The sequence below is a fragment of the Natrinema salinisoli genome (assembly GCF_020405205.1).
Lineage (GTDB): Archaea > Halobacteriota > Halobacteria > Halobacteriales > Natrialbaceae > Natrinema > Natrinema salinisoli.
This window is the reverse complement of the sequence record NZ_CP084469.1, coordinates 2989545-3102297: the sequence shown is the minus strand read 5'-3', so window position 1 is coordinate 3102297 and position 112753 is coordinate 2989545. Positions and strand designations below refer to the sequence as shown.

Here is a 112753-nt window from a genome sequence, read left to right as displayed (position 1 = left end):
GCCAGCCGTCGGTGCCGAACCTGATCGTCTCCATGCTCGTATGGTCGGCAGCCGGCGCGAAAAAAGCGACGGCACGCTTCGCGAGGCCGAATCAGGCCTCGACGTCGGAGAGGCGCTGTTCGAAGAGCCGTTCGCCCGTCTCCTCGCAGGTCACCGCGACGACCTGATGGGACGTACAGCAGGATTCGACGACCTCCTCGCCCATCTCCACGTCGCCGCCGGAGGGACACGTCTCGAGGAACATCCGGAGGCTGTTGAGCACCTCGCCTTTCGTCTCGGGATCGTACGCGTCCCAGTCGTCGATCCACGTCTCGAGCGCCCGACTCGCGGCGACGTCCGCGATCAGCCCGGCCCGAGAGGGCCAGCGGCCGGCTCCGCGGCCCCCCGCCATCAAGATCTGAGTCTCGTCGCGGGTCTCGAATTCGAACTCGTCGGGATCGGCCTCGAATCCGAACGCGTCGACGGCCGCCGCGGCGTCGACCCCCGACTCGTCGAGCGGCTCGATCTCGTCGAACCAGGCGGTCTCGAACGCGTCGGTGAGACAGAGGTCGTCCCTGTCCGAGCACGGCTCGAGGACGTCGTGGTCGAGGAAGAACGTCTCGAGGTCGACGATCGCCTGTTCGTCCTCGCCGTCGGTCGCGGCGACGTCGTCGGTTTCGTCGAACGTGGCGACGTCACCGGACGGCGACGAGGTGTCGGTCGAATCGGTGCCGGAGCGGGATGCATCGGCAGAGGTCGTCCCGGTCGAGCCGGCGGCACCGAGGCCGCTCGCGACCCCCGGATCGGGCTCTTTCCCGAACCAGCGCAGCACTTCGGGCGGAAGGTACCGTTTCGTCAACGTCGGCGTTCCGGGAACGAGATAGCCTCTGAGATAGATTAGCGCGACGGAGACCGTAATCGCGAGGAGGCCGCCGAGGCGGGACTTGCGCGCGATCAGCGAGCCGACTACCGCTGCGATGACGAGGTTCAACACGGTACACGGTTCACACCGGTTCTCGCCGGTGTATTCGGGTTGTTTGAGATCGTCGACGACGTCGATTTGCATCGTATGGTAACTACCAGCCTCGGACAGTATCTATTTTTCGGACGTTAGATGTGATATAATGTGGTGGCGGACTGGCGTACGCCGAGTCGGGACGGCTCACTCGAGCCCGATGAGTCGCTCTTTCGCGGCCCTGCTCAGTTGCTTGATCTCGTACTCGCGAGACATGGCTGCCGACCTCGAGTCGAACTCCTCGTGGTATCGGAGTTCGACCGGCGTCCGTCCGCGCGTGTACTTCGCGCCCTCGCCCGCATCGTGTTCGGCGACGCGTCGCTCGAGGTCGGTCGTGTAGCCGGTGTAGAGGGAGCCGTCGGCGCACTCGAGGACGTAGACGACGTGGTCGGCCATCGCTCGTGGACAGGCGGGGGTGCGTAAAAAGCGTCTCGTCCGTGGGGGCGCGTGGTTGTTGATCGCGTGGTAGCGATGTGGTCAGGTACCGCGAGCGCGCTCTTTCGCGGCCTCTGCGATTCCGGCGTTGGCCGAACAGCTGACACACGCGTGGATTTCGCCGTCTTCGTCGGCGAAGACACGTGCGAACCGTTCGGAGACGTGCGCGCCGCAGTGGTCACACTTGGGCATTGGTCACACCGGCCGGAGCCGGTACCGTAGTATACTGGTCGAACGAATAAATAGCCTTCACCATACACTGTTTGGCTTTTCGGTTTCGGGAAATATTTTTCGAGAATAAGGACGTCGTCAGGACCGTGGAGTATCGATCGCGCGTGCGAAGAGCGTCGCCTGCGCACCGGCGACGAACCCCGCGTCGATGTTGACGACCGAGAGCACGGTACAGGACTGAAGCATGCCGGCGAGTGCCGCCTCGCCGTCGCCGCCGTGGCCGTAGCCGCTGGCGACCGGGACGCCGATGACGGGCGTATCGACGAGACCGGCGACGACGGTCGGCAGAGCGCCCTCTCGACCGGCGGCGACGATCAGCACGTCCGCCTCGCGGAGTCGATCGAGCTGATCGAGGGTCCGATCCAGCGACGCGACGCCGATATCGTCGACCCGATCGACCGTCACGCCCGCGTCTCGAAGAACCATCCCTGCTTCGTCCGCGACCGGCCCGTCGACCGTTCCACCGGTCGCGATTCCCACCGTCGCATCGAGCGACGGCTGTTCGTACTCGGGGCTCGTCACACGGACCGTCGTGGTCCGGCGATCGATCGTGGCGTCGGGAATCGCCTCCCCGAGATGGGTCTCGAGCGCCTCGAACAGGGACTCGGACACTCGAGTGAGCAACGCCCGACCCGTCGTCTCGAGGGCGGTTTCCGCGAGTGCGACGATCTGTTCGGCCGACTTTCCCTCCGCGAATATCGCTTCCGGAATCCCGCGTCGCTGCTCGCGAGCCGCATCGAATCGGCCGGCGTCGCCGACGACGTAGCCCCTGAGCTCGGCTTCGGCCTGTGCCGGCGACAGCGAGCCGTCGGCGACGGCCTCGAGGAGTTCGCGCATACCTTTCCTCGAGGGCCGACGTACTCGAATCCGTCGACCGGGGTTCGAGTCGCGAGCTAACGATTCTCAGCAGATAGTATCGCTGAACACGCGCGGGAGCCCCGGAGGACCGCGCGCGAGCCGAATACGGTGTCTCGATCGCCCCGAAATCCCCGCCGGCTGTTCATCAACTATATACTTTCCGGTGGTTCTGCGCACCGAAACGGACGAATCAACCGCTGGAACCCCCGTATTTCCACGACTAACCAAAACATATATATGAGGTAACCGGAAACGAGTATATCGTATGGCAGATCTTATCGTCAAAGCCGCCGTCAAGGAAGCGCTCGATGACAAAAACGTCGCCTCGGATTTCTACGACGCACTCGACGAGGAAGTCGACGAACTCCTCGCGGACGCAGCGCGACGTGCAGAGGCTAACGACCGGAAGACGGTCCAGCCCCGCGACCTGTAAGGTTCGATACTAACGCGATTTTTTCGGACGCTACGCCGAATAGCGGCGAGTATCGGCACCAGCGCCGATCGGACCGCGACGACCGATGGGTGGTCATACCCAGGTCGAGTTTTTTGCTGCTCCCCGTCGTAGACGTGGCCATGCTGCGCACGCTCCTGATCGGCTTCGGACTGCTCGAGATTATCAAACCGAAGCCGGTCATCGAGGCCTGTGAGCGGATCGGTCTGCGAAACCCCGACGCGGCCCGGCGACGGCCGCTCGCGCTGACGGGCGCTCGGCTCGAGGGGCTCGTCTTCGTCTGGCTGCTCGTCCGCCGCCGACAGGGATCAACGCTCGTCTCCGCCCTGCTCGGGCTCGCCGGGCTGACGCTCGTCCTCGTCCCACGGCCGATCATCGGACTCAGCCAGCATCTGGTCTACGCCGACACCGACGACCTCGAGGTACAGCCGTGGGTCGTGCCCGCAGCGCGGCTGCTCGGCGTCCTCTACCTGACCGTCACGCTGCTCTCGCGGAGCACGGGCACGGAGACGGCGTCCGACGAGGGTCGCGACGACGGAGACCAGTCCTCGCGCCGGCTGCGGATCCGCTCGAGGTGACCGAAGTGGGACCCGTCCGTCGAGCACTGGCAATCGGCGTCGGACTGTTCGAGGTGATCGCACCGGGGAGACTCATCGGCTACGGCGAACGGCTGGCGTTCGAAACCCCTGACGCCGGACGGTTCCGGCCCTGGACGATTCCGATCGCTCGGCTCGAGGGGATGGCGTTCGTCTGGCTCCTCGGTCGCGACGAGGAGGTCCCGACGAGCGTCCGGAACGCACTCGCCGCCGTCGGGTTCGTCCTCGCATTGGTCCCCCGAACGACCGTCGAACTCGCTCTGGCGGTCGCCTACGAGAACGCCGACGAGCTCGAGGTGAAACGGTGGGTGGTGCCGGTAACCCGTCTGTTCGGGGCATGTTACGTGGCCGCCGGCCTGTTTCCGAAACCGGTCGGCGGGCCGACGGACACTGTGGTCGAGTACCGAAGCGAAAGGGGATAATTTCGAACTCGAGTCAGTAGCGACGGACCTCGACCCCGTCGTCGGTACCGACGTACGTCGCGTCGGCCACCCCGACGAACAGGCCGTGTTCGACGACACCGGGGAGCCTCGAGAGTCGCGTCGCCAGTTCGTCGGGATCGTCGATGGGACCGAACGCACAGTCCAGCACAAGATTGCCGTTGTCGGTCACGACGGGGCCGTCCTTTCGCTCGGCGTCGCGGAGCGTCGGGTCGCCGCCCAGCTCCTCGATCCGGTCCGCCGTAACGGTGTGGGCGTCGGGGAGCACTTCGACCGGAACCGGGCGCTCGAGTCGGTCGGTCAGCTTCGAGGGATCGGCGACGACGACGAACCGGTCTGCCGCCGTATCGACGAGCTTCTCGCGCGCGTGAGCCGCACCGCCGCCCTTGATGAGGGCGCCGTGAGCGCCGGTTTCGCCGTCGACGACCTGATCGGCACCGTCGATCGCGAGGTCGACGCCGTCGACCGCGTCGAGATCGGTCAGGGGGATCCCGACCTCGAGCGCGAGCTGGCGGGACTGGAACGAGGTCGGAATCCCGCGGACCGCGAGGCCGTCGTCGACGGCGCGACCGATCGCCCGGATCGCGTGGGCCGTCGTCGAGCCGGTACCGAGTCCGACGACGAATCCGTCTTCGACCGCCTCGGCCGCCCGTTCGCCGGCGCGGCGTTTCGCCGCGGTGGAGCCGCCTTCCGTCTTCATGGTTCCTCAAGCGAGCGGCGGCGAGAAAAACGTTACATCTCGCGACGACACTCGGAGATCGACGGGTCGGCGTTCGATCGATCGTCTCGAGTCCCCGACCGGCGTCGAACCCGTTTTCGCACGTCCCCTCGTTGCGCCGAACTTTTTTTGAACCGTCCGTGGACGACCCTCCATGGTACGGGAGACGGCGGTAGCCCTCTCGAACGTCCACAAGACCTACCGGATCGGCGAGCCGGTGCACGCGCTCGACGGCGTCACGCTCGAGGTGCCACAGGGGTCCTATACTGCCATCATGGGACCGAGCGGGTCCGGCAAATCGACGCTGATGAACCTCGTCGGCTGTCTCGACACGCCGACGGAGGGGTCGGTCGCCGTCGGCGGTCGAACGGTCGGGGCGCTCGGTGACCGCGAACGAACCCGGCTCCGGGGGACTGAGGTCGGGTTCGTCTTCCAGACGTTCAACCTCATGCCGCGGCTGAACGCCCTCGAGAACGTCGCGCTACCGCAGTTGTTCCAGGGTATCGATCGCGCGGAGCGCCGGGAACGGGCGCGGGACCTGCTCGAGCGGGTCGGCCTCGGAGACCGGGCGGATCACCTCCCGAACGAACTGTCGGGCGGCCAGCGCCAGCGGGTCGCGCTCGCGCGGGCGCTCGTCAACGATCCGGCGATCGTTCTGGCCGACGAGCCGTCGGGGAACCTCGATACGGACACCGAGGCGGACATCCTGGACCTCTTCGACGAGTTTCACGCGGCCGGAACGACGATGCTGGTCGTCACCCACGAGCGACACGTCGCCGAGCGGGCCGACCGGATCGTCCACCTGCTCGACGGGAAAATCGAGCGGATCGAGGAACTCGACGGACCCGGCAACGACGGCGTGACGACGGATTCGATCGCGGGCCGAGAGTCGGATCCGGGGGCCGATTCCGAATGAACCCGCTCGAGAGCCTGCGACTCTCCTGGCGGTCCATTCGCGGTCACAAGCTCCGATCGGCGCTGACGACGCTGGGGATCGTGATCGGCATCGCGGCGGTGATCGCGTTCGTCACGCTGGGCGCCAGTTTGCAGGCGGGGATCATCGGCGACATCAGCCCGGACGACCAGCGCAACGTCTACGGCTGGGCCGCCGAGCCCGACACCGAGGGCGGCCCGCTCGCGGGCGCCCAGCCCGTCTTCACGCAGGACGATCTCGAGGCGGTCGAGGAACTCGAAGACGTCGACGCAGCGTACGGCTACGCGAACATTCAGATGCAGACGGTTTCGAACGGCAACGAGACGGTCGCACAGGGGAACGGGTTGATCGCCTCGGGGCCGTCGTACATCCGTGAGGAACGGCTGGCGGAAGGGAGACAGTTCCGGATGGGCGAACGCGAGGCCGTGCTGAATCCGGCGGCGGCGAACCAGTTCGAGGAGAACGTCACCGTCGGCGACGAACTCACGGTAACGATCTTCGGCGGCCAGCAGACGACGCTCGAGGTGGTCGGCATCACCGACACGAGCGAGGGGCAAAGTCCCTTCGAGGGGTTCGAGTCCTCGCCTCGGATCTACGTGCCGACGGACCCCTACTACACGGAGCAGGCGTCGGCGCTGGGCGGTGGTGGGGGCGATACCGAAACCGAAACGGGTAGCGACGTTCGCTTCCTCGCGATCGTCGTCGAGGCCCCGTCGGCCGCCGACGCCGACATCGACGCCGCCCGGGAGAGCGCGACCGCCTACCTCGAGAGCGACCGCTCCGACGCGAGTGAGCTGATGGGCGACGACCTCGCCGTCCGGTTTCAGACGAGTACGGAACTCCTCCAGCAGCTGCAGGACGTCCTGGACCTCCTGCGGAACTTCATCGTGGGCATCGCGGCCATCTCCCTGCTGGTCGGCTCGATCGGCATCGCGAACATCATGCTCGTGAGCGTCACCGAACGGACCCGCGAGATCGGCATCATGAAAGCGGTCGGCGCGCAAAACCGCGACGTTCTCGGCCTCTTTCTCACCGAATCCATCGTCCTCGGCGTCATCGGGTCCATCCTCGGGACCGGGCTCGGACTCCTCGGGGGCTATCTCGGCGCGCAGTACATCGATCTCCCGCTCGTTTACCCCCTCGAGTACGTCGCGCTCGCGGTCGTCGTCGGAATGCTCGTGGGGATCGTCGCCGGACTGTATCCCGCCTGGCGGGCGGCGCGGACGGATCCGATCGACGCGCTCAGATACGAGTGACTCGCGGCGCGGATAGGGCGGTTTCGTGGGAAACGGGGTTACTCGAGGTCCGATTCACGATCTCGGTCCCGCCCCGAATACCGATCTCCTTCGAATCCGCTCGACGTGGATCGATCCGACTCGGCGTCGGGGTCCCGTGCCGATGTCGCATCGGCATCGCGATCCCGGGTCGACGCCGTGTCGACGTCGCCGTCACGGGTGGAAACGGTGTCAGCGGTACGAGGCGGTCGGTCGCCGTCCGTCTCGAACCCGATCGTGTCCCGAGTCCGGCGCTGTCGGTCGGGATACTCCCGCGCGAGGTACGCCCCCAGATAGCCGCCGAGTGCCGAGAAGCCGACGGTGTAGACGAGCACGAAGAAGAGGAACCCGAAGATGAAAATCGAGGCGAAGGCGATCCCGCTACCCGGAGCGCCGCCCAGGAGTCCGAGCCCGAGGAAGCCGAAAAGCAGGAAGCTACCGGCGACGATCGGAAGGAACGTGATCACGCCGGCCAGTGCTCCCGCAATCGTGCCCGCACGCTCGTTCGGCCCCTCGAGAAATCCCGCGACGGCCCCGCCGAGAGCCGGAGAGAGGGGGATGAACGAGAGGACGACGCCGATAACGGCTCCGATGACCGCGTTGACGATGGTGCTACTCCGGACCATACTGAACGGACGGGGAGCGAAGTGAAAAGTGTCGGTGGTCCGTGGTGTCGCCGCGATCCGCCTCCGATCTCGAGCGAGCGGTCAGTCGTCTGCGAACTCCGAACTCGACTCCGCGAACGTGGTTTCTTCGCTGGTCGGCTCCTCGGGCGGTTCCTCGAGGTCGTGTTCGATGATCTCCGCGAACGTGGCGTCGGTGTTGACCTCGTCGGCGAGCAGATCGACGGCTTCGACGAAGACCGCGACGAGTAACGGACCGACGACGACGCCGATCGGGCCGAGCGTGAAGAGGCCGCCGGTGAAGCCGACGAAGTAGAGGCTGCCGGGCAGCCCGGCGGAGCGGCGGGCTAACCGCGGTCGAACGGCGATATCGGGAAGCCAGGCCACGAGCAACAGGCCGAAAACGCCCATCAGGACAGCGGCGACGAGATCGCCGGCGGCGACGTGATAGAGCGCGATCGGGGCGATGAGCAGACTCGGACCGATGATCGGGACGAACTGCAAAACCGCGGCGACGATAGCGAGCGTCAACGCCGCCTCGTAGCCGAGAACCCAGAACAGCGGATAGGCAATGACCAGCGTCGCGATCGAGGTCGCGACCTGCAGGACGTAGATCGCGTACAGCGTCTCGCGAGCGCGCGTCGCGAGCGCGTAGACGACGTCTCGATACTCATGGGGAATCGGTGCGACGGCGGCCCGTCCCGCCTCATCGCCTTTGAGCAAGATACCAAAGAGGAGGACGACGAACAGCGCGAACTTGATCGCGAGCACCGGGAGCGCGAGCGCGAACAAGGTCGCAGCGTCGCTGAGATAGTCGGCCGCCATCGTCTGGACCTCGCCCGCTTTGATCGGGTACGCCACCTCGAGCACCGTGATCGTCAACTCCCGTGGGAGTCCCTCGACAGCGTCGACCACCTGCTCGATGCGGAAGTACATCGCCACGACGATCGGTGCGAAGACCGCGATCGCACTCACGAACCCGATTAGAGTCGCAGCGAGCGCGCCGGTCCACTCGGAGAGGCCGCGCCTGACGAGCCATCCCTGGACCGGCAACAACACGTAGGCGACGGTAAGCGCGAAAAGGATCGTTCCGAGGACCTCGAGCAGGATGCCGCCGGTCACGATCCCCAGTGCGACGACGATTCCCGCGAGAACGTACCGACGGCGCCTGTTTCCGCCGGCACTCTCGGTCGAGGTCCCTGTCACATTCGTGGGTCGCATTCGGGGAACAAAGTCTTTCGGCTCGAGCGGCGGGTTCGAAACGGCACGACGCCGATCAAGGGTCTTAAGACTACCCAGTGCAACCACCGGGTAATGAAACGACGAACGTTCGTGGGGGCGGTCGGTGGGAGTGCAGTCGCCGGATTCGCCGGCTGTCTGACGCGCGACGGGGAGAACGACCAGGGGAACGGGAACGGAACCGGAACCGGAGATCCGGAGCCGGAGGACCCGGATCTCGAGGGGGAGCTTCGGGTCGCGACCTACGAATCGATGGTCGACGGCGAGGACCCGGCCGGGCCGTGGCTCAAGGAGGCGTTCGAGGAAGCGTACTCCGACGCGGAACTGACGTGGACGGTTCCGAACAACGGGATCAACGACTACATCGATCGCGAACAACAAGGCGCCGATATCGACGCCGACGTCTATCTCGGGGCCAACGTCGACGACCTCGTCAGAGTCGACGACAATCTCGACGACGGCGGTCTCCTTCGGGACCTCAACGTCGATCGGATCGATCGGGCCGACCGGATCCGGGACGGACTCGACATGGGCGACCCGCATGGCCGGGTACTCGCCTACGACACGGGCTACATCTGTCTCGTCTACGACGAGAACGTCGTCGACGAGCCCGAGACGCTCGACGATCTCACCGTACCGGCCTACGAGGACGCCCTGCTCGCCCAGAACGCCCAGCAGTCCGACCCCGGCCAGGCGTTCTTGCTGTGGACGATCGACGCCTACGGCGAGGACGGATACCTCGACTACTGGCAGGGACTCATGGACAACGGGATCCGGGTTCTCAACGACTGGAGCGAGTCGTACACCGGTGCGTACATGGAGGGGGATCGGCCGATGGTCGTCTCGTACTCGACCGATCAGGTGTTCGCCAACCAGTACGACTACGATATGAGTCGCCACCAGATCGCCTTCCCGAACGATCAGGGGTACGCCAACCCCGAGGGAATGGGGATCTTCGAGGGAGCGAGCGAGGTCGATCTCGCGTACGAATTCCTCGACTTCGCTCTCTCGAGCGATGCGCAGGCCCAGATCGCCCAGCGAAACGTCCAGTTCCCGGCCGTCGCCGCGGAACACGTCGATCTCGACGAGGAGTTCGACCGGTACGCACACGTCCCGCCGGAGGCGGTGACGATCGGCTACGAGGAGCTTCGGGGCAGCCTCGACGGCTGGATCGAAAACTGGGCGCGCGAGTTCGCCAGCCAGTAGGCCCGTGTCTCGACCGGACTGGTCCGTGCGGGTGGCGGGGCTTCGACAGCGGTCCACAGCCGTTCGCCGCTGGCTCGAGCACCACGCCCTCTCCCTGACGGCGCTCGCGACGGCCGGCGTCCTCGCCGTCATGCTCTACCTGCCGGTCGGGGTCGTCTTCGTCAACGCCGCCTTCGACGACGGCGTCGCGACGTTCGCGTTCTTCCGCGAGGTACTCACCGACCCGTTCTACTTCGGTGTCCTCGCGGACGTCTTCGCGGAGCCGCTGGCAGTCCGGACGCACCTCGAGTCGCTGCTCGGCTGGCTCGCGGCCGTCTCCGTCTCGGTTTCCCTCGAGTACCCGATCCCCGGCGTTCCGTTACCGATACCGTGGCCGAGCCTCGAGACGCCGGGGATTCGGAAGGGGCTGTTCGGCTTTACGGCGTATCAGGCCGCCCTCTCGACGGTTGCGAGCGTCGCTCTGGGGCTGTCCGCCGCGTATATCCTCGCGAACTACGAATTCCGGGGTCGGCGGACGCTGCGTTCGCTGACGATCCTCCCGTTCGTCTTGCCGGGAATCATGGTCGCCGTGGGGTTCTACGCGATGTTCGGTCGGACGGGAACGCTCAACCAGTTACTCGGAATCGCCGGAGTCGGACCGTATCCGTTCATCGAGTGGAACCCGCTCGCGATCGTAATCGTCGCCCACGCGTTCTACAACGCCCCGCTGGTGGCTCGCGTCACCGTGGCCGCCTGGGAGTCCGTCGACGTTCGAACCGTCGAAACCGCTCGCAGCCTCGGCGCGAGCCCGCGTCGTGCGTTCCGGGACGTGGTCGTTCCACAGCTCCTGCCGGCCGTCCTGACGGGCGCACTGCTGACCTTCATCTTCACGTTCATGACGTTCCCGATCGTGCTCGCGCTGGGCGGCCTGCAGCTCGCGACCGTCGAGGTATGGATCTACGACCGCGTCCGTCGGCTGGCGTACTCTGAGGCCGCGACGCTCGCCGTCCTCGAGACGATCCTCTCGCTGGGGTTGACCTACGCCTACCTTCGGTACGAATCCGCGCAGTCGGGACTGGCTCGAGGGGCGACCTCACCGTCCCGGACGCCGCTCTTTCCCGACCTCCGGACGGCGTTGTCGCCCCGTCGACTGGCGATCGTCGGCTACGGGCTCGTAACCCTGATCGTCTTCGTCGGCCCGATGGCGAGCCTCGTCGTCGGCGGCGTGACGGACGGAAGCGGGTTCACGACGCGTCACTACGCCTTCCTGCTCGAGCGCCAGCTCGAGGGGGCGGATTACCAGACCCTGCCGTGGATCGCGATCCGGAACTCGCTGCTGTTCGGACTCGCGACGCTGGCCGTCGCCGTCCCGATGGGCATCGTCGTCTCGGTCGTGACGGTTCGCGCCGATCGCGGTGGAGCGATCGTCGACACGCTCGCGATGTTGCCGCTCGCGGTCAGCGGGGTCGTCTTCGGCATCGGCCTCCTGCAGGGACTCGTCTTCGGAATTCCGCTACCCGGCGGCTGGCGGATTCAGGTGACGGGCGCGGTCGCGATCGTCGCCGCCCACGCCGTCGCCGCCTACCCCTTCGTCACGCGCAACGTCTCGCCCCTGCTCGCGAACCTCGATCCGGCGATGGTCGAGTCCGCTCGAGCGCTCGGCGCATCCCGGTACCGCGCGCTTCGGGACGTGGAACTCCCGCTGGTAGCCAGCGGCGTCGTCGCCGGGACCGCCTTCGCGTTCGCCATCTCGATCGGCGAGTTCTCTTCGACGGTGATTTTGGCCAGCGGCGGCGACACCTACACCATGCCCGTCGCCGTCGAGCGCTATCTCGGCCGCCGCTCCGGCCCCGCTATCGCCATGGGTACCGTGTTGCTGGTGATCACGGCCGCGAGCTTCGTCGTCGTCGACCGCGTCGGCGGGAGGTTCGAACGGTGACCGGACTCAGTCTCGAGGGCGTGTCGAAGGTCTATGGCGGAACTGGCGTGACGGACGGTCCGGATCGCGGGACGGTCGCACTGGAGGACGTCGACATCGCGGTTCGCGACGGGGAGTTCTTCACCCTCGTCGGTCCCTCGGGCTGCGGAAAGACGACGACCCTCCGAGCGATCGCCGGCTTCGAAGAGCCGACCGAGGGGGCCGTCCGGTTCGACGGTCGAGGGATGACCGGCGTCCCGCCCGAGGAACGGGACGTCGGCGTCGTCTTCCAGAGCTACGCGCTGTTCCCCCACATGACCGTCGCCGAAAACGTCGGCTACGGCCTCCGCTTTCGGGACCCGCCCGACGGGACGACCGTGGACGAACGCGTCGCCGAGTTGCTCGAACTGGTCGATCTCGAGGGAATGGACGATCGCGACCCCGAGCAGCTCTCGGGCGGCCAGCAACAGCGGGTTGCACTGGCTCGAGCGCTCGCGCCGGCACCGGACCTCCTCTTGCTCGACGAGCCGATGAGCGCGCTGGACGCGCAGCTCCGGGAATCGCTGCGCCGACAAATAAAGCGGATTCAGTCGGAGCTCGGGATCACGACCGTCTACGTCACGCACGATCAGGCGGAGGCGCTGGCGATATCCGATCGGCTCGCAGTTATGAACGGCGGCCGCGTCGAACAGATCGGACGGCCACAGGAGATCTATCGCGAACCCGCGACGCGATTCGTCGCCGAGTTCGTCGGCGACAACAACGTCTTCGACGCCCCGGTTCGGAGTCGTGACGGCGAGTACGGACGCGTGGAAGTCGGCGGTGAGACGTTCACCGTGCCGGTGGTCGACGGAACCGATCGGCTCACCTTCTGCGTGCGGCCGGGCGGGCTCTCACGATCCGCCGACCGCAACCGGCTGACGGTCCGCGTCGAGACCAGCGAGTTCCTCGGCGAGACGGTCCGCGTCAACGGCCGCTGGAACGACAGGAAAATCGTGCTCCGGCTCGACGAGATCCCGGAGGGCGACGAACTGACGGTCGGCTTCGAACCCGACGACGCGCACGTCGTCGCCCCTCGATAGCGGCGTCCGGATCGGTTCGATCGCCCGGAACGTGCAAGTGTGCTTCTTTCAAAATGGCTGTGCTAGGTTATACCATGAAAGTTACTCGGCAGCTCCGGCTCGAGGTCGAACGCCGAGAGGTGGCCGTCCGGACCCCGATCACCGTTCGCGTTCGCGATCATCGACGGCAGCCGGTCGAGGGAGCCCTCGTCACGACCGAGACGAAATCCGTCCGAACGGACGGCCGAGGGCTGTGTCGACTACAGTTCGATTCGCCCGGGTTCTGGAAGCTCACCGCGAGGAAAGGACCGAGCGAGCGCGTCGCGTACGAGCCGGCGTCGACGCTCGTTCGCGTCGTCCCGAACGAAGCCGCACTCCGTCCGTATCGGCCCGCGAAACCGCGATAGCGACGAGTCAGCGCACGGGTTCGGCCTCGAGAACGAGCACGCGGTGTCGTGCCACAGCGTTATCCCGCCCGCCGCCCTGTCCCACAGCGTGGCAGACTCGAAAAACAGCCGAGACAAACAGGCCGACGACGAGGAGGAGCGACAGCGGGAACGAGAGGTCTCGGAGGCGCTCGAGCGGGACGACGAAGACGAACCGGAACTGGAGGACGAAGACGACCGAGATCAGGACGACGCCGAACTCGAGGACGAGGAGTAAGCCAAGGGAGACGCGGAGAGACGGAGAAGCGGCGTGGCGGTACTACGTCAGGCCCCAGAAGAACGCGATCCCGAAGACGGTGACGACGGAGAGTAACAACTGGAGCGGTGCGCCGACCCGGACGAAGTCCATGAATTTGTACCCACCGGGGCCGTAGACGAACAGGTTCGTCTGGTAGCCGACGGGCGTGAGGAACGCGGTGGAGGCCGCGAAGGTCACCGCGAGCACGAACGCGAAGGCGTTCGCGCCGATCTGCTGGGCAGTCTCGACGGCGACCGGGAGCATCAACACGACGCTCGCGTTGTTGGAGATGACGCCCGTGATGAGTCCCGTCGCGAGGTAAAACACCCACAGCACGCCGATTGCGGGAAGATAGGTGCCGGTCGAGGCGACGAGCGTGCCCAGGAGATCCGCACCGCCGGTCTGCTCGAGGGCGATTCCCAGCGGGATGATGCCGGCCAGCAGGAAGATCACGTCCCACTCGACGGCGTCGTAGATCTCGGTCGGCTTGAGGACGCCTGTCGCGACCATCGCGACGACGCCCGCGAGGGCGGTGACCATGATCGGTAGGGAAAGCGCCGTCATCGCCTCGAACGCGCCGACCCCCGTCATACCTGCGAGGGCGGAGCCGACCGTCCCCCACGGGACTGCGACGAACCCGACGACGCCGGCCATGATCGCCGCCGCGTGGGGGATCTTCTCCGTACGGTAATCGGGCTCCTCGGGCTCGTGTGCGACGATGAAATCGTCGTTCTGCGAGAGGCGGTCGATACTGTCCGGCGCCGCCTGGACTAACAGCGTGTCGCCCACGCGAATCCGGCGCTCGTCCATGTGATCCCGGACCGTCTCGCCGCGGCTCCGGAACGCCAGCACCGTCGCGTCGTAGCGCTGGCGAAACGTCGACGTCTCGAGCGATTCGCCGACGAGGAACGACCCCCGCGGGACGACGATCTCGACGAGGGTTCGCTCGGAGATGTCGTCCGGCTCGAGTTCGTCTACGGTTTCCGGATTGCCCGCGAGCGAAAGGGTACCCCGATCGACGAACTGCTGGACGGTGTCGCGATCGGCGCGAAGTCGCAGCAGGTCCCCCTCTCGGATCGTCTTCTGACTGATCGGTTCGATGAACTCGTCGCCGTCGCGGACGACCTGGAGGATGTCGGCGTCGAATTCGACGTGATCGATGGCGTCTTTGACCGTCGTCCCGACGATCGGGGAGCCCTCGTCGACCACTACTTCGGTCAGGTACTCCTCGATCGCGTACTCCTGAATGTAGTCCTCCTCGACGGGGACGCGTTCGGGCAGCAGTCGGTGGCCGATAGTCATGAGATAGAGGCTCCCGACGACGAGGACGACGATCCCGAGCTTGGTGAACTCGAACATCGAGAACGGCTGGCCGAGGAGTCGCCCGGAGACGTCGCTCGCGAGGATGTTCGTCGAGGTGCCGATGAGGGTGAGCATCCCGCCGAACATCGAGGCGTAGGAGAGCGGGATCAGGAGTTTCGACGGTGACGTCTTCCCCTTGTGGGCGATGTCCGAGATGACGGGCACGAGGATGGCGACGACCGGCGTGTTGTTGATGAAGCCGGAGATCGGGCCGCTGACGCCGATCGTCGCGAGCAGCTGTTTGTTCAGGTCGTCGCCCGCGAACGCCGACATCTTGCGACCGATGATCTGGACGACACCCGTCTGGCTGATTCCCGAGCTGAGAATGAGCATCGCCAGCACGGTGATCGTCGCCGAGTTCGAGAAGCCGGAGGTCCCCTCTTCGGTCGATATTTCTGTGAAGTTCACTACGCCGTCAACCCCGAGCACCATCAACAACACCATGATGAGGATGGCCGTCACGTCGATTGGCAGCCATTCGGTGATGAAGAGGACGAGTGCGATGACGATGATTCCGAATACGACCAGCATCTGGGGAGTCACGGCGAGACTACCGGACTCGGCGGCAAGCGGAGCGGCTCCAGCGTCCGACGGGAGAAGTCCAGACACGGTTGATAGTCCGGATATCCCGACGGTCCCGCTTGAAGGCCCCGGTTCGACGCGAGCCCGGGATCCGGCACACTATCCTTTCAGCGTCCGTTCATTCGTGGCAGCGGTCGGAACCCGTCTCGTGAACATCTTCGGAGAAGTTCCTTTGGAGCAGGAACTGGACACGGTACTCAAGTGATCTCCGTCGGGACGAACCCGTATGGAGACGTCCGATACTCGAGCCGCACAACGCGTCGCGACAGGTACTCGAGCGTCCGACACCCGAAATCCGCACACCGAACCGAGCGGTCGACGCCGGATCGGAACCGACTCATGAGGGACTACGCGCTCTTCATCGCAGCCGCGAACACGGCGACGGTACTCACAGGTGGGGCAGTCGCACTGTTGGCCTATCGAGCGTTTCGACGAACGGGCTCGGCGGCACTCCGGGCAGTCGCCGTCGGGTTCGGTACCATCGTCGGCGGCTCGGTACTCGGCGGCGGGGTTCACCTCCTCGGCGGCGCAGTCGCGCTCGGCGTCGTCCTCCAGAGCACGGTCACCGCAGTCGGGTTTGGGATCTTGCTGTACTCGCTGTACACCGAAACGGCGGCCGTGACCGAGAAAACGAAGATATCAATATGACAGATAAGTCGGAACGGGAAGGAACGCGGGTCGTCGCACAGGGAACGTTCGATCTCCTCCATCCGGGTCACGTCCACTACCTCGAGGAAGCCGCCGCGATGGGCGAGGAACTGCACGTCATCGTCGCCCGTGCGGACAGCATCTCCCACAAACAGGAGCCCGTCCTGCCGGGCGAGCAACGCCGGGAAGTCGTCGCCGCTCTCGACGCGGTCGATCACGCTCGTCTCGGCCATCCCGAGGACTTCTCGGTCCCCATCCGGGAGATCGATCCCGACGTGCTCGTCCTGGGACACGATCAACACCACGACGAAGACGAAATCGAAGGACTGCTCGCGGAGTGGGGAATCGACTGTCGCGTCGAGCGAGCGAGCGGGCTCGAGCCGTCGGGCGATCACCGGTACTCGAGTAGCGACATCGTCGAGGAGGTGCTCGCGGAACGGGGACGGGACGGGCCGCGAACGGCCGTCGAACTGGACGCCGACGATTGAGCGGTGAGCCGCCGCTACTGCGGGGTGAGACGGGAGCGGAACCGCTCGAGGCCGACGTCGAGCATGTCGGGACTCACCGTCTGGAACTCGCCGTCGTCGGGCAGGTACGGCCGGACCGAGTCCCAGCTGTCGCGGGCGTAGCGCTCGTCGAGGAGGACGCGAACGCCGACGTCCTCGGGGCTGCGGATGACGCGGCCGATCGCCTGCCGGGCCTTCCGTACTGCGGGAATCGTCAGCGCGTACGTGAAGCCGTCGCCGAACTCGTCGTCGTAGGCGCGGCGAACGGCCTTCGTCCGCGGGCTCGAGGTGTTGACGATCGGGACGCCGCAGACGACCGCGGCGGCGAGGCGGTCGCCGCTGTAGTCGACGCCCTCGGTCAGCGTCCCTCGCAGACTCGTGACGAGCACCTTCCCCTCGCCGGCGAAGAAGTCGTCCTTGAGCGACTGCGTGGTCTCGTCGTCGCTCGCGGCGTCGAGCAGGACCGGCTTGTCGACCCGATCCTCGAGGACGCCGGCGGTCCACTCGGCTTCGGCGTAACTGGGCATCCCGACGAGAACGTTGCCGGGGAGGTGCGCGACTTTCGAAATGGCGTCGGCGTAGGACCGTCGCGTCGGATTGTCTTCCCCGGGACTGCCGCGATTGTCGTAGGTGAACTTCGGCGCGGCGACCGCGAAGCTCTCGCGGTTCTCTCGGGGGAAGTGGAGTCCGTATCGCCGCTCGACGACCGGTCGGTCTTCCTCGTGCTCGAGGTACTGGAGTCCGGTCACCTCGGTGAAGGCGTCCATCGGCTCGAGCGTCGCGCTCATCAGGATGCCGCCGCCGAACGTGCCGAGCCGGTCGCCGATCGCGTCACTGGGGACGCAGTTGTGCAGGGAGAGTCGGGCGTTGTAGGCGCGGCGCCACGAGTCCGCGGGCTCGGTGTCGTCCCAGGTTCGCTCGAGTTCGATCTCGCGGAAGTAATCGGTGTGGCCGCGGCGGTACCACTCGCCAAGCACGCGGCCGACCGCGGGTGCAGCGCGGGTTCGGTCCTCGTCTTCGGCCTCGTTCAGGACGCGTTCGACGATCGCGCCGACGGCCTCGGCGCGAACCCAGTCGGCGTCGCCGTACCCCGCTTCGCTCGCCCACTCCGAGAGTTCGTCCTCGGCGGGCTGGCCCGGATCGCGGAGGGGGAGTTCCTCGTCGCGGAGGTCGTTCAGGTTCGACTGCCAGCCGCGGTAATTCCGGTCGAGGTGGGCGGTGACCCGCCGATCGAGTTCCTCCCGGAGGTCGCGAACGAACTCGAGGATCCGATTGAGCTCCTCGAAGGAGACGTCGCTGTCCGCGAGTTCCCCGCGGACGAGATCCGCGTCGGCGGTCTTGGAGCCGCCTTCGGCCTGTCGACCCTCGCGCTCGAACTTGATCGGCTGAATGACTCGCGAGAGCTCGGTTTCGGCGTCTCGGAGGGTGCTATCGGCGACGCCCTCGCTGACGAGATCGCGCACGCGCGGTTCCAACATATGAGCTTCGTCGCAGACGACGTACGTGGAGTCGTCGAGCAGCGCGCCGGTGAAGGAGCCGACCGTTCGGGGATCGAAGGCGTGGTAGTAGTTCCCCATCATGACCTCGACCTCGCCGAGGGCGGCCCCCATCACGGAGTGGGGGCAGGTGCCGTGTTTGACCGAGCGGGCGACCAGCTCCTCTGGCGTCACCATCCCGGCGTCGGTGAAGTCGTACGGAACCGCTTCCGCCGCCGAACCGTCCTCCTCGTCGTCCGGCAGGTCCTCGAGGTACTGCGCGTAGAACGGACAGTACTCGGTTTCGGCGCCGACGGGACCACCCTCGCCGTACTCGGGGAGATTCGGCGGGTAGGGCGTCGGTTCGCCGGCGGTCTCGAGGAAGGTGTTCTTCGATTGGCTCCCGCTGTCGGCCAGTCCGATCTGTTGGCTGCGAGCGCGGGCGGCCAGGTTCTGGGCGGTCGTCTCGCCGCCCTCCCCGGTGAGGTCGCGGGTTCGGTCCCGGAGCGTCTCGCAGCGGTCGTAGACGTTGCCGTCGTCGATCCCTGCCGCGCCCTCCCGGTTGTACGGACAGACGTCGGCCTTTCCGACGAGCGTGTGTCCCGAAATCGGGTCCCAGTCGGCGGGGAGGTTCTCGTTGATCGTCTCTAAATCTTCTTCGAACTGGCGCAGTTGCTGTTTGACGCTCGTGAGCACGAGCACGCGTTCGTAATCGGTGTCGGGATCGCGCACGAGTTCGATCCCCGCGGTGAGTGCGATCATCGTCTTCCCGGTGCCACAGGCCCCTTCGATGACGGTGTAGCCGCCATCCCGTCCGGTGTCGATGGCCGTCTCGATGCCGTCGACCTGGGGATCGTAGGGCTGCTCGTGACCGAACACCGTCCGCCAGTTCGTCATTCTCTCCGTACTCATCGTCGGTCGTCCATAGCGTTGACGGACTGGAATGGCCGCGCCTCGAGTTATAAATGTCGGGAACGGTCGCGGACACAGCTCGCTCGACTCGAGCCAGCCCGTATCGCTGCTCCCATCTGTGTCCTCCTCGAACCGAGTCGGCGTTTCTGCATCCACGTTCGGACCAAGTCAGCGTCTCCGCGTCCACGTTCGAATCGAGTCGGCGTGATAGTGACGGAAACATGTACGGTCGCGCCGATCGGAATCACTGGTTGCTGCCAGCGTGACCCTTTACTTACCTGAATCCCTAGGCCGCGTGTGAAGGTCCCCCAATCCCTGCGGAACGTCGACCAAGATGCAGTCGTCCGCACGTTCGATTACGACGACGGTAGCGTCATTGCGGTCGATTTCGGCACTGCCGCCGCCGATATTTCGATCGACGTCGTCGGCTCGACCGCGATCATCGTCGCGGACGGCGAACAGTTCGAGTTCGAACTCCCGCCCGAAGCGAGCGACGTCTCCGTGCACAACGGCGTACTCACGATCGACGAGTAACGCTCGACTCGAAACGGTCCCGGCCCCCTGCGGCGACGGACGAATACCCACGCGACCGCTGTTTTCCCGATTTAGGAGCGCTCGCTTCACGACGGAGACGGAACGGTGAGGAGCGGACGGAAACGCAACGCCTTCCCGGATCCGTCGACTACACCGAATATGAGCGATTCTATCGACGTCGACCGCTGGCGCGACGAACTCGAGTCGAAACGCGCCGAGAAAGACGAGTTCTTCGCCGACCATCCCCAGTCCCCGATCCCGCCGGAGGAACGGGACGAATTCGACGGACTCGACTACTTCGAGCCGGACCCGGCCTACCGCGTGAGCGCGACCGCGACGGTGCACGACGACCCCGAGGTCGTGTTGATGGACACCACCGCGGGTCGGGAGATGCGCTATCTCCGCGTCGCGACGCTGGAATTCGAACTCGACCGGGACGACGAGGAGCTCGAAGACGGCACGTTCGAACTCGCGGCCTACCAGCAGGAGAGTCCCAACGAGCAACCGCTGTTCGTGCCGTTCCGGGACAAGACGACGGGCCAGCAGAGCTATCAGGGCGGTCGGTACATGGAACTCGAGCCGGCCGAAGAACTCGAAGACGGGACCGAAATCGTCGTGGACTTCAACCTCGCGTACTCCCCGTTCTGTGCCTACAGCGACACCTTCGACTGCCCGCTCCCGCCGGAAGAGAACTGGCTCGAGGTGACGATTCCGGCCGGCGAACGGGACGAGTAGTCCACCGATTTGGGGAAGACTCCTGCGACGGTTGGCCCGCAGACGTGCCATCCGCGCGGCGATTCGGCAGTTCGAACGGCCATCACCGACGAGACAGGAAACGATCACCGAGGCGACGGGACCGTTTCGACTCGAGTCACCGGGCGTGTGACAGGTGCTCGAGGGATAATACGCGTCTCGAGTCGAAATGAGGGGGTTTTCGCTGATAGGTCGGCTATCAGTGGGTGGGGACGGAGCGGTCAGGGAGCGACGCCGACGGTGAGGAGCGTCCCGAATTCGCGGTAGCGTTCGACCATGTCGTCGCGGGTTTCCCAGTCTTCGGTCGGGAACTCGGACTCGCTCGGAATCGTGATCTCTCGATCGGGAATGGCGTCCTGTTCGGCGACGAACAGTCCCGCTTCGCGGAAGGCGTCGCGATACTGTTGGCGATCCCAACGGGTCATTTCGATGGTGATGAACTCCTGCCACTCGTGGGAGTGGACGTTTTCGTCGTAGTAGTTGACAGCGCAGTAGAAGGTACCGCTTGGTCGGAGGACTCGTGCGATCTCCTCGAGCGTGTGGTGGGGATCCGCGGCGTAGTAGAACGCTTCCATGCTCCAGACGTGATCGATCGAATCGTCGGCGAACGGCAGCTCGTCGAAGTCCCCGACGAGATAGCCGACGGCCGGGTCGTCCGTGTACTCCGCCGCGTTGCGGGCCATCTCGGGCGCGCCGTCGAGACCGTAGATTCGGCCGGCTCCCTTGGTATCCCGAAGCGCGCGACCGGCGTAGCCGCTCCCGCAGCCGAGATCGAGGACGGTGTCGCCGGGTTCGACCGGCATCCGTGCCAGCGCGTGCTTTGCGGTGTGCCAGTGGCGCTCCTCCATCCCTTTGTCTCGACCGCTGGCCGCCCACTCGTCGAACTCTTCGCGTACGCTCATGTGCGAGACGATGGACTCGTGGCCCTAAACGCGTTCCCATCGGTGTCCCGTCCACCACACCATCACCATCAGTACCATCATCACTACCACCGCTTCACTGCATCTCTTCCACCGCAACGAACCACGCATGCTCCAGCTCGAGCGAATCCCCAACCGTTCTCAGTGAGACGAGAACCACCGACAGTTTCTTTAGGCTGGCCTAAAATGTACGAGGTGAAGGGTCGTCGATAGCCGAAATCCGTGGGCATCCGGATTTCGTGTCGACGCTCGGTGAGTCGCACTGTCCCACCCCTCGCCAGTTTTTCAGACCCTTCCTCCGTTTCCGACCGAATCCCCCGACGAGAGAGACATCCGCACGCTTAAGGGAGTCCCCAGAGTTGTTCACGCCAATATGGAGTATACGCTCGAAATAGACGACACACCGGCGACGGTAGCGGGTGGGACCGGCGTGCTCCTCCTCCATCCAAGCACCGGTGAAACCGACCGCATCGACACGGATTTCCTCAAAGCCGACACCGACAATTTCCTCGTCGTCTCCACGCGAACCACCGCCCGCGAAGTCAGACAGAAACTCGAGTACTACGACGTCGACGAAGAGCGAGCCGAAATCCTGGACACGCTGAGCATCGAACGCGGCTACTCCCGACGCTCGTCCGACACCGTCCACTACGTCGCCGCCCCCGACGACGTCGACGGCATCGTCGATCACATCGACGGCTTCCTCGCCGATCACGACGGCAAACTCCGCATCAGTTTCGACTCCGTCACCGAACTCGCCTACTACGCCGGCGACGAGCAGGCCCTCGAGGCGGTCGAACGGATCCTGGAACTGCTCGAGGAACACGACGCAGTCGGTCTCTTCCACCTTTCGGAGGACCCTCACGACGAAGCGCTCGTCGACCGGTTCCGCGGCCTGTTCGACGGCGTCATCGACCTCGACGAGGACGGCAGCGTCGACGCCGAGTTCTGAGCCCCCTCAGTAGTGTGATTCTCGATTTTCTGCCTGCAGAGGAGGCCAGTAGAGCGGCGCGCGCTGTGCGGCGATGACGGAAACGAGGCGCGAGTAAACCGAGCACTCTTCCGAACGATTCGAACGGGCTAGTCCTCGAGCGAGTCGAACGTCTTCTCGGCCCACTGGATCGCGTACGCCGGGCCGTGGTCCAGATACGCGTCGGTATCGAGCGCCGCGAAGGGTGCCGGCAGTTCGATCGCATGCTTGATCGCCGCACACGCCAGCTCCGTCGCGTCCGCGAAATCGGTCTCATCGCGCGCGACCGCACGCGGGAGTTCCGACACGCGATCCTCGAGCCGTGTCCCCGCGTCCTGCCAGGCGTCGGCGAGTTCGGGATGCTCGTCGTGCCAGTCCGCGAAGACCTCGCGGGTCTGGAGCCCGACCCAGCCGTCGTACAGCGCCGCGGCGACCTGATAGGTCCCGTTCGGATCGAGCGCGACTGCCGCATCGAGGTCGGGATACGTCTCCTCGAAGAAGCCGATGAAGTGTTCGGGCACCTCGAGGTCGACCTGAACGAGCGCTTCGGCGATCAAGAAGTCGACGAACGACTCGGGCGAGCCCTCGACTCGCGGTTTGACGAGGACGATCGGCGGGTCGGTCTGGTGAGTCCAGACGACGCTGCCGTCGCCCGGCATCCCGATCGTGAGGTCCGAACTCGCGTAGTGAGTGAGTAAGGTCGGGGCGTCGTCCGGAAGCCAGGACGTCGGATAGGTCGCGGGCTCGAGCGCGTCGACGACCAGGCCGAGATCCTCGGCGAGGGCGGGAGTCAGCGTCTCGAAGTCACGTTCGCAGTCGAGAACCTGTACGTCGGGCGTCCGGGCCTCGCGGACGGCTTCGACTCGATCCGAGAGCGCACGAGCCTCGAACATCAGGCGAGTGCGTTCTGAAAGACGAGCAGGATCGACAGTAGCGCCGATACGGCGACCGTTGACAGAACGACCTTGGTTGCGGTGCTCATGTGCGATGGGTCGTATCCGCGTCGCTTAAATCCATCTGTCTCCGGCCGGTCTGCCGGCGTCACCGTCACGATTCGGGCCTCCGGTAGGTCCGTCCAGCAGGGGAGCCCGCTGCACTCGTCCGGACCGAAGACCGCGGGTCGCCAGCGACGGCGGAGGGACGAACGGACAACTGCTCGCCGGAACGTATCAGTGTTCGTCGGATACTCGCCGAGATTCTAACCTAGCGGCCGCGGTCCTACTCCGGCCGGTCCCCCCACTGGGACTGTTTCGTCTGGAACGAGAAGTGTCCGTAAAGAGACTAGAATCGAAGTTCGCGACGAGTCCGCAGTCGAAACAATACGGTGTCACGAGAGACGAAACCGAACGTCGTCGGTTCAGTCACTCGTCCTCGTCGTCGCCGGCGCGCCACGAATCCGGAACGTCGATGACGTATCGGCCGTCTTCCTGCAAGGAGATGATGTACTCGTCGCGGTTGTAGAGTTCCATCAAATTGAGTTCGTACTGTCCCGGACTGACGATCTTGATGCTCTCGAACTGCTCGTTGAGTTCCGCCCGGAGCTCCTCGAGCGACGGTCGCTGACCGCTCGGCTCGCTGACGACGCGACCGTGGTCGGGCGACTGGTCGGCGTCGAGTTCGTCACTGGAACCATCGTCGGCATCAGCCGGCGTCTCGACCGCACTGTCCACCTCGCGGCCGTGTTCCGAGCCTGCCGGGTCGCCAGGGTCCGGTCCAGCCTCGGTGCCGTGGTCCGATGTATCCCGTGTGGCCGTCCCGGAGCGGGACGGAAGGTCGTTCGTCGTAATGACCTCGCTGCGGGCGTTGGCCTGTGCCGAGTTCTCGTCGTCCGCGATCGTCGTCGTCGGACCGCTCGAGGCCGAGGACTGCGGTGGCCACTCGGAGTCGGTTCGATCGGTGGGTCCGGTTTCGGGTGCTGCGTCGGCAGCCGCTTCGTCCGAGGACTCCGATCGGTCCTCGGGCCGTCGAGCCGTTTCCGGCCATTCTTTGAATTCGCCGTCCGACGTCGTCGAATCCGTTTCGGGGGCGTCCTCGCTCGAGGGCCAGGAGGCGTCCGACTGTATGGTCTCGGCCGACTCCTCGAGCGGCGGTTCCGCCGGGGTATCGGCCGCCGACCCGTCGGACGAATCGCTGGCCACCAGATCACGAACCGTCTCCGCAGCTCGCGTCGCCACGCTGTCGGACTCGGGAGCGGTGGATTCCCCCGCGGTACCGTCGGCATCGAGCGAGCCCGAGCCCTCGGCTTCGGCGGACGAGTCAGCGACGGCGGCCGCAGTCGGTGCGAACTGGAACTTGTTCCCGCCGCAGTCGGGACAGCCGGAGAGCATCTCCTTGGAGCCGTCGGCGAACGTCCGGCCACAGTTCGTACACTGGTGAGGCATTAGTTACGGGACACGAGCGCGCTGATGAGCGTTTCGTCCTTGTGGAGCGTTTCGATCTGATTGGCCGGGCCGATCACCGTCAGCTTCGCTTCCGCCTCCTCACCTCCCATGATGCGGCCGAGCAACGACGAATCGCGGGTGTCGGATTTCGGGTAGGTTTCGATCTCGATCCCATTGAATTCGTCGGGACTGATTTCGGCCATCGTGACCTCGATGAGTCGGCTCTCCTCGTCGGGAGTGAGCCCCTCTTCCAGGATGACGATATTGCCGTCGTGGACGCCGTCCAGGATCATCCTGATCTTCTCCATGGTCGCCATGCCGTCCATGCGTTCGCCGCTGATCAGGTCGATCTGCACGCCGTCGGGTGCGTCCGGGTCGTCCGCATTGGTTGCTTTTGGCATCGTAATCACCCGAAGTACTCCGCGATGCTGTCGTAGACTTCGTCCATGTTGTCGCCTTCCTTCGCCGAGAGCGGCACGGTCTTGTGCTGCGGGAAGGCGTCCTCGATCCGCTTGACGCTCGATTCCTCGAGGTCGATCTTGTTCGCGAAGATGAGAACCGGGAGATCGCGTGATTCGATGATGCCGATCAGCATCGTGTTGACCTGCGTGATCGGATCCTCTGCGCTATCCAGGACGTAGATGACGCCATCGACGTCCTCTCGAAGCCAGTGCATGGCTTCCGCGACGCCTTCGGTCGCTTCGCGGGAGCGACGAATCGCGTCCTCTTCGTCCATTTCGTCGGTGAACTCTTCGTAGTCGACTTTCGTCGTCACACCGGGTGTGTCGACGATGTCGATGGTCACCGTCTTTCCGTCTCGTTCGATCTCGACGTTTTCTTTCCTGCGTGCGCGACGAGTCTCGTGAGGGACGTGACTCTCAGCGCCGATCGCGTCGCCAGTCCAGTCACGTGCGATACGGTTCGCGAGCGTCGTCTTGCCGGCGTTCGGCGGACCGTAGATACCGATTCGTTTGGGCTCCTGTTCCGAAAACAGGCGGTCTGTAGCCCGAGAGATACTATCTTTGAGTTCTGTGAACAGTCCCATCCTTTGGGGCCTCCAGCACCGCGGGGTGCATCTGCGCGTACTACTAACTGAACTCACTTAAGCCTACGTCAGACGTGTAGACAATTCGACGAAAGAGAAATATAATATGCGAGGATCGTCTTTGAGAACAGGAACGTTCCGTGTTGATCCGATTTGAAAATAAAACGTGATGGAGATAGCGGATCACAGAAGTGTCAGATAGGGTGTGCGGGCTGGACGCGTTCCAACTGCGATGGCGTAGCACGGTAGATCGCAAGAGACGATAAAATAACCATGAGTTATTCGAGCGATTGTGAAGAGATAACACGCGAATCGGAATGAAACGAGTTCGTAACGGAGGAGCGGAGCGATTCGAATACCCCCACCCCTTCGTTTCAACTGGAGAGTGACGGGACCGTGGGTGGTGACGAGAGCTGATCGACCGGGACTGCGACGATTTCGACCCTCTGTTTCGACTCGAAGGAGGTTGCGAGAGGATCTCGCTGGTGAATTCCCCAATAGCGATCGATCTAGTAACTCGATAACGATTCTAGTAATCGAGACGGCCGTGAGAAGTGACTCTAGCAGGAACTAGTAACTAGGAACAAGGCCCTAGTAAGACTAGTGTGTCTGCTAGTTCTACGGATACTGTTTCTCACATCACTACATAAAACTTCTCGTCATGAAATGTCGTCGAACCCCCACCCGCCCTCTCGGCAGGTTCCACTCGAAACGAAGGGGTGGGGGGGGGTCAACCATCGGATCATGATAACATCAGACATGATCTTCCACACCACACACGTTCGCTCTCAGATCCTGCTCGCTCCCAGATCTGGCACTCGAGGAAGCCGATTGTCTCACCGAAAGCAGAAAGAGCAGACGGGCTCGTCGAAAGGCCTTCGAAAGCGCTCCTCGGGGACTGTTCACGACCCGTGACTCGACCGACAACGAGTTTCGGCCCGACCGACGTGCTCATCGAATAGATCGGGGCCGTTTATTCTGGCGGCCGGTCGTTCTGGGGCCGAGCGACAGGTATCGATCACGGTCCTCAGTTCGACTCGAAATTCGTTCCCGACGTGCCACCCCGAGTATCGATTCGTGTGACCGTCTCGTTCACAGAGAGTCGGTCCCTACAGATTTCGAAATCGAACCGCAGCGTCGGGATCGATCGGACACTGACCGCTAAAACCGGGCAAGACCCAAGGGGAAAGGAAGCCTTTATTAGCATGCTTTTCCTCTGTTTCGTTTGCATCAACTGGATCCGAACCCGGTATCTGGAACGGTGAATCGCCCGATTAAGGGCATTACACCGCTATATTCCTGCTCCGGGGTTCGGCGTTCCACTCGAAATAAGGGGGTTCAGTACGACGAATGTCAGACGACAACTCAGAGATCACTGACTCAGACGACGGTGACGGAACGAGCGGGTTCTCGACGGACTTCGAGAGCGCCGATCTCGACGACGAAGAGTCGAATCAGGGGTTGTTCGACGACCTCCTCAGCGGCGAACCGATCTTCGAGAACAAGGAGGTGCTTCGTCCGTCCTACACCCCACACGAGCTCCCCCACCGGAGCGATCAGATCAACAAGATGGCGACGATCCTTGTCGCCGCACTCCGCGGTGAAACGCCATCGAATATTCTCATCTACGGGAAAACGGGGACCGGCAAGACCGCGAGCGCCAAATTCGTCAGCAAGGAACTCGAGAGTACCTCTCAAAAGTACAGCGTTCCCTGCGACGTCGAGTACATCAACTGCGAGGTCACCGATACCCAGTACCGCGTCCTCGCGCAACTCGCGAACAAGTTCATCGACAAGAACAAAGAGCGCATCGACGACCGAGTCGCGGAACTCGAGTCGCTGCTGGACGCCCTCGACGAGTACGACGCCGACGCGGAGCGTCGCAGCGCCGAGGAAACTGGAACCGACGACCTGTCAGATGACCAGACGGCGTCGGACCCCTTCGATTTCGTCTCGAGCGACGAAACCGACTCGCACGGAGACGGTTCTCCTGGACCCAATACCGACGCTACGTCGGTCGATTCTCCACTCGAAACGGAGGGGTCTTCGGAATCGGCTCCGGCCGTAGCGTCCTCGGATACCACAGATCCGACGGCCGTCGCCGGCACCGATCAGGGCGACTCATCGGCAACCGATTCGCCCGCGCACCCGCTCGAGTCGACGCCGTTCGACGCGCGCGACGAGGTCGACGACCGAATTGCGGAACTCGAAGACGACAAGGACTCTTTCGAGGAAGTCCCGATGACGGGGTGGCCGACCGACCGGGTCTACAGCGTCTTCTTCGACGCCGTCGACTACGACGAGCGGGTCGTCGTGATCATGCTCGACGAGATCGACAAGCTCGTCGAGAAAAGCGGCGACGACACCCTCTACAACCTCTCCCGGATGAACTCCGAACTCGAGAACTCGCGCGTCTCGATCATCGGCATCTCGAACGATCTGAAATTCACCGACTTCCTCGATCCGCGGGTCAAGTCGTCGCTGGGCGAGGAGGAGATCGTCTTCCCGCCCTACGACGCGAATCAGCTGCGGGATATTCTCAACCACCGGTCGGACGTCGCGTTCAAGGGCGACGCACTCTCGGACGACGTGATCCCGCTGTGTGCGGCCTTCGCCGCACAGGAACACGGGGACGCGCGACGCGCGCTCGACCTCCTTCGGACTGCGGGCGAACTGGCCGAACGGTCACAGGCCGAAACGATCGTCGAGGAACACGTCCGGCAGGCCCAGGACAAGATCGAACTCGATCGGGTCGTCGAGGTCGTCCGGACCCTCCCCACGCAGAGCAAACTCGTCCTCTTCGCGATCATTTTGCTCGAGAAAAACGGCGTCCACAGCATCAACACGGGCGAGGTGTTCAACATCTACAAGCGCCTGTGCGAGGAGATCGACGCAGATGTCCTGACCCAGCGGCGAGTGACGGATCTCATCAGCGAGCTCGACATGCTCGGGATCGTCAACGCCGTCGTCGTCTCGAAGGGCCGGTACGGTCGAACCAAAGAGATCAGTCTCTCCGTTCCACTCGAAGAGACGGAGGCCGTGTTACTGAGCGACTCCCGACTGAGCGATATCGACGACGTGCAGCCGTTCGTCCAGGCCCGATTCGAAAACTGACGAATCGGCTCCGTCCGGCGTCCACTCACTGCATCTGTCGTTCTTTTCGTCTCGATTCCCGCTCCCGTTCCGACAGCCTGCCGTAGTCGGATCGGCGTTGCGACGCGACGGATCGTCAGAGTGGACCTGACCCCTCTATTTCCACTCGAGATCGTATGAATCGATATTCACTAAGTATCGAATAATCGTTCACTGCGGTCGAACGGACGAAAGGGGAGACGAAAAAACGTCAAACGAGCCGAAATTAGTTCGGCGGGCGAATCAGGGACCGGCCCGGCCGACCGCAACTGCAGGTCCGGCCCCGGTAGTGGCGAGAGCGGCGGCCCCGGCGAAGTCACCGTGGCCTCCACCACTGGTCGTTTCGGGTCCGGCGGGCGTCGGCGTCTGCGTCACCGGAACGGGCTCGTACATCGGCGTACTCGAGGGGGCAGTCGGAACGAGCATCCCGCCGAGGAGCTCGTCGAAGGTCAGCCGGACGTGGCCGAGCCACGGAATTCGGAACATCGCCTTGCCGGTGACCCATTCGGGTTTGACGACGTCGGTTCTCGCACCGGATCTCGCCAATTGATCGTATCCGCGGTTAGCGTCGCCTTTCGTGACGAAGCCGGCGTGTTCGGCGGGACAGGTAGCGACCTCGCTGCAGGTCGCATCGCCAACGATCTCCTCGCTGGCTTTCGTCTCGACCCAGTTTTCGTCCTCTTCGACCCAGAAATGGGCGCGATGAATTACCGGGGTTTGCAGCTGGCTCCCGTCGGGTCTGTAGACGATGACGTCGCCGGGGTTGCCGAACTTCTCGTGGCCCGTTTCTTGCCCGCGCTCGAGGGTGACGACGCCGGTCCCCTCGACGGCGGCATCGCCGGCGTATCGGCCGTCATCGACGACGAAAATCAGATCGCCTTTCTGCATGTTCGGCTCCATGCTGCCGCTCTCGACGGCGACTAGCGGGGGCCAGATACCGCTGATTCCGAACAGAAGGAGGCCCACAACGGCGACGATGGCGACGCTACTCAGCACGTCTCGCGTCATCACGACGGTCTCGTTGTTGGTCTCGAGGAACCAGCGGAGGACGCCGTCGTCTTCGATCGTTACGGCCTCGTTCTCGGCGGTGCTCCGCGGACGTTCCTCAGGCGAGGGTTGGGTCTGTGACGAGCCAGCGCTTCGATCCTCGTTCTCACGAACGTCGTCGCCGGAATCACCTGGGGGATCCCCGGAGCTAGAACCGCTCATCGTCACCCCCTTTGCCCGGCCCGCCAATCAACTTTCTGTTCGCGGTGTTCGGCGACCGAGCGCTCCGCCATCGGAACCGAGACCCTCGGCGAGCCCGTTACGGATCCCGGCCGCCGGCGGCCGCCCCGAGCAGGACGAGCGTGACCACACCCGTAGCGATGACGATGGCGGCCGATCCGATTCCGGTCAGCGCCTGTATCGAACCGACGGCTAATCGAATCTCACCGAGCCACGGGGCGCGGGCCATCGCTTTTCCGGTCACCCACTCCGGACTGATGACGGTCGTTTTCGCACCCGACTGCGGCAACTGGTCGTACCCCGGATTGGCGTCGCCTTTCGTGATGAACCCGTCGTGGGGTGCCGGACACGAGAGGAGCTCGTTGCAGCTCGCGCCCTTCATGAACTCGCGATCGGCTTTCGTGGCGACCCAGTTCTCGCCCGCCTCGACCCAGAAGTGGGCGCGATGGATCGTCGGCGTCCGCTTCGGATCACCGTTCGGCATGAACACGATGACGTCGCCGGGGGCGTCGAACTTCTCGTGGCCGCTCTCCCGTCCGCTCTCGAGGGAGACGATACCGGTTCCGGCGACGGCATCGTCGCCGACGAACCGGCCATCGTCGACGATGAATACGAGATCCCCTTCCTGGATGTTGGGCTCCATGCTCCCGCTCTCGACGGCGACGAACGGCGGCCAGGTGCCGTTGATACCGAACAGGAGGAGACCGATCACGAGGACGAGAGCGACGATCGTCGCGGCGTCCCGACAGACCGTGACGGTCCGGTCGTCGGTCTCGAGGAACCAGCGGAGAACTCCGTCGTCATCGATCGTTACCCTGTCGCGATCGGGTCGTTCCTTCGCGCCGGGCCGTGGCCGACGATCCCCGGCGTCGTCCGTCGAACGCTGTGGTCCCGAGCGCGCGTCGCGAGGATCGGATCGATCGTTGTTCCGTTCGCCGCCGTCGGGACCGTCCATTGGCAACCGATTACGGCGAACTAGATATCAAACTTCCGGCGACGCTCGGCGGTCCACGCAGGTACTGTGATATTGGTGAGCGATGTGATATCGGTCGAGGTCCACGCGAGTAATGAGGACACCGTTCAGCGATGGTTCCGTACGCGTTACTTAAATAGAGTCGCCGATCCTGCCCAACTGGATCGAACTCTCGGCAGCGGGGGATCCGCTATCCTTTTGCCCGCGCTCGCGAATGCGACGTGTAGTGCCACTCGAGGCTCCCGCTCGAATCGTCAGCGAACTCACAAGCCGCGGGTACAACGCCGAGCGCGAGGCGGTGACGCGGCTCGCGGCGGCCGAGGATCCGGCCGCGGCGCTCGAGCGCGTCCTCGACGAGATTCCCGACGACGCGCTGGTCGTTCGGACCGATCACGTGGAGGCGGTCCTCTCGACGTCCGACGAGAGCGCTCCCTCGAGATCCGGTTCGGGAGCTGACGCAGCCGTCGACGACGACTCGCCGCCGACGGAGTCGCCCCCCTCCGTTTCAACTGGAACCGTGACCGGTCCGGGGGCGGAATCAGCCGGCCGATCTCCAGTCGAAACGAAGGGGTATTCGTCCGCGAACCGATCGTCCGATCCCGCCCAGCGATCGCTCGAGATCGTTGGCGACATGACCGGCCAGAGTACGGGAACGGGCGAGTACGACGATTTCGTTTCCGTCTTCCGGGACCGGCTCGATCGGCTGGGTGCGAAACTGCGGGGACGGGTCAACCACCGTCCGGCGACGGCCATTCAGGGTATGGCGGGAGGCAGCGAGGTCGCGATGGTCGGGCTGGTCAACGACATCCGGTCGACCGCCAGCGGTCACTGGCTGATCGAACTCGAGGACGCGACGGGAACGTTCCCGTGGCTCGTGATGAAAGACAGGGAGTACGCCGATCTCGTCGAGGAGCTACTCTGCGACGAGGTGCTGGCGATGGAGGGGACGCTGGCCGACGATTCGGGGATCGCCTTCGTCGATTCGATGCACTTCCCGGACATCCCTCGCACCCACGAGCCGTCGACCGCGGATCGCCACGTGCAGGCGGCGCTGATCAGCGACGTCCACGTCGGCAGTCAGGAGTTCATGGCCGACGCGTGGAACGACTTCGCCGACTGGCTCCACACTCCGGAAGCTGAACACGTCGAGTACATGCTGCTTGCGGGCGACATGGTCGAAGGCGTCGGCGTCTACCCCGACCAGGACGAGGAACTGGACATCGTCGACATCTACGAGCAGTACGAGGCGTTCAGCGAGCACCTGAAGAAAATCCCGGGCGACATCGAGATCGTCATGATTCCGGGGAACCACGACGCGGTTCGACTCGCCGAACCGCAGCCGGGATTCGACGAGGTGCTGCGGGAGATCATGTCCGCACACGATCCCCAGATCGTGAGCAACCCGTCGATGGTGACCCTCGAGGGCGTCTCCGTCCTGATGTACCACGGCGTCTCGCTGGACGAAGTCATCGCGGAGCTCCCGGAAGAAAAAGCCAGCTACGACGATCCCCACAAGGCGATGTACCACCTCCTCAAGAAGCGCCACGTCGCGCCGCAGTTCGGCGGTCACACCCGGCTGGCACCCGAAGAAAAAGACTATCTCATCATCGACGAGGTGCCCGACATCTTCCACACGGGCCACGTCCACAAGCTCGGCTTCGGCAAGTACCACGACGTGCTCGCGATCAACTCCGGCTGCTGGCAGGCCCAGACGGACTTCCAGAAGAGCGTCAACATCGATCCCGACGCCGGGTTCGCCCCGATCGTCGATCTGGATACGCTGAACGTGACGGTCCAGAAGTTCAGTTGAGGGACCGCCGACCGACGCCGACGCGATCGCCTCGAGACGCGGGACCGATCGTCACTCCGCCTTTGCTTCTCCGTCCACTTCGTCCTGGAGCTCCGTCCGACGGATCTTCCCCGTGACCGTCTTCGGCAGTTCCTCCCGGAACTCGATCTCGCGGGGGTACTCGTGAGCCGAGAGTTCCTCTCGGACGTGGGTGCTGATCTCCTCCTCGAGCGCCTCGGAGGGCGTTGCATCCTCGCTGGGGACGACGTAGGCCTTCACGATGTTCCCGCGCTCGCGGTGGGGCTTCGGGACGACGGCGGCCTCGGCGACGGCCTCGTGCTCGCCCAGCGAGCTTTCGACTTCGAACGGGCCGATCCGGTAGCCCGAGGAGAGGATGACGTCGTCGGCCCGACCCTCGAACCAGAAGTAGCCGTCTTCGTCCGTGTGCGCCAGATCGCCCGAAAGATACCATTCCCCGTCGGGGCCGTCGACGAAACACGAGTCCGTCTTCTCCGGCTTCTCCCAGTACTCCGCGAAGAAGCAGGGGTAGTCGCCGCGCTGGGCGATCTCGCCGGTTTCGCCGGGCTCGAGCACCGCACCCGTCTCCGGGTCGACGACCGCGGCTTCGATACCCGGTAGGGGCTTCCCCATCGATCCCGGCCGAACGTCCATCGTCGGGTAGTTGTCGATGATCATGTTCCCCGTCTCGGTCTGGCCGTAGGTGTCGTGGATCGTGACGCCGAGGGTCTCTTCGCCCCACTCGACGACGCCCGCCGAGAGCGGCTCGCCGATCGACAGCGCGTGCCGCAGATCGAGCGACACTCCCTCGAGGACGTCCTCGTGCTCGCGGAGCATGCGGTAGGCCGTCGGGACCGAGAACAGGACCGAGATGGGGTAGGTGTCGAGCAGGTCGGCCCACTCCTCGGGGTCGAACTCGCCTTCGTAGGTAAACAGTGCCGTTCCCCAGAACCAGGCACCGAGGGTGTTGATCGGTCCGGTCAGCCAGCCGAGGTCCGCCGTGGACCAGTACAGGTCGCCCTCCCGTAGATCGACGGAGTACTTTTGCGTGGCGGCGACGCCGGCGACCCACCGGTGTTTGTGGAGAACGCCCTTCGCGAGTCCGGTCGTTCCACTGGTGTAGTACAGCAGCGCGTCGTCCTCGCCGCCGGTGTCGGCCGGCTCGTACTCGCGATTCGCCGTCTCCATCTCACTGTGGTAGCTCGCGTCGCCCCGCCGAATTCCCGTCCCGTCGTCGCTGACGACGATGACGTGTTCGACCGAGGGGGCGTCCTCGAGCGCGGCCGCCACGGTGTCCCGGTTTGCCGCGGTGGTGACGATCGCCTTCGCGTCGCAGTCGTCCAGCCGGTAGGAGATGCCGTCGGGGCCGAACCGCTCGTTGATCCCGCCGAAGACGGCCCCGCGTTTGAGCGTCCCGACTAGCGCGACGTAGTGCTCGGGGATCCGCGGCATGTACGAGAAGACGCGGTCGCCCCGCTCGATTCCGAGCGACTCCAGGACGTTCGCGAATCGGTTCGTTCGCTCGGCCAGTTCCCAGAACGTCAGCGTGGTCAACTCGCCGTCCTCGTCGACCTGGTAGAGCGCTACCTTCTCTCTGTTCTCGGCGTGTCGATCGCAGACCTCGTGTGCGATGTTCAGTTCTGACGGGGCATCCCACGCCGCCTCGTCGTAGATCCGATCCCACGTGAACTCCGCTCGAGTCTCCTCGTACCCGGATAAGTTGTGGTTCGATGGCATACACCACCGGAGGCACCGTTGACGGCAATAATTGCTTCGGATGGTTACGGAACTGATACGTTGATACAAAGGAGAGATCGCCCGCAACTGGTACCCGACGCTGTCTCCGGGGATCGGGTTCGAAAACGCTGATCGGACCGGCCGAATTCGTTCGATGCCGATGGCCGGCGTCAGTGAGGGACGCTACGGCTCGAGCCGAAACCGGACCGTCGGGGAGCCGTCGAACCGCGGGCCGCGGCCGCGTCGATCGAAGCCGAGGTCCTCGGCAGCGGTTTCGATGGAGTCGGCGTCCTGTGCCGCCAGGACTTCGACGGCCATCGACTCGCGCTCGGCGAAGCGGACCGGTTCGGCCAGCAGCCGCTTGCAGGCTTCCCTCGTCCCGTCGAGCTGGGTGACGTGGACGGTATCCTCCCGCGCGTCGAAGCTGATGAACCCCAGCAGGTCCTCGGGATCGGAGCCGTCGTACTGCGACCCGGAGACGTCCGCGTTGGGATCGTGGCTCCCGTTCTCGGCGACGCGCACCGTCCGGTCGTGGACGAGATTCCGCATCACGTCGGTCGGGGAGTCCGCGATCGACGCGAGCGCGTCTGCGTCGGCCTCGAGTGCGTCCCGTACGTTCATCGACGGATGGTAATGCTGCCCACGATTATAAATCCCAGTCGCGGCGCACCGCCCCGAACGAGTCGATCCCGTCCGCTGGGGTCGGACTCGCCCCGTCCGACCCGGATAAAAACGCGGACGATGGGACACAGTTATCTGCGCGCTCTGGTTACGAACGCAGTATGAGCCACACCACCGTAACGCACGCAGCCCGTGAGGTGTCAGTATGCGCGTCGTAGCGAAGTTCGGCGGGACGAGCCTGGGAAGCGGTGACCGGATCAACCGCGCCGCGGATTCGATCGCCGCGGCCGTCGAGGACGGTCACGAGATCGCCGTCGTCGCCAGCGCGATGGGGTCGACCACCGACGAACTGCTCGACGAAATCAGCTTCGAGACCGACGAAGCCGACCGCGCTCAGATCGTCAGCATGGGCGAGCGGACGTCCGTCCGCATGCTCAAGGCCGCGCTGTCGGCCCGCGGAATCGATGCGATCTTCCTCGAGCCCGGCAGCGAGCGGTGGCCCGTCGTCACCGACGAGTACGGCGAGGTCAACGTCGAAGAAACGCAGAAACGCGCCCAGGAGGTCGCAGCGGATCTCGACGGCACGGTGCCCGTCATCACCGGCTTCCTCGCCGAGGGGCCGGACGGCTCGATCACGACGCTGGGTCGCGGTGGCAGCGACACGACGGCGGTCATGATGGGCAAGTACATGGACGCCGACGAGGTCGTCATCGTGACCGACGTCGAGGGCGTCATGACCGGCGATCCACACGTCGTCGAAGGCGCGCGAAACGTCGGCGAGATCTCCGTCGACGAACTCCGAAACCTCTCGTTCCGCGGGGCCGAGGTCGTCGCCCCCTCCGCGCTGTCCTACAAGGGCGGCAATCTGGACGTTCGCGTCGTCCACTACCAGCACGGGGACCTCCTGTCGGGCGGGACGAGCATCGAAGGCGAGTTCAGGAACCTCGTGGACCTTCGCGAGCGACCGCTGGCCTGCCTGACCGTCGCCGGCCGAGCGATCCGCAACGAGCCCGGCGTCTTCAACCACCTCTCGGAGGCGCTCGCCGAGAGCGACGTCAACGTCGACGCCGTCGCCAGCGGCATGGACACGATCACCTTCTACATCGACGAGGAGGAGGCCGAGCGAGCCGAGAACATCCTCCACCGGGAGGTCATCGCCCGCGACGCACTCTCGAGCGTCACCGTCGACTCGCCGATCGCGGTCATCCGGGTCACCGGCGGTGAACTCCCCAATCAGCCCGGGATCATCAGCGAGATCGTCAATCCGCTCGCCGAGGCCCGAATCCACCTGCAGGACATCATCACGAGCGCGACCAGCGTCGCGCTGTTCGTCGACTGGGACGACCGCGAGGAAACTCTCGAGCTGACGCAGGACCTGTTCTAGCCCGAGCGATCGCCGCGCTCGACCGCGTTCTACCCCGGTATCGATGCTGCGTTTCGATCGACCGATCCGACGTGAACGACGCATTAACGGCGGCGTCGAGATCCTCGTTCCGCGGTAATGACATCGTAACGAAGGCGGACCGGAGTGGCGGCGCAGTCATGAGCACCGATTCGACCGTCACGGAGGTTTTCGAGGACGTCGAGGCCGATCCGGACGCGATCCTCGAGGCGTGCGGCGCGGAGACGCCGGCCGAACTCGTCGAAAGCGGCGGGAAGCACGAGGCGGCGCCCGACGAGATCAGCGACGCGACCGCTGCAGAGTTGTTCGCCGATCTCGGAGACGAGATGGCGGACTCGAACCGTGAGACCGCTCTCGAGACCGAGTTCGTCGGGGATGCGGACGTGACCGTCCGGGACGACGGCGACGCGATCGACGCCACCGCGGCCGAACTCGATGCGCTCACCGCGACTGATCCGACCCTCGACTGGCCGACTGCTGCCGATGATCCCGTCGAAACTCCCGCGTCCACCGATTCGGTCTCGAGCGACGACGCCTCGTTCGACACGCTCGTTCTCCGCGACGGCGGGACCGACGGGCTGGAACTCGTCGGCGATCCGACGACGACGCGGGTGGCCGACGATGCCTTCGGCACTGCCGGGTCCGACGCGTACTGATTCTCGACGGACCGACCGAGTCCGATCGCACTGTCGTCGTCGATCCCGTCAGCAGTGCATCCGTCGATTTCGTAGTCGCATCCATCGACGTCCCGTCGGTTCCGTCCATCGATGCGCCGATCCGTTCGGAAGGGCATGCCTCGAGCCATCGACGATCACAAGACGCCAGCTAGACTGAACACGCGCGGCGGTGTCGAACGGCCATGGTCGCATACAAGTCGAAAGTCGTCGAGCGGATTCAGTTGCCATCGAGGGAACGGCGAACGGCGGCGCTCGAGGAGGCCGGGTACAACGTGTTCGATCTCTCCGCTGACGAGGTCTTCATTGATTTGTTGACCGACAGCGGCACGGGTGCGATGAGTGACGACCAGTGGGCCGCGCTCTTGCGAGGCGACGAAGCGTACGCCGGCTCGTCGAGCTTCGATCGCCTGGAATCCGCGGTCGCGGACGTGATGGGATTCGAGCACGTGGTGCCGACCCACCAGGGCCGCGGCGCGGAGAACGTTCTCTACGGGGCGCTGCTCTCCGAGGGCGACGTCGCGCTCAATAACACCCACTTCGATACGACGCGAGCGCACGTCTCGAATCAGGGTGCAGATCCGGTCGACTGTCCGGTTCCGTCGGCCCACGACCCGGAGGCGGACGAGCCGTTCAAGGGGAACTTCTCGCTCGAGCGGGCGCGAGCGGCCGTCGACGAGGTCGGCGCGGACCGCGTCCCGCTGGTGATCCTGACGGTCACGAACAATTCGGCGGCGGGCCAGCCGGTCAGCGTCGAAAACACCCGTCGCGTCCGCGCGTTCGCCGACGAGATCGATGCCGCGTTCGTGATCGACGCCTGCCGGTTCGCGGAGAACGCCTACTTCGTGACCCGGCGCGAGGACGAGTTCGCCGAGGCGACGGTCGCCGAGGTAGCCCGCGAGCAACTCGGCTCCGCCGACGCGCTCGTCATGAGCGGGAAGAAAGACGGGCTGGTGAACGTCGGCGGCTTCGTCGCGAGCGACGACGAGGCCCTCTTCGAGCGGTGCAAACAGCGTGCCATCCTCTACGAGGGCTTTCCCACGTACGGCGGGATGGCCGGCCGAGACGTCGCCGCGATGGCCGTCGGCCTGCGCGAGGCCGTCGAGGAAGCGTATATCGAAGACCGAGTCGAACAGGTCCGCGAACTCGGCGCGATGCTCGAGGAAGCCGGCCTTCCGGTGTACGAACCGGTCGGCGGCCACGCTGTCTACCTCGACGCCGGGGCGGCGTTCCCGGGGATTCCGGCCGACGAGTTTCCGGGGCAGGCGCTGGTCTGCGAACTGTACCGAGAGGGCGGAGTCAGGGGCGTCGAACTCGGGAGCTTCGCGTTCCCCGAGACCGACCGCCCGGAACTGGTCCGGCTCGCGGTTCCGCGCCGGACCTACCACCGGGAGCACTTCGAGCACGTCGTCGAGACGGCTAGGGCCGTCCTCGAGCGCCGCGAGGAGGTGTCCGGCCTCGAGATCGTTTCCAACCCCGCGGTTCCGGAGCTCCGTCACTTTTCCGCGGCGCTCGAACCGGTTTCTGCCGACCCGCCGATCGCCGTCGATGGGGGGTCGGAGTGAGAAGAACGCGACCGACGGCGGGTGCGGTTACCGACTCGAGACGACGCGTCGAGCCCGGTCGCGAAGCCGCGGCTCGGGTTCGGGCTCCGATCGGCGTCCGAGTTGTCGTTTCGCGAGCTGCTGGAGTCCGTTCGACGCGGCTTCGGAGGTCACCATCTCGGCCGCCCAGTCCGGGAGCTGGGACTCGAGCTCCTGCCGTTTCTGTGCCTTCATTCTGCTGAATCGGCGCAGCAACAGACCGACGCCGAGGAACAATCCGGCGTCCATCAGCTCGCGTCGGAACCGGTCCCGGTCCTTGCGGACCGCGATCGCTTTCACGAGCGAAAGCGCACCGATCGCCAGATAGACCTTCGAGCTCTTCGACGGATCGCCGCTGAGCATCCGTTGGAGTACCATGCGAGGGCACGTACCACGTTCCGTTTGATAAAACTGCGCTGGCAGGAGACGGGTTCCTGTGGGTTCCTGTCAGATTCGGTCGGCCGTTACCGCCACCCCGCGGTGGCGCTGTTCGTCGATCGGCTCGATCGAAAAGCCGAGCCGCTCGTAGAACGGTCGGACGCCGTCGTCGAACCGTGCCGTGAGCCGCCCCTCCCGCTCGAGCGCGCGTTCGATCAGCGCCGAGCCGATCCCCCGACCCCGGTGGCGTCGGCGGACGCCGATGGCCGCGACGTGGGCACCCTCCTCGCTCCCGATCGGCTCGAGAACGGTCGTCCCGAGGATCCGTTCTCGGTCCGTCGAATCGGCGGCGTCGGCGTCCGTCGATCCGCCCTGCCGATCGCCCGCAACGAAGACGTCCGTGGCGTCGATTCGCCGTTCCACGTCGCCCGGCTCGAGCATCGCCCCGTCGAGGATGCGCCGGACCTCGAGGGCGTCGTCGAGGGTGGCGGTACGGACGAACATTCGTCAGGAGCATCGGTCGCCGCGGGCTAACAACGCGTCGATTCCGGGACGATCGAGCGGGATCGGTCTCGGACCGCCGCTCGGTATGTCCGACTCGCGGACGTGGTCGGTCATATCCGGACTACCGCGTCGACCGGGAAAGCGGCTGGGCTTTCACTGACCCGATGGCCGCCGCAACACCGTTTCGGGACGGGAGGAACGCCCTCGGCGCAGATCGCTCACACATTCCGGAGATCCGAGCCGAGCTGCTATCCGTTTCGAGACGGGGACGAGACGGACGAACACTCAAGAGTCGCGTCGTTGAATCGGGCTGTAGATGAGCACGAGCGGAGATCGATACGACGTCCTCGTGATCGGCGTCGGCGGGATGGGCAGCGCGACGACCGCCCACCTCGCCGATCGCGGACTCGACGTGCTCGGACTCGAGCGCTACGACGTCCCCCACGCGAAGGGATCGTCACACGGTATCACGCGGATCATCCGGCGAGCCTACTACGAGCATCCGTCCTACATTCCGCTCCTGAAACGGGCCTACGATCTCTGGGACGACCTCGCGGCCGAGACCGACCGCGAGGTGATTCACCGGACGGGGTCGATCGACGCCGGTCCCGCGGAGAGCGCCGTCTTCGAGGGGTCGCTGCGCTCCTGCGAAGCGCACGATATTCCCCACGAGGTACTGACGAGCGAGCAGCTGTCCGAGCGGTTCCCGGGCTATCAGCTCCCGGAGGGGTACAGAGCGCTGTACCAGCCCGACGGCGGCTTCGTCGTCCCCGAACAGTCGATCGTCGGTCACGTCGAAACGGCCCAGGCGGCCGGCGCCGAAATACGCGCCCGCGAACGGGTTTTGGAGTGGGAACCGACCTCGGACGGCGGCGTTCGGGTCGAGACCGACCGCGGAACCTACGACGCCGCGAACATGATCCTCGCCGCCGGTGCCTGGAACCACACGTTCGCTGACGCGCTCGAGGGGCTCGCGGTCCCCGAACGGCAAGTACTCGGCTGGTTCCAGCCCGAACAACCGTCGACGTTCGAACCCGAGAAGTTCCCGGTCTGGAACCTGAAGGTACCCGAAGGACGGTTCTACGGGCTGCCGATTTACGACGTGCCGGGATTCAAGATCGGCAAGTACCACCACCGCGACGAGCAGGTCGATCCGGACGACTACGACACCGAACCCGGCCTCGAGGACGAGCGGCTCCTCCGCGACGCCACGGCGAACTACTTCCCCGACGCGGCGGGACCGACGATGCGCCTCGCGACCTGCATGTTCACGAACTCCCCGGACGAGCACTTCATCCTCGATACGCTCCCCGACCACCCGCAGGTGGCCGTCGGAGCCGGCTTCTCGGGCCACGGCTTCAAGTTCGCCAGCGTCATCGGCGAGATCCTCGCCGACCTCGCGGTCGACGGCGAGACGGACCATCCCATCGATATGTTTCGACTCGATCGGTTCGACGAGTAATCGTCCGTCAGCTAGTACCCAGGTGGGTCCGTTTCGGGAGCGCAGTTACCCGCCCTTGATCAGTCGTAACACCGTCACGTGGTCGCTCTCGACCGGCTGATCCTCGGGGACCGGGCGACCGTCGACGAGGACGCTCACCTCGTGGGGGCTCAAATCGACCTCGCGGAGCAGGTCCGCGTACGTCGGCGGCGCGTCGGCGGTATCGGAATTCGTTGCGGACCCGTCTCCGGCCCCCGCCACCGCCTCGAGCTCGAGTTCGTAGGTGTCCTCGCCTTTGACGTCGACGGTGACGTGCATACCTCGAGTTACGAGGCGACGGCCTTGAGCGCGTCGCTCGCGGTCAGTCGGCGGTCGGTTCGTCGGTGCCGGGCCCGACGCGGCGGTCGCGATCTCGACCGCGGGCGGTTCGCCAGTGGCCGACTAGCCCGCGAACGAGCGCGCCGAGTCCCAGCAGCAGGACGAGCAGGTTGATCGCCTCGCCGACGATCGGGATCGGAAGCCGGGAGAGGAGCGCGCCGGCGACCAGTCCGACGACGAGTGCGAGCCACCGATTGCCGAGCCCGACCAGCGAGAGGAGCCACGCGGCGACGGCGAAGCGGCCGTAGATCGTCCCGATCCACAGCAGCAGGCCGAAGACGAAGCCGCCGATCATCGACAGCGGGATGCCGACGACGGTGATCGCGAGCGCGATCAGGAGCACGGGAATCCCGACGAGGACCCCGAGTCCGACGAGTCCGGAGCGGAGCGGCCCCGATGCGACGCGGTCGGCGACTCCCGCCGAGAAGCGGGGGAACAGCGCGAGCAACAGGGCACCGACCAGTAGATTCAGCGCGAGGACGTACGCGGTGAACAGCCACGACGCGAAGGGTTGGATCGTCGGCGCGACGTCGACTCCCAGCGACGGGTCCTCCTGAATCTCGCCGGCGACCGCGTCGGTGTTCCCCTCGAGGTCGCCGTCGTACCGCAGATCGCCCGCGATACTGGCCGTCTCGCCCAGTCGAATCGTCTCCGCACCGATTTCGGCGTCGCCCTCGATCGTGCCGTCGATCGTCGCACTCCCGACGCCGGCCATGAGGGTGCCGCCGACGGTGCCGCTTTCGGCGACGGTGAGGCTTCCCGCTCCGACGTTGACGTCACCGTCGACGGTCCCCGCGATCGTCACGCTCCCGCCGGCGGCGTCGATATCTCCGCCGACCGAACCGGTCTGTTCGATCCGCACGTCGCCCCCGACGGCGCTGACGTCGCCCGTCACCGTGCCGCGGACGACGACGCTCCCGCCGAACGCCTCGAGGCTGTCGACCGTTTCGCCTTCGTCGACGACGACCGTGCCGCCGGTCTGGCCGTCAGTCTGGCCGGCGACCGTCGCGGGGACGGTCCCGCAGACGACGAGTGCGACCAGCACGACGACGACGAGCCGCGATACCGTATCGATCCCTTCCATCACGAGGCGGTCTACCTCGAGCAGGCAGTAATAATTGTTACGCAGATATCAGGATTCGTAGCGGTCGCGGATCGCGATGTCGGTGTCGCGGCTAGCGGTCGCCGCTACGGCCGTCCGACGCCGCCTCGTCGATCGCGCTCGAGAACCACCTTCGGTCGTTTTATCTTGCGGCCCCACTTTCGACCGGTATGAGCGAGGCCGACGCCGAGGCGGCGGAGCCCACACCCGGGAAGACCGAAGTCTGGATCGAGAAGTACCGCCCGGAGCGACTCGACGACATCAAGGGCCACACGGACATCGTTCCGCGGCTCAAAAACTACGTCGAGCAGGACGATCTCCCGCATCTCATGTTCGCGGGGCCGGCCGGTACTGGGAAGACCACTGCTGCACAGGCGATCGCTCGAGAAGTCTACGACGACGACTGGCGGGAGAACTTCCTCGAGCTCAACGCTTCCGACCAGCGCGGGATCGACGTCGTCCGCGATCGGATCAAGGACTTCGCGCGCTCGAGTTTCGGCGGCTACGACCACCGCATCATCTTCCTCGACGAGGCCGACGCGCTGACGTCCGACGCCCAGTCCGCGCTGCGCCGGACGATGGAGCAGTTCTCGAACAACACGCGGTTTATTCTCTCGTGTAACTACTCGAGTCAGATCATCGACCCCATCCAGTCGCGGTGTGCGGTCTTCCGCTTTACCGAACTCACCGAAGACGCCATCGAGGCCCAGGTCCGAGAGATCGCCGCCACCGAGGAGATCGAGGTGACCGACGACGGCGTCGACGCCTTAGTCTACGCGGCCGACGGCGACATGCGGAAAGCCATCAACGCCCTGCAGGCCGCCGCGGTGATGGGAGAAACCGTCGACGAGGAGACGGTGTTCGCGATCACCGCGACTGCCCGCCCCGAGGAAGTCGAGGCGATGGTCGAGCACACCATCGACGGCGACTTCACCGCTGCCCGCGCCGCCCTCGAGGACCTCCTGACCGAACGGGGCCTCGCCGGCGGCGACGTCATCGACCAATTGCACCGCTCCGCCTGGGAGTTCGATATTCCAGAACGGGCGACGGTTCGACTCCTCGAGCGACTCGGGGAGGTCGACTACCGGATCACCGAGGGCGCGAACGAGCGCCTGCAACTCGAGGCGATGTTGGCCTCGCTGGCGCTCGAGGCGGACGCCTGATCGCCGGTCGCAGCTACCCTTCGTTCCCGTTCCTATTCCCGTCGCCAGCGTCGACACCGCGGAACGCGAAGGCGACGCGGTCGTCGTCCTCGGCGACGCCGACGTTCCAGCCGTGGGCGTCGGCGATTCGTTCGACGGTGCCGTGCCCGAACCCGGTGCCGTCGGCCGAGGCCAGTTGCCCGGGGACCGGATCCGTCTCGAGTCCGGTTCTGTTCCCGGTCTCGGCCCCGGGATCCCGTCGCGCGACGTAGAAGCCGTCGTCGGTCGCCCCGACGGTCACGACGGGCGTCGCGTCGCTCTCGGTGCTCGTCTCGCCGTCGGTCCCCGCGTCGGAGCGCTCCGATACGTCGACCGTACTCTGCAACAGGTGTTCGAACAGCTCTCGCAGCTGCGTTTTGTCCGCCTCGAGGACGCGGTCGTTCGCCGCCTGCGTGACGAGCCGCGCGTCGCCGGTATCGACTGCGACCCAGGCCCGGCGCGCGACGTCGTGAATGGCGACGGGTTCGGTCTCGACGAGCGCGTCGTCCCGTCGAGCGATCGCGACCAGTTGGTCGACGACCTCCCGTAATCGTTCCTGCGCGTCGTCGACTTCTTCGAAGTGCTCCCGATCGCCGGTCTCCTCCGCGAGTTCGAGATATCCGCGCGCGACGTTCAGCGGCCCGCGGACGTCCTCGTCGACCATATCGGCGATCGTCTCGAGGCGCGCCCGAGCGGCCGCCAGCTCTCGTTCGCGACGGTTCGCCTCGGTGACGTCGCTATAGATGATCAACCCTTCGGGGTTGTGATCGGCGGTCGTCCCGGCCGCGTCTTCGTCGGGATCCGCATCGACCGGGACCAGCGTCAGCAGGAACTCGCGGATGCCGTCGACGGTTTCCCGGCGACTGACGAGCTGCCGGCGCTCGCCCGCCCGCAGCGACTCGAGCAGCGTGGCCCGTCGTTGCTCGAGTCCGGGCGGGACGGTGTCTTCGTCGACGGGGTCGCCGACGATCGTCTCGGCGTCGGTGCCGAAGACCTCGGTGAACGTGTCGTTGACGTCCCGAACGATCGGCCGTCCGTCGTCGACCTCGTATCTGACCGTCGGTTCCGGAACGTTCGCGAACAGGGCGCGAGAGCGGTCGCGTTCGTCCGCGAGCCGATCGCGTTCCTCCCGCAGTCGGTCCCGTTCCCGGCGCAGTCGCTCTCGCGCCGTATCCCGACTCGCGTCGGCGTCGATCCGCTCGAGGACTGCGGTGACGGAACGACACCACTGCGCGAGCAGGTCGCAGTCGGGCTCGTCGAACGCCGCCGGCTCCTCGGCGGCGAGGTGCAAGATACCGACGTCGCCGACGGGGAAACAATACAGCGATTCGATTCCGTCGAAAGGAGCCGCGAGCCGGTCGTCGGTCGCGACATCGTCGAGGCGGAGCGGCTCTCCCGTCCGGAGGACGTCACCGAGCGGTCCCTCGCGCGACGTCGACTCGAGGTCGTCCTCCCGAACCGCCGTCGTAGTCGCCCGCGGCTCGAACTGCCCGAAGTGAATCGTCGAGAGCCAGCAGTACTCGCACTCGAAGGCGTCGGCCGCGGCGTCGACCACGAGTTCGAAGAGGCGGTCGCGGTCGCGGCAGGCGGCCAGCTCGGGAACCGCCTCGAGGAGTCGGCCGGCACGGGTCGGAGTCGGTGCCGCTCGTTCGCCGGCCATCGCGATCGCACCGGAGTCGGATTCCGCGTTCGTCCCCGCTTCCGCTTTTGTTTCCGTTTCGGTCTCCGAATCGGCACTCTCGGCGCGGTCGACGCCACCGCAGACCCACTCGATCTCGTCTGCGAGATGTTCGACGGCGTCGTCGGTATCGCGACGAACGTAGCCGTCGATACCGTCGGTCGATCGAGCGGCCGTCGGCGCGTACGACGAGTCCGAAAAGAGCACCAGCGGCGTCTCGCCGCAGGCGTCGACCACCTCGAGCAGGTTCGAGCCCGCCGCGGTCGTCGGCGTCTCGGCGAAGACGACGCAGTCGACCCCTTTCGCCCAGTTGCGGACCCGCTCGACGGTCGTCGCCGGCCGTGCCGAGCGGTCGGGCCCCGATTCGACCGCCTCGAGCGCGGCAGCACCGTCGCTGGCCGTCGCCTCGAGATCGGCGACGTAGAGGATCGTTCGCGTCTGTGTGGTCGCTCGGGGGCGGGTCATTGCGTCGGAGTCCGCGCTAGTCTATGTACCGAGAGGTGATTCCACCGTTAAGGATTTACTGGACAGCGTAGTGAATTTTTCAATCGAAAGTAAAGAAAATCCAAGAAATCGGTCGATACCGCGGACGGTCCGAACGGATGCTCGATAGCAGTGGACCGGAGACCGACGCGATACGCCGGCCAGATCGATCGCTGACGGCGGGTCGACCGACGCGCTCGAGCCCCGCCGACCGCGCGTCCGACGGCGGTTGCGGAACTGTTTTACGCGCTGCAGGGCCAATACACGCGTAATGAGCGAACTAGAGGAGGAGTACCGCCTCGAGTACTTCGAGGAGGAAGGATTCGAGCGCAAGGAGTGTCCGGAGTGTGGCGCTCACTTCTGGACGCGCGACGAGAGCAGGGTAACCTGCGGCGAACCGCCCTGCGAGGAGTACGGCTTCATCGACAACTCGGGATTCGACGAGTCGTACGACTTAGCGGAGATGCGCGAGGCCTTTCTCTCTTATTTCGAGGCCAACGAGCACGAGCGTATCGACCCCTATCCGGTCGCGGCGAACCGCTGGCGGGACGACGTCCTGCTGACGCAGGCGTCGATCTACGACTTCCAGCCGCTGGTGACGAGCGGCGAGACGCCGCCCCCGGCGAACCCGCTCTGCGTCTCCCAGCCCTGCATCCGGATGCAGGACATCGACAACGTCGGCAAGACGGGACGGCACACGATGGCCTTCGAGATGATGGCCCACCACGCGTTCAACACGCGCGAGGACGTCGAGGAAGACGAGTACGCCTACCACGGCGAAGTCTACTGGAAGGACAAGACCGTCGAACTTTGCGACGGCTTCTTCGACTCGATGGGCGTCGATCTCGAGGAGGTCATCTACATCGAAGACCCGTGGGTCGGCGGCGGCAACGCCGGCCCCGCCATCGAGGTCATCTACCGCGGCGTCGAACTCGCCACGCTGGTCTTCATGTCCATGGAACAGGACCCGGACGGCGAGTATGAGATGAAAGACGGGAACCGCTACAGCCCGATGGACACCTACATCGTCGACACCGGCTACGGGCTCGAGCGGTGGACCTGGGTCTCCCAGGGCACGCCGACCGTCTACGAGGCGGTCTATCCCGACATGATCGCCTTCCTCAAGGACAACGCGGGTCTCGCGCACACCGACGAGGAGGAGGAGCTGATCCATCGCACCGCGAAACTCGCGGGCCACATGGACATCGACGAGGCCGAGGACATGGAGACCGCCCGCGGCGAGATCGCCGGCGAGCTCGGCGTCGACGCGACGGAACTCGAGGAACTGATGGAGCCCCTCGAGGACATCTACGCGATCGCGGACCACTGCCGCACGCTGGCGTACATGCTCGGGGACGGCATCGTCCCCTCGAACGTCGGCACGGGGTATCTCACGCGGATGGTCCTCCGGCGTACGAAGCGCCTCTGTGACACCGTCGGCGTCGACGCGCCGCTGGACGAACTCGTCGACATGCAGGCCGAGCGACTCGACTACGAGAACCGCGACACCATCCGCGACATCGTCCGCACCGAGGTCGAGAAGTACCGCGAGACGCTCGAGCGGGGCGGCCGCCGAGTCGAGACGCTGGCCGAGGAGTACGCGACGAAAGGCGAGCCGATCCCGACCGACGAACTGATCGAACTCTACGACTCCCACGGCATTCAGCCGGATATGGTCGCGGAAATCGCCGAGGAAACGGGCGCGGACGTCGACATTCCGGACGACTTCTACAGTCTCGTCGCGAAGCGCCACGACACCCCGGAGTCGGTCGCGGAGACGACCGAGGAGGAAGACGAACGGTTCGAAGATCTCCCGGAAACGGAGAAGCTCTACTACGACGACCAGCAGCGAACGCAGTTCGAGGCGGTCGTCCTGGACGTCTTCGAGCGCGAGGAGGGCTACGACGTCGTCCTCGACCAGACGATGTTCTACCCGGAGGGCGGTGGCCAGCCCGCGGACACGGGGACGCTCTCGACCGACGATACGACCGTCGAAGTCGAAGACGTCCAGATCGAGGGCGGCGTCATCTGTCACCGGACCGACGAGGACCCAGGTAAGGGCGAGTTCGTCAACGGACAGGTCGACGGCGGCCGCCGGCGACAGCTCATGCGCCATCACACGGCGACGCACATCGTCATCCACGCCGCGCGGCGGGTACTCGGCGAGCACATCCGACAGGCCGGTGCGCAGAAGGGCGTCGACTCCTCGCGGATCGACGTTCGCCACTACGACCGGATCTCCCGGGAGGACGTCAAGGAGATCGAGTCCCTGGCCAACGAGATCGTGATGGACAACACCGCAGTCAGCCAGGAGTGGCCCGACCGTCACGACGCGGAGGCCGAACACGGCTTCGACCTCTATCAGGGCGGGATCCCGCCGGGCGAACAGATCCGGCTGATCCACGTCGACGAGGACACCCAGGCCTGCGGCGGGACCCACGTCGCTCGGACCGGCGATATCGGGACGATCAAGATCCTCAATACCGAACGCGTCCAGGACGGCGTCGAACGGATCACCTTCGCGGCCGGCGAGGCCGCCATCGAGGCGACGCAAGTCAAAGAGGACGCGCTCTACGAAGCCGCCGAGATCCTCGACGTCTCGCCCGAAGACGTCCCCGAAACCGCCGAACGCTTCTTCGAGGAGTGGAAGGGGCGGGGCAAACAGATCGAGGACCTCAAAGAACAGCTCGCCGCGGCCCGCGCGAGCGGCGGTAGCGGCGGCGAAGAGGTCGACGTCGGCGACGCGACGGCCGTCGTCCAGCGCCTCGACGCCGACATGGACGAACTGCGAGCGACCGCCAACGCCCTCGCCGAGGAGGGCAAGATCGCAGTCATCGGCAGCGGCGAAAGCGGCGCGCAGTTCGTCGTGGCCGTGCCGGACGACGTCGGCGTCAACGCCGGCGAAGTCGTCGGCGAACTCGCGGCGAAGGTCGGCGGCGGCGGCGGCGGCCCGCCGGACTTCGCACAGGGCGGCGGCCCTAACGTCGAGGACCTGGACGACGCGCTCGAGGACGCGCCCGATGTGCTGCGGCAAGTGTTGAACGCCTGATCACCGGCTTGACGCTGCAGACAGCCGTCGGTCGAGTCGAAACCGTCCCCTTCTTTCGGCGTCCGTCTTCTCTGTTCACGTATGCCAACTGCTTCGAACGGATCGGTCTCGCTGTACTACGACCGCGCAGGCCAGGGCGAGCCGGTCGTCTTCGTCCCGGAGGCCGGCCTCGGCGGCTGGCTATGGGGCTGGCAACACGCCGCACTCGCCGGCCCCCACGAGGTCGTCGTCTGGGATCTCCGGGGGACGGGCCGCTCCGACCGACCCGACGGCCCCTACGGCCTCGAGACCCTCGTCGAAGACCTCGAGGCGGTCCTCGCGGACTGCGAGCTTCGTAAGGCCCACCTCGTGGGCTGTGGCCTCGGAGGTGCGCTCGCGCTCGAGGCGGCCCGGACCTCGAGTCGCGTCGAGACGCTGACGCTGTTCGGAACCGCCGCTCGAGGGTCGGCGTTCGACATCGAGCCGTTGTTCGAACCCCCGAACGACCCGGACGCGCTTCGCGACTCGCTCTCGGCGGGGCTCTCCGCGGACTTCCTCGGGGCTCAACCCGACGTTCGCGACGGAATCGTCGAGTGGCGGGCGGACGGCGATGCCGACCGCGAGGGCTGGGATGCACAGACGGCGGCGCTCGAGGGGTTCGACGCGACCGAGTGGCTAGTCGAAGTAACGCAACCGACGCAGGTGATTCACGGGGCTGCGGACGAACTGGTATCCCCTGCTGCCGGCCGGGATCTCGCACGGGGGCTTCCACGAGGGGAGTTTGTCGAACTCGAGGGCGCGGGGCACCTCGCGTTTATCGAGCGCTCGCGGACGGTCAACGATCGGTTGCTCGGGTTTCTCGAGGAGCAACGCACGGACGACGAGTAACGCTGTTCCCGCAAGGGGTGAGAGTCGTGCGATGTCCGGTCCCGAACGCTATCGACGAACCGCGGCACCGGGGAGGACCACGTCCTCCCCAACCGATTCGTTCGCTCGCTTCGCTCACTCACTCATCCCTCGCGGTTTCGAGCCGCGATTCGCCGATAGCTCACGGGTCGCTTTGCTCCCCGTTCGCTTCTCTAGGCCGTCACTTCGTTCGGCCTCGCACGGCTCATCGCGGCACAGCGCGCCAAGCCGGCAATTAATTCGTCTCAGTCCGGCGGATCGGTGAGCACGATCGTTGATTCCCTCTCGTGCTTGCGCCTGACTCCCCGCCTACTACGTGCTCGAGCGTGGGAGTCCTCGCCGTGACACTCTCGCTGGCGCGACGGGCCGAGCAGTTCCCGGATCGGACGGCGGTCATCGACATCTCCGAGCGGCGACTGTACGCGCCGGCGGAGACGATCCACGAGGACCGGGTCTCCTACGGCGAACTGTCGACCATCGCGACGCGGACGGCCGAGCGGCTTTCCACGCTGGATCTCGGCCCCGGAAACACCGTCTGTCTCGTCACGCGAAACCGAGTCGCTGCGCTCGCACTGTTCTTCGCCTGTCGGCGGCTCGGTGCGACGTTCGCCCCGATCTCGCACCTGTTGACGCCGGCGTCCGTCGAGCGCCCCTTCGAGGTCCTTGACCCCGATATCGTCGTCTCCGAGGCTGCCCAACGTGATCTGGTCCGATCGATTCCGTTCGATCGGTCGGTGACGCTCGAGGAGCTGACCGACGCGGATCGCGGTGCCGTCGAATTCGACGAGGCGGCGGCGAACGGCCGGCCACTGCTCGCCCTCCACGGAGACGCCGGTCGGCCCGTCGCCGGCTACGCTGCCGACATCGTCGAGCGAAACTGCATCGCGAGCGTGGTCGCGTGGGGGCTCGCGGCGAACGATACCGTCCCGCTGGTCACACCGCTGTCGGCCGCGGACGGTCTCGTTCGCGTCGCCCTCTCCGTGTTGTACGTCGGCGGCACGCTGCTCCTCGACCGGGCGTTCGATCCCGGAGACGCCGCGACCGCGATCGATCGGGAAGGGGCAACGCTGCTCCCGGGTCGGGAGCGGGCCCTTCGCGATATCGCGGCCGAATCCGGGTTCGGGACCGCCGCCGACTCCCTCGAGCGGGCGATCTGCCAGGTCCCGGTCGACGACGACGTAGTCGCGGCCTACCGCGATCACGGCGTCCCGGTCGCGCGGGTCTACGGCCGTCTCGAGTGTCCGACCGCGCTGAGCCAGCGGTTCGAAATTTCCGGTACGCCGCCCGAAATCGACGTCGACGGTGCGGGGGTCGGTCGGCCGGTACCGGACTGTCGCGCCCGGTTAGTCGACGACGAAGGAGCGGCTCTCGAGGGCGAGGGAGACGGTCGACTCCAGCTCTCGGGACCGGTGGTCGCCGACGGCTACCTGCACGGGACCGGGACAGGGGACGAAAGCTGGTACGAACCGGCTGAAATGGAGAGCGCCGAATACGACGGAAGTAGCGACCGCGGCCAGTTCCTCGACGGGTGGTTCGACACCGGCGAGCGATTCTACCGAGATGAGGACGGGAACTACCACCACCGGTAACGGTCAGACCGGGCGGTTCGATGCCCGTCAGCCGCTCTACTCGAGGTCGGCCCTCCGAACCTACCGTCGTCGGTTTCGGCAATGTCGGCGCGGGGCGGAAGGTCTATTCTTCTCGAGTCGCCACTATGGTGTAATGAGTGAACCCCGTATTGCCGTCCTGAACGCGGCCCATCGGGACGAGAACACGACGCGGAACTTCCGGCGCGAACTCGACGCCTCGCTGGCGGAGTTCGACGCCACCGACGGCACGGTTCCCGACGACTTCGACTACGACGGCGCCGTCGTTACCGGCTCGCGTGCGTCGGTCTACTGGAACGACGACTGGATGCAGCCGGTGGCGGAGTGGGTCGACGAGGCGATCGATCGCGGAATGCCGTTCCTCGGCGTCTGTTGGGGCCACCAGCTGCTGGCCGACGTCCTCGGCGGCACCGTGGCGGACATGGACGTCTACGAGGTCGGCTACAGCGAGATCGAGCACACCGGCGAGTCCCGGCTGTTCGACGGCATCGACGAGACCTTCACCGCCTTCACCAGCCACTCCGACGCGGTCACCGAACTCCCGCCCGAAGCCGAACCCCTCGCCGAAAACGACTACTCGAACCACGGCTTCCGCAGCGACCGCGTGTTCGGCGTCCAGTTCCATCCCGAATACGATATCGAAACCGCTCGCGACCTCGTTCATCGGAAGGAGCTCTCCGACGAGCGCCGCGAGTCCGTGCTCGACGAGATCACGGACGAGAACTACCAAGCGGCCTGCGAGGCGAAGCTGGTCTTCGAGAACTTCCTCGAGTTCGTTCGCGACGTAAAGCGGATCGATACCACTGCTGACGCGTCGGCTTCGGTTGGCCGTTCCGACTAGGGATATCCGCTCGGGCCGTTCGTCTCCCGGCGGTTTCTGACCGTTCGGCGCGAAACTCGACGAAAATAGTTTTACGAAAGAAGTTAGAAGAGTGATATATATTTCCGTCGGTCGAGATCACGGAGACAACGAACGAGCTCCTCGAGGAGCTTCAGGCGGAGATTCGTCTTGAGACCGGACGGACCGTCCCCAAATCGGTAGTACTCGAGCGAATAATTCGAGATGACTACGAGTCGAAAGACGAGATGATTGAAGTATTTCGTGACGATCTGGAATCCTAACCGCACAGTGAATACACGGCTCCGCAACCAGCGCGTCAGGCTGTCGAAGAACGCGATCGAAACGCACGCATCACCGAAATCGAGCCGACCGCGAGTCGATCAGTCCGCCGCGACTTCGACCTGCGCTTCGTCTACCTTCCCGATCGCTTCGACGATGAGTTCGGCGACGTCGACGATCTCGATCTCGTCCTCGTAGCCGCCGGTCTTGCGGCCGTCCTCGTACATCGTCATGCACATCGGACAGGCGACGACGAACTTCTCGACGCCGCTGCCGGCGTCGGTGTCCTCGAGCGCCTCCCGAATCCGTTCCTCGCTGGGTTTGGGCTCTTCCTCGAAGTCCATCCAGAGGCCGCCACCGCCGCCGCCACAGCAGAAGGAGTTGCTGCGGTTGCGGGGCATCTCGTCGAGTTCGCAGCCCGTCGCTTTGATGAGTTCGCGGGGTGCCTCGTACTCGTCGTTGTACCGGCCGAGGTGACACGGGTCGTGGTAGGTGACCGTGTAGTCGAGTTCAGTGCCGTTCAGGTCGAGGGCACCGTCGGTCACGAGTTCCTCGACGGCCTGCGTCCAGTGGAGCACGTCGATCTCGCCGTCCTCGTTCCACTGCTCCTCGTACTCGAAGGGCATCATCGGGTCGTCGGCGAACTCGTCGAAGTTGACCTCCGGATACTCGTTCTTGAAGGTGTTGTAGGAGTGGGGATCGGTACAGACGATTTTGTCGAACTCGCAGTCCTCCCACGTTTCGACGTGGTGGCCGGCCAGTTCGACGTAGAGCAGTTCCTCGCCGACGCGGCGGATGTCGTTGCCGTCGAACTTCTCGTCGTCGAAGAGGATGCCGAAGCTGACGTCGGCCTCCTTGAGGATGGTCGCCAGCGAGCGGGCGACCTGCTTGTTTCGCTCGTCGTAGCTCGGGAAGTCGCCGACGTACCAGAGGTAGTCGACTTCCTCCTCCCGGGCGTCGGTGACGTCGAACTCGAGTTCGTCGGCCCAGTCGCCGCGGTTTCGCGGCGAGTCGCCGAAGGTGTTGCCGTTCTGCATGACGTTCTGGAAGACGTCCTGCATGCTCGAGTCGACGTCTCCCTGGTCGGTCAGCTGGCGATTGAGTCGGGTGAAGCTCTTGAGGTGCTCGATCTCGACGGGGCAGGCGTCCATGCAGGCCATACAGGCCATGCAGGACTCCATCGTCTCCGAATTGATGACGCTCGTGCCGCCGTCGGCGACGATGGGCTGCTCCTCGCCGCCGGCGTCGAGGTCCTCGCGGTAGGACTTGAGGTCGAGGATGACGTCACGTGGATCGAGCGGCCGGTCGGAGGCCTTGGCGGGACAGACGGAGGAACAGCGGCCGCACTTGGTACAGGCGTCCTGGTCGAGGATCTCCTTCCAGGTGAAGTCGTCGATGGACTCGGCGTTGGTCGCGTCCAGATCGGAGGGGACGTTGGGCAGGCGCTGGCCCGCCTTTTCGTCGCGCGTGACGACGTTCGCGAAGGAGGAGATCATGTGGAACGGCTTGGCGTAGGGGATCCACGCGATGAAGAAGAACGCGATCAGCGAGTGGGACCACCACGCGAGCCAGTGGAGGTTCTCGACGTTCAGACCGGCGGTGTTGAACCCGGCCTGTTCGGGACCCAGCGTCGAGAGCCCCATCGCGTCGAAGCCCAGCGCCATGCCGTAGGCGACGAAACTGACGATTTCGTGGTCCGGAATGCCGGCGCTGTAGACGCGCAGCCCCTCGAGCAGGAAGCCGCCGACGCCGAGCGCGAACAGCGTCCAGATGAAAACGTCGTCTTCGTTGGAGGTGTGGCGGCCCCAGAGGCGGTGATTGCGGACCCAGTAGCGGCGGTACATCGCCATCCCGATGCCGACGACGAAGAGCAGGCCCATCGCGTCGACCATGAACTGGTAGGCGAGGTAGAAGTCACCCTCCCAGAAGGAGAAGCCGAGAAGTTTCTGGGCGGCGTACTCGTCGACCATCAGAATGGACGTCGCGATGAAGAGCGTCAGGAATCCCCAGAGAATAAACGAGTGCATGAGGCCGCCGTAGAGGTCCCTGTTGAACTGTTTCTCGTTCGAGAGCACGATCTTGGCGCTGCTAACGATGCGGTCCGGAAGGTCGTCGAGACGGGCGAAGGAATCGTCGTCCCCTTTGGCGTAGCGGGCGAACCGCTGGTAGACGCCGTAGACGAGGACGGCGAGGGCGATAAACGCGAGGAGGTAGAACACCGCGTACTCGACGCTGGTGATCCCCCAGTACGTCTCCCTCGCCACGTCCGACTGTGCTAAACCGTTCATGTCCAATCAGGGGGGTGGCTGTAACTTAATTCTTGCCACACTGCTCGGTAGCACACCCCTCCGCTGTCTTGCGAAAATTATCATCCCGTCCCGAGTTTATAATAGTTGTCCGTGTTCGATTCAGCTGCCCAACGTAATCTGGCAACAGGCTTAAATAGACTCCCGTCTGGAGTGTGCACCCATGAACGAGAAAACCGAAGAACTCCGGGATATCTTCACCGACGTCACCGACGGCGAGGAAACGGTCACCGAATCGCAGGAGAACACCCGCGGCTCGATCGAGCGGGACGAGCGCTCGGACGCGGACCGGCTCGAGAGCGTCGTCCAGCAGATGCGCGAGCGATACGAGTTCGAGACGCCCCTCTCGGACGAGGAGTTGCTCACGGTCGCCAGAGGCTTCTACGACGATCGGAGCGACGAGGAGATCGCCGACGAGCTGGAGGGCGATTCCGATGCGGTCTTCGAGGCCCGAATGGCGCTCCATCTCGTCGGCGAGACCGACGCCGACGAGGTCGACCTCGCAGCGATCCGTGACCGCGAGGAAGACGACGCGACGCTGGCCGCGGAGTACGACGTCAGCGAGGCCCAGATCCGCCGCTACCGCCGCGTCGCCGCGGCGGAGGACCAGTCTCGAGCGGCCAACGACCGCTACCGCGACGAGTTCGACAGCATCCTCGCGGACGCCGATCTCTCCGAGCGCATGACGTCCGATCTCCGCGAGGACGGCCTCGAGGACGCGACGGAGGGTATGGAGACCGAAGTCGACTTCTAAGGCGACGTAACCGCAGTACTCCGGTTTCGGCGGCCGATCCGGTATTGTTCGATAGATTGAAAATTCTCGACGGGAGTGTCGTATAGAGGAATGTACCGTGGATTTCGACTCCTCTCCGCGCTCTTCGAGGCGGTCCTGTTCGGTGGCGCACTGGCGGTCGGCTGTTACGTCGCGATGGGATCCGTCGTCGCAGACGGCGCGCTCGCGCTCACGATCGCCGGTGTCGTCGGCGGACTCACCCTGTGCGTCGTGGCGTCCGTCAGCTATCTCCTGACGATTCGCGACGGAAGGCCGTTCCCGGTGTCCAGGTTCGTGCTCGATGTGTCGATTTGGATCCCGTAGCGGTCCGGCGAGGGTTTATGTACCAAGCCGCGGCCAGACGGCCCGTGACCCGAACGCACGTCTCGTTCAGCGATCTCCGAACTGCCGCGTACTGCCCACGGAAGTGTTACTATCAGCGGCGGCTCCCCGACGAGGATCGCGAACCGCCGCCCGAGATCGAATCGATCCGTTCGCTTGCGACCCGCTACGACGAACTGCTCGCGGCCCCGCCGAGTGCGCTCGAATCCGAACCGATCGCTGTTCCGTCCGTCCGGTACCGCGACCAGCTGGCGGCGACTCGGGACCGACTCACGGACGCGGGCCACTGGGAGCGCCTCCGTAATCCGCGTGAACGCGACGTCCTTGCGACCGGTCGCCACTGTCGCGGGATCGTTCACAAGGTGCTTACCGACCCGCTCGAGCCGGCACTGGTTTCGACCGGCGAACCACCCGAAAACGGCGTCTGGAAGCCCCAGTCGGTTTACGCGGTCGCGGCAGCGAAGGCGCTGGCCTGGGAGCACGAGGAGTCGGTCGATCGAGTCTGGCTCGAGTACCCGGCGTGCGGTGTCATCCGGTCGGTCGACGTGACGACGCGACGGAAAGCGCAGTATCGGAGCGCGCTTCGTTCGGTTCGCGAATTAGACGGGCCGCCGGCGCGGACGACCAATCGCTCGAAGTGCGAGTCCTGCGAGTTCGCCGCGGAGTGCGGGGTCAAAACGCGAACGCTGCGGTCGTTGTTGGGGTTCGGATAGTGACTGCCCGCAGTTCGGCCCCTCTGCTCGAGTTGGGGCCTTCGATGAGGTGTGAATGGAGCAGTGGGTTCTACTGGGAATGTGAGAGATGAAGTGTCCTGCTACCGTGGCAACAGGGAATCGCCACGCCCTCCCCAACCGATTTCTACTCACGGACGCGAAACGTCCGTTCGTATGGTTCGCGGAACCTTCGGTTCCGCGCTAACGCTCGCTCTGCTCACGGTTCCCTTCGGTCACCGTTCGCTTTTCGAGCCGCTCACTACGTTCGCGCCTCGCACCGCTCGCTCATCCCTCGCACGGCTTCGTGCCGCGGTTCGTCACTGACTCACCGCAGCACAGCGCGCGCCACCGCAGATGAGGGTCGGTTCGGCGTGATTCTGTTTTACTCAGGGCTGTCGCGACGTCACGAACCTTCGAGCCAGGCCTCGATCTCGTCGGCTTGCGCCCCGCGGCGGTGGATCGTCTCGCTCGAGACGTCGACGACGGTGCTCTCGGTACCGTCTGTTTCGCCCTCGTCGGACTCCGTCTGACGGGCCGACGAGTCCTGATCGTCGACGTCCTCGAGGACGACCGCAGCTGCCTCGCGAATCTCGGGATCGAGATCCGCAAGCGTTCGCGCGCTGGCCCGGCCGCTGACGTTCGCGCTCGTCGCGGTGATCGGCGTTCCGGCCCGCTCACAGAGTGCGAGCGCGAGATCGTTGTCCGGCACACGGACGCCGACGCGGTCACGACCCGCCGTGAGCACGTCCGGGACGGCGTCCCGGCGACGACAGAGGACCGTCACGGGTCCGGGGAGAAACGTCGCCATGAACCGCCGTTCTCGGTCGGTGGCACGGACGTACTCGAGCGCCGCCGGGACCGACGGCACGGCGAACGAGACCGGCTTCGAGCGGTCGCGTCCCTTCACCTCGAAGACGCGTTCGACGGCACCGGGATCGAGCGCGGCCGCGGCGAGGCCGTAGACGGTTTCTGTGGGGTAGACGACGAGCTCCCCCGAGTCGATCGCGTCGGCTGCGCGGTCGAGATCGCTCATTCGATTCGAACTCGGCCCATATCGGCCAAAAATGTATCGTTCGGGGTTGCTCGACTCGTTACTCGAGGCCGAGTTCCGTCTCGAGTTCGTCGTAGTCGGGGAAGTGGGGCCAGTTGGTGGCGACCCACGCGCCCTCGATCGTGCCGGCGTCGTCGAGCGCGAAGAAGGCGGCGCGGGGTTCGCTGATGCCGGTCATGCCGTCGAGTTCGTGCTCGATCCCGTAGGACTCGGCGACCCGGTTGCTCGGGTCGGCGAAGAACGCGAACGGATAGTCGTTGTCGCCGAGGAAGCGCTTGATGCCGTAGGGCGTCGAGGCGGTGACGCCGACGACTCGGCCCGCGCGCTCGTCCCAGTTTCGCTCCGTCAACTCGTCCCAGATGTACTTCGCGAGGAAGGAGCCGGTCATCGGCGTGAACACGAGGACGGTCGTCCCGTCGCTCTCGCCGACGAGTTCCGACAGCGTCCGGTCCTCCCAGAACTCGTCGGTGACGAGCGGGCGGGTGAACTCGGGGGCCTCCTCGCCGGGCTCGGGATGATCCGTCGGGCCGAGTTCGACGACCTCGAAGTCCATCAGTCGTCACCCCCGGCACCCGCCGCGGCCGCGTCGGGACGGTCGCCCTCGCCGTAGGTCGACTCGAGGTAGTCGACGATGTTGGCGCTTTCCGCCATCGTGACGCCGGTGTTGTCGTCGACGACGACGGGAACCGTTCGGACGCCGGCGACGCGTTTGACGACGTTTCGTTCGGAGTGCATCGGCTCGACGAATCGCGACCGGTACTCGAGATCGTACTCCTTCAACAGTCGGGTGACCCGCTCACAGAACGGACAGCCCTGGAGCCGGTAGAACGTGATCGGTGGATCGGTGGTCTCACTCATGATCAACTGTAGGGGAAACAGTCGGGTAAACGTGTCGTCGGCGGCGGCGATGACCGTTTCCGGTCTAAAATGGGAAACTGTTAACCGATCCAGCCATAAGGCTGTATATCAATGGCGTTGTCTCCGCCCCCTGCGGTCGTGTTGGCTGTTTACGAGGTCCCAGTGGTAGGACTCGAAATCGAGAAATCGATGGTGACGATCCTCGGAGCGGTCGCCCTCGTCGCACTCGTCGGTCTCTCTGCGTTCTTTTCGTCGTCGGAGATCGCGCTGTTTTCCATTCCGAAACACCGCGTCGAGGGGATGGCGGAAGACGGGATCCCCGGCGCGGAGCGCGTGAAAGCGCTGAAGTCGGATCCACACCGGTTGCTCGTGACGATCCTCGTCGGGAACAATATCGTCAACATCGCGATGTCCTCGATCGCGACGGCCATCCTCGGGCTGTATCTCGGTGGTCTGGCGGCCGTGACGGCAGCGACGCTCGGGATCACCGCGATCGTGTTACTGTTCGGAGAGAGCGCGCCCAAGTCCTACGCCGTCGAGAACACCGAATCCTGGTCGATCCGGGTCGCCGGACCACTGAAGATCGCCGAGAAGCTGATGCTCCCGCTCGTGGTTCTCTTCGACTACCTCACTCGCCAGATCAACCGGCTGACCGGCTCGACGGGCGCGATCGAAACCCCCTACGTCACGCGCGACGAGATCCAGGAGATGATCGAGTCCGGCGAGCGCGAAGGGGTGCTCGAGGAGGAGGAACACGAGATGCTTCAGCGGATATTCCGCTTCAACAACACGATCGTCAAGGAGGTCATGACGCCACGGCTGGACATGACGGCCGTCCCGAAGGACGCCGACATCGACGAGGCCATCGAAACCTGCATCCAGAGCGGTCACGCTCGCGTTCCGGTCTACGAGGGGAGCCTCGACAACGTCCAGGGCGTCGTTCACATCCGCGATCTCGTCCGCGATCTCAACTACGGCGAGCCGGTCAACGACGAACTCGAGATCGCGGATCTCATCCAGCCGACGCTGCACGTCCCCGAATCCAAGAACGTCGACGAGTTGCTCGGGGAGATGCGCGAAAACCGGATGCACATGGCGCTCGTCATCGACGAGTTCGGGACGACGGAGGGGCTGGTGACGATGGAGGACATGATCGAGGAGATCGTCGGCGAAATCCTGGAAGGCGGCGAGGATCAGCCCATCGAGGAGATCGACGACGATACGGTCCTCGTCCGCGGCGAGGTCAACATCGAGGACGTCAACGAGGCGCTGGATATCGACCTCCCGGAGGGGCAGGAGTTCGAGACCATCGCCGGCTTCATCTTCAACCGCGCCGGTCGGCTCGTCGAGGAGGGCGAGGAAATCACCTACGACGGCGTCAGAATCACCGTCGAAACCGTCGAAAACACCCGTATCATGAAGGCCCGCCTCAAAAAACTCGAGATGCCGGACGAAGAACCGGACGGGGAGGCCGAAGGAGAGGCCCCACCGATGGAGATCGACGAGAACGACGAATGATCCTCAGGGGTCCGAGTCGACGAGGGCGGCGATATCGTGTGCGACAGCGGGCGGAACGACGATCCGGCGCGGTCCCTGTACGTACTGTCCGTCCGGCTGTGCGTATTTGAGTCGGAGGACGGCGGTGTCCCCGACGTATCGGACCGAGACGGCGTCGATCACCGCGAGGTCGATCGCTTGTTCGGGTTCGTAGAGGTAGATCGTCCGCCCGTCGCGGTCGAACGTCCCGACCGACTGGAGAAACGAGGCGAGGACGAGCGCGAGCAAGGCGAGCGGAATACTCAGTGCTGCCAGCCCGGTGAAGGGGCCGGCACCGACGGCCAGCAGTTCGTTCTGTGAAACGTATCGACCGATTCCCATCAGCGTGCCGATGATCGCGCCCATGACCACTGCACCGACGGCGGCGTCCATCGCGCGGTCCAGACTCGCCCCCGAGGGGACGTCGACGGGGAGCCGGCGGGTCAGCGCCTCGAGGTGGCCTTCGGTGTGACGGGAGGCGGCCAGCGCGAGAACGGTCGCGGAGAGCGAGACGATTAGGGCGACGACGACGGTCCGGCCGGCGCTGCCCGCGGCCTCGCCGGCGAGCCTGTACAGTCGCCAGCAGACGACGGTGCCGATCGCGGCGAAGAAGGTGCCGACGCCGAACGCCCACAGGAGCCGCACGGTGCGTGAGGTACTGGCGTCTCGCCGCCACTGGATCGTCTCGTCCGCGTCTCCGTCGGCGGTGACGTCGACGGCGTCCTCGTCCATACGTCGCACTCACGACCTCTCGTGTAAAGACCGTTCGATGTCGCGCGGCTCAGAGCAAGAGTGCGGCGATGGCGGCGTAGCCGGCGTAGGAGACGATAATCGCGCCGGCCAGCGACCCGATCCACGCGAGCACGGTAAAGCCCATTTTCCGGGGACTGACGCCGCCGCCGGCACCGGCCGCGGCGTAGCCGCTCCCGATGATCGCGCTGACGATGATCTCGTTGAACGAGACCGGAATGCCGTAGAAGACCGCGGCCTGTGCGATGATAAACGAGGGGATGAGCGCGGCGATCGACCGTCGCGGCCCCAGCGAGGAGTAGTCCTGCGAGATCGCCTTGATCATCCGCGGCGCGCCGGTCCAGGATCCGAGCAGGAGCCCGAATCCGCCGCCCACGAGCATCGCGAGCAGCGGGAGCTCGAGCTCGCCCGAGAGCGGGATCAGCGGTCCGATCGCCAGTCCGACCTGACTGCCGCCGGCGGAGAAGGCGACGAGTCCGCCGAGGACGAGCAGGAAGTGGCGTTCTCCCTGTTCCGTTCCGCTTCGGAGGTCGAACGCGAGCGCACCCGCCCAGAGGATCGCGATCACGAGCGTCGCGGCAGCGGTGCCGGCGATCGCCGGCCCGGGAAGCCAGCCGCTCGAGGCCTGTGCGATCGACGCGCCGCCGGCACCGGAGCCGAGGATCGCGAACTCGATGTTGGCGACGATCGCGCCGACGAGCGCCGCGAGGACGATGACGAGATACTCCTCGGAGACCCCGTCGGCCCGGAGCGCCCGGGCGACCGCGTACGCGATACCGCCGCCGACGAACGGCGTCAGCACCCACAGGGTGGCGATTTCGGTGTACTTCGCCCACGCGGGCGCGCCGCCCATGGCGAGGCCGACGCCGATGACCGCCCCGGTGACGGTAAACGCCGTGGCTATCGGATACCCGGTGAAGATCCCGATCGCCACCAGCCCGGCCGCGATGAGCAGGGCGATCGTGGCGGCCAGCGACGATAGCGTGACGTCGCCGGCGATCAGTTCGGTCCCCACCGCTTCGGAGACGTTTGCACCCTGCAGAACCGCGCCGCTGAAGCCCAGTAGCCCGACGAGAAAGCCCGCTCGCATGACGGAAATCGCGTTCGCGCCGACCGCCGGGGCGAACGGGGTGGAACCGCTCGAGCCGGCACCGATCGCCCAGGCCATGAAGAGACTCGCGAGTGCGGCCACGGCGAAGGTCCCGAGCGTGGCGATTTCGACCATCTATCCGGTTCATATTGGCGGCCCCTACAAGTGTGTGCCGACCTGCGGTCGCCAGGGACGGTTGTGAGCCGGTGTATCACGGGTGACTCGCCGCTGTTCGATTTGCGTCTCGTCAGTCTTTGGACTCGGGTGCGGTGTGCTCGAGAAAGAAATCCATGTTTCCGTACAGGATCCACACTCCGGTCGCCCAGAGTGTCGTGGCGGCCACGATACCCAGTAGTAAATCGACATCGTCTTCGACGGTACCTGACTCGAGAACCCCGAAAAACCCCGCTGTAATGTGGACGCTCCAGGCGAGAACCCCGCCACCGAGGCCGATCGGTCGGCCGGTAACGATCGACACTGCGAGAGCGACCAGACACCCACCGAAGACGACTGATGGCCATATCCCGAGAGAGGTCTCCCCGCTACTGCCTCGAACAACGATTCGGATCCCGTTGAAAAGGACGAGCCACCCCAGTATTCCCACGCCAAGGGGTGCCTCATCGACGCTCGGCTCGAGCAGCCACTCCGCGATACCCCGCAGATCGCGTCCCATGTAGAGAACGACCGCTCGGGGCGAATAAAATTCAATTGATATCGGGCGGATTATTGTGGGGGTGAGGGGACGGCAACCCGGCCGCTTCAGTTCGTCGTGGATCTGGAGTTGTCGCCGTTTTCCGGCGGCGCTTCCGCGCCCTCGATGGCCTCGGCGGCGTCGGTGTCCTTCTCGACCTCGACGTGCCAGCGGTCGATTTCGTCTTCGTACTCGGCGAGGCGGTCGGAGACCGCCTCCTTGAGGTCGTCGTCGTTGACGTTGACCTCGAAGACGAACTGCTCGCCGTTCCCGCCGTTGCGCGCGGCCTGCTGGACGTTGGCGCTGACGAGTTCGTTGTCGAAGTAGTAGGGCGCGAGCTGGGTCATCACGTTCTGGTAGACCGTGTCCTCGACGCGGCGCAGCGCCTTGCGGCTCGCGGAGTCGGCCGCCCGCGCGACGTAATCGATCGACTCCTTCCAGTTGCCGACCGCGCCCTCGGCGTCGTCGTCCTCGAGTCGCTCGTAGGACTCGGAAAGTTTCTCGCCGGCTGTTTTGATGTCCTCGTCGGGCTCCTTGCCGGCCTTCTCGCCCTTGCCTTCTTCGACGCTGGCCTGATCCGCGGTCTTTTCGCTGACGTCGGAATCGAGCGTTTCGTGGGCCTTGGGGCGCCACTCGTCCCACTCCTCGAAGGCGCTCGCGAACTGTGCGCCGTATTCCTGGTCAGGATCGTGTACGTCAACGTCTCGAAGCGCGCGCGTGATACGCTCGCCGTGTTCGACGATGTCGCCCCAGTCACCGCGAACTTTGAACCCCGAGATGCTCTCTTCCATTCGGTTGAGCCGGTGATAACGGGTGAACGAATATAAACCTCTCTGCCGACGCTCGCCTGTCCCAGTCGGCTGATCGATCGCAATAGCGGGTTCGCGAGGGTGGCGTGGCTCGAGCCCGCCGGTGACGCCGCGCCCCGCGAGTGATCGATACTGTGAACTACCCGGCGGGTGGCTGTACTGGTATGCCGATCGAAGACCGGGACAACGCCTATCTCATCACGCACGCACTGGCGAAGGACACGCTCTCGCGGCTGCGCGACGTCGAGACCGAGCAGGTCAGCTTCCGCAAGGGACTGGTCAAACTCGGCCGCATCTGCGGCTACGAGATCATCGACGGCCGGATGGAGACCGAGTACGTCGAGATCGAGACGCCCCTCGAGCAGACGATGGGCGAACGCGTCCGCGGACTCGACGACGTCGTTATCATCAACGTCCTGCGCGCCGCGACGCCGTTCGTCGAGGGACTGCTGAAGGCCTTCCCGCGGGCGCGACAGGGCGTCATCAGCGCGAGTCGCGACGAGGAAGCGGGTCGTGCCGAGGACGGATCCTTCCCCATCTCGGTCGACTACGTGAAACTCCCCGAGATCCACGAGGAGGACACGGTCATCATCGCCGATCCGATGCTCGCGACGGGGAGTACCATGTGCACCGTCTTAGAGCACGTCGTCGAGAACGCGACCCAGCCGGAGAACCTGATCGTCCTCTCCGCGGTGTCGGCACCGGAGGGACTGCTCCGCGTCAACGAGGAGTTCGACGAGGCGGACCTGCTGACGGTGTCGATCGACGACCGGCTCGACGACGACGGCTTCATCGTTCCCGGCCTCGGGGACGCCGGTGACCGGGCCTTCCGGACGACCTGAGCGGACGCTTCTCGAGCCTGTCACGTTTCGACGAGTGCCGACGGACTTTTGCGGATCGACTCGTATCGAGTTCCCATGGATTACAGCGTCGTCGATCCGGACGACCTCGAGCGAGTCGATGACCGACCCTGTGACCTCCGCCGGCTGAGCGAGGCGGCCGGGATGGACAACGTCGCGATCAATCGGTTCGACGCGGAGCCGGGCGAGCAGTTACCGCTGGCCTACCACGTCCACGATACGCAGGAGGAGGCGTTCCTCGTCCTCTCGGGAACGCTTCACGTCGAGACGCCGGAGGGTGAACTCGTCGTCTCCGAGGGCTCGATGTTCGCGGCCCAGCCCGAGTCACCCCACCGCGCGTACAATCCCGAAGACGCCGACGAACCGGTTTCGGTCGTCGCCATCGGCGCTCCGTCGGTCGACGACGTCGCGCCGTACGAACCGGAGGAATAAGCGCTCGAGCGTTCTCGAGCGGACTCTGCTGGCCGTGACGCTTGCACACTACTACTGATCCGTTCTACAGGTGTCGATCCCCAGCACGGCGTTGACCGGACACCGCTGGATGATCGCGGTTGCGAGGATGTCGCTTCCGGCGATGAATGCCAGCGCGCCGAGCGTCCGATTTCGGTTCCGGTAGCCGACGAGCAGTAGCGTCGCCGCGAGGACGAGACGACCGATACGATCGACTCCACCGACGTTTCTGTCCATACTGGATAGGAGAGTGTCGCACGTATAGGTGTTCCCTGCAACCCCCTCGTTTCCGGTCGAACCCGGTCCCCGTCTGCGGAATTCGTCTCGGCCGTGTCCAGACGAAGCGGACGTTCGAGCGCCCGCTCGCGTCACGCCGTCGTGTGCGTGTCGTCGTCAGCCGCCTCTTTCTCGCTCGATTCGTCCGACCCGGTGGAGAGGTCTGCGTCGGGGTCGCGTTCGAGCGCCGGTGGTGCCTCGTGGTGGTCCGAGTAGCCGTCGAACCAGCGGGCGAGGCGCTCGAGGCGGTCGACGACGTGTGCCGGCTCGCCGGAGCGGGAGAGCTCGTGACCCTCGCGGGGATAGCGGACGAGTCGGGTGTCGATGCGGTGTTTCTTCAGCCCGAGGTAGAACAGCTCGGCCGTGTTCGCCGACGTTCGGTAGTCGCGGTCCGAGTGCAACACGAGGGTGGGCGTGTCGACCTCGGGGACGGCGGCGACGGGCGACTGCTCCCAGAGGAAGTCGGGCTCCTCCCAGGGCGTCGTCCCGAAGTCGCCCTCGACGAGTTTGAAGGCGTCCGTCGAGCCGTAGAAGCCGGTAAGGTCGTAGACGCCCCGCTGGGAGACGGCCGCGCGGAAGCGGTCGGTGTGGCCGACCGTCCAGGCGGTCATGAACCCGCCGAAGCTGCCGCCGGTGACGAACGCCTCGTCGGCGTCGACGAAATCGCGCTCGCAGACCGCGTCGACGCCGGCGAGGACGTCGGTCAGCGTGACCGCTCCCCAGTCGCGTTCGATGGCCGTCGCCCGGTCCTCGCCGTAGCCCGTCGATCCCCGCGGATTGCACCAGAAGACGACGTAGCCCCGCGCCGCGAGCGTCTGGAACTCGTGCCACATCGTGCCTGCCGTCGTCCAGTGGGCGTGTGGACCGCCGTAAATCTCGACGACGAGCGGGTAGGTCTCGTCGGGTTCGAAGTCGGGCGGGGTGAGTAGCCACCCCTGTAGCTGGTCAGCATCGCCACCGCTCCCGTCCTCGTCGGTCTCGAACCGGATCTCTTCCGGCTGGCAGACGGCCCGGTCCGCGAGATACTCGTCGTTGACTCGCGTCAGCCGAGCCGTCTCGTTGCCGCCACGCGTCGTCACGAAGACGTCGCCCGGATGGTCCCACTCGCTCTGGACGTAGGCGATCGCGTTCCCGCCGACGTCGAACGACTCGACGGTGACACCGTCGCCGTAGACCGCCGTCGGCTCCTCGCTCGCGTCTCCGGGAACCGACCAGACGACGCGCGAGCCCTCGTCCGGCGTGCTGAAGTAGAGCGAGTCGCCGTCGGGCCCCCACTGGAATTCACACCGGTGGCCGACGGTACGATCTAGGGGCTCCGTCGGGGTGGTTTCCGTCCCGCTCTCGCGGTCGTGGACGCGAATCTCCGTCTGACGCATCGAAGCCCGCTCTTCCGGCGTGTACTCGAACGCGACCCTCCCGTCCTCGGTGGCGTCGATCGACTCGAGCCAGCCGGTCGTGGTGGTGAAGGCGTCGACCGCGCCCGACTCGAGGTCGTGTTCGTACAGCTCGTATTCCAGCGAATCGTCGGGCTCGTCGCCGGTCTTGGCGGCGTAGTAGACGGTCTCCGAATCGCCCCAGGCGGGAGCGATATAGTCGCGATCCCCATCGGCCGGCCCGCCGTCGCCGGCGAGTCGCGTGACCGCGTCGCCGTCGCGCTCCGGGCTATTCGAGAGCGCCGTCTCGACGTCGAGGACGTAGACGTGACTGCGTCGGCCGTCGAGGTACGCCGTGTCCGCGCGGTAGATCATGCGGTCGATCACGCGCGGATCCGGCTCGTCAGGCTCGTACTCGGGATCGACCGACCGGTCGCGGCCGCTCTCTCGGTCGGCCGCGGTGACCCGCTGGCTGAAGCACAGTCGGGACCCGTCCGGACTCCACTCGAGGTCCGCGACGCCGCCGACGACCGACGTGACTCGCTGAGCCTCACCGCCCTCCGTCGGCAGGATCCAGACCTGCTCGCGATCGTCGCTCTCTCCGCGGGTGCTGGCGAACGCGAGGTACTCGCCGTCGGGACTCCACCGGGGCTGGCTATCGACGCCGTCGCTAACGGTGAACTGCGTCGGTTCGCCCCCGCCGATCGGAACGACGTGAATCGTCGCCGCGTACGACTCCTCGTCTTCGGGACGACGCTCGACGAACGCGACGCGCTCGTCGTCCGGCGAGAGTCGGGGCTCGGTAACCCTGGCGATGTCGTGGTAGTCGCTCGCTTCGATCCTGTTCATACTCGATCTCACATTCGGTCGATTATATAACTCATCCTTAACGTTGGGACTCGAGAAGGGATCGGCGAAGGGCGACGGCTGTCCGCTGGTTGTTTCGAACCTGGGACACGATTAGAGCACTCGTCATAGATACTATTTTAGCAACAGTCGGACATTGATTTTGCAGTCATGGGGCAGAGTGGAAACTCGACTGCTACCACCGAATCCGGACACCCGGACACGGTATTTCAGGTCGTGTTCGCCGTCTATACGGGATTCATCGTCGCGGGGACCGCGACGACGGTCGTCGAACCGAACGTACCGTCGACGATCGCCCTCGTCGGAACCGCGTTCGCGGCTTTCCTGGCAGGGGCTGCGGTCGGTGTCGTTCTCACGAGTCGTCTCCCCGGATTGCCCGTCTGGCTCGGTCGGACGTGGCCGCGTCGGGTGACGATCGCCGTCTCGATGGTGCTGCTCTTCCTCGCGGCACTCGTCTCGGTGGCTGGCGCCGTCGAATCGCGATTCGGGCTCGTCGCCCTCGGGTCGACGTTCGGCGTCGCCATCTCGGGACTGATCGTCGCGAGATGTGCGGAGAACCGCTACGTGGATGCGATCACCTGCGACGAACCTCTCGAGGCGTGGCAGTGGGAGCCGTCTAGCTCCGTAAAACACGATCGTCTTCTCGTTTTCGCGTGGGGGAGCTTGGCCATCATTCACGGCGTCTCCGGTGAGCCGTTGACTGCTGTCACCTGGGCCGGTTTCGCCACCTCCGTTGCGGCTTCCGGCCCCGCCCGCGGTCGAGTCGAACAGTGGCTCCCCGGTGAGTCCGACACCCCTCCCGAGGTTCGCGTTTACGGAACTGGGATCGTCGCGACGCGTCCGTACATGCAGCGGTTCGCCTCGTGGGAATCGGTCTCCCACGTCCGCCTTCGAAACGACGAACTCGTCGTCGACCGGGGCTTCTTCGACTGGCGGTTCGACCGCGACGAGCTCGAGGACCCCGAGGCCGTCCTCGCGGCGATCGAACGTCGTCTCGAGAACGTCGGCTCCCGATAGCGGATCTGACCCGTCAGTTTTTTGCGACCGTTCGCGCCTGCACGGTCACTCGAGGTCGGCCCGACCGCTCGTCGCGCTCCGGATCCGATCCCGTAACGCCGCGCCCTCCGCGATCGGGACGCGGACGTCGAAGCTGACCGCGGCCTCGTAGTCGGCCTCGAACGCGTACCCCTCGCTCTCGAGGATCGAGCGGACGGTCCCCGAGTCGTCGTATTCGACGGTGATCCCCAGTTGCTCGTGGGGCCGTTCCTCCACGATACCCGCGTTCTCGACGGCGTCTTTCACCGCCCGGGAGTAGGCGCGGACGAGACCGCCGACGCCCAGGTTCGTCCCGCCGTAGTACCGGGTGACGACGACCGCACAGTTCTCGAGGTCTTGCTGCGCGAGGACGTTCAACGCCGGTTTCCCGGCCGAACCGGAGGGTTCGCCGTCGTCGCTCGAGTACTCGCGGAGAAAGCGGCCGTCGCTCTCCTCGTCGCCTGCTCGCACTCGGTAGGCGGGGACGTTGTGCGTTGCATCGGCGTACTCCTCGCGGACCGCGTCGACGAAGTCTTCGGCCGCGTCGACCGATTCAGCGGGCCGGACGTGGCCGATGAACTCCGACCCCTGGACGACGAACTCGGCGGTGGCCGGCTCCACAACGGTGCGATACGCCCCGCTCACGGCCGCTCACCCGCCGCGTCTCGCCGTCGGTCTCGGTGTCGCCGCTCGAGGCTGACCATGGCTGAGCTACCTCGGCCGGCGAAAAGAGGCCGTCGGTCCAGTCGGCGCGAGAAACGAGTTCGATTCCCGAACGTTTCGCCCGGACCCCTACGCTATTGTCTCTCCATGCGCTGTGTGCACACATGAACGGCGAGACTATCGACTCCGAACTCGAGAGCGAGCTACACAGCGTCTGTCGGACGACGGTCGGCGACGAACTGCGCAGTATCACGTACTTCACCGAGGACGACGTCGAGCAGTTGTATCTCCGATCGGATCTGGAGCAGACCGCCGATCTGATCGGGTTCGCCGAACACGAGCGGCTGGGCTTTCGCTCGCAGTCGGCCTACCGGAACACGCAACTCGGCGAGTATCAGGCGACGATCCGGATGTTCGAGAACGGCTACCTGTCGCGGGTCATTCGCGGACCACACGGCGTCTGGGTGACAACCGACGAGATGTCGATGGAGCGGTTCGAGGAACTCACGAGCGCGCTCGCGTCGGTCCTCGATAGCTTCGCGGATACCGCCGGCGTCGAACGCGAGGAGTGAGCCGCCGGGACCGCGCTCACTGGATTTCGATCTTCCGGACGAACTCGAGGTCGCGGATCGCGGTAATTACGTCACCCGGGAGCTCCTCGTCGGTGATCAGGTAGAGCCGGGGTTCGTCGGTGAACTCTGGATCCTCGCTGATCGTCTGTCGGATCGAGATGCCGTAATCGGCCAGCGTGCCCGTGACCTGCGCGACGATTCCCTTCTGCTCGGCGTCGCCGACCTCGATGGAGAGCACCGTGAGGTCGAGGACCGGTGCCAGATCCATCAGGCTCGGTACCTGCGAGATGTTCTGGAAGATCCGGCGCAGCTCGGGGTCCTCGAGGATGACGCCGGTCGTCGAGTCGACGACCCGCCTGTCGACGCCGATCTCGCGGGCGATTCCCGTGTTCGGAATCTCGATCCCGCCCGATACGACCCGCCCGTCGTCGTTGACCGAGAAGCCCCGCTCGAGTAGCAGGCGAATAACAGCCTGCTGACTCGGCGATCCCTCGAACTTCTCCATGATCTCGTCGAACATTCGATATCGGCTGTACGGACGCCGCAGTATAATCCCCAGTGATCGTCGTCGCCCGAGTTGGGCTCCTCCCGTGAGGAGGGGGCGGTTCGACGGCCCGAACGACCGTCTGACGGGTGGTTTTTTACTCCCTCCGTGATAGCCGACACTATGCGCGAACTCCGGAACTGTGACTTCTGTGACGCCGACGCCGTCGGCGCGTTCGAGATCGTCCCACCCGAACTCGAGCCGACGGAGGCCGAACAGCGCCGCGTCGTCTGTTGTCCCGACTGCAAGGACCGCCTCGAGACGCTTATCGAGCCGCTACTCGCCCGTGCCGGTGCCGACGGGACGGGACCCGAGAACGGGACGGACGAGGCGACTGCGACCCGGGAAACGGACGGTTCCGGGTCCGTCGTCGCCACCGCCGACGAGTCGACGGAGAACCGATCGCGGACGGCCAGCCCGAACGCGAGCGTCTCGGACCCGACTGACGGATCCGACGCCGAAGACGGGGCCGCTTCCGACTCCGGACCCGGATCGGCCACCGAATCCGTTCTCGAGGACGGGATCACCTTCGAGCGCGACGAGCGAGCGGACGACGGCGGAGCCGAATCGGGAGCGACGGCTGACACGGACGCAGCGTCCGATAACACGGATTTGGCCGATGCGACCGACCGGCCGGAGCCGAACGACGCGCCGACGGAGTCGGCGACCGAACCGTCGACGGGCTCGCAGAGCCGGCCCCCGGCGGCGTACAACAAGGTCGTCCGCCTCCTCCGCAACCGCGAGTTCCCGATGAACCGAAGCGCCGTCGAAGAGCTCGCCGCCGGAGCCTACGACCTCGAGAGTCACGAGGTCGAAGCGGTCGTCGATCACGCGATCGAGGACGGCGAATTCGTCGAAGAGAACGGTCGTCTTCGCCGCCCGTAGCGGGTCGCGGTCCGTCGCTGTCCGGCTCCCGTTACACGGGGTGAGGAAGGGTGTCCCTACCGACGGCTACAGCGTCCCCTTCGTACTCGGCGTCCCCTCCCGCCGCTCGTCGATGCGCGTCGCGTCGTCGAGGGTCCGCGCCAGCGCCTTGAACAGCGCCTCGACCTCGTGGTGGGCGTTCTCGCCCCCGACCTCGACGTGGAGCGTCAGTCCGGCGTTCATCGCGAGCGATTCGCCGAAGTGCCTCGCCATGTCGCTGGTAAAGTCGCCGATCTCTGCTTGCGAGAACGTGCCGTCGAAGTAGAACCGCGGCCGGCCGCTCACGTCGACGACCGCGCCCGCGACGGCCTCGTCCAGAGGGACTCGTCGGTCGGCGTAGCGGACGATCCCCGCCCGGTCGCCCAGCGCCTCGTCGAGTGCCTCACCGAGGACGATCGCCACGTCCTCGACCGTGTGGTGGTCGTCGATCTCGAGGTCGCCGTCGCACTCCACCGCGAGGTCGAACAGACCGTGCTTGGCGAACGACGTTAACATGTGGTCGAAGAAGCCGATTCCGGTGTCGACCGTCGCCGTGCCGCTGCCGTCGATCTCGAGCGTGCACTCGATCGTCGTCTCGGCAGTCTCGCGCGTGACAGTCGCCGTTCGCTCGCTCATGAGAGAGTCATACCGCCCCCGGTACAAGGGGATTCCGCTCGTCGCCGTCGGCACGTTGCCGAGCGGGATAGACGAGTCGTTTCCGGCAGACCCGATATCAGTTCCGAGTTAGGCATCGAAAATAGATTATAAAACGTCTAAAGGACTATCCGTCGGTTTAAAAACGTCATTCATCTTCCACTACTGGGGTAAAACGGACCGAAACGGCGCCAATATTCGGCCTGTTATATGATGGGTTGGGTGAATGTCCTACTCGAGCAGAGGTGACCCGCTTCGATGTCCAACCCCTCCCCCCTGTCGAACGAATCGATCGCCCCGTCGAACCATGAGGCAACGCCCCACCGCGAGTACTACGACCGGTTCGTCCGCTCGCTTAAAGGACCCGTCCAGTTCCTCTCGTTCTGGGCCGCTATCGCCTTGCCCTTCATGTACATTCCCCTCCTCGCACAGGGGCTCGGCGATACGACCGTGATGGTGACGTTCGTCACCTTGCTGGCGGCCAACGTCCTCGCCCTCTACGTCGGTCACGGCTACGACGGCTGAGGCTTCGCGTCGCCGCTCGAGTCCTCGCACTCCGGTTCGCTTCCCTCGCGGTTTCGATCCGTTTCGCTCCGTCCGAACTGTTATTCCGCTCCACCGTACAGGTATGGCTGTTCGATGTCGATTCGAGTCGACTGGCGCTCGAGTTGTAGTCTTACCGGGACGATACTGAAGTGGCTCGCCGTCCCGTTAGCCGGGCCGCTCTCGCTCGCGGTCGTCGACGGCGACGATCCGCTGCCGTTTCTCGTCACGATCGCGGTCACCGTCGTCCTCGGTACCGCTCTCGAGGCACTGGCGGACGATCGCGAAATCCAACAGCGAGAGGCGTTCCTGATGGTCGCACTGACGTGGCTCGGCGTCGCGCTCGTCGGGGCGATACCGTTTCTCGTCGCGGGCGACGGCGTACTCGCGAGACCGGTCAACGCCGTCTTCGAGAGTACGAGCGGCGTGACGACGACGGGCGCGACCGTGATCGCGGACTTCAGCGTCCACTCCCGGGCGATCATGCTCTGGCGGGCGATCCTCCAGTGGCTCGGCGGCCTCGGCATCCTGATCGTTGCGATCGGCCTGCTCTCCCACCTGCTCGTCGGCGGTGCGCAACTCATGGAGACGGAAACACAGACCCAGAGCGTCCGGAAACTACGGCCGCACCTCCACGAGACCGCCCGGCTCATCTGGGGACTGTACGTCGGACTGACGGTCATCACGACGGTCGTCCTCGTTACACTCTCCTGGATCGGGCTCGCACCCGACATGGACCCGTTCAATGCCGTCGCACACGCGCTGACGAGCGTCTCGACTGCCGGCTTCTCGCCCCAACCGGACAGCGTCGGTGCGTTTTCGCCGGCGGTCCAGTGGACGCTGATCCCCGTCATGATCCTCGGTGCGACCAACTTCGTCCTCCTCTATGCGGTCTCCCAGGGTGATCTCCGGCGCCCCCTCGAGTCCGACGAGTTCCGGTTCTACGGCACCCTCCTCGCGTCGGTGACGGCGGTCGTTATCGCCACCCTCGTACTCGATCCCGACCTCGCGATGGGGCTCGAGCCGACGATCCGCCACGGGCTGTTCAACGTCGTGTCGATGGTGACGACGACGGGCTACGCCTCGGCGAACTTCGACCTCTGGTCGCCCGGTGCGAAGCACATGCTGTTCCTGTGTATGTTCACCGGCGGGATGGCCGGGTCGACGACGTGTTCGATTAAATCGCTTCGCTGGCTGGTGATCGCCAAAACGTTTCGTCGCAATCTGTTTATCGCGGTCCACCCCCAGGCCGTTCGACCGGTTCGACTCGACGACTCGGTTATCGACGAGGAGACCGTCGGCGAGGTCTTCACGTACGTCATGCTCGCGCTGGTCATCTTCTTTCTGCTGACGGTCGTCATCGTCGTCGACGCCGCTCGTGTCGGCAATCCCGTCGACGAATTCGATGCCCTCGGTGCCGCCGCCTCGATCTTCCTCAATATCGGCCCCGCGTTCGGTGTCGCCGGCCCGTTCGACAACTACCTGGCCTTCTCACCGTTGACCCGGACCGTGATGATCGTCATGATGTGGATCGGCCGAATCGAAATCATCCCGGTGCTCGTGCTGTTGACGCCGACGTTCTGGAAATCCTAGCGAAATTTTACACTGCGGTCTATCGCGGTCGCAAACCGCTGCGACCGCGATGTCCCTCGGTAAAATTTCGATCAAAAGCAACGGAAGACGTTCCTGCTCACTTCGTTCGCGGGCTGCGACTTCCGAGCCTTCGTTCGCTACGCTCACGAAGACGCTCCTCCCTCCGTTCGCTCGTCCTTTTAGTCCTCGCTCACATCGGTCGTCGGCCCGCTCGCTCGTGCCTTCGGCACTCACTCGCGGTGGTATCGGTTAATCGCCTGCCCTCCCCCGAGTTACATGGCTCTCGCGGTGCTCGAGCCGTGCTCCCGGCCACTGAAAACGAGTCAGCGCGGCTACCGCTCCCCGCCGGACTGGACCGCTGCCTGCGCCTCCTCGAGCGTGAAGTTCCCCTCGTAGAGCGCGCTGCCGACGACGACCGCGGCTGCACCGGCGTCCTCGAGCGCCCGCACGTCCTCGAGCGTCGCCACGCCGCCGCTGGCGATCACGGGGACGTCGGTCGCCTCGACCAGTTCGCGGACCGGTTCGGTGGCGACGCCCTCGAGCTGGCCTTCGACGTCGACGTTCGTAAAGAGGATCGCGGCGGCGCCGAGGTCCGCGTACCGCTCGGCGGCCTCGACGGGCGAGATTCCGGCTCCTTCGGTCCACCCTTCGACGACGACCTCTCCGTCTTTCGCGTCGAGGCTCACGACGACGCTGTCCGGCTGCTCCTCGCTGATTTCGGCGACGATGTCGGGGGTTTCGACCGCCGCGGTGCCGAGGATGACGCGGTCGACGCCCCGCTCGAGCAGGTCGAGGGCGTCGGCAGCGGTGCGGATCCCGCCGCCCAGCTGGGTCGGCACGTCGGCGGCGTCGATCACGGCGTCGATCGCGCCCGCGTTTTTGCGCTCACCCTCGAACGCGCCGTCGAGATCGACGAGGTGTAGCGTGTCCGCGCCGGCGCCGATCCACCGCTGGGCGGCCTCGACGGGGTCGCCGTAGGTCTTCTCCGTGCCGCGTTCTCCCTGGACGAGCTGGACGACCTCGCCGTCCTGGATGTCGACCGCCGGGATGACCTCGAACGTCCCGAACTCGCCGCCTGCATCGTCGCTGTTCATACCAGTGAGCGCGGGTCCGGCGCGAGTAAAGGCGACGGTTTCGATGAACGCCATCGCCGCGACACTGTCGCCTATCTTTACGGAATCGTTACATGTGTGGTCGGTGTGGATCGTTCCATGCCGGTGTCGGCGTGCGATTTCCTCGCACAGGCGACTTCAACGCAGCCCGACGTGACGACCGACGTCCTCGTCGTCTTCGGCGTCGTCGGCTTCGCGCTGGTCCTCTTTCTCACCGAGCGCTTGCCGATCGACGTGACCGCGATCCTGTTGATCGTCGTGCTGGTCGTGCTCGAGCCTTGGACGGGAATCGATCCCGAGACCGGCATCTCGGGATTCGCGAACGAGGCGACGATCACCGTGCTGGCGATGTTGATCCTGAGCGGCGGGATCAGCCGGACCGGAATCGTGCAGGAGCTCGGGCGACGGATGGCCGACTTCGCGGGCGAAAGCACGCGCAAACAGGTGCTCGCGACCGTCGCCGCGACGGCTCCCGTCTCCGGCTTCCTGAACAACACGCCGGTCGTCGCGCTGCTGGTGCCGGTCGTCACCGACGTCGCGAACCGGGGAGACACGTCCCCGTCGAAGCTGCTGATCCCGCTTTCCTACGCCTCGCAGCTGGGCGGGATGCTCACCCTCATCGGCACCTCGACGAACATTCTCGCGAGCGACGTCAGCGCTCGACTCGGCTCCGAGTATCCCGAACTCCACCGGTTTTCGATGTTCGAGTTCACGAAACTGGGTGCCATCGTCGTCGTCGTCGGCTCGCTCTACCTGATCTTCGTCGGTCACTACCTCCTTCCCGAGCGAGTCCCGCCGCGCGCTGACTACCTCGAGGAGTACGCGGTCGGTAACTACCTTGCCGACGTCGCGGTCGTTCCGGGCTCTCCGCTCGCGGGCGGGACCCTTCGCGACGCGACCGCGGCGCTCGGACCCGCCATCGACGTGGTCCAGATCGTTCGCGAGGGAGAACGATCGGTCGCACCGCAACAGGGCACGTCGCTCGCGGAAGGTGACGTCCTCGTCGTTCGGACAGACCGCGACGCGATCACGGCGCTCGAGGACGCGGCGGGCGTCGAACCCCTCGGCAGACCGGCCGGGACCGCGGAGCTCTCGACGTCGGACGACGGCGTGCTCACTGAACTGGTCGTCTCCCTCGATTCGCGGCTCGTCGGGGAACGCCTCGATCCCGAGTGGTTTCGGGAGGAGTTCGACGCCGCCGTGCTCGGACTGCGCAGCCGCGGCGAACTCGTCAGGGATCGCATCGTCGGCAAGCGCCTCGCCGTCGGCGACACGCTGCTCGTACAGGCACTGCCGGAAACGCTCGACCGGCTCGCCCGCGGCGACGACGTGATCGTCGCGCGGGAACCGCCCCGTCCCGACTACCGGACGGATAAGGCACCTATCGCCGTCGCCATCATGGTCGGTGTCGTCGCCGTCGCCGCACTCGAGCTCTATCCGATCCTCGTGTCCGCGCTTGCGGGCGTGGTTGCGATGGTCGTCACGGGCGTGCTCGAGCCCAACGAACTCTACGACGCGGTCGAGTGGGACATCATCTTCCTGCTCGCGGGGGTGATTCCGCTGGGGATCGCGCTCGAACGAACGGGAGCGGCGGCGCTGCTCGCGTTCGGGATCGTCGAGGCCGCGGAGGTGCTTCCGGCTATCGCGGTTCTCTGGCTGTTTTACCTGCTCACGGCGCTCCTGACCAACGTCATCAGCAACAACGCCAGCGTCGTCCTGTTGATTCCGGTCGCGGCGGCCGCAGCCGCGGGGATCGGCGCGAATCCGTTCGCGTTCGTGCTGGCGGTGACGTTCGCCGCGAGCACCGCCTTCTTGGGTCCGATCGGCTATCAGACGAACCTGTTCGTCTACGGTCCCGGCGGCTACCGGTTTAGCGACTACGCCCGGATCGGCGCGCCGCTGCAGCTGATACTGTCCGTTGTCACCGTCCTCGGAATCGCGTTCTTCTGGGGTGTTTGATAGCCGATCTCGTCCTCCGTCGATGCTCGTCTCGTCGTCCGTCTCCGATCGGTCGATCGGGGATCTATCGCTACCGCACACGTATCATACCGACGACCGAATCCCGAGAGTCCTCGTTCCTGCCACCGGTTTCACAGATCGGGACCGAATGGGCGAGTTTTTAGTATCGGCTCGCGTGACTTCCGAGCGTGAACGCGGAACCGCTGCTTATCGTCGGAATCCTCACTGCGATCTTCGTCGGCTACAACATCGGTGGCTCGACGACCGGACCAGCCTTCGGACCAGCCGTCGGCGCGAACGTGATCACGAAAGTGATGGCCGCCGGACTGATGTCGATCTTCTTCTTCGTCGGGGCCTACACGATCGGCCCGAACGTCGTCGATACGCTCGGCACCGGTCTCGTCAACGACACCTCCATCTTCACGCTGCGCTCGAACGTCGCCGTGCTCTTCTTCATCGGCGGCGCGCTGTTCGTCGGCAACTACGCCGGCGTCCCGGCATCGACGTCGATGACCGCAGTCGGGGCGATCGCCGCGCTCGGGCTCGCGACCGGCGAACTCAACTGGGATACACTCGGCGAGATCGCCGTCTGGTGGATCGTCGCGCCGATCCTCGGCTTCTGGGTGGCCGGCGTCGTCGGCCGGTACTTCTACCCCCGAATCAACGCCTGGGTCGCTATCGAGAGCAAACAGGGCGGGAGACCGATGGTCTCGATCGACAACTCGGGCCTCGTCCCCCGACTCCAGTTCGGCGTCGATGCCAATCGCCGGGAGATCACCGGCGCGCTGGTGGTCGTCGCGATCGGCTGCCTGATGGGCTTTGCATCGGGGACGAGCAACATCGCCAACGCGATCGCGCCGATCTACGGCACCGGCGACGTCGGGATGGTGCCGCTGATCCTGATCGGCTGTGCAGCGGTCGCAGTCGGCTGCTTTACGATCGCCCGCCGCACGCTCGACACGCTGGGCAACGACATCACTAATCTCCCGCTGACGGCGGCGATCGTCGTCGCGGTCATCAGCTCGGGCATCGTCGTCGCGCTCTCGTCGATCGGTATCCCCGCGAGCTTCGTCGTCATCGCGACGATGAGCATTGTCGGCCTGGGGTGGGGGCGAGCGACCCGGACGACGACCCTGTCGGGAGTCCGGGCTGGCGAGGAGACGCGCGTCTCCGTCGGCGCGCTGACCGCCGAAGAGGAGGGCGAACGCTCGCCCGAGATCGGCGAGGAAGACGTCGAGGACATTCCCAAAGCGTCGGATCTGTTCGATCCCTCCACGACCGCCCGCGTCATTCTCATGCAAAACGTCGTGCCGGCCATCTCGACGATCGGTGCCTACCTCACCTTCCGGTTCGTGCCGATTTTCGGGTTCTGATCGGTCGTTCTTGTCGTTCTCTCCGTTCTCGAGCTCGGTGACCCGAACGGCTGAACGACGTCGCGTGCCCGTTTCGGACCGTCAGTTCCGTTACCGCTCGGCCCGGTATCCGTCTTCTTCGTGGGTCCCCTTGCGAGGACATCCGTCGACACTCCTCGCGGGGTCGACGATCGGGCGACTCCCGATCGGTTTCGAATGCGGCAAAGAACGCGTCCCTCGTTCGAATTCGTTCGAACATTTCTTTTTTCTCTTCCGTTCGGTCGCTGATATTGTTCGAAACCGGGACGTTCTTTCCTTCGAATTGGTCAATTCTGACTGATAGACAATTTAGGACTGAACAGCAAGCTATACCAGTCCGGGACTCGAATCACAGAGTGATGCCCACGGTAGAATACCTCAACTACGAAGTACTGGACGACCAGGGCTGGGACATGGACGATGACAACCTCTTCGAGGAGGCCGCCGACGCCGGCCTCGACGACGAGGACTACGGCACGCTCGACGTCGCCGAGGGCGAGTACATCCTCGAGGCGGCCGAAGCCCAGGGCTACGACTGGCCCTTCTCGTGCCGCGCCGGTGCCTGTGCGAACTGCGCAGCCATCGTCTTCGAGGGCGAGATCGACATGGACATGCAGCAGATCCTCTCCGACGAGGAGGTCGAGGAAAAGAACGTCCGCCTGACCTGTATCGGGTCGGCGGAGACCGACGAGGTCAAGATCGTCTACAACGCGAAACACCTCGACTACCTGCAGAACCGCGTCATTTAACGACACCCCGCGCAGCGATCGAGTCCACCCCGGTTCCCGGGGTGCGTTTTATTCGTTTTCCCGAGTCGCATCGCTCGAGTAGCGTCCTCTCCGTCGATTTTCGAACACGGGCTCGAGAGAGGGTCACTGATCCCCGTCGAGAACGCCGTCGACGTTCTCGGAGTTCAGCCCTTCTCACGACTTCCGGTACTCCCAACGACGCGATCCGTATCGCGTTCGCGGAGCGGAACGCGACCGACGCGACCCTGCGGACGGATACGAGATCCGTGATAGGTCCCCGCGCCGTTCGACGAGTTCAGTACCCCTCTCCGGTTCCGAATCGACCGTTCAGCGCCCGAGCGGACCGCCGTCTCCGAGGGATCGCTCTGCGGTCACGAGTTCGTGTACAGCGACGAGGGCGACGACGGCGACGGCGATGAGCGCGCCGTCGACGACCGTCGGGAGGAGGCCGAGCGAGACGATCAGCGTCGTCGCACAGGCGGGCGGGTGGACCGTCTCGGTCGCCAGCATCCCGCCCGACGTCAGGACGGCGGCGACGATGCCGCTGGCCACCAGCCGGAGTTGTGTTGTCGCGAGCATCGGTGCGGCAGTGGACACCTCCAGACCCGGTGCAATGGTGTGGTACGCCACCAGTCCGGTGACGATACCGACGAGATGGCCGCCGATCACCCGTCGCGGCGCGGTGACCTCTCCGTCTCGAACGGTCGCCAACAGAAACGCGGAGGGGCCGAGACTCGGGAAGAGCAGCGCTTGCCCGGTCACCCAGGCCAACAGTCCGGGGACCGCGAGCAGGACGCCGACGTACAGTGTCGAAAACGCCGCACCCTCTCTCATGGCCGCTGCCTTGTTAGCACGGACGGATATACTGTTCGTTGTCCCGGTCTCCTCGAGTGCGGCGGATCGGCCTGGCTCCGCCGTGAAGAGCGCAACCACGTCACCGAACGCCGAGGGTCCCCCTCTCTGTTCCGTTGTCGACTCGAAACGAAATCCGAGCGATCGGTGTTACGAACCGTGGTTCTCGAGATACAGCCGGCCGGAACCCCTTCTCTTAATATAGTTACTTAAATATAAATTATAAATATAACTATTTACTAGTGAATTATTAGTTCAAACATCATCAGTGTATTTGATAGGTAGTTTCTGCCAGTGACTGTGGACGTTCGAACGAGTTCGACCGTTTCGCGGTCTGAAACTCGAAACAGTCTCCGACTGTGCGTTCGCCAGAGCCGTCTTCTCGAGGCAACGGTCGATAGTCTGATCGAGTGATGTGACCGATTCGAGAGCGATGCGACCGGCGCTATCGTTGCGAGCGAGGACCGCGGCCCTGCAGCGATTCCAGTCCCCTTCCCCGCGTATTCCCGTCGCTTGATCCCGATATCGTGTGTCTTTTGCGGACGTATCCGTTTGGCTCTCTATACCGAACGAACGACTATGAGGGTATACCGAAAGATTTACTCAGAAGGATGTACTTTTTCCTCATACGTGTCGTCAAGGCATCACACGGAGAATTCCCAGAAGGGGACGCCCGCTCCGTGATGGGGGGCACGTAGAATTCAAAACTATGGCAGACAACGATACACCTCTTTCGCGCCGTACCGTGCTCAAATCGACCGCTGTCGCAGGAGCGGCCGGCCTGGCCGGCTGTATGGGTGGTGGTGGCAGTTCGGAAGCGGAAGCCATCGAGTTGCTCCACGCGTGGTCCTCGGGCGACGGGAACGCCGCCATCGAGGCGCTCGTCGAAGGGTTCAGGGAAGAACACCCCGACATCGAGTTCGGTGAAGATCCGGTCGACGGTGCCGCTCGGAGCAACCTCGACCAGGTCGTCTCCAACCGACTCCAGGCCAACGACCCGCCGAGTACGTTCCAGACGTGGCCGGGGCAGACGCTGACGAAGTTCGGTGACGCGTACGCCGATATCGAGGGCGACGTGTGGACCGACGACCTCAAGAACAACTACCTCGCGGGCCCGAAGGAGCAGGCCCAGCTCGACGGGACGTACGTGACTGTCCCGCTCAACATCCACCGCATCAACAACCTCTTTTACAATACGGCGGTGCTGGAGGAGGCGGACGTCGATCCCGAGTCGCTGTCCTCTCCCGCCGACGTCGTGGACGCCTGCGAGGCCGTCTCGCAGAACACCGACGCGGTCCCGTTCGCACACCAGACCAGCGGTTCGTGGTCGACCACGCAGCTGTGGGAGACGATCCTGCTCGCAGAGGGCGGCATAGACGGGTACAACGCGTTCATCGAGGGCGACGGCGACGTCGATCAGGTCCGCTCCGCGCTCGAGAACGTCGTCGAACTCAGCGAGTACTACCCGAGCGACTCGTCCTCGATCAGCTTCACGGAGGCCAACACGATGGTCATGGAGGGCGACGCCGCGTTCATCCATCAGGGTGACTGGGCGGCGGGCGCCTACAGCGGCAACGACGAGTTCAATTACGGCGAGGACTGGGGGCAGATCACCTACCCCGGAACGAGCGGGAACTACCTGCTGAACATGGACTCGTTCCCGTACTTCGACAACAACCCGTCGGCGGAGGCGACCAAGACCTTCCTCAGCTACTGTGGCACCGCCGAGGCCCAGGTTCTGTTCAACAAGGAGAAGGGATCCATCCCGCCGCGGGAGGACGCCGACGTCTCGGAGCTCAACACGTTCCAGCAGGACCAGTACGAAGACTTCACGAGCTCGGACAACCAGCCGCCGTCCATCGAACACGGGCTGGCCGTCTCGCCTAACATAAAAACGAACATCAGTGACGCGTTCAGTGGCTTCCTCGAAGAGAACGACCCCGACGCGACTGCGGACGCGCTCATCAGCGCCTTCCAGTAAGAGAGGGCCTCAGAGTATTATATTATGCGCAAACTGATAGCCAGAGTCCGGGATCGCTGGTCCGACAGCGACGTCCGTACGGACGGCGGTGAGGTCTCCGCAGAGCGCTCGCTGTTGCGTCGCGATTCGGTCCGCTCGGCCCCCTTCTGGTTGCCGCCCTTCCTGCTCGTCGGGCTGTTCGTGTACGGTGCCGTCCTCTGGAACTTCGTCCTGTCGTTGACCGATTTTCAGGGCCTCGGTGCCCCCGATTACGGCTCTCTCGACTTCGAGAACTACGCCATCGCGTTCAACGGCGGAACGCCGACGTGGTCGGAGCTGACGGTCGATCCGGTCTGGAACTCCCTCCAGAACACGATCATACTGATGGTCGTGTTCTCCGTCGTCTGTCTCGTGCTCGGGTTGTTGCTGGCGATTCTCGTCGACCGGAACATCCGCTACGAGGACACGTTCCGGACGATCTACCTGCTCCCGATGAGCCTCTCGTTCGTCGTCACGGCGAAGTTCTGGCTCTACATGTACAACCCGCAGACGGGGCTGATCAACGCCGCCATCGGGCTGGTGGGGATCGGGCCGGTCGAGATCGTTCAGAACCCGGACCTGAAGCTCGGAGCCGTCGCCTTCGCCCTGATATGGCAGTTCAGCGGCTATGCCATGATCGTCTATCTGGCGGCGCTGCGGGGCATTCCGACGAGTCACTTCGAGGCGGCACGCGTCGACGGTGCGAGCACGGTCCGGATGTACTGGCGCGTCATCATTCCACAGCTCCGGACGGCGACCGTGAGCGCGCTGGTCGTCATCACGGTGTTCGCCCTCAAGGCGTTCGACTTCCTCTTCTCGATGTACGGCGGGTACCAGCCCGGTCCATCGGCCGACATCCTCGCGACGCGGATGGTCAGGGAAGCCTACGCCAATCAGAACTGGGCGTACGGGTCGACCATCGCCGTCATCCTGTTCGTCATGGCACTGTTCATCGTGACACCGTACATCTACACGCAGTACAAGCGAGGTGAACTATGAGCGGCGCAACGAGCGACGAGAGTACCACGACCGCAACGGGCGGCGAGACCGAAACGCGCACCGCTCTCAAGCGAGTCGTCCTCTATGCCGTGCTGGTCGGGATGGCAGTGTTCTATCTCATCCCCATCGAGACGGGGCTGATGACGGCCATTACGGACCCCAGTACGTACACCGGGTCGACGCCGTACCTCCCGCCGCTCGAGCCCCTGGTGCCCGGTACCGGCTCGTTCTCGCTCGAGCCGTTCGGGAACGCGTTCGACGGGCTGTCGAGAGGGCTCGTCAACAGCGTCATCCTCGTCGTCCCGGCCACGGTCCTGTCGGGACTGCTCGGGAGCATGGCGGCGTACGGGCTGACGAACGTCGACTGGCGCGGCCAGGTCGGTATCTACGCGCTGTTCATCGCCGGTATCTTCATTCCGTATCAGGCGGTTCTGGTGCCGCTGACCCAGTTCTGGTACAACGTGGTACCACTGCAGTCGATGTTCGTCCCGCTCGCCAGCTTCCCCTTCGTTCAGGAGTACCACTGGAAGCTGGCCGCGCTCATCATTACCCACACGGCCTACGGGATCCCGATCTGTACGCTCCTGTTCCGTGCCCACTACAAGAAACTCTCCAGCGAGATGATCGAGGCGGCCCGGCTCGACGGGGCATCGGTGTCGACGATCTATCGTCGCATCGTGCTTCCGCTGTCGGTCCCGATGTTCGCGGTCGTCTTCATCTACCAGTTCACACAGGTCTGGAACGACCTCCTGTTCGCGTTGACCATCGTCCAGTTCGGCGACGCGTCGGTCGTGACCCAGGAGCTGGTGGGGATCGGCGTCTCCCAGTCGGGGACGAACTTCCCGCTGCGGATGGCTGCAGCGCTGCTGGCAGCGTTCCCGACACTGATCGTCTACATCCTGTTCGGCGACAAGTTCGCCGAAGGGGTGACAGCATGAACTCCCCCACGACTTCCACAGGTGATTCACTATGGCAGAACTAACGCTCGATACGGTAACGAAGGTGTTCAACGACGGTGACAGCAACGAGATCGTCGCCGTCGACGGCGTAGATATCGACATCGACGACGGCGAGTTCCTCGTGCTCGTCGGCCCGTCCGGCTGCGGGAAATCGACGACGCTCCGCATGATCGCGGGCCTCGAGACGGTCACCGGCGGTGAGATTCGGCTCGGGGATCGACTCATCAACAACACGCCCCCCGCCGACCGGAACATCGCGATGGTGTTCCAGTCGTACGCGCTGTACCCCCACATGACTGTCCGGGAGAACATGCGCTTCGGGCTGGAGGAATCGACCAGCATGGCCGACGACGAGATGACGTCGATCGTCGAGGAGACGGCCGCGATGATGGGTATCGAAGACCTGCTCGATCGCAAACCGTCGGAGCTCTCCGGCGGCCAGCAACAGCGGGTGGCGCTCGGCCGCGCCATCGTCCGCGACCCGGAGGCCTTCCTGATGGACGAGCCGCTCTCGAACCTCGACGCCAAGCTCCGCGCGACGATGCGGACGGAGCTCCAGCGTATTCAGGAGGACCTCGGCGTGACGACGGTCTACGTCACGCACGACCAGACGGAGGCGATGACGATGGGCGACCGCATCGCGGTCCTCAACGACGGCGTCCTCCAGCAGGTCGGTACGCCGCTGGAGTGTTACCACACGCCGAACAACCGATTCGTCGCCGGCTTCATCGGCGAGCCGTCGATGAATTTCTTCGACGTGTCGCTGTCGGACGACGCGCTGACCGGCGAGAGTTTCTCCTATCCGCTCCCCGGCGAGATTCGATCGTCGCTGGGCGACGCGACGGAGTTCACGCTCGGCGTCCGGCCGGAGGACATCGAGTTCCACGCCACGAAGTCCTCGGTCGGCGACCACGATTTCGAGTGCGTCGTCGACGTGGTCGAACCAGTTGGGGAGTCGAACAACATCTATCTCCGATTCGCCGACGACGACGGGCCCGATCCGGAAACGTTCATCGTCACGATCAGCGGGATGCGAAACGTGTCCAGCGGCGACCGCGTCGTCGCCACCATCCCGCCGGAGGCGATCCACCTCTTCGACGACCGCGACGGACGGGCGGTGAAAAATCGGTCGCTGTCCGAGGTCGACGCCGTGGCACCGACCTGATGCGAGTCGCGACGGCAGTTTTTCCCGGCTGATTCGTTTCATCCCGTTATTCTGAACGGGCGCCCACGACCACGGAGCCGATGGCTCGCTCTCCCGTCTCGAGCGCTCGGCCGAGCCGAAAACGTAACGCATCTTCGCTCGAGAGAGCTATCCGTGACAGTTTCCGGCGTCTCGTCGACGGGTCCGGATCTCCTTCGACTCGTGGCCGTGCCCGTCTTCGCCTGGGCCGCCTACCGCGATATCGAGACGCGGCGGGTCTCGAGCACCGTCTGGATCCCCCTCTCACTGCTCGGTGCCGCGCTGTTGGTCTGGGAGGGATGGCTCTCCTGGTCCGCCGGCGGGACCGCGTGGACCTATGAGTTCCTGATCCCGACGGCGATCAGTCTGGGAGTGGTGGTTCCGATCGCCTACCTCTTCTGGTGGTTCGGCGGCTTCGGCGGGGCCGACGCGAAAGCCCTGCTCGTCCTCGCCGTCCTCTTTCCGACGTTTCCCGAGTACGCGATGGGATCGGTGACGCTCCCGCTCGAGACGACCCGCATCGGGACGTTTTCGTTTACGATCCTGACGAACACCGTCCTCGTCGGGATCGCGCTCCCGGTCGCGCTCGCCGTCCGCAACGCCGCTGCGGGCCGGATCGCGCCGGTCATGTTCGTGGGCTGGCCCGTCTCCTGGGATCGGATTCCGGAGACTCACGGCCGCCTGCTCGAGACGCCGACCGGACTCTCTCGCGGCGGCGTCGATCTCGACGCCTTGCGGATGTACCTCCGCTGGCGCGGGCTCTCGCTGGCCGACCTGCGCGAGCACCCCGACCGGTACCGGGATCCGGCGACGCTTCCCGACGAGCCGAACCCGCCGACCGACGGCGCGGTGACTGCGGACGTGTCCGTTCGCGGGGACGGCGGCGCGCTCGAGCCGAGTTCCGATAATGAGCTCGATCGCACGCTGGATTCGGAGTCTGGCCCGGAGTACGACGACCCGTGGGGTGCCGAGGCCTTTCTGGACGATATCGACGGCTCGGCCTACGGAACGACCCCCGAGACGCTGCGCGAGGGACTCGAGGTACTCACCGACGAAGAGACGGTCTGGATCTCGCCGGGGACGCCGTTCCTCGTCCCGATCGTCGTCGGGCTGGTGATCGCGCTGGTCTACGGCGACCTGCTGTTCGGGACCCTGTTCTAGCCCAGCGTCCGCTCGTACAGCGGGACGAGCGCCGTCCAGAAGAGCACGAAGGCGACGCCGACGCCGATCAGCGCCAGCCAGGCGTCGCCCCTGCCGGTCGGGGCCCCCTGGGAGAGGAGGACGAAGGTGCCCGCGAACAGCAGACAGCAGACGAGGATGCTGCCGAGCTCGAGGGCGATGGCGACGGGGTGGGCGCGAAACTGGGTGACGATGCCGGCGAGCGTCATACGCGACACTCGGCTGCGGACCGGAAAAACGTCACGGCAGTCCGACGCGCGTCGGTCGCGTCGTCAGTCGACGACGTACGACTGGTGGTCGCCGCGGGTTCGAGTGTCGACGAACTGGTGTCTGGTCGCGTCGCTGAGGTCGCCGGCGAGGGAGGGATCGTCCCGTTCGTTTCCGTAGACCTCGTTGGCCCCGCGAAGATCGTGGTCGGCGAGCAGGTCGCGGATCTCCGCCGGGAGCGCCGTCCCGTCCTCGAGATCGAGCACCAGGAGGCGGTCGGTGAAGCTCTTCGCGAGGAAGGCGTCGCTGACGGCCTCGCGCTCGCGGAGTCTCGCCGCGAGGTCCTCGAGGGTCGCCTCTCGATCGGTCATTCGTTCACGGTTCGACGCCGGCGAAACAAGGACCTCGCTCCGAATATGTTCGGTGTGGTCGATTCAGGCCTGAGACTCGATGTCGTCGGCGATGGCGTCGAGTTCGTCGTCGGCCAGGTCGGGCCGGTCGCCCGCGATAGCGTGGATGGGGCCGCCGCCGTCGCCCTCGAAGCGCGGGACGATGTGGCAGTGGACGTGGGGGACCTCCTGCCCCGCGGCCTCGCCGTTATTGAACGCGACGGTGGTCGCGTCGGCGTCGACCGCCTCCTCGACGGCGGGGACCATGCGGTGGATAGTTGCGTAGAGGTCCGTCGCGACGTCCTCGGGCACGTCGTTCAGGCGCTCGTACTCGTCTTTCGGGATCACCAGCGTGTGGCCCGGCGCCAGCGGGTTGGCGTCGAGGAAGGCGACCGTCGTCTCGTCTTCGTACACGATTCGCGCGGGAATGTCTCCCTCCACGATCTGGCTGAAGATCGTACTCATGCTCGAGTGTGTGTCGTCTCGTCGTAAGAAGGTTACTCGCCGTCGCGTCTCTCGGTCGGTGGCCGTCCGAACGGGACGGGGAATTCGGTTTCTTCGATGGTCGTCTTCGTTCGTTGGTGACTGTCGCCAGAATTTGAAATACTGTTGAATCACTCGAGTTATTTGCCCGAACGGCGCTGAAAACGTTATACTACTGGCCGACATAGCATCGGTATCGTTTGATCCGCTCGATGAAGTCGGCGAACTGATGGGTTTCATCGACCGGGAGACAGCGCTCACCGGCGCACTCGTTGGTGGTTCATAGCATGGTAGCAGTACTGTACGCGATCGAGCGACCGTTCATGCGAAAGACGTTCGAAGCGATCGATCGTCACGTGGACGTCGAGTCGGCATTCATCCCGGTCCGAGCGGATGCGCGGGGTTGTAGCGACCGTATCGACGAGATCGAGGTACGCCGTCCCGACGCGGTCGACGAGAACGTGCGGGCGATCGATCCCGGCGTCGTCGTCTACAATCATCGGTTCGGCATCGATCGGTTCACGTTCTATGAGGAGTACCCGCTCGTCCACGTTCGCCACGGCGCGTCGATCGGTCGCGACGAGAGACGGGTCACGGCGGAGACGATTCTCGAGCACGTCGCCGCCGCGCTCGCGCCCGGGGAACGCTGGGCGAGGGCGTATCGGTCCGCGGCGCCGCCCGACGTGCGAGTCGCCGTCGTCGGGATTCCGGAAGCCGACGCGCTGGTCGACGCGCCACCGCCTCGAGTGCACCGGGTCCTGTACGCGCCGACCAACTATCTGGTCGGCCGCGGCGCGTACGCGAACACCGCCCGCTCGGTCGTCGAGTGCTTCGCCGACTCGGCGTACGAACTGCTCTTTCGACCCCACCCGACGGACAGGCGCGAAGGCCCCGGGCTGCCGGTCACCCGAGAGTGTCGCGAACGGATCGCCGAGCTACCGAACGTAGTATTCGATACGGCCGCGACGCCGACCGAGAGCATGCGTCGATCGGACGTGCTCGTCTCCGATTACTCCGGTTCGATCGCCGAGTGGCTCCACACCGGCCGACCGCTCGTGCAACTGACGGCCATCGACGCACCGGACCGCGAGGTGCCTCGGATCGGCGTCACCGCGGACGCGATCGATCTCGCGCTCGTCGACGAGCTGTACAGAAACGGCGAGCCGCCCGCCGTGAAGCGCCGGCGGGCGTCGTGGCTCGAGCGCCTCGGCATTCCGATGGACGGCCGGGCCGGCGAGCGTGCCGCCGAAGAGGTGTGCCGATGCGTGGCGTAATACTGGCCGCAGGCCGGGGCCGTCGCCTGGGACACTACACCGACGACGTCCCGAAAGCCTTCCTCGAGTTCGACGGCCGAACGCTGTACGATCGACAACGCGCGCTGCTCGAGCCACACGTCCACGGAACGAGCGTCGTGTTAGGCTATCGCTACGAGACCGTCCTCGACAGGTACGATCCCGAAGACCCGATCGCTCTCGAGGGCTGGGAGCGCTACGAGAACGCCGCGTCGTTGCTCCTCGCGCTCAGGCGTACCGACGACGACCTGCTGGTCCTGAACGGTGACGTACTCGTCGACGAGCGGGAGATCGGTCGGCTCGTCGGGGAGTTCGACGCCCTCAGCGGTCGTCTCAACCTCGTCGGGAGTATTTCGGGAATACAGGACACGGAGACGGCGATCTGCTGGGACGAATCGGGACGCGTGACGGACTACGGGCTCATCGAAGGCCACCGACACGCCGGATTCGGGATCGTGAGCCGCGACCACCGGACGGCGGCGATCCGGATCCTGCGAGAGCATCTGGACGATTGGTACCCCTGCGTGTACCCTCGGACACCGACCAGACCGCTGTTGATCCCGGCCGATCGCCATATCGAAGTCAATCGACCGGCGGACCTCGAGCTGGCTCGAGCGTGGCTCGCGTCCGAACGGATCCGGTGTGCGTGATCGGTACCGAGACACCCGCATTCGACACTGTCGATCCCGGGATGCCGCTGACGTCTCAGTCGATACTCCCACGCTAGCATGATACTCTGTTTTCGGGAATATTCCGTATTATCGACCGTTTCAGACCGTGAAACCAGAATATTGATGTTCATCGGCTGGTGCGGTCCCGGTAGATGGAGATCATCGGCCATCGCGGCTGTGCTGATCAGTTTCCGGAGAACACCCTTCTCGCCGTTCGAGAAGCCGCCCGTCGGCTGTCCGCGGTCGAGGTCGACGTGCGGCGGTGCGGATCGGGCGAACTGGTCGTGTTCCACGACGACACCCTCGAGCGCGTCACCGACGCGTCCGGGCGAGTCGCGGAGACGCCGTGGTCCGACCTCCGCGAACTGTCCGTGCTCGAGTCGGACGAATCGATTCCTCGACTCGAGTCGGTACTTCGCGCCGTTCCGCAGGACGTCACCGTGCAACTCGAGCTGAAAGAACGAGGTATCGCGACGGATACGTTGCAGGTGGCGATGACCACCGGTGCCGACGTCCGCATCACGTCGTTTCTCCCGGAGGCGCTCGCGGAGCTCGAGACGAAGTATCTGGACGTTCCCAACGGCCTCCTCTTCGGGGAGGAACCCGACGCGAACCTCTCGCGGGCGGTCGAACTGGACTGTACGCACGTGTTCCCGCACTACGATCTCTGCGTCGAAACCGACGTCGTGACCGCCGCCCGCGAGCGCGGATTCGACGTCATCGCCTGGAAGGCCGCGCGGACTGCCGACGACGTTCGAGCGCTCGACGAGGCCGGCGTCGACGGTGTCACCGCGGATCGATGGGACGTCACGCCGCCGTCGCTTCGGCACCGCAGTTGACCATTCGCGGCAGCTGCGACGCGCGCTCGATCCCGCCCGGCAGTCGCTCGTGACTATCGCTGGGCCGTCGTCCGACACAACTCGTCGAGGGTCTCACCGATCGCCTCGAGATACTCCTCCGGCTCGTACCCCAGCCGGCCGATCCAGACGTCCTGATAGGACGGATGGAGAATCGGCACCAGCCACACGTCGAGGCGCTCACAGCGCACCGGCTCGAGCACGCTGTCGAGAAAGCCCTCGAGGTCTCGATCCTCGGCCGCCAGCACGGTTTTCGTCGCGTGCTTGCCGGTGGCGAGGACGACCGAGGGATCGATCGACTCGAGTTCGGTCAGCAGGTGGGTTCGACAGGTCGCGCGCTCTTCGGGTGTGGGTTCGCGGTTACTCGTTGGATCTTCAGGATCCGCTGGAAAGCACTTCACCGCGTTCGTGTAGTAGGAATCGTCGCCGTAACCGACGTCGTCGACCATTCGCCGGATGCGTCGGCCCGAGTGGCGCGAGGTGTACGCCTTGCCGGTCCAGTTGCCGCCCTGCCAGCGATCGGCCTCGGGGTTGCCGTAGCCGGGTGCCTCGCCGACGACCACGACGTCGGCATCGAGATCGCCGGTCCCCCACGAGATGCACTCGCGGGAGTCGGCCAGCGCCGGGCAGCGGGTGCAGTCGGGCTCGAGGACGTTGCGATCGCTCGGATAGGGTGGCTCGTCGGCGGTCGCGGAATCGGACTCTGCGTCGGTATCGGAATCGGACGCGGGCACGTCCCAGAATACGTCCGCAGCGGTTTAGCCGGGTCGGTTCCGTACGATTGCAGCCGTGGTATCGCGTCGCACCCGAGGGGACAGGTTTACCTTGGATGGGTGGATAGAAGGGGGGTAATGACATCCATCGGCCCCGAACTGCTCGCGGAATCACTTTCGTTGATCCTCTATACCGTCGTGGCGGGCGCGTTGACGGTCGGCGGCGTGCTCGTCGAACAGGCGAGCCTCCAGCACCTCGGCTCCGGCGAGGCGATGATCGCGGTCTGGCTCGCCGTCCTCGGCGGCGTCATGCTCTACGCCGGTGCGTACGGGGTAGGCTACAAAAAGGTCCTCTCGCGGTACGTCTGAACGCCGCGATCCCGACCGGTTCTCTCGAGCAATCGGGCCGGAGAGATCCGCGATATCGATTCCTCTTTACTCTCGGAGGCGATTAGGTCGCGTATGAGCAGGTTCGACGAGGTCGACGACCAGTACGACCCACACGAACTCGAGCAGCGGGTCTTCGAGTACTGGGACGACGTCGACGCCTACGAGCAGACGGTCGAGCACCGATCGGACGGCGAGTCCTACTTCTTCGTCGACGGCCCGCCGTACACGTCGGGATCGGCGCACATGGGGACCACCTGGAACAAGTCGCTGAAGGACGTCTACCTCCGCTTCCTTCGGATGCAGGGGTACGACGTGACGGATCGCCCGGGCTACGACATGCACGGGCTCCCGATCGAGACCCGCGTCGAGGAACGCCTGGGCTTCGAGAACAAACAGGACATCGAGGAGTTCGGCGAGGAGAACTTCATTCAGGAGTGCAAGGACTACGCCAACGAGCAACTCGAGGGGCTGCAGGAGGACTTCCAGGACTTCGGCGTCTGGATGGACTGGGACGATCCCTACCGGACGGTCGAGCCGGAGTACATGGAGGCCGCCTGGTGGGGCTTCTCGAAGGCCGCGGACCGTGGCCTGGTCGAGAAGGGGCACCGCTCGATTTCCCAGTGTCCGCGCTGTGAAACCGCGATCGCGAACAACGAGGTCGAGTACGAGGACGTCGAGGATCCGTCGATCTACGTCAAATTCGATCTCGAGGACCGCGAGGGCTCGATCGTCATCTGGACGACGACGCCGTGGACGGTCCCGGCGAACACCTTCGTCGCCGTCGACGAGGACGGGGACTACGTCGGCGTGCGCGCGGAGAAGGACGGCGAGGAGGAACTCCTCTACGTCGCCGAGGCGAAACACGAGGAGGTCCTGAAAGAAGGCCGCTACGACGACTACGAGGTCGTCGAGGAGTTATCCGGCGAGGAACTGCTCGGTTGGTCCTACGAGCATCCGCTCAGCGAGGAGGTGCCCGACCACGTCGACGCCGAGGGCGCGTTCGAGGTCTACGCCGCCGACTACGTCGATACCCACGGCGACGGTACCGGGCTCGTCCACTCCGCACCCGGGCACGGTGAGGTGGACTTCGAGCGCGGTCGCGAACTCGGCTTCCCGATCTTCTGTCCCGTCGGCGGCGACGGCGTCTACACCGCGGAAGCGGGCAAGTACGAGGGTCAGTTCGTCAAAGAGGCCGACGACGAAATCATGGCCGACCTCGAGGACAACGGTGCGCTGCTCGCCTCCGGCACCGTCAACCACAGTTACGGCCACTGCTGGCGCTGTGACACGGGGATCCTCCAGATCGTCACCGACCAGTGGTTCATCACGATCACGGACATCAAAGACGACCTCCTCGACAATATCGAAGACAGCGAGTGGCACCCCGAGTGGGCCCGCGACAACCGGTTCCGTGACTTCGTCGAGGAGGCTCCGGACTGGAACGTCTCCCGCCAGCGCTACTGGGGTATCCCGCTTCCGGTCTGGACCGCGGAAGACCGAGACGACGACGAGGATCGGATCGTCATCGGCGACCGCGAGGAACTCGCCGAGCGCGTCGATCAGGACGTCGACCCCGACGATGTCGACCTCCACAAGGACACGGTCGACGACTTGACGATCACTGAGGACGGCACCACGTACACTCGCGTCCCCGACGTGTTCGACGTCTGGCTCGACTCCTCGGTCGCGTCGTGGGGCACGCTGGACTACCCCTCGGACGACAGCCGGTTCGACGAACTCTGGCCCGCGGACTTCATCCTCGAGGCCCACGACCAGACCCGGGGCTGGTTCTGGTCCCAGCTGGGGATGGGCACCGCCGCGCTCGGCGAGAGCCCGTATCAGGAGGTCCTGATGCACGGCCACGCGCTGATGCCCGATGGCCGCGCGATGAGCAAGTCCAAGGACATCCTGATCGATCCCCACGAGGCGATCGATCGCCACGGGCGGGACGTCATGCGCATGTTCCTCCTCTCGAACAACCCGCAGGGCGAGGACATGCGCTTCGACTGGGACGGGATGCAGACGATGGAGAACCACCTTCGGACGCTGTGGAACGTCTTCCGGTTCCCGCTGCCGTACATGCGCCTGGACGAGTTCGATCCGCAGGAAACCACGCTCGAGGACGTGGACGACGACCTCGAACTGATCGACGAGTGGGTCCTCGCCCGCTTGCAGTCCACGAAGGCCGAGATGACCGAGGCCTTCGAGGACCGCAGACAGGACCGGGCGCTCGACGCGCTGATCGAATTCGTCGTCGAGGACGTCTCCCGGTTCTACGTGCAGGCGGTCCGCGAGCGCATGTGGGCCGAGGAGGACAGCGATTCGAAAACGGCCGCCTACGCGACGATCTACCGCGTGCTCCGCGAGAGCGTCGCGCTGCTCGCGCCGTACGCGCCGTTCATCAGCGAGCAGATCTACGGCACGCTGACCGGCGACGACGGGTTCGACACCGTCCACATGGAAGACTGGCCCGCGGTCGACGAGTACTTCGAGGACGACCAGCTCGAGGTCGACGTCTCGCTCCTCCGCGCGATCGAGGAAGCCGGCGCGAACGCCCGCCAGCAGGCCGGCCGCAAGCTGCGCTGGCCCGTTCCGCGCGTCGTCGTCGCGGCGGACGACGGACGGGTCGTCGACGCCGTCGAACGACACACCGAACTGCTCGAAGATCGGCTCAACGCCCGCGAGATCGAACTGGTCTCGCCCGAGGACCGCTGGGAGGAGCTCCAGTACAGCGCCGAAGCGGACATGAGCGAACTGGGCCCGGCCTTCGGCGACCGCGCCGGGCAGGTCATGAACGCGCTCAACGAGGCCCGCATCGACGAGCCGAGCCTCGAGGCGATCGAAGACGCCGTCGACGACGTCCTCGAAGACGGCGAGGAGATCACCGACGAGATGGTCTCCTTCGTCACCCAGACGCCCGACAGCGTCGCCGGCACCGCCTTCGGGATCGACGCCGACGACCGCGGCGTGGCCTACGTCGACGCCTCGCTGACCGACGACATCGAGAGCGAGGGCTACGCCCGCGAGGTCATCCGCCGCGTCCAGGAGATGCGCAAGGACCTCGAGCTCGACGTCGAGGAGCGGATCGCGCTCGAGTTCGGGATCGACGACGAGCGGATCGCCGACCTCGTCGCGGATCACGAGGACCTGATCAGCGAGGAGGTTCGCGCCGACGAGCGCCGTGCCGTCGAGGACGGCCACCGCAAGGAGTGGGAGGTCGACGGCGTGACGATGGAGATCGCGATCGAGCCGCTTGCAGCTGCGGAAGCGTCGGATTAGTCGCCGCCGAGCGGAGCGAGGCGGAGTTTTTTGGTCCAGATTTTTTGCGTGAGGGGTCGCGAACACCGTGAGCGACCCGAACGGAAAAAAGGTGGATGCAGAGATCGCGATCGAGCCGCTGGCGGCTGCGGAAGCGTCGGACTAGCGCCGACTCCGGTTCGTTTTTCGATTCGTTTCGCTCCGTCCGCGCTTGTTTCAGCGAGACGTGATAGTAGCGCTGCCACAAACGTCTTGGCCGCTGACTTACCAGCTATGAGTAGTGAACTCTCGGGTCGCCGTCCTCGCGTTCGTCGTCTTGCTCGTCGGAAGTCTGCCAGCTGGCGTCGGTGCGATCGAGCCGGCACAGGCGACTGCGTCGCCAGTCACTGCCGACTCGAGCGCCGTTCCCGAGGCGAGTGAGTCGCTCGCGTCGGTCGGGACGAGTGCCGGATCGGCGGCGACCAGCGGCTCCGAGGACGTCGTTCTTCGGGAGACGGTCCTTCGACATCGGCCGGACGACCCCGACGTGTTCGAGGCGGAACTGACGGTCCACGTGCCCGATTCGGTGACGGAACTCGAGATCGAACTCGAACGGGATGCGACCGTCGAGTCGATGACCGGATTCGAGCGGACCGGCGATCGGACGTTCGAATGGACCGAGGACACCGACGCGCCGACGATTCGGTACACGATGCCGGCCGATCGACGGGGTGGCGGCACCCAGCGAGCGGTGGATTCGTCGAGCGACGGCTACACGTTCATCGATACCGGCGAGTGGGGTATCGTGCCGGTCCCCGACGTGGGGATCTCGGTGCGAGGAACCGAGTCGGTCGGCCTCGACCGGTCGGCGCGCGTCGACGGACCGGGGGCGACCGGCGGCGACATCGCCTTCTTCGGCGAGGTGACGGAACACGAACGAGCCGTCGACGGCGGACGGATCAGACTGGTCGTTCCCGAGGCCGCGGACCTCGAGGAATCGCCGGAGGCGATCCTCGATGCCCTCGCGGACGCTCGCGAGCGACTCGACGTGGGATCGCGGCGGGACGAGGTCTTCATGGTCGCAGTGCCGAGCGATATCGACTGGGGGTCGAAGCGTGGCATCCAGTACGGAGCGTCGGACGCGTGGGTCGTCGACGACGCCACGCTCGACGAGCCGAACCCGGTGTGGCTCCACGAGTACATCCACGTTCGGCAGCGGTTTTCCGGCAGGAGCGACAACACCGCCTCCGAGACGAAGTGGGTCGTCGAGGGACAGGCCGACTACTACGCGGGCCTGCTCGCCCTCGAGAGCGGCCGTACCGATTTCAACGACTTCAGCGGCCTCCTCGAGCGGGGTGAGCGATCGTCCTACGCCGACGCAGTGCTCTCCGATCCTTCGACGTGGGACGATTCGAACACCCCGTACACGAAAGGGGCGCTCGCCTACGGCGAGATCGACCGCCAGCTCCGGCTCGCGACGGGCGGCGATCGCACGCTCGAGGACGTGTTCCGGACGCTGAACGCCCAGGACGGGACGGTGACCGAGGCGGACTTCCTGGGTTCGATCGAGGACAACGGCGGTGCGAAGGTCCGTCACGTGGCCGAACAGTACACGCAAACGGAGTCGACGCCGGAGATGTGGAGCCGGAGCCAACACCGGACTGCCTTCGATCAGGAGGTCGCCGCTTTCGAGTACGGACTGGGGTCCGATCCGATCGAGGTCGGGAAACAGGAGTGGCCGCGCTGGACGGCCGCGGAGACCGGCGGTACCGACGGAGATCCTGACGTCATCGCGGTCCCGGCCGGCGAATCGGTGACGATTCCGAGCACTGTCACGAACGCCGGCGATCGCGAGGGAACCTACGACGCGACCCTGGAGGTCGACGGACGGGTGGTCGACCACCGGCGGGGGACCCTCCCACCGGGCGAGGAGACGAGTCACGCCCTCTCGTGGACGCCGTCCGATCCCGGCGAGTACGATATTCGCGTCGGCTCGGATCGGCTCACGGTGGTCGTCCGTTCGTCCGCGAGCGTGACCGTCACCGACCTGCAGGTCGCGCCCGACAGTATCGGAGCCGGCGAACCGGTAACGGCGACCGCGACGGTCGAAGCCGCCGATGATCGGCCGGCGGCGGCCGTCCTCGAGTTCCGGACGGTGGACGGCACCGTCGCCAACCGTTCGGTGGCGCTCCGGCCCGGCGAGACGACGACGGTCGATGCCGAACTCCGGTTCGACGAGGACGGCCGGTACGAGGTGGCCGTCGGCGACCGGACCGCGGTCGTCAGCGTCGGCGGCGGCCCGGCCGCGGAGATCGACGAAGTACCCGGATTCGGTATTCCGGCTGCACTCGTCGCCTTCGTGACGGCGCTCGCAGTCACACTGCTCGCTCGGCGCCGCTGACGGTCACGGGCTCCGACACGTCTTTCGGTCGGCTACCTGGTGCATTACACAGAAATCGACGGCGACGGTCGTTTCGCCGGCTTACTCGAGGTCGACGCGGAACTCACAGCGCTCGGCACCGTCGTCGGCGCAGGCCGTTTTCGTGACGGGTGCGTCGCCGTCGAACGCGGCGATCACGCCTTCGAGGACCCCGTGGGCCAGCCCGCAATACTGCTGGTCGCGGTGGGTGTCGTACGTGACGACCGCGTGATCGGACTCCAGCGTACAGGATATCGCCGGAAGCGACGTCTCCTCGGTCGCGCTATCGATGTCGTCGTAAACGTCCTCGAGTCCGCCGAGGAGCTCGTCGACGTCCCAGTCGCCGCGGACGTGGGCACTGAACGTCGAGAGTAGTTCGGGAGCGAGCGTCTTGCCGAAATCCCGTTCGATCGCGCGTCTGTCTTGGGTCGCCATCGTCGAGAGCGTCTCGAGGATCGCGTCGATCTCCGCGTCGTCGTAGTGGGAGACGGGGAGGTACAGTTTCGGCTCGAGGTCGGATCGCTCGACGATCGTATCCCAGGTGCCGTCGTCGGTTCGGTCGACGACGTACTCCTTGAGGGTCTTGTGGACGATTCCGTGCATCTGGTCGATTAGTCCGTTTCCGCAATCGCTCCGATTCCGATTCGCGTTCGTCGCGGCCGAGACCGTCTCGTGCCACGCGCTACCAACTAAACACGATGTCTGGCCACTACTTAATCGTTTAGTTACAGGTTTGTTGCGAGCGTCGGGGCGACTGAAATCGTCTCGACACCGCGCTCGATGGTGTCGGTGCCGTAGATCGCCTCGACGCCGGCCCGCGAGAGCTTCGTGACGGCGTCGCGCGCGAGCAGCGGATGGACGCAGGTGACGAAGACGCGGCCGACGTCTCGCTCCTGCAACACGGCGACCGCTTCGCTCATGGTGGATCCCGTCGCGATGATGTCGTCGACGACGACCACGTCGCGGCCGGCGACGTCGACGTCGCTGGGCGAGATCTCTACCTCAGTACCGGAGTGGCGCGTTTTTTCGAAGTAGTCGGTCTCGCCCGCGCCGTAGGTGTCCCGGACCGTTTCCGCGAGCTCGACGGCACCCGCGTCGGGAGAGAGGAAGACCGGATCCGCGAGGTCGTCGGGGAGCGGCTCGGCCAGTCGACCCGCGGCGTCGACCGCGGTCGCGGTCGGCTCGAAGAACTCGCAGACCGCACGCTCGTGGGGATTGACCGTCACCACGCGGTCCGCGCCCGTCGAAATCGCGCGTGCGATCGCCCGCGCGGAAACGGGATGTCCCGGTTCGAACGCGGCGTCCTGTCGGCCGTATCCCATGTAGGGCAAGACGGTGACGACTTCCCCGACGCCGGCCTCCCGGACGGCGTCCTGTAACTGGAGTACCTCGAGGTGGGCGTCGCTCGAGAGCGTCGACGCGACGATCACCGCTCGATCCGGCTCGGCCTCGGCCACGCCGGGGACGGCTGCCAGCAGTTCGCCGTCGGGGAATCGGTCGTACTCGACCGCAGCGAGCGGTTCCGCGAGTTCGCGTGCGAGCGCTGCGGCGAGCGTCTGCGACGTGGATCCGCTAACGATCATAGTCGGTGGGACAGCCCGGGGGGTAAACCAGTTTTCGTTCTCGAACCGAGAAACCGGCCGCTCCACGTCCGGTAGTACCGTCCGCAAAAGCCCTTCGTAGCTTCACCTTGTGACCAGAAGCACTTAAACGAGTGCTCGGGTCCGGGCACGCAGCATCAGCGGTCGGCCGCGTAGAGCGGCACGGCGAGGCCCGTTACGTCGGTGACGCCGAGCGCTCGTTTTCGCCACGTCCCGTCCGTCGCCGTCCGGAACACGCCGCCGACCGTGATGGCGTACACCGTTTCGCCGTAGCCGAAGCCGACGATCCGGTCGCTCGAGCGCCCGCTCTCGTGCCACTCGTCGTCAGTCGCGGCGTACTCGTAGAAGACCCGGTCCGCGACCGCGTGTGCGCGCTCGAGCTGGCCGGGTTCCGAACGCGGATCCGCCGCGACGACGTCGAACGACCCCTCGCGGATCTCCATCCAGCCGTTGCCGAGCTTGTAGAGTCCGTCGGCGGTGGCGGCGAGCGGGACGCCGGCGGCCGAGACGTCCCGGACGTCCGTCAGCCCGGCGTGGTCGAGCCCGCCGTCGTGAACGCGGTAGACGCCGTTGTCGGTCCCGACGAGATCGCCGTCGATCGCTCGCACCGGTCCACCGACCTCGTCCTCGAGCGTCGTCCACTCGTCGGCGCCGGCCGGTCGAGACGCCACGCGGCCGTCCGGGCCGGCCGCGATCAGCTCGCCGCCGTCGTAGCCGACCGCGACCGCCGGGCCGAAGTCCGTCTCGACGAACGTCTCGTCGGTCCGTTCGTCGGCGTCGGCTCCGTCCTCGAGTTCGAGTAGCCGAACGTCCTCGTCGGTCGCGACGGCGACGCCGTCGCGGGTCGCCGCAATGTCTCGCGCGTCACACCGCTCGCAGAGGCCGAATTCGCCGACGGAATCGCCGGCCACGCGGACGCGGACGATGCCGATTCCGCTCGCGATGTAGGCGGTGATCGCCCCGCCGCGATCGCCGTAGACGCGTTTCTCTTCGATCGAGTCCATACGGGACCGTCGCGGGGACGGGCCGAAAACGTTCCGTCCGCGGCGGCTGTGGTCGAATCGGTTTGCGGAATCCCTTTGAGGAGGCCGGTCAGACTAGCCGGTAATGCAAGTCTTCGGATCGAGTGGGACCCGAGGCGTCGCCAACGAGGAGTTGACGCCCGCGTTCGTCCTGCGCGTCGCGAAAGCGGCGGGGACGACCTGGGGGGACGGCGACGGTGGGGATCGGGTCGCCATCGCCCGCGACACGCGCCATACGGGACGCATGCTGGCCGACGCGGCCGCCAGCGGGCTGGCGAGTACGGGAACCGACGTCGACCGCCTCGGGATCGTCCCCACGCCGGGAGCACAGGCCTACGCCGAACGGGAAGGGGTCCCCGTGATGGTGATCACGGCGTCGCACAACCCGCCGCCGTACAACGGCGTCAAACTCGTCGGGAGCGACGGCGTCGAGCTCGCGGTCGCCGACCTCGAGGCGATCGAGGAGACCCTGCTCGCGGAGTCGTTCACCGTCGCTCCCTGGGACGAGACCGGTCGCGTCCACGAGATCGACGGCGTGGGACGTGAGTACGTCGACGACCTGCTCGCGGCTGCGGATCATGAGACGATCGCCGACGCCGATCTCACCGTCGCGCTCGATCCGGGCCACGGCGCGGGATCGCTGACCAGCCCCGAGTTCTTCCGCGAACTCGGCTGTCGCGTCGTGACGGTCAACGCCCAGCCGGACGGCCACTTCCCCGGCCGCGATCCCGAGCCGATCCCGGACAACCTCACCGATCTCGGCCGGCTCGTCCGGGCCACTGACGCCGACGTCGGCATCGCCCACGACGGCGACGCCGATCGCGCCATCTTCTTCGACGAGCACGGCGAGTACGTCGAGGGCGACGCCACCCTCGCCGCGCTCGCGGCCGCCGAACTCGAGGCCGGCGACACCACCGTCTCCGCGGTCAACGTCTCCCAGCGCCTCGTCGACGTCGTGAACGAGGTCGGGGCCGAACTCGAGCTCACCCCGATTGGCTCGACGAACATCATCACCCGCATCGAGGAACTCGAGGCCAACGGCGAACGGGTGCCGGTCGCGGGCGAGGGCAACGGCGGGATCTTCTTCCCCGACTATCGGCTCTCGCGAGACGGGGCCTTCACGGCCGCGCGCTTCCTCGAGCTAGTGGCCGAACGCCCCGTCAGCGAGATCGTCTCCCCCTACGACGGCTACGTCAACGTCCGACGCAACATCGAGTACGAGTCGACGGCCGAACGCGACGCGATGCTCGACGCCGCGGCCAACCAGGCACAGGCCGCCGACGCGGAACTCAACACTCGAGACGGCTACCGGCTAGACTACGGCGACGCGTGGGTGCTTGCCCGCCCCTCCGGGACCGAACCGCTCGTCCGGATCTACGCCGAGGCCCGCGACGCCGACCGCGCCGAGACGCTCGCCGAGGACATGTACGAGGCGCTGGCCGAGGCGAAGGCCGACGCCTGAGATCGTATCGGCTCGATAATTCGGCGATCGCTCGTATCGAGTAGCGGTGCCGAGGTGCGGTGACGCGCGCTGTGCTCGGTTCGCCGATGGGCGAACCGCGGAACGAATGTGCCCGTGGTCTTCGTGAATAGCGAGGGACCAGCGGTCCCTCGGACCGTTCGCGCGGCAACGCCGCGCGACAACGCAGTGAACGAAGTCGTTCGAGACGGCACCGCCGCCTCGCGATGCCAACGATCTTCCGCTTTCACTCCGCACTCGAGAGATCCCATCGGTACTCGAACTGGCACCAGATAATTATCTGTCACGTTTTCATTAGTTATAAGTAAGGTTGTGATAACGTTCAACTGGAGCAAGTCTCCAAAGGCACGAGCGCAGGGGGCAGCGCACCTAAATGCCCCGGGTGGTCAGGACACCCGAGACTTGCTTCCAAACCCCTACCGAGGGTTTCGGAAGCATGCACACGTACATCCCGCCGAGATATAAACGTCCTGAAAATGAGTGAAATTAACCTCGTCGAGGACCGACAGCACTCGAGCGCACGGACCGCTCGTGCCGTTCCCGGAGGCCGCGATGACCGACGAGGAAGGGGTCAGACCCCAGCAGCAACTACTGAACGGACTGGTGCGATCCGGCGATGGCACCAAGAGACGGCCTCCTCGATCGAAACGGCGTTCGATCGCCTCGAGGCCTCGTTCCTCGACTGCCTCGCCTGCACTGCGGGCGCACCGTCTCGGTTCCCGGTCCGCTCGAGGCGACTGCCTCCCCCTGCGGATGTTCGGTTGTGCACGGGACCCTCGAACCCCGGCGGAGAGCCGACCACTCGATCGCGCTCGGTCGAACCCACCATTCGAGACACACCGCTGCTCGACCACCACAATCGACGACGCCGTCGGGTGGTCGGCCCGCAACCGGGACCGCTCTCACGGCACGATTGTCACCGGAATCCCCGCGCGGCGCGTGACCGCTTCCGCGACGCTCCCGAGCAACATCCGCGAGACGCCGGCTTTTCCCTCGCTCCCCATGACGATCGCGTCGACCCCCACCTCGTCGGCGTACTCGAGGATCGCGTCCGCCACGCCGTCGCCGTCGACGACGGCCGTTTCGATCGAGCGGTCGTATTCGTTGGCGATCGCCCTCACGTCAGCGAAGAACGCGGGTTCGTCGTCCTCCGAGACGATGCTGCCGTAGTCCGCCTCGAGGTCGCCGACCGCGTGGACGACCGACACCTGATCGGCGGGAACCCACTCGAGGGCGTGCTCGAGCGCTGCTCGCGCCGGTTCGGAGTCGTCCATCGGGACGAGAACGCGTCTGGACATACGTCTCCTTCGGGCGGCGACGGCTAAAATCCGGGGTCGCCAGCCGACGCCGAAGTCGGCGGGCAGGGCGACCGTCAGACCGGGTCGTCGACCTCGAGCGCCTCCTCGAGTTGCTCCCGTTCGGTCCGCAGGGCCTCGAGTTCGTCCGCGACGCGGCCGTCGGTCAGCCGTTCGCGTTCGGCGGGGGTGAGCTGTGCGACGGCCTGGGCGGCGGTCTGCAGACGGTCGTAGTCGGACTCCGTCGCGAGCAGGCGGACTTCGCGCAGGGTCGCGACCGCGTCTTCGTCGGCGATCCGAGCGACGAAGGGGCGGTACTCGCGTGCCCGGGTGCGGAGCGCGCCGGCGGGTTCCGGCGGCCAGTCGATCGTCAGCGGCTCGGGGTCGATCCCGTCGAGATACGTCTGCTGGGTCGCCACCGATCGCTTGAGTTCGTCCGCGCTCTCGACGTAGTGGGAGAGCTTCGATCGGGAGTAGTCCGCATACTCGAGCAATTCGGGGATCGTGTACTCGCCGGCCTCGTTATCGCGGACGTACGCCAGCAGTTCGTCGGGCGGCCGTTCGTAGCTCACGAACGGGTACCACCGGCTCCGCTCGAGCAGGGCGAACACCTCGCGGGCGCTGGCCTCGAGCCGATAGTCTCGAAACGCCTCGCGGATCACTTCGTTGTACGTCTCGATCGGCTCCCGGAGGCGGTCGACGGGCGCGTCCAGATCCGCGTTCGCCAGTTCGAGGAGCCGTTCACGCTCGTCGATCTCGTCGTCGATAGTTCGCAGGCGTTTGTTCGCTTCTTTGCGAGCCTCCGCCAGTTCGTCGCGGGCGGCCTCGCGCTCCTCGAGCAGCTCGGCGTACTCGGCGGCCGGCTCGAGCGCCGCCGTGGCCCGCTCGAAATCCGACTCGCTGAGTCGGCGCTTGTCGATCCGCTCGAGCGCCTCCTCGAAGGCCTCGTATTCGGGGATGTCGTCCGACAGCCCCGACACCAGTCCGTCGAATTTCCCCTCGAGTTCGATGTACGCCTGGAAGTTTTCCTTGCCCGTGCCCGTCGCGCGGTCGACGTAATCGTCCAGCAGTGTCGTCGCGTTCCGGTAGGCCGTCGCGACCTCCTCGACGGTCTCCTCGCCGTGGTCCGCGATGCGGGTGTCGACCGTCTCGAGTCGCCGTCGGGCGGCCTCGAGCGACTCGAGTGGCGTCGGTTCGCCGTCGTCGGTCCCGGTACCGGTGTTCGAGCGGGCGTCGGCTGGAGGGACGCGCTCGCTCATCTTACTCGTAGACTGCCTCGGGGTCGAACACCTGTTCGCCGACGGTCTCGCCCTCGATCGTCCGGTGGAAACACGACCGGTGGCCGGTGTGACACGCGCCGCCCTCCTGGTCGACCAGGTAGAGGAGCGTATCGGCGTCGCAGTCCACTCGGACCTCCCGGACTGCCTGCACGTGGCCGCTCGTCGCGCCCTTCTCCCAGAGTTCATCGCGGCTCCGGGAGTAGTAGTGCGCTCGGCCGGTCTCGCGGGTCCGCTCGAGGGCCTCCGGCGAGACGTATGCGAGCATGAGGACCTCGCCGGTGTCGGCGTCCTGTGCCACGGCGGGGACGAGCCCGTCCTCACCGAAGTCGACCGAAACGTCGTCGTCCATACTCGCGATATCGGTCGTCCGAGCGATAGGTCTTTTGCTGATCGCTACACCGACGGTGAACGCTCGCCATCCGGTCCGGATGTGGGTACCGTCAACGTTTATCGTGTGCCGTATAGATAGGTGATAATGATTTTCTGGGTTAACATTGGAATCATATTTACTACGTATGAACAAATCAAATGGCATCAAAACTGAATATTAATACTTTTTTAGATAGGAATCGGCCGAACCTAAAATATTAAACGAATACTCTGCTTGTTTACTCCTCCATTCCGACTGGTGTCGGAACACTCGCCCTTCACCGGTGGGCAAGGTATGCGCTTAGTTCTCTATCCTCCACTTCGAATCGCGTCACGAATTGTCGGCACGAAGGAATATACAAGGACGAGTATCGTAATTAAAAATAGACTGAACGCCTCTGGATCGTTATTGATCACGAGCCCTGCAGTAATAATGGCTAGTGCTAGGCTTGCAATTGCCGTTCGAATCGCTCGTAAATGCGCGTTTCGAGACTTAGAAGTCATAAAACAAAAAATCCCGTTCTGATCTATAACTCTATTCGTTTTAATCCGAAGTCAGAGGTACTCTTCTGGATCAAACGGCTTAGCAATACTCCAATAGGTGTTTCCAGAGAAACTTAGGCTAAGACCTAATCCTCCTTTTCCACCGGAAATAGATTCTATTGACGAGTACGGTGAGCCACCAATCGTGTGTGAGTAAGATCCCCATAGAGTTGATGGCACTTTATCCTCTCGCAAACGATATTTAGCAGTTAGAAAAGCATCACCAGACTCCAAGGAAGCACATACCGCTTCGTCGGCTTCTATTGAAATAGTTCCAGCAGTTGCATCATCTTCTACGTTTTCACTCGTGAAGCGAGCCTCGTGGGGATCATCAATTGTCACGGAGGGTTCGCCAACTTCTGCCCAATCTTCACCGGTGAAGCCAACACCAATCGCATCATCAACCCACCAAGAATTTCTGGTGGTAGTACTACACCCATCTAGGTGCATATGCGGGGTGATATAGACTTCCTCCTCCGATGCCGCGTCACCAGTAATGAGCGAAAATTCGGAGTCACTATCTCTTGGATCTTCAAATGCGTACTCAGCGTGGAATTCGCCATCTTTAGCTCCCTTTTCTACAGTTTCCAACGCGTGCTCGTTCACTTGGAAGTCCTGAGTAGTCTGAACACGTGCATCGATACCTAGATCCTGCATCGCTTCTTTACCACCTTTGGGGCCAGAATCGTCTATACCTCTTGCTACTGCTTTCTGCACCTCTTTGATGGTAGGCTCCTGGGACTTGAATCCAGCAACACTATGAGTAGCACTTACACTTAACGCTGCGGCCGATGTTACTAGTAATTTTCTTCTAGATCTCATCGCGTTCAAATATATAATCACTATCTTTATATATCTATTGGTGATATCTGTATACATCACAGCGAACTACGATGATGTCGATAATCGGAACGGGATGCACTTTCTCCGTGACGAACTGAACTGCGAGAACAGGATGTGACCGTCGTCGAGTGTAAACCTGGCTGGGAAGGCAAGGAAAACGCCTACGAAGAGGTCTACCTGCTGATCGAGAGCGAAGCGACAGTCACCGTTGAAGACGAGTCGGTCGAAATGAACCCGGGCGACGCGATCCGGATCCCCCTGGACGCGACCCACTAGATCATAACGGGGACACCGAGAGTCGGTTCGTCTTGATGGGTGCACCGTGATCGACCCCGGCCCCATGCCGGACGCGTTCCGATCGAGTCGAGGAAATCGTCGTCCTCACCCTCGGAACCGATCGGCGGTCCACCGATCGCCAGCGTCGACTGTCGCGAGCGACTGTCTCATCAGGGCTGTTCGTACTCGACACAGTCGGCCGTCACGACGGTGACCGTCACACTGCGGGCCAGATTGCCGCCCGTTCTGACGTGGTCTTCGGGCAACAAGGGCAGCGACACTGGCCGGTAGGGGTTGGCCTTCATGGCGGCAATGGCGGCGTAGCGGCCGACTTCGCGGTCCCAATCGAAGACGTGGATGCGCTTGTCCGCGCCGCGACCGTACCGGTAGGGGAACGTGTCTGGTTCGGGACCGGGACAGGTCAGCTCGTCGGCTGTGAGGGTGGCCTGAACCGTGCCGTTGGCCCCGAGTAAGAGTCGTGGCTCGTCGGTTGCCGTCCGATCGCGGCCGTCCTCGATCGACGACTCCACACGCCCCGCCTTGAGCGCGGTCGTCGCGGTCGACGACTCTTCCCGCCACTGCGGTTTCGCGTCGGTCCGCACGCAGGCGTACCGCCCGTCGGTCAGCACGATCCGGTCCGGAAGGTAGCTCGGACGCGGGCTGACAGTATCACCTGGGATTCTGGATCGGGCGTTTGGCCCCGCTGTTGAGGCCGCGGATACGAAACTGCACGAAACGAATAAAAGACGGCGTACTGCCGACGCGTTCGACCGCTTAAGCCTGCCCGTTCAGCGTGATGTCGCTGATGCCGATGATTCGCTCGTCGGCCTCGAGTTCCTCCTTGGCCGCGTCGGGGACCTCGCTGTCGACGTTGTAGACGGTCAGGGCCTCGCCGCCGATGGTTTCGCGGGCGTTGAACATGCCGGCGATGTTGACGTCGTGGTCGCCCATCACGGAGCCGATCAGGCCGATGACGCCGGGCTCGTCCGTGTTGCGCGCGATGACCATCCGCCCGTGGGGGATGGCGTCGACGCGGTAGCCGTCGATGCGGACGATGCGCGGGTCGTCGCCGGCGAAGAGGGTGCCGTCGACGGACACCTTGTCGTCGTCGTTGCTGACGGTCACGGAGATCAGGCTCTGAAAGTCCTCGGCCTGTCGGGTCTTGGACTCGGTGACGTCGACGCCGCGGTCCTCGGCGATCTGGGGCGCGTTGACCGCGTTGACCTGCCACTCGAGGGGTTCGAAGACGCCCTTGAGCGCGCTCGCGGTGACGAACTCGACGTCCTCGTCGGCTATCTCGCCCTCGTAGGTGACTTCGATGTTCTCGATGCGACCCTCGAGGAGCTGTGCGGCGACCTTGCCGGCGGTCTCCGCGAGGTCGATGTAGGGCTCGACGCGGGGGAACGCGCTCTCGTCGATCGACGGCGCGTTCAGGGCGTTCGCGACGGGCTCGCCGATCAGGGCGGCGTTGACCTGCGAGGCCGTCGAGGTGGCGACGTTCTCCTGTGCGGCCTCCGTCGAGGCACCGAGGTGGGGCGTGACGATGATGTCGTCGTGCTCGAGCAGCGGCGAGTCGGCCGGGAGCGGCTCCTCGGCGAAGACGTCGATCGCCGCGCCGGCCAGGGTACCGTCCTCGACCTTGGCGGCCAGCGCGTCCTCGTCGACGACGCCCCCGCGGGCGCAGTTGACCAGATAGCCGTCGCCCAGCAGCGATAGTTCGTCCTCGCCGATCAGCCCCTCCGTTTCGGGGGTCAGCGGCGTGTGAACGGTCAGGAAGTCCGCGGCCTCGAGACACGGCTCGAACTCGACGAGTTCGGCACCGATGCGGTCGGCGCGCTCCTCGCTGATGTAGGGGTCGTAGGCGACGATGTCCATGCCCAGCGAGTCGAGCTTCTTTGCGACCTCCTGACCGACACGGCCGAGGCCGACGACGCCCAGGGTCTTGCCGTCGAGTTCCGTCCCGAGGTAGTCGCTCTTCGCCCACTCGCCGTTTTTCAGGCGGATGTGGGCCTGCGGGATGGATCGAGCGGTCGCGAACGTCATCGCGACGGTGTGTTCGGCGGCCGCACGAACGTTCCCTTCGGGAGCGTTGGCGACGATGACGCCGTGATCTTTCGCGGCGTCGATGTCGATGTTGTCGACGCCGATCCCCGCTCGACCGACGATAACCAGATCCTCCGCAGCATCGAGGACGTCCTCGGTGACCTCCGTTCCCGAGCGGACGATCAATCCGTTCGCGTCGGAAACCGCCTCGAGGAGGGCGTCGCCCTCGAGTTCGTAGCCCGTCTCGACTTCGTGCCCGGCGTCTCTGAGTACGTCCAGACCCGCATCCGCGATGGGATCCGTGACGAGAACCTTCATGCGCGAGACAACCGTGCGAAGCACGTAAACCCTTCCGTTGTGGTCGTGCGCGGCAAAAAATACCGCTGTCTGTCGCGATCGGGAGAGCGCTCGGTACGAACGACGCAGACGTGAGCCCCTCCGCTGCCGACGCCACCACAGGGCGTTCCGTACTCGACCATGAACGGTAGCCGATCGGCACCGGGACCTCCCGTCATCGGTAGCAGTGGGGTTGCCGTCTCACTCCCACCGGTCGGGAACCACCGGTCGCCGTTATATGTCTCCGAAACATACTTTTTCGTATGTACGATCGGATCCTACTGCCGACCGACGCGGAGGAGGGGACGGAACTGGCGATCGAACACGCGATCGCCCTCGCGGAACACACCGACGCGGCGCTGGACCTGCTGTACGTCGTCGACAGCGACGTCTACAGCACCTACAGCGGCGACGAATACGTCCACGAGTTCGAGGGACTCGAGGCCGCCCTCGAACAGATCGGCGAGGACGCGCTCGGATCGGCCGCCGAGGCGGCCCGGGCGGCGGGGCTCGAACCGACGACGGTCGTCAGGCACGGGTCGCCACACGAGCAGATCATCGACTACGCCGACGAGGTGGACGCCGATCTGATCGTCATGGGGTCGAAGGAACGACCCGGCGAGTACCGACAGTTGCTCGGTAGCGTCACCGACCGCGTCGCACGACTCGCCTCGCGGCCGGTGACGATCGTCAAGACGCCCGTCGAGGACAGCGAGTGATCAGTCCGGGTTCCTCGAGCGGTTCGATCGAACGGATTCGACCGAGCGGAATTCGCCGTTTGGCGTCCGCCGATCGCCGTTCACCGTTCGTCGCCCGTCGACGGATCATTCGGTCGCGGCCAGCAGTCGCGGAACGGCGGCGATACCGGCACCGATGACGACGAACGTGAGCGCGGTCCCGCCGATCGTCGCGACGAGGGAGAGGTCGGTCGCGACGGCGATCGTTTCCGCCTCCTGCGCACCGCCGGTGTCCTCGGGCGTCCAGCGAGCGATCGCCGCCAGGGCCGCCGTCGGGAGGACGTAACACAGGACTAGCGACCCGAGCGCGAGGCCGGCCTCCTGCCGCGTCTCGAGGCGAACGTAGCGCACGAGGAGGTAGCCGGCGACGACGAGTACGACGATCGGGACGAGTGCCGAGACGTGGCTGGTCAAGCCCCGAATGAATCCGAACGCACCGCGGATCACTTCTTCGTCCTGTTCGAGCGTCGCACCGTGGCTCCCGAGCGTCACCAGTCCCGTCACGACCAATCGACTCGGTTGCTCTTCGACTCCGCTGAACATTCCGCCTGCGAACATCGCCCCGACGAGCTGGTACGTCGCCGCGAGGACGACTGCGAAGGCGCTCGCGCCGGAGATCGCACCGGCCTTCCAGGGGGGAACGGCGAACCGCGTTCGCCCGCGTCGCGGAGCGTCTCCCGCCGGCTCGTCCTCGTCGCCGTCGTCGTCGCGCTCGGTGATCGGCTCCTCGTCCTCGAGGTCGGGTCCCTTCTCGTACTCGAACCGTCGATCTGACGACATGTGCTCGGCAACGGAGGCGGCCGGATAATACGTTTTGGTCGACCGAAGCGAGGAACGGCTTCCCTCCGGTGCGACGGGAAACCTGAACTGGTTTATCCGGGGCCCGACAATCGGGGGCAATGACAGTCGTTGCGTTCGACTTCGACGGGACGCTTTCCGACTCGGAAATGACCGTGCTGCTCGGCGACCGCCGTAGCGTGGCTGACAGCATGGCCGATATCACGGAACGGGCGATGAACGACGAGATCGGTTACGCCGAGAGTCTGCGCCGGCGCGCGGCGCTGCTCGAGGGACTGCCCGAAGCCGAAGCCGAGGCCGCCTTCGACGAGGTCGTCCTCCGCGAGGGAGCCGCCGACCTCATCGCGGAACTGAACGAGGCCGGCGTCACGACCGCTATCCTCACCGGCGGGTTCGAACGCGGCGTCGCAGCGGCGCTCGAGCGCGAAGGCGTCTCCGTGGATCACATCGTCTCGAACCGGCTCCCGATGAAAGCGGGCGAGCTCACCGGCGCGGTCGACGGGCCGCTGATCGAGGGGACCAAGGACGACGCGCTCGAGGACCTCGCCGCCGACGTCGGCGTCGACCTCGCGGACACCGTCGCGGTCGGCGACGGGGCCAACGACCTGCCGATGCTCGAGGTCGCGGGGCTGGCGATCGGCTTCGACCCGAAACCGGCGGTCGAACCGCACTGCGACGTCGTCGTCACGTCGATGGCCGAGGCTCGCGAGACGCTCGTCGACGACGGCGTCCTCGCCGGGGACTGATCGGGACGCGGCCGAAGCGATCCTCGCCGTCGTAATCACGGCTTGCACTCCTCCAGCGCGGCCCCGATACCCGACTTCGGTTTTGATTCACCGATTCGTTCGAACGACTGATTTCGGCGACATTCAGGTCTAACGACCGATTTCGGCACCAACGAAGTTATTAACTCGTGGGCGAGTAAGTAGTTTTGATGATGTGGCAAGATCTCGTATTCATGCTGGGGAGCAGCCTTTCGATCGTTTTCCTCGCGCCGACGCTGCGCGACTCGAGCGCGCGGGTTCCGCTCGGCACGAGCCTCCCGTCGATGGGGATCGGGTTCGTGTACGGACTGACCTTCTTCACGCTGGGAATGACCTTCTCCGCCGCCGGCGCGGTCGCGGCCGGCACGATGTGGTCGCTGATCGCTCTGTTCCGCTCGCCGCAGGGGATCTCGATCGCGCTGCTCGGCCGCGAAAACCTCGCGCTGTTCGTCTCCGACGTCCAACACTGGCTCGCCCGCCGTCGCTCGGACCGGTCGGTCGCCGACCAGTACGTCTCGTTCGAGTCCGCGGATATCGATCGACTGTAAAACGGGTTCGGAACCCGTCACCGTTCGAACGGTCGAACCGCCGTCTCTTTACTCCGAAAACAGGCTCGTGTGGACCGGAGCGAACTCGCCGGAATCGTCGGCCTCCGGTGCCGTGTCGGTGATCGCGCGGCCGGCGAGTCCGTCCTCGAGCAGGTCGGCCAGCGGCGGCCCGACTTTTTCCGGTTCGACGAGGAAGGCGTCGTGACCGTGGTCGGATTCGACGACGTGGTGGGCGACGTCGACGGTCGCCTCGCGGCAGGCCTCGGCCAGCGCTTCGGCCTGCTCGACGGTGAAGTGCCAGTCGCCGGTAAACGAGAGGAGCAGGAGTTCGCCCTCGAAGGCCGCGAGCGCGTCGGCGTCGGACTCGTAGCCCGCCGACAGGTCGAAGTCGTCCATCGCGCGCGTCATGTAGAGGTAGCTGTTGGCGTCGAACCGGTCGGTGAACTTGTCGGCCTGATAGTCCAGATAGGACTCGACTTCCCGATACGGGAAGAACGCGGCGGCGGGATCCAGCGGCTCCTCGCGAACCGCCGCCCGTCCCGCCGACCGGCGGCCGAACTTGCGCCCCATCGAGGCCTTCGAGAGGTACATGATGTGGCCGATCTGGCGCGCTCGAGCCAGCCCTTCCTCGGGTTCCGGACCGCCGTAGTAGTGGCCGCCGTTCCAGTTGGGATCGCCCGTGATCGCCCGTCGAGCGACGGTATCGAGCGCGAGACACTGGGCGTCGAGCCGAGCGGCGGTGGCGACCGCGCCGGCCCGCTCGACGTCGTCGGGATACCGGCGCAGCCAGTCGAGGACGTTCATCCCGCCGACGCTGCCGCCGACGACGGCGTGGAGTCGTCCGACGCCGAGCTCGTCGAGTAGCTGCCGCTGGGCCCGGGTCCAGTCGCCGACCGTGACCGGCGGGAAGTCGGTCCCGTAGGGCTCGCCCGTCTCGGGATTCTCGCTCGCGGGTCCCGTCGTTCCGTAACACGACCCGGGCGCGTTCGCACAGATGACGTAGTACTCGCTCGTGTCGATCGCCTTCCCGGGCCCGACGACGTCGCCCCACCAGGCGCGAGCCTGCCCTGCCGTCTCTCCGCCCGCGTCCGGCCGGCGGGCGACGTGGGCGCTGCCGGTCAGCGCGTGACAGGCCAGCACCGCGTTGTCACCGGTGAACTCGCCGTACGTCTCGTAGGCGACCTCGAGGTTCGGGATCGACTCCCCGCTCTCGAACTGGAACTGCCCGAGACTGACCGTGTTCTTCGTCGTCACGATGTCTCACCCTCCTCGCGACAGGCTCGCGTCGCCGCCGCGATCGCTTGCTCGAGGTCGGCGAGAATGTCCGCGGGATCCTCGATCCCGACCGACATCCGGATCAGGTCGTCCGTAACGCCCGCCTCTGCCCGCTCTTCGGGCGAGAGCTGCCCGTGAGTCGTACTCGCCGGGTGGATCACGAGCGTCTTCGCGTCGCCGATGTTCGCGAGGAACTGGGCGACCTCCACGTTCTCGCAGAAGGCCTTCCCCGCCTCGAATCCCTCTTCGAGTCCGAACGCGACCATCCCGCCGTAGTCCTCGAGGTATCGTCTGGCATTGTCGTGGGTGGGATGGTCCACGAGCCCCGGATGGGTGACCCAGGCGACGTCCTCGTGGTCGTCGAGGTAGTCCGCCACGATCGAGGCGTTCTCGCAGTGCTTCTCGACGCGCAAGGGCATCGTCTCGAGCCCCTGCAGCGTTTGCCAGGCGTCGAACGGTGACTGCTGGTTGCCCAGACTGCGCAGCGACCGGAACCTGGCCGTCGCCGCGAAGGGTGCCTCGGGGAAGTCCCGCGAGAAGTCGACGTCGTGGTAGGCGTGG

112 protein-coding genes (2 of these 112 only partly in view) are annotated in these 112753 nt (G+C 65.2%); 56 read left to right on the top strand and 56 right to left on the bottom strand.

Annotated features, from left to right (window positions below; translation table 11 throughout):
• The 5 genes from LDB05_RS15275 to larB all read right to left on the bottom strand — a co-directional run.
• On the bottom strand, window positions 1-34 hold the beginning of the coding sequence (locus tag LDB05_RS15275; protein WP_226004850.1) for a phosphoglucomutase/phosphomannomutase family protein. Its footprint begins 1361 nt before the window's first position; only the first 34 of its 1395 coding nucleotides appear in the window; its start codon is at window positions 32-34; its stop codon lies beyond the left edge, outside the window.
• A gap of 57 nt (window positions 35-91) precedes the next feature.
• Entirely contained in the window at window positions 92-1045 is a 954-nt protein-coding gene (locus tag LDB05_RS15270) for a DUF8054 domain-containing protein (RefSeq protein ID WP_226004849.1), read from the bottom strand.
• A gap of 96 nt (window positions 1046-1141) precedes the next feature.
• On the bottom strand, window positions 1142-1390 hold the full coding sequence (locus LDB05_RS15265; protein ID WP_226004848.1) for a GIY-YIG nuclease family protein: 249 nt from the start codon (window positions 1388-1390) through the stop codon (window positions 1142-1144).
• A gap of 81 nt (window positions 1391-1471) precedes the next feature.
• Complete coding sequence (locus LDB05_RS15260; protein WP_226004847.1) at window positions 1472-1621, bottom strand: DUF7563 family protein; 150 nt, start codon at window positions 1619-1621, stop codon at window positions 1472-1474.
• Window positions 1622-1738: 117 nt separating this feature from the next.
• Complete coding sequence (gene larB / locus LDB05_RS15255; RefSeq protein ID WP_226004846.1) at window positions 1739-2497, bottom strand: nickel pincer cofactor biosynthesis protein LarB; 759 nt, start codon at window positions 2495-2497, stop codon at window positions 1739-1741.
• A 286-nt stretch (window positions 2498-2783) separates the two neighbouring features.
• Here larB and LDB05_RS15250 point away from each other — a divergent pair, with 286 nt between their 5' ends.
• The 3 genes from LDB05_RS15250 to LDB05_RS15240 all read left to right on the top strand — a co-directional run bounded on the left by LDB05_RS15250 (window position 2784) and on the right by LDB05_RS15240 (window position 3987).
• The gene (locus tag LDB05_RS15250) at window positions 2784-2951 is read left to right on the top strand and encodes a DUF1931 family protein (protein ID WP_006665251.1); all 168 of its coding nucleotides are present in this window, start codon (window positions 2784-2786) and stop codon (window positions 2949-2951) included.
• 140 nt (window positions 2952-3091) lie between these two features.
• The gene (locus tag LDB05_RS15245; RefSeq protein WP_226004845.1) at window positions 3092-3547 is read left to right on the top strand and encodes a hypothetical protein; all 456 of its coding nucleotides are present in this window, start codon (window positions 3092-3094) and stop codon (window positions 3545-3547) included.
• A 5-nt stretch (window positions 3548-3552) separates the two neighbouring features.
• Entirely contained in the window at window positions 3553-3987 is a 435-nt protein-coding gene (locus LDB05_RS15240) for a hypothetical protein (RefSeq protein WP_226004844.1), read from the top strand.
• Between the two features lie 13 nt (window positions 3988-4000).
• Here the strand turns inward: LDB05_RS15240 and rpiA are convergent, their stop codons facing one another.
• Window positions 4001-4705, bottom strand: a complete 705-nt coding sequence (rpiA, locus tag LDB05_RS15235) for a ribose-5-phosphate isomerase RpiA (RefSeq protein WP_226004843.1) — start codon at window positions 4703-4705, stop codon at window positions 4001-4003.
• A gap of 172 nt (window positions 4706-4877) precedes the next feature.
• On the opposite strand from rpiA, the gene LDB05_RS15230 reads away from it, so the two are divergent.
• Window positions 4878-5639 (top strand): ABC transporter ATP-binding protein, encoded by a 762-nt coding sequence (locus tag LDB05_RS15230; RefSeq protein WP_226004842.1) that lies wholly within the window; start codon window positions 4878-4880, stop codon window positions 5637-5639.
• Complete coding sequence (locus LDB05_RS15225; protein WP_226004841.1) at window positions 5636-6913, top strand: ABC transporter permease; 1278 nt, start codon at window positions 5636-5638, stop codon at window positions 6911-6913. Before LDB05_RS15230 ends, LDB05_RS15225 begins: the two co-directional genes overlap by 4 nt.
• Before the next feature lie 38 nt (window positions 6914-6951).
• On the opposite strand, the gene LDB05_RS15220 is transcribed toward LDB05_RS15225, so the two are convergent.
• Both LDB05_RS15220 and LDB05_RS15215 read right to left on the bottom strand, forming a co-directional pair.
• Entirely contained in the window at window positions 6952-7557 is a 606-nt protein-coding gene (locus LDB05_RS15220; protein WP_226004840.1) for a DUF5518 domain-containing protein, read from the bottom strand.
• A gap of 81 nt (window positions 7558-7638) precedes the next feature.
• Window positions 7639-8775: an AI-2E family transporter gene (locus LDB05_RS15215; protein WP_226004839.1), complete on the bottom strand. Its 1137-nt coding sequence runs from the start codon at window positions 8773-8775 to the stop codon at window positions 7639-7641.
• A 93-nt stretch (window positions 8776-8868) separates the two neighbouring features.
• On the opposite strand from LDB05_RS15215, the gene LDB05_RS15210 reads away from it, so the two are divergent.
• From LDB05_RS15210 to LDB05_RS15190, 5 genes are all read left to right on the top strand, one after another.
• Window positions 8869-9999, top strand: coding sequence for a thiamine ABC transporter substrate-binding protein (locus LDB05_RS15210; protein ID WP_226004838.1), 1131 nt, complete (start codon window positions 8869-8871; stop codon window positions 9997-9999).
• Window positions 10000-10003: 4 nt separating this feature from the next.
• Window positions 10004-11917 carry an ABC transporter permease gene (locus LDB05_RS15205; protein ID WP_226004837.1) on the top strand — a complete coding sequence of 638 codons (1914 nt, stop codon included), beginning with the start codon at window positions 10004-10006 and terminating at the stop codon, window positions 11915-11917.
• Window positions 11914-12978 carry an ABC transporter ATP-binding protein gene (locus LDB05_RS15200; RefSeq protein ID WP_226004836.1) on the top strand — a complete coding sequence of 355 codons (1065 nt, stop codon included), beginning with the start codon at window positions 11914-11916 and terminating at the stop codon, window positions 12976-12978. The genes LDB05_RS15205 and LDB05_RS15200 overlap by 4 nt, the downstream gene beginning before the upstream one ends.
• Window positions 12979-13052: 74 nt before the next feature.
• Complete coding sequence (locus LDB05_RS15195) at window positions 13053-13364, top strand: peptidase associated/transthyretin-like domain-containing protein (RefSeq protein ID WP_226004835.1); 312 nt, start codon at window positions 13053-13055, stop codon at window positions 13362-13364.
• Between the two features lie 88 nt (window positions 13365-13452).
• Window positions 13453-13620: a hypothetical protein gene (locus LDB05_RS15190; protein WP_226004834.1), complete on the top strand. Its 168-nt coding sequence runs from the start codon at window positions 13453-13455 to the stop codon at window positions 13618-13620.
• 42 nt (window positions 13621-13662) lie between these two features.
• Here the strand turns inward: LDB05_RS15190 and LDB05_RS15185 are convergent, their stop codons facing one another.
• Window positions 13663-15534: an SLC13 family permease gene (locus LDB05_RS15185; protein ID WP_226007921.1), complete on the bottom strand. Its 1872-nt coding sequence runs from the start codon at window positions 15532-15534 to the stop codon at window positions 13663-13665.
• Between the two features lie 390 nt (window positions 15535-15924).
• Between LDB05_RS15185 and LDB05_RS15180 the strand changes: the two genes are divergently transcribed.
• Together LDB05_RS15180 and LDB05_RS15175 are read left to right on the top strand one after the other, a co-directional pair.
• Complete coding sequence (locus LDB05_RS15180) at window positions 15925-16233, top strand: DUF7521 family protein (RefSeq protein ID WP_226004833.1); 309 nt, start codon at window positions 15925-15927, stop codon at window positions 16231-16233.
• Window positions 16230-16721, top strand: coding sequence for an FAD synthase family protein (locus LDB05_RS15175; RefSeq protein WP_226004832.1), 492 nt, complete (start codon window positions 16230-16232; stop codon window positions 16719-16721). Before LDB05_RS15180 ends, LDB05_RS15175 begins: the two co-directional genes overlap by 4 nt.
• A 14-nt stretch (window positions 16722-16735) precedes the next feature.
• Here the strand turns inward: LDB05_RS15175 and LDB05_RS15170 are convergent, their stop codons facing one another.
• Complete coding sequence (locus tag LDB05_RS15170) at window positions 16736-19111, bottom strand: ATP-dependent DNA helicase (RefSeq protein WP_226007920.1); 2376 nt, start codon at window positions 19109-19111, stop codon at window positions 16736-16738.
• A gap of 312 nt (window positions 19112-19423) precedes the next feature.
• Between LDB05_RS15170 and LDB05_RS15165 the strand changes: the two genes are divergently transcribed.
• Entirely contained in the window at window positions 19424-19660 is a 237-nt protein-coding gene (locus tag LDB05_RS15165; RefSeq protein ID WP_226004831.1) for a DUF7127 family protein, read from the top strand.
• Between the two features lie 159 nt (window positions 19661-19819).
• Window positions 19820-20395: a DUF1684 domain-containing protein gene (locus tag LDB05_RS15160; RefSeq protein WP_226004830.1), complete on the top strand. Its 576-nt coding sequence runs from the start codon at window positions 19820-19822 to the stop codon at window positions 20393-20395.
• A 239-nt stretch (window positions 20396-20634) separates the two neighbouring features.
• Here LDB05_RS15160 and LDB05_RS15155 read toward each other — a convergent pair whose 3' ends face one another.
• Window positions 20635-21315: a class I SAM-dependent methyltransferase gene (locus LDB05_RS15155; protein ID WP_226004829.1), complete on the bottom strand. Its 681-nt coding sequence runs from the start codon at window positions 21313-21315 to the stop codon at window positions 20635-20637.
• Window positions 21316-21706: 391 nt separating this feature from the next.
• Between LDB05_RS15155 and LDB05_RS15150 the strand changes: the two genes are divergently transcribed.
• Window positions 21707-22285 carry a DUF7090 family protein gene (locus LDB05_RS15150; RefSeq protein ID WP_226004828.1) on the top strand — a complete coding sequence of 193 codons (579 nt, stop codon included), beginning with the start codon at window positions 21707-21709 and terminating at the stop codon, window positions 22283-22285.
• A gap of 128 nt (window positions 22286-22413) precedes the next feature.
• Here LDB05_RS15150 and LDB05_RS15145 read toward each other — a convergent pair whose 3' ends face one another.
• The 5 genes from LDB05_RS15145 to LDB05_RS15130 all read right to left on the bottom strand — a co-directional run bounded on the left by LDB05_RS15145 (window position 22414) and on the right by LDB05_RS15130 (window position 25729).
• On the bottom strand, window positions 22414-23196 hold the full coding sequence (locus tag LDB05_RS15145; RefSeq protein WP_226004827.1) for a DUF7089 family protein: 783 nt from the start codon (window positions 23194-23196) through the stop codon (window positions 22414-22416).
• Window positions 23196-23285: a hypothetical protein gene (locus LDB05_RS23610; RefSeq protein WP_425498572.1), complete on the bottom strand. Its 90-nt coding sequence runs from the start codon at window positions 23283-23285 to the stop codon at window positions 23196-23198. Before LDB05_RS23610 ends, LDB05_RS15145 begins: the two co-directional genes overlap by 1 nt.
• A 379-nt stretch (window positions 23286-23664) precedes the next feature.
• Window positions 23665-24684, bottom strand: a complete 1020-nt coding sequence (locus LDB05_RS15140; RefSeq protein WP_226004826.1) for an OapC/ArvC family zinc-ribbon domain-containing protein — start codon at window positions 24682-24684, stop codon at window positions 23665-23667.
• Window positions 24684-25085, bottom strand: coding sequence for a DUF2073 domain-containing protein (locus LDB05_RS15135; RefSeq protein WP_226004825.1), 402 nt, complete (start codon window positions 25083-25085; stop codon window positions 24684-24686). The genes LDB05_RS15140 and LDB05_RS15135 overlap by 1 nt, the downstream gene beginning before the upstream one ends.
• A gap of 5 nt (window positions 25086-25090) precedes the next feature.
• Window positions 25091-25729, bottom strand: coding sequence for an Era-like GTP-binding protein (locus LDB05_RS15130; RefSeq protein WP_226004824.1), 639 nt, complete (start codon window positions 25727-25729; stop codon window positions 25091-25093).
• A gap of 1350 nt (window positions 25730-27079) precedes the next feature.
• Between LDB05_RS15130 and LDB05_RS15125 the strand changes: the two genes are divergently transcribed.
• A complete protein-coding gene (locus LDB05_RS15125; RefSeq protein WP_226004823.1) occupies window positions 27080-28843 on the top strand; it encodes an AAA family ATPase in 1764 nt (587 codons plus the stop codon).
• 261 nt (window positions 28844-29104) lie between these two features.
• On the opposite strand, the gene LDB05_RS15120 is transcribed toward LDB05_RS15125, so the two are convergent.
• Window positions 29105-30070, bottom strand: coding sequence for a S24/S26 family peptidase (locus LDB05_RS15120; protein WP_226004822.1), 966 nt, complete (start codon window positions 30068-30070; stop codon window positions 29105-29107).
• Window positions 30071-30167: 97 nt separating this feature from the next.
• Entirely contained in the window at window positions 30168-31043 is an 876-nt protein-coding gene (locus LDB05_RS15115) for a S26 family signal peptidase (RefSeq protein WP_226004821.1), read from the bottom strand.
• A gap of 244 nt (window positions 31044-31287) precedes the next feature.
• Between LDB05_RS15115 and LDB05_RS15110 the strand changes: the two genes are divergently transcribed.
• A complete protein-coding gene (locus LDB05_RS15110; RefSeq protein WP_226004820.1) occupies window positions 31288-32871 on the top strand; it encodes a DNA-directed DNA polymerase II small subunit in 1584 nt (527 codons plus the stop codon).
• A 51-nt stretch (window positions 32872-32922) separates the two neighbouring features.
• On the opposite strand, the gene LDB05_RS15105 is transcribed toward LDB05_RS15110, so the two are convergent.
• Window positions 32923-34605: an acetate--CoA ligase gene (locus LDB05_RS15105; RefSeq protein WP_226004819.1), complete on the bottom strand. Its 1683-nt coding sequence runs from the start codon at window positions 34603-34605 to the stop codon at window positions 32923-32925.
• A gap of 183 nt (window positions 34606-34788) precedes the next feature.
• A complete protein-coding gene (locus LDB05_RS15100; RefSeq protein ID WP_226004818.1) occupies window positions 34789-35226 on the bottom strand; it encodes a hypothetical protein in 438 nt (145 codons plus the stop codon).
• A gap of 205 nt (window positions 35227-35431) precedes the next feature.
• On the opposite strand from LDB05_RS15100, the gene LDB05_RS15095 reads away from it, so the two are divergent.
• The 3 genes from LDB05_RS15095 to LDB05_RS15085 all read left to right on the top strand — a co-directional run bounded on the left by LDB05_RS15095 (window position 35432) and on the right by LDB05_RS15085 (window position 38867).
• On the top strand, window positions 35432-36610 hold the full coding sequence (locus tag LDB05_RS15095; RefSeq protein WP_226004817.1) for an aspartate kinase: 1179 nt from the start codon (window positions 35432-35434) through the stop codon (window positions 36608-36610).
• Window positions 36611-36768: 158 nt separating this feature from the next.
• The gene (locus LDB05_RS15090) at window positions 36769-37284 is read left to right on the top strand and encodes a hypothetical protein (protein ID WP_226004816.1); all 516 of its coding nucleotides are present in this window, start codon (window positions 36769-36771) and stop codon (window positions 37282-37284) included.
• A gap of 203 nt (window positions 37285-37487) precedes the next feature.
• Window positions 37488-38867 carry a tryptophanase gene (locus LDB05_RS15085; RefSeq protein ID WP_226004815.1) on the top strand — a complete coding sequence of 460 codons (1380 nt, stop codon included), beginning with the start codon at window positions 37488-37490 and terminating at the stop codon, window positions 38865-38867.
• 27 nt (window positions 38868-38894) lie between these two features.
• Here LDB05_RS15085 and LDB05_RS15080 read toward each other — a convergent pair whose 3' ends face one another.
• Window positions 38895-39263, bottom strand: coding sequence for a hypothetical protein (locus LDB05_RS15080; protein WP_226004814.1), 369 nt, complete (start codon window positions 39261-39263; stop codon window positions 38895-38897).
• A gap of 69 nt (window positions 39264-39332) precedes the next feature.
• The gene (locus tag LDB05_RS15075; RefSeq protein WP_226004813.1) at window positions 39333-39767 is read right to left on the bottom strand and encodes a GNAT family N-acetyltransferase; all 435 of its coding nucleotides are present in this window, start codon (window positions 39765-39767) and stop codon (window positions 39333-39335) included.
• A gap of 316 nt (window positions 39768-40083) precedes the next feature.
• Here LDB05_RS15075 and solA point away from each other — a divergent pair, with 316 nt between their 5' ends.
• Window positions 40084-41229 carry an N-methyl-L-tryptophan oxidase gene (gene solA, locus LDB05_RS15070; protein WP_226004812.1) on the top strand — a complete coding sequence of 382 codons (1146 nt, stop codon included), beginning with the start codon at window positions 40084-40086 and terminating at the stop codon, window positions 41227-41229.
• A gap of 45 nt (window positions 41230-41274) precedes the next feature.
• Here the strand turns inward: solA and samp2 are convergent, their stop codons facing one another.
• Both samp2 and LDB05_RS15060 read right to left on the bottom strand, forming a co-directional pair.
• A complete protein-coding gene (gene samp2, locus LDB05_RS15065; RefSeq protein WP_226004811.1) occupies window positions 41275-41526 on the bottom strand; it encodes a ubiquitin-like small modifier protein SAMP2 in 252 nt (83 codons plus the stop codon).
• Window positions 41527-41569: 43 nt separating this feature from the next.
• A complete protein-coding gene (locus LDB05_RS15060) occupies window positions 41570-42670 on the bottom strand; it encodes a bactofilin family protein (RefSeq protein WP_226004810.1) in 1101 nt (366 codons plus the stop codon).
• Window positions 42671-42858: 188 nt separating this feature from the next.
• Between LDB05_RS15060 and LDB05_RS15055 the strand changes: the two genes are divergently transcribed.
• Window positions 42859-43851 carry a replication factor C small subunit gene (locus tag LDB05_RS15055; RefSeq protein ID WP_226004809.1) on the top strand — a complete coding sequence of 331 codons (993 nt, stop codon included), beginning with the start codon at window positions 42859-42861 and terminating at the stop codon, window positions 43849-43851.
• Window positions 43852-43864: 13 nt separating this feature from the next.
• Here LDB05_RS15055 and LDB05_RS15050 read toward each other — a convergent pair whose 3' ends face one another.
• Window positions 43865-46012: a GAF domain-containing protein gene (locus LDB05_RS15050; protein ID WP_226004808.1), complete on the bottom strand. Its 2148-nt coding sequence runs from the start codon at window positions 46010-46012 to the stop codon at window positions 43865-43867.
• Window positions 46013-46301: 289 nt separating this feature from the next.
• On the opposite strand from LDB05_RS15050, the gene alaS reads away from it, so the two are divergent.
• The 4 genes from alaS (at window position 46302) to LDB05_RS15030 (ending at window position 52412) form a co-directional block, all read left to right on the top strand.
• Complete coding sequence (gene alaS / locus LDB05_RS15045; RefSeq protein WP_226004807.1) at window positions 46302-49079, top strand: alanine--tRNA ligase; 2778 nt, start codon at window positions 46302-46304, stop codon at window positions 49077-49079.
• Between the two features lie 81 nt (window positions 49080-49160).
• Window positions 49161-49946 (top strand): alpha/beta fold hydrolase, encoded by a 786-nt coding sequence (locus tag LDB05_RS15040; protein WP_226004806.1) that lies wholly within the window; start codon window positions 49161-49163, stop codon window positions 49944-49946.
• Between the two features lie 344 nt (window positions 49947-50290).
• The gene (locus LDB05_RS15035; RefSeq protein ID WP_226004805.1) at window positions 50291-51553 is read left to right on the top strand and encodes an AMP-binding protein; all 1263 of its coding nucleotides are present in this window, start codon (window positions 50291-50293) and stop codon (window positions 51551-51553) included.
• A 133-nt stretch (window positions 51554-51686) separates the two neighbouring features.
• Complete coding sequence (locus LDB05_RS15030) at window positions 51687-52412, top strand: type 1 glutamine amidotransferase (RefSeq protein ID WP_226004804.1); 726 nt, start codon at window positions 51687-51689, stop codon at window positions 52410-52412.
• 380 nt (window positions 52413-52792) lie between these two features.
• Here LDB05_RS15030 and LDB05_RS15025 read toward each other — a convergent pair whose 3' ends face one another.
• Complete coding sequence (locus LDB05_RS15025) at window positions 52793-54979, bottom strand: (Fe-S)-binding protein (protein WP_226004803.1); 2187 nt, start codon at window positions 54977-54979, stop codon at window positions 52793-52795.
• Window positions 54980-55160: 181 nt separating this feature from the next.
• Here LDB05_RS15025 and LDB05_RS15020 point away from each other — a divergent pair, with 181 nt between their 5' ends.
• The 3 genes from LDB05_RS15020 (at window position 55161) to LDB05_RS15010 (ending at window position 56824) form a co-directional block, all read left to right on the top strand.
• Window positions 55161-55751, top strand: coding sequence for a conditioned medium-induced protein 4 (locus tag LDB05_RS15020; RefSeq protein WP_226004802.1), 591 nt, complete (start codon window positions 55161-55163; stop codon window positions 55749-55751).
• A gap of 90 nt (window positions 55752-55841) precedes the next feature.
• Window positions 55842-56093, top strand: coding sequence for a hypothetical protein (locus tag LDB05_RS15015; RefSeq protein WP_226004801.1), 252 nt, complete (start codon window positions 55842-55844; stop codon window positions 56091-56093).
• Between the two features lie 44 nt (window positions 56094-56137).
• Window positions 56138-56824: a CRISPR-associated protein Cas4 gene (locus LDB05_RS15010; RefSeq protein WP_226004800.1), complete on the top strand. Its 687-nt coding sequence runs from the start codon at window positions 56138-56140 to the stop codon at window positions 56822-56824.
• A 403-nt stretch (window positions 56825-57227) separates the two neighbouring features.
• Here the strand turns inward: LDB05_RS15010 and LDB05_RS15005 are convergent, their stop codons facing one another.
• Genes LDB05_RS15005 through LDB05_RS14995 form a run of 3 tightly spaced genes read right to left on the bottom strand, consistent with a single transcriptional unit; the run spans window position 57228 to window position 58733 of the window.
• Window positions 57228-57857, bottom strand: coding sequence for an L-threonylcarbamoyladenylate synthase (locus LDB05_RS15005; RefSeq protein WP_226004799.1), 630 nt, complete (start codon window positions 57855-57857; stop codon window positions 57228-57230).
• 58 nt (window positions 57858-57915) lie between these two features.
• Window positions 57916-58431, bottom strand: a complete 516-nt coding sequence (locus tag LDB05_RS15000; RefSeq protein ID WP_226007919.1) for a redoxin domain-containing protein — start codon at window positions 58429-58431, stop codon at window positions 57916-57918.
• Window positions 58428-58733 carry a glutaredoxin family protein gene (locus tag LDB05_RS14995; protein ID WP_226004798.1) on the bottom strand — a complete coding sequence of 102 codons (306 nt, stop codon included), beginning with the start codon at window positions 58731-58733 and terminating at the stop codon, window positions 58428-58430. The genes LDB05_RS15000 and LDB05_RS14995 overlap by 4 nt, the downstream gene beginning before the upstream one ends.
• A gap of 111 nt (window positions 58734-58844) precedes the next feature.
• Here LDB05_RS14995 and LDB05_RS14990 point away from each other — a divergent pair, with 111 nt between their 5' ends.
• Entirely contained in the window at window positions 58845-60251 is a 1407-nt protein-coding gene (locus tag LDB05_RS14990) for a hemolysin family protein (RefSeq protein WP_226004797.1), read from the top strand.
• Between the two features lie 3 nt (window positions 60252-60254).
• On the opposite strand, the gene LDB05_RS14985 is transcribed toward LDB05_RS14990, so the two are convergent.
• The 4 genes from LDB05_RS14985 to LDB05_RS14970 form a co-directional block, all read right to left on the bottom strand.
• On the bottom strand, window positions 60255-61001 hold the full coding sequence (locus LDB05_RS14985; protein ID WP_226004796.1) for a hypothetical protein: 747 nt from the start codon (window positions 60999-61001) through the stop codon (window positions 60255-60257).
• 49 nt (window positions 61002-61050) lie between these two features.
• Window positions 61051-62244, bottom strand: coding sequence for an inorganic phosphate transporter (locus LDB05_RS14980; RefSeq protein WP_226004795.1), 1194 nt, complete (start codon window positions 62242-62244; stop codon window positions 61051-61053).
• A 112-nt stretch (window positions 62245-62356) separates the two neighbouring features.
• The gene (locus LDB05_RS14975) at window positions 62357-62782 is read right to left on the bottom strand and encodes a hypothetical protein (RefSeq protein ID WP_226004794.1); all 426 of its coding nucleotides are present in this window, start codon (window positions 62780-62782) and stop codon (window positions 62357-62359) included.
• A gap of 86 nt (window positions 62783-62868) precedes the next feature.
• A complete protein-coding gene (locus LDB05_RS14970; protein ID WP_226004793.1) occupies window positions 62869-63591 on the bottom strand; it encodes a DUF5828 family protein in 723 nt (240 codons plus the stop codon).
• A 182-nt stretch (window positions 63592-63773) separates the two neighbouring features.
• Here LDB05_RS14970 and upp point away from each other — a divergent pair, with 182 nt between their 5' ends.
• The gene (gene upp / locus LDB05_RS14965; RefSeq protein WP_226004792.1) at window positions 63774-64451 is read left to right on the top strand and encodes a uracil phosphoribosyltransferase; all 678 of its coding nucleotides are present in this window, start codon (window positions 63774-63776) and stop codon (window positions 64449-64451) included.
• A 75-nt stretch (window positions 64452-64526) separates the two neighbouring features.
• A complete protein-coding gene (locus LDB05_RS14960) occupies window positions 64527-64901 on the top strand; it encodes a cupin domain-containing protein (protein WP_226004791.1) in 375 nt (124 codons plus the stop codon).
• Window positions 64902-64952: 51 nt separating this feature from the next.
• Here the strand turns inward: LDB05_RS14960 and LDB05_RS14955 are convergent, their stop codons facing one another.
• Both LDB05_RS14955 and LDB05_RS14950 read right to left on the bottom strand, forming a co-directional pair.
• Window positions 64953-65156 (bottom strand): YgaP family membrane protein, encoded by a 204-nt coding sequence (locus LDB05_RS14955; RefSeq protein WP_226004790.1) that lies wholly within the window; start codon window positions 65154-65156, stop codon window positions 64953-64955.
• A gap of 131 nt (window positions 65157-65287) precedes the next feature.
• Window positions 65288-67417, bottom strand: a complete 2130-nt coding sequence (locus LDB05_RS14950) for a S9 family peptidase (RefSeq protein ID WP_226004789.1) — start codon at window positions 67415-67417, stop codon at window positions 65288-65290.
• Between the two features lie 168 nt (window positions 67418-67585).
• On the opposite strand from LDB05_RS14950, the gene LDB05_RS14945 reads away from it, so the two are divergent.
• A complete protein-coding gene (locus LDB05_RS14945; RefSeq protein WP_226004788.1) occupies window positions 67586-68452 on the top strand; it encodes a hypothetical protein in 867 nt (288 codons plus the stop codon).
• Between the two features lie 45 nt (window positions 68453-68497).
• Here the strand turns inward: LDB05_RS14945 and LDB05_RS14940 are convergent, their stop codons facing one another.
• Window positions 68498-69115, bottom strand: coding sequence for an IMPACT family protein (locus tag LDB05_RS14940; protein ID WP_226004787.1), 618 nt, complete (start codon window positions 69113-69115; stop codon window positions 68498-68500).
• Window positions 69116-69297: 182 nt separating this feature from the next.
• Between LDB05_RS14940 and LDB05_RS14935 the strand changes: the two genes are divergently transcribed.
• A complete protein-coding gene (locus LDB05_RS14935) occupies window positions 69298-69705 on the top strand; it encodes a DUF7522 family protein (protein WP_226004786.1) in 408 nt (135 codons plus the stop codon).
• 16 nt (window positions 69706-69721) lie between these two features.
• On the opposite strand, the gene trpY is transcribed toward LDB05_RS14935, so the two are convergent.
• Entirely contained in the window at window positions 69722-70225 is a 504-nt protein-coding gene (gene trpY, locus LDB05_RS14930) for a TrpY family transcription regulator (RefSeq protein WP_226004785.1), read from the bottom strand.
• A gap of 147 nt (window positions 70226-70372) precedes the next feature.
• Here trpY and LDB05_RS14925 point away from each other — a divergent pair, with 147 nt between their 5' ends.
• Complete coding sequence (locus tag LDB05_RS14925) at window positions 70373-71134, top strand: prolipoprotein diacylglyceryl transferase (RefSeq protein ID WP_226004784.1); 762 nt, start codon at window positions 70373-70375, stop codon at window positions 71132-71134.
• 66 nt (window positions 71135-71200) lie between these two features.
• Here LDB05_RS14925 and hisB read toward each other — a convergent pair whose 3' ends face one another.
• Window positions 71201-71788, bottom strand: coding sequence for an imidazoleglycerol-phosphate dehydratase HisB (gene hisB / locus LDB05_RS14920; protein WP_226004783.1), 588 nt, complete (start codon window positions 71786-71788; stop codon window positions 71201-71203).
• Between the two features lie 276 nt (window positions 71789-72064).
• On the opposite strand from hisB, the gene LDB05_RS14915 reads away from it, so the two are divergent.
• Both LDB05_RS14915 and LDB05_RS14910 read left to right on the top strand, forming a co-directional pair.
• Window positions 72065-72331, top strand: coding sequence for a DUF8028 family protein (locus tag LDB05_RS14915; RefSeq protein WP_226004782.1), 267 nt, complete (start codon window positions 72065-72067; stop codon window positions 72329-72331).
• A 114-nt stretch (window positions 72332-72445) separates the two neighbouring features.
• Window positions 72446-73942, top strand: a complete 1497-nt coding sequence (locus LDB05_RS14910) for a TrkH family potassium uptake protein (protein WP_226004781.1) — start codon at window positions 72446-72448, stop codon at window positions 73940-73942.
• A gap of 332 nt (window positions 73943-74274) precedes the next feature.
• Here LDB05_RS14910 and hisA read toward each other — a convergent pair whose 3' ends face one another.
• The gene (hisA, locus tag LDB05_RS14905; RefSeq protein ID WP_226004780.1) at window positions 74275-75036 is read right to left on the bottom strand and encodes a 1-(5-phosphoribosyl)-5-[(5-phosphoribosylamino)methylideneamino]imidazole-4-carboxamide isomerase; all 762 of its coding nucleotides are present in this window, start codon (window positions 75034-75036) and stop codon (window positions 74275-74277) included.
• Between the two features lie 117 nt (window positions 75037-75153).
• On the opposite strand from hisA, the gene LDB05_RS14900 reads away from it, so the two are divergent.
• From LDB05_RS14900 to fer, 3 genes are all read left to right on the top strand, one after another.
• A complete protein-coding gene (locus tag LDB05_RS14900) occupies window positions 75154-77013 on the top strand; it encodes an SLC13 family permease (protein WP_226004779.1) in 1860 nt (619 codons plus the stop codon).
• Between the two features lie 188 nt (window positions 77014-77201).
• Window positions 77202-78386, top strand: a complete 1185-nt coding sequence (locus tag LDB05_RS14895; RefSeq protein ID WP_226004778.1) for an inorganic phosphate transporter — start codon at window positions 77202-77204, stop codon at window positions 78384-78386.
• A 377-nt stretch (window positions 78387-78763) separates the two neighbouring features.
• Window positions 78764-79153: a ferredoxin Fer gene (fer, locus tag LDB05_RS14890; protein WP_226004777.1), complete on the top strand. Its 390-nt coding sequence runs from the start codon at window positions 78764-78766 to the stop codon at window positions 79151-79153.
• A 327-nt stretch (window positions 79154-79480) separates the two neighbouring features.
• Here fer and LDB05_RS14885 read toward each other — a convergent pair whose 3' ends face one another.
• A complete protein-coding gene (locus tag LDB05_RS14885; RefSeq protein ID WP_226004776.1) occupies window positions 79481-79987 on the bottom strand; it encodes an HPP family protein in 507 nt (168 codons plus the stop codon).
• Between the two features lie 727 nt (window positions 79988-80714).
• On the opposite strand from LDB05_RS14885, the gene LDB05_RS14880 reads away from it, so the two are divergent.
• From LDB05_RS14880 to LDB05_RS14860, 5 genes are all read left to right on the top strand, one after another.
• Entirely contained in the window at window positions 80715-81986 is a 1272-nt protein-coding gene (locus LDB05_RS14880; RefSeq protein WP_226004775.1) for an ABC transporter substrate-binding protein, read from the top strand.
• Between the two features lie 24 nt (window positions 81987-82010).
• Window positions 82011-83003, top strand: a complete 993-nt coding sequence (locus tag LDB05_RS14875) for a carbohydrate ABC transporter permease (RefSeq protein WP_226004774.1) — start codon at window positions 82011-82013, stop codon at window positions 83001-83003.
• Window positions 83000-83941 carry a carbohydrate ABC transporter permease gene (locus LDB05_RS14870; RefSeq protein ID WP_226004773.1) on the top strand — a complete coding sequence of 314 codons (942 nt, stop codon included), beginning with the start codon at window positions 83000-83002 and terminating at the stop codon, window positions 83939-83941. The genes LDB05_RS14875 and LDB05_RS14870 overlap by 4 nt, the downstream gene beginning before the upstream one ends.
• A gap of 31 nt (window positions 83942-83972) precedes the next feature.
• Window positions 83973-85127 carry an ABC transporter ATP-binding protein gene (locus tag LDB05_RS14865; RefSeq protein ID WP_226004772.1) on the top strand — a complete coding sequence of 385 codons (1155 nt, stop codon included), beginning with the start codon at window positions 83973-83975 and terminating at the stop codon, window positions 85125-85127.
• A 153-nt stretch (window positions 85128-85280) separates the two neighbouring features.
• On the top strand, window positions 85281-86306 hold the full coding sequence (locus LDB05_RS14860) for an A24 family peptidase (protein WP_226004771.1): 1026 nt from the start codon (window positions 85281-85283) through the stop codon (window positions 86304-86306).
• Here LDB05_RS14860 and LDB05_RS14855 read toward each other — a convergent pair.
• From LDB05_RS14855 to LDB05_RS14845, 3 genes are all read right to left on the bottom strand, one after another.
• Window positions 86303-86533 (bottom strand): hypothetical protein, encoded by a 231-nt coding sequence (locus LDB05_RS14855; RefSeq protein ID WP_226004770.1) that lies wholly within the window; start codon window positions 86531-86533, stop codon window positions 86303-86305. The genes LDB05_RS14860 and LDB05_RS14855 overlap by 4 nt on opposite strands.
• Window positions 86534-86596: 63 nt before the next feature.
• Window positions 86597-86902, bottom strand: coding sequence for a hypothetical protein (locus LDB05_RS14850; protein WP_226004769.1), 306 nt, complete (start codon window positions 86900-86902; stop codon window positions 86597-86599).
• Window positions 86903-86965: 63 nt separating this feature from the next.
• Window positions 86966-87385 (bottom strand): HIT family protein, encoded by a 420-nt coding sequence (locus LDB05_RS14845; protein WP_226004768.1) that lies wholly within the window; start codon window positions 87383-87385, stop codon window positions 86966-86968.
• Window positions 87386-87690: 305 nt separating this feature from the next.
• On the opposite strand from LDB05_RS14845, the gene LDB05_RS14840 reads away from it, so the two are divergent.
• From LDB05_RS14840 to LDB05_RS14830, 3 genes are all read left to right on the top strand, one after another.
• Window positions 87691-88677, top strand: coding sequence for a CDP-glycerol glycerophosphotransferase family protein (locus LDB05_RS14840; protein ID WP_226004767.1), 987 nt, complete (start codon window positions 87691-87693; stop codon window positions 88675-88677).
• A complete protein-coding gene (locus tag LDB05_RS14835) occupies window positions 88665-89345 on the top strand; it encodes an NTP transferase domain-containing protein (protein WP_226004766.1) in 681 nt (226 codons plus the stop codon). Before LDB05_RS14840 ends, LDB05_RS14835 begins: the two co-directional genes overlap by 13 nt.
• 173 nt (window positions 89346-89518) lie before the next feature.
• A complete protein-coding gene (locus LDB05_RS14830; protein ID WP_226004765.1) occupies window positions 89519-90205 on the top strand; it encodes a glycerophosphodiester phosphodiesterase in 687 nt (228 codons plus the stop codon).
• A gap of 53 nt (window positions 90206-90258) precedes the next feature.
• Here the strand turns inward: LDB05_RS14830 and LDB05_RS14825 are convergent, their stop codons facing one another.
• Window positions 90259-90957: a uracil-DNA glycosylase gene (locus tag LDB05_RS14825; RefSeq protein WP_226004764.1), complete on the bottom strand. Its 699-nt coding sequence runs from the start codon at window positions 90955-90957 to the stop codon at window positions 90259-90261.
• Window positions 90958-91074: 117 nt separating this feature from the next.
• Between LDB05_RS14825 and LDB05_RS14820 the strand changes: the two genes are divergently transcribed.
• The 3 genes from LDB05_RS14820 (at window position 91075) to LDB05_RS14810 (ending at window position 96964) form a co-directional block, all read left to right on the top strand.
• Window positions 91075-91305 (top strand): DUF8151 family protein, encoded by a 231-nt coding sequence (locus LDB05_RS14820; protein ID WP_226004763.1) that lies wholly within the window; start codon window positions 91075-91077, stop codon window positions 91303-91305.
• A 93-nt stretch (window positions 91306-91398) separates the two neighbouring features.
• Window positions 91399-94605, top strand: coding sequence for an isoleucine--tRNA ligase (ileS, locus tag LDB05_RS14815; protein WP_226004762.1), 3207 nt, complete (start codon window positions 91399-91401; stop codon window positions 94603-94605).
• A gap of 259 nt (window positions 94606-94864) precedes the next feature.
• Window positions 94865-96964 carry a CARDB domain-containing protein gene (locus LDB05_RS14810; protein ID WP_226004761.1) on the top strand — a complete coding sequence of 700 codons (2100 nt, stop codon included), beginning with the start codon at window positions 94865-94867 and terminating at the stop codon, window positions 96962-96964.
• 81 nt (window positions 96965-97045) lie between these two features.
• Here LDB05_RS14810 and LDB05_RS14805 read toward each other — a convergent pair whose 3' ends face one another.
• The 3 genes from LDB05_RS14805 to LDB05_RS14795 all read right to left on the bottom strand — a co-directional run bounded on the left by LDB05_RS14805 (window position 97046) and on the right by LDB05_RS14795 (window position 99587).
• Window positions 97046-97585, bottom strand: coding sequence for a heme NO-binding domain-containing protein (locus LDB05_RS14805; RefSeq protein WP_226004760.1), 540 nt, complete (start codon window positions 97583-97585; stop codon window positions 97046-97048).
• Between the two features lie 122 nt (window positions 97586-97707).
• Window positions 97708-98565: a ribose-phosphate diphosphokinase gene (locus tag LDB05_RS14800; protein ID WP_226004759.1), complete on the bottom strand. Its 858-nt coding sequence runs from the start codon at window positions 98563-98565 to the stop codon at window positions 97708-97710.
• Window positions 98566-98720: 155 nt separating this feature from the next.
• Window positions 98721-99587 carry an HVO_0234 family beta-propeller protein gene (locus tag LDB05_RS14795; protein ID WP_226004758.1) on the bottom strand — a complete coding sequence of 289 codons (867 nt, stop codon included), beginning with the start codon at window positions 99585-99587 and terminating at the stop codon, window positions 98721-98723.
• A 103-nt stretch (window positions 99588-99690) separates the two neighbouring features.
• Here LDB05_RS14795 and glmM point away from each other — a divergent pair, with 103 nt between their 5' ends.
• Window positions 99691-101067 carry a phosphoglucosamine mutase gene (gene glmM / locus LDB05_RS14790; protein WP_226004757.1) on the top strand — a complete coding sequence of 459 codons (1377 nt, stop codon included), beginning with the start codon at window positions 99691-99693 and terminating at the stop codon, window positions 101065-101067.
• Window positions 101068-101987: 920 nt separating this feature from the next.
• Here the strand turns inward: glmM and LDB05_RS14785 are convergent.
• The 4 genes from LDB05_RS14785 to LDB05_RS14770 all read right to left on the bottom strand — a co-directional run bounded on the left by LDB05_RS14785 (window position 101988) and on the right by LDB05_RS14770 (window position 105451).
• On the bottom strand, window positions 101988-102383 hold the full coding sequence (locus tag LDB05_RS14785; protein WP_226004756.1) for a universal stress protein: 396 nt from the start codon (window positions 102381-102383) through the stop codon (window positions 101988-101990).
• Window positions 102384-102457: 74 nt separating this feature from the next.
• Window positions 102458-103639 (bottom strand): DUF7118 family protein, encoded by a 1182-nt coding sequence (locus LDB05_RS14780; RefSeq protein ID WP_226004755.1) that lies wholly within the window; start codon window positions 103637-103639, stop codon window positions 102458-102460.
• Between the two features lies 1 nt (window position 103640).
• Window positions 103641-104009 (bottom strand): phosphoribosyl-AMP cyclohydrolase, encoded by a 369-nt coding sequence (gene hisI, locus LDB05_RS14775; RefSeq protein WP_226004754.1) that lies wholly within the window; start codon window positions 104007-104009, stop codon window positions 103641-103643.
• Window positions 104010-104584: 575 nt separating this feature from the next.
• The gene (locus tag LDB05_RS14770) at window positions 104585-105451 is read right to left on the bottom strand and encodes a hypothetical protein (protein ID WP_226004753.1); all 867 of its coding nucleotides are present in this window, start codon (window positions 105449-105451) and stop codon (window positions 104585-104587) included.
• A gap of 78 nt (window positions 105452-105529) precedes the next feature.
• Here LDB05_RS14770 and LDB05_RS14765 point away from each other — a divergent pair, with 78 nt between their 5' ends.
• Window positions 105530-105691: a cupin domain-containing protein gene (locus LDB05_RS14765; protein ID WP_226004752.1), complete on the top strand. Its 162-nt coding sequence runs from the start codon at window positions 105530-105532 to the stop codon at window positions 105689-105691.
• Between the two features lie 170 nt (window positions 105692-105861).
• Here LDB05_RS14765 and LDB05_RS14760 read toward each other — a convergent pair whose 3' ends face one another.
• Window positions 105862-106320, bottom strand: coding sequence for a hypothetical protein (locus LDB05_RS14760; RefSeq protein ID WP_226004751.1), 459 nt, complete (start codon window positions 106318-106320; stop codon window positions 105862-105864).
• Window positions 106321-106465: 145 nt separating this feature from the next.
• On the bottom strand, window positions 106466-108052 hold the full coding sequence (gene serA / locus LDB05_RS14755) for a phosphoglycerate dehydrogenase (protein ID WP_226004750.1): 1587 nt from the start codon (window positions 108050-108052) through the stop codon (window positions 106466-106468).
• 281 nt (window positions 108053-108333) lie between these two features.
• On the opposite strand from serA, the gene LDB05_RS14750 reads away from it, so the two are divergent.
• Entirely contained in the window at window positions 108334-108789 is a 456-nt protein-coding gene (locus tag LDB05_RS14750) for a universal stress protein (RefSeq protein WP_226004749.1), read from the top strand.
• Between the two features lie 105 nt (window positions 108790-108894).
• Here LDB05_RS14750 and LDB05_RS14745 read toward each other — a convergent pair whose 3' ends face one another.
• Window positions 108895-109587, bottom strand: coding sequence for a hypothetical protein (locus LDB05_RS14745; protein ID WP_226004748.1), 693 nt, complete (start codon window positions 109585-109587; stop codon window positions 108895-108897).
• A gap of 119 nt (window positions 109588-109706) precedes the next feature.
• Here LDB05_RS14745 and serB point away from each other — a divergent pair, with 119 nt between their 5' ends.
• Together serB and LDB05_RS14735 are read left to right on the top strand one after the other, a co-directional pair.
• On the top strand, window positions 109707-110351 hold the full coding sequence (serB, locus tag LDB05_RS14740) for a phosphoserine phosphatase SerB (RefSeq protein ID WP_226004747.1): 645 nt from the start codon (window positions 109707-109709) through the stop codon (window positions 110349-110351).
• Between the two features lie 188 nt (window positions 110352-110539).
• Entirely contained in the window at window positions 110540-110917 is a 378-nt protein-coding gene (locus tag LDB05_RS14735) for a hypothetical protein (RefSeq protein ID WP_226004746.1), read from the top strand.
• A 48-nt stretch (window positions 110918-110965) separates the two neighbouring features.
• Here the strand turns inward: LDB05_RS14735 and metX are convergent, their stop codons facing one another.
• Together metX and LDB05_RS14725 are read right to left on the bottom strand one after the other, a co-directional pair.
• On the bottom strand, window positions 110966-112171 hold the full coding sequence (gene metX, locus LDB05_RS14730) for a homoserine O-acetyltransferase MetX (RefSeq protein ID WP_226004745.1): 1206 nt from the start codon (window positions 112169-112171) through the stop codon (window positions 110966-110968).
• Window positions 112168-112753: the final stretch of an O-acetylhomoserine aminocarboxypropyltransferase/cysteine synthase family protein gene (locus LDB05_RS14725; RefSeq protein WP_226004744.1), read on the bottom strand. Its footprint extends 833 nt past the window's final position; the window shows 586 of its 1419 coding nt (coding positions 834-1419); its start codon lies off the right edge, out of view; its stop codon occupies window positions 112168-112170. The genes metX and LDB05_RS14725 overlap by 4 nt, the downstream gene beginning before the upstream one ends.

Bases quoted from the DNA above. Each gene is read 5' to 3' on its own strand.
- LDB05_RS15210 (WP_226004838.1), top strand. From the start codon at position 8,869: ATGAAACGACGAACGTTCGTGGGGGCGGTCGGTGGGAGTGCAGTCGCC.
- LDB05_RS15015 (WP_226004801.1), top strand. From the start codon at position 55,842: ATGTACCGTGGATTTCGACTCCTCTCCGCGCTCTTCGAGGCGGTCCTG.
- LDB05_RS23610 (WP_425498572.1), bottom strand. From the start codon at position 23,285: ATGAGCACCGCAACCAAGGTCGTTCTGTCAACGGTCGCCGTATCGGCG.
- LDB05_RS15175 (WP_226004832.1), top strand. From the start codon at position 16,230: ATGACAGATAAGTCGGAACGGGAAGGAACGCGGGTCGTCGCACAGGGA.
- LDB05_RS15140 (WP_226004826.1), bottom strand. From the start codon at position 24,684: ATGCCTCACCAGTGTACGAACTGTGGCCGGACGTTCGCCGACGGCTCC.
- LDB05_RS14925 (WP_226004784.1), top strand. From the start codon at position 70,373: ATGCGCGAACTCCGGAACTGTGACTTCTGTGACGCCGACGCCGTCGGC.
- LDB05_RS15260 (WP_226004847.1), bottom strand. From the start codon at position 1,621: ATGCCCAAGTGTGACCACTGCGGCGCGCACGTCTCCGAACGGTTCGCA.
- LDB05_RS15005 (WP_226004799.1), bottom strand. From the start codon at position 57,857: ATGAGCGATCTCGACCGCGCAGCCGACGCGATCGACTCGGGGGAGCTC.
- LDB05_RS14880 (WP_226004775.1), top strand. From the start codon at position 80,715: ATGGCAGACAACGATACACCTCTTTCGCGCCGTACCGTGCTCAAATCG.
- LDB05_RS15085 (WP_226004815.1), top strand. From the start codon at position 37,488: ATGGTCGCATACAAGTCGAAAGTCGTCGAGCGGATTCAGTTGCCATCG.
- LDB05_RS14845 (WP_226004768.1), bottom strand. From the start codon at position 87,385: ATGAGTACGATCTTCAGCCAGATCGTGGAGGGAGACATTCCCGCGCGA.
- LDB05_RS14805 (WP_226004760.1), bottom strand. From the start codon at position 97,585: ATGCACGGAATCGTCCACAAGACCCTCAAGGAGTACGTCGTCGACCGA.
- LDB05_RS15230 (WP_226004842.1), top strand. From the start codon at position 4,878: ATGGTACGGGAGACGGCGGTAGCCCTCTCGAACGTCCACAAGACCTAC.
- serB (WP_226004747.1), top strand. From the start codon at position 109,707: ATGACAGTCGTTGCGTTCGACTTCGACGGGACGCTTTCCGACTCGGAA.
- LDB05_RS14770 (WP_226004753.1), bottom strand. From the start codon at position 105,451: ATGTATACAGATATCACCAATAGATATATAAAGATAGTGATTATATAT.
- hisB (WP_226004783.1), bottom strand. From the start codon at position 71,788: ATGAGCGAGCGAACGGCGACTGTCACGCGCGAGACTGCCGAGACGACG.
- LDB05_RS14995 (WP_226004798.1), bottom strand. From the start codon at position 58,733: ATGAGTGAGACCACCGATCCACCGATCACGTTCTACCGGCTCCAGGGC.
- hisA (WP_226004780.1), bottom strand. From the start codon at position 75,036: ATGAACAGCGACGATGCAGGCGGCGAGTTCGGGACGTTCGAGGTCATC.
- LDB05_RS14990 (WP_226004797.1), top strand. From the start codon at position 58,845: ATGGCGTTGTCTCCGCCCCCTGCGGTCGTGTTGGCTGTTTACGAGGTC.
- LDB05_RS15040 (WP_226004806.1), top strand. From the start codon at position 49,161: ATGCCAACTGCTTCGAACGGATCGGTCTCGCTGTACTACGACCGCGCA.
- glmM (WP_226004757.1), top strand. From the start codon at position 99,691: ATGCAAGTCTTCGGATCGAGTGGGACCCGAGGCGTCGCCAACGAGGAG.
- LDB05_RS15245 (WP_226004845.1), top strand. From the start codon at position 3,092: ATGCTGCGCACGCTCCTGATCGGCTTCGGACTGCTCGAGATTATCAAA.
- serA (WP_226004750.1), bottom strand. From the start codon at position 108,052: ATGAAGGTTCTCGTCACGGATCCCATCGCGGATGCGGGTCTGGACGTA.
- LDB05_RS15090 (WP_226004816.1), top strand. From the start codon at position 36,769: ATGAGCACCGATTCGACCGTCACGGAGGTTTTCGAGGACGTCGAGGCC.
- LDB05_RS14735 (WP_226004746.1), top strand. From the start codon at position 110,540: ATGATGTGGCAAGATCTCGTATTCATGCTGGGGAGCAGCCTTTCGATC.
- LDB05_RS14885 (WP_226004776.1), bottom strand. From the start codon at position 79,987: ATGAGAGAGGGTGCGGCGTTTTCGACACTGTACGTCGGCGTCCTGCTC.
- LDB05_RS14960 (WP_226004791.1), top strand. From the start codon at position 64,527: ATGGATTACAGCGTCGTCGATCCGGACGACCTCGAGCGAGTCGATGAC.
- larB (WP_226004846.1), bottom strand. From the start codon at position 2,497: ATGCGCGAACTCCTCGAGGCCGTCGCCGACGGCTCGCTGTCGCCGGCA.
- LDB05_RS15095 (WP_226004817.1), top strand. From the start codon at position 35,432: ATGCGCGTCGTAGCGAAGTTCGGCGGGACGAGCCTGGGAAGCGGTGAC.
- LDB05_RS14955 (WP_226004790.1), bottom strand. From the start codon at position 65,156: ATGGACAGAAACGTCGGTGGAGTCGATCGTATCGGTCGTCTCGTCCTC.
- ileS (WP_226004762.1), top strand. From the start codon at position 91,399: ATGAGCAGGTTCGACGAGGTCGACGACCAGTACGACCCACACGAACTC.
- LDB05_RS15150 (WP_226004828.1), top strand. From the start codon at position 21,707: ATGGAGTATACGCTCGAAATAGACGACACACCGGCGACGGTAGCGGGT.
- LDB05_RS15250 (WP_006665251.1), top strand. From the start codon at position 2,784: ATGGCAGATCTTATCGTCAAAGCCGCCGTCAAGGAAGCGCTCGATGAC.
- LDB05_RS14915 (WP_226004782.1), top strand. From the start codon at position 72,065: ATGTCCAACCCCTCCCCCCTGTCGAACGAATCGATCGCCCCGTCGAAC.
- LDB05_RS15075 (WP_226004813.1), bottom strand. From the start codon at position 39,767: ATGTTCGTCCGTACCGCCACCCTCGACGACGCCCTCGAGGTCCGGCGC.
- LDB05_RS15105 (WP_226004819.1), bottom strand. From the start codon at position 34,605: ATGCCATCGAACCACAACTTATCCGGGTACGAGGAGACTCGAGCGGAG.
- rpiA (WP_226004843.1), bottom strand. From the start codon at position 4,705: ATGAAGACGGAAGGCGGCTCCACCGCGGCGAAACGCCGCGCCGGCGAA.
- LDB05_RS14935 (WP_226004786.1), top strand. From the start codon at position 69,298: ATGAACGGCGAGACTATCGACTCCGAACTCGAGAGCGAGCTACACAGC.
- LDB05_RS14835 (WP_226004766.1), top strand. From the start codon at position 88,665: ATGCGTGGCGTAATACTGGCCGCAGGCCGGGGCCGTCGCCTGGGACAC.
- LDB05_RS15050 (WP_226004808.1), bottom strand. From the start codon at position 46,012: ATGACCCGCCCCCGAGCGACCACACAGACGCGAACGATCCTCTACGTC.
- LDB05_RS14910 (WP_226004781.1), top strand. From the start codon at position 72,446: ATGTCGATTCGAGTCGACTGGCGCTCGAGTTGTAGTCTTACCGGGACG.
- LDB05_RS15170 (WP_226007920.1), bottom strand. From the start codon at position 19,111: ATGACGAACTGGCGGACGGTGTTCGGTCACGAGCAGCCCTACGATCCC.
- LDB05_RS15160 (WP_226004830.1), top strand. From the start codon at position 19,820: ATGAGCGATTCTATCGACGTCGACCGCTGGCGCGACGAACTCGAGTCG.
- LDB05_RS14840 (WP_226004767.1), top strand. From the start codon at position 87,691: ATGGTAGCAGTACTGTACGCGATCGAGCGACCGTTCATGCGAAAGACG.
- upp (WP_226004792.1), top strand. From the start codon at position 63,774: ATGCCGATCGAAGACCGGGACAACGCCTATCTCATCACGCACGCACTG.
- LDB05_RS14970 (WP_226004793.1), bottom strand. From the start codon at position 63,591: ATGGAAGAGAGCATCTCGGGGTTCAAAGTTCGCGGTGACTGGGGCGAC.
- LDB05_RS15055 (WP_226004809.1), top strand. From the start codon at position 42,859: ATGAGCGAGGCCGACGCCGAGGCGGCGGAGCCCACACCCGGGAAGACC.
- LDB05_RS15020 (WP_226004802.1), top strand. From the start codon at position 55,161: ATGAACGAGAAAACCGAAGAACTCCGGGATATCTTCACCGACGTCACC.
- LDB05_RS15135 (WP_226004825.1), bottom strand. From the start codon at position 25,085: ATGCCAAAAGCAACCAATGCGGACGACCCGGACGCACCCGACGGCGTG.
- LDB05_RS15185 (WP_226007921.1), bottom strand. From the start codon at position 15,534: ATGCTGGTCGTATTCGGAATCATCGTCATCGCACTCGTCCTCTTCATC.
- LDB05_RS15215 (WP_226004839.1), bottom strand. From the start codon at position 8,775: ATGCGACCCACGAATGTGACAGGGACCTCGACCGAGAGTGCCGGCGGA.
- LDB05_RS15270 (WP_226004849.1), bottom strand. From the start codon at position 1,045: ATGCAAATCGACGTCGTCGACGATCTCAAACAACCCGAATACACCGGC.
- LDB05_RS14980 (WP_226004795.1), bottom strand. From the start codon at position 62,244: ATGGTCGAAATCGCCACGCTCGGGACCTTCGCCGTGGCCGCACTCGCG.
- LDB05_RS15145 (WP_226004827.1), bottom strand. From the start codon at position 23,196: ATGTTCGAGGCTCGTGCGCTCTCGGATCGAGTCGAAGCCGTCCGCGAG.
- LDB05_RS15060 (WP_226004810.1), bottom strand. From the start codon at position 42,670: ATGGAAGGGATCGATACGGTATCGCGGCTCGTCGTCGTCGTGCTGGTC.
- LDB05_RS15080 (WP_226004814.1), bottom strand. From the start codon at position 39,263: ATGGTACTCCAACGGATGCTCAGCGGCGATCCGTCGAAGAGCTCGAAG.
- LDB05_RS14780 (WP_226004755.1), bottom strand. From the start codon at position 103,639: ATGAGCGAGCGCGTCCCTCCAGCCGACGCCCGCTCGAACACCGGTACC.
- fer (WP_226004777.1), top strand. From the start codon at position 78,764: ATGCCCACGGTAGAATACCTCAACTACGAAGTACTGGACGACCAGGGC.
- LDB05_RS14795 (WP_226004758.1), bottom strand. From the start codon at position 99,587: ATGGACTCGATCGAAGAGAAACGCGTCTACGGCGATCGCGGCGGGGCG.
- LDB05_RS14850 (WP_226004769.1), bottom strand. From the start codon at position 86,902: ATGACCGATCGAGAGGCGACCCTCGAGGACCTCGCGGCGAGACTCCGC.
- trpY (WP_226004785.1), bottom strand. From the start codon at position 70,225: ATGTTCGACGAGATCATGGAGAAGTTCGAGGGATCGCCGAGTCAGCAG.
- LDB05_RS14975 (WP_226004794.1), bottom strand. From the start codon at position 62,782: ATGGGACGCGATCTGCGGGGTATCGCGGAGTGGCTGCTCGAGCCGAGC.
- LDB05_RS15265 (WP_226004848.1), bottom strand. From the start codon at position 1,390: ATGGCCGACCACGTCGTCTACGTCCTCGAGTGCGCCGACGGCTCCCTC.
- LDB05_RS14745 (WP_226004748.1), bottom strand. From the start codon at position 109,587: ATGTCGTCAGATCGACGGTTCGAGTACGAGAAGGGACCCGACCTCGAG.
- LDB05_RS14750 (WP_226004749.1), top strand. From the start codon at position 108,334: ATGTACGATCGGATCCTACTGCCGACCGACGCGGAGGAGGGGACGGAA.
- LDB05_RS15220 (WP_226004840.1), bottom strand. From the start codon at position 7,557: ATGGTCCGGAGTAGCACCATCGTCAACGCGGTCATCGGAGCCGTTATC.
- samp2 (WP_226004811.1), bottom strand. From the start codon at position 41,526: ATGCACGTCACCGTCGACGTCAAAGGCGAGGACACCTACGAACTCGAG.
- LDB05_RS14830 (WP_226004765.1), top strand. From the start codon at position 89,519: ATGGAGATCATCGGCCATCGCGGCTGTGCTGATCAGTTTCCGGAGAAC.
- LDB05_RS15030 (WP_226004804.1), top strand. From the start codon at position 51,687: ATGAGTGAACCCCGTATTGCCGTCCTGAACGCGGCCCATCGGGACGAG.
- LDB05_RS15100 (WP_226004818.1), bottom strand. From the start codon at position 35,226: ATGAACGTACGGGACGCACTCGAGGCCGACGCAGACGCGCTCGCGTCG.
- LDB05_RS15130 (WP_226004824.1), bottom strand. From the start codon at position 25,729: ATGGGACTGTTCACAGAACTCAAAGATAGTATCTCTCGGGCTACAGAC.
- LDB05_RS15125 (WP_226004823.1), top strand. From the start codon at position 27,080: ATGTCAGACGACAACTCAGAGATCACTGACTCAGACGACGGTGACGGA.
- LDB05_RS15180 (WP_226004833.1), top strand. From the start codon at position 15,925: ATGAGGGACTACGCGCTCTTCATCGCAGCCGCGAACACGGCGACGGTA.
- solA (WP_226004812.1), top strand. From the start codon at position 40,084: ATGAGCACGAGCGGAGATCGATACGACGTCCTCGTGATCGGCGTCGGC.
- LDB05_RS14900 (WP_226004779.1), top strand. From the start codon at position 75,154: ATGCCGGTGTCGGCGTGCGATTTCCTCGCACAGGCGACTTCAACGCAG.
- LDB05_RS15115 (WP_226004821.1), bottom strand. From the start codon at position 31,043: ATGGACGGTCCCGACGGCGGCGAACGGAACAACGATCGATCCGATCCT.
- LDB05_RS15225 (WP_226004841.1), top strand. From the start codon at position 5,636: ATGAACCCGCTCGAGAGCCTGCGACTCTCCTGGCGGTCCATTCGCGGT.
- LDB05_RS14945 (WP_226004788.1), top strand. From the start codon at position 67,586: ATGGGGCAGAGTGGAAACTCGACTGCTACCACCGAATCCGGACACCCG.
- LDB05_RS14855 (WP_226004770.1), bottom strand. From the start codon at position 86,533: ATGACGCTCGCCGGCATCGTCACCCAGTTTCGCGCCCACCCCGTCGCC.
- LDB05_RS14785 (WP_226004756.1), bottom strand. From the start codon at position 102,383: ATGTCCAGACGCGTTCTCGTCCCGATGGACGACTCCGAACCGGCGCGA.
- LDB05_RS14820 (WP_226004763.1), top strand. From the start codon at position 91,075: ATGACATCCATCGGCCCCGAACTGCTCGCGGAATCACTTTCGTTGATC.
- LDB05_RS15025 (WP_226004803.1), bottom strand. From the start codon at position 54,979: ATGAACGGTTTAGCACAGTCGGACGTGGCGAGGGAGACGTACTGGGGG.
- LDB05_RS14865 (WP_226004772.1), top strand. From the start codon at position 83,973: ATGGCAGAACTAACGCTCGATACGGTAACGAAGGTGTTCAACGACGGT.
- alaS (WP_226004807.1), top strand. From the start codon at position 46,302: ATGAGCGAACTAGAGGAGGAGTACCGCCTCGAGTACTTCGAGGAGGAA.
- LDB05_RS14985 (WP_226004796.1), bottom strand. From the start codon at position 61,001: ATGGACGAGGACGCCGTCGACGTCACCGCCGACGGAGACGCGGACGAG.
- LDB05_RS14870 (WP_226004773.1), top strand. From the start codon at position 83,000: ATGAGCGGCGCAACGAGCGACGAGAGTACCACGACCGCAACGGGCGGC.
- LDB05_RS14950 (WP_226004789.1), bottom strand. From the start codon at position 67,417: ATGAACAGGATCGAAGCGAGCGACTACCACGACATCGCCAGGGTTACC.
- LDB05_RS14800 (WP_226004759.1), bottom strand. From the start codon at position 98,565: ATGATCGTTAGCGGATCCACGTCGCAGACGCTCGCCGCAGCGCTCGCA.
- LDB05_RS15155 (WP_226004829.1), bottom strand. From the start codon at position 21,315: ATGAGCGTACGCGAAGAGTTCGACGAGTGGGCGGCCAGCGGTCGAGAC.
- LDB05_RS15195 (WP_226004835.1), top strand. From the start codon at position 13,053: ATGAAAGTTACTCGGCAGCTCCGGCTCGAGGTCGAACGCCGAGAGGTG.
- hisI (WP_226004754.1), bottom strand. From the start codon at position 104,009: ATGGACGACGACGTTTCGGTCGACTTCGGTGAGGACGGGCTCGTCCCC.
- LDB05_RS14875 (WP_226004774.1), top strand. From the start codon at position 82,011: ATGCGCAAACTGATAGCCAGAGTCCGGGATCGCTGGTCCGACAGCGAC.
- LDB05_RS15120 (WP_226004822.1), bottom strand. From the start codon at position 30,070: ATGAGCGGTTCTAGCTCCGGGGATCCCCCAGGTGATTCCGGCGACGAC.